At 72.0% G+C, this 106,215-nt stretch carries 82 protein-coding genes and 1 pseudogene (1 of these 83 running past the window's edge); 26 read left to right on the top strand and 57 right to left on the bottom strand.

Annotated elements, in window-relative coordinates; all coding sequences use genetic code 11:
- Positions 1-253: 253 nt before the first annotated feature.
- From ACH4N1_RS25795 to thyX, 3 genes are all read right to left on the bottom strand, one after another.
- The gene (locus tag ACH4N1_RS25795) at positions 254-1,939 is read right to left on the bottom strand and encodes a ribonuclease J (protein WP_398100490.1); all 1,686 of its coding nucleotides are present in this window, start codon (positions 1,937-1,939) and stop codon (positions 254-256) included.
- 127 nt (positions 1,940-2,066) lie between these two features.
- A complete protein-coding gene (dapA, locus tag ACH4N1_RS25790) occupies positions 2,067-2,966 on the bottom strand; it encodes a 4-hydroxy-tetrahydrodipicolinate synthase (RefSeq protein ID WP_398100488.1) in 900 nt (299 codons plus the stop codon).
- A gap of 204 nt (positions 2,967-3,170) precedes the next feature.
- Entirely contained in the window at positions 3,171-3,911 is a 741-nt protein-coding gene (thyX, locus tag ACH4N1_RS25785; RefSeq protein WP_398100486.1) for an FAD-dependent thymidylate synthase, read from the bottom strand.
- A gap of 245 nt (positions 3,912-4,156) precedes the next feature.
- Between thyX and ACH4N1_RS25780 the strand changes: the two genes are divergently transcribed.
- Together ACH4N1_RS25780 and ACH4N1_RS25775 are read left to right on the top strand one after the other, a co-directional pair.
- Positions 4,157-4,393, top strand: a complete 237-nt coding sequence (locus tag ACH4N1_RS25780; protein ID WP_366061628.1) for a hypothetical protein — start codon at positions 4,157-4,159, stop codon at positions 4,391-4,393.
- A gap of 89 nt (positions 4,394-4,482) precedes the next feature.
- On the top strand, positions 4,483-5,037 hold the full coding sequence (locus ACH4N1_RS25775) for a hypothetical protein (protein WP_398100484.1): 555 nt from the start codon (positions 4,483-4,485) through the stop codon (positions 5,035-5,037).
- A gap of 130 nt (positions 5,038-5,167) precedes the next feature.
- Here the strand turns inward: ACH4N1_RS25775 and ACH4N1_RS25770 are convergent, their stop codons facing one another.
- The 5 genes from ACH4N1_RS25770 to rpsO all read right to left on the bottom strand — a co-directional run bounded on the left by ACH4N1_RS25770 (position 5,168) and on the right by rpsO (position 10,701).
- Positions 5,168-5,626 (bottom strand): hypothetical protein, encoded by a 459-nt coding sequence (locus tag ACH4N1_RS25770; protein WP_398100482.1) that lies wholly within the window; start codon positions 5,624-5,626, stop codon positions 5,168-5,170.
- A 13-nt stretch (positions 5,627-5,639) separates the two neighbouring features.
- A complete protein-coding gene (gene dapB, locus ACH4N1_RS25765; protein WP_398100480.1) occupies positions 5,640-6,392 on the bottom strand; it encodes a 4-hydroxy-tetrahydrodipicolinate reductase in 753 nt (250 codons plus the stop codon).
- Positions 6,393-6,514: 122 nt separating this feature from the next.
- A complete protein-coding gene (locus tag ACH4N1_RS25760; protein ID WP_398100478.1) occupies positions 6,515-7,894 on the bottom strand; it encodes a M16 family metallopeptidase in 1,380 nt (459 codons plus the stop codon).
- Entirely contained in the window at positions 7,891-10,110 is a 2,220-nt protein-coding gene (locus ACH4N1_RS25755; protein ID WP_398100476.1) for a polyribonucleotide nucleotidyltransferase, read from the bottom strand. Before ACH4N1_RS25755 ends, ACH4N1_RS25760 begins: the two co-directional genes overlap by 4 nt.
- A 303-nt stretch (positions 10,111-10,413) precedes the next feature.
- The gene (rpsO, locus tag ACH4N1_RS25750) at positions 10,414-10,701 is read right to left on the bottom strand and encodes a 30S ribosomal protein S15 (protein WP_055632174.1); all 288 of its coding nucleotides are present in this window, start codon (positions 10,699-10,701) and stop codon (positions 10,414-10,416) included.
- A 321-nt stretch (positions 10,702-11,022) separates the two neighbouring features.
- Here rpsO and ACH4N1_RS25745 point away from each other — a divergent pair, with 321 nt between their 5' ends.
- Positions 11,023-11,316, top strand: a complete 294-nt coding sequence (locus ACH4N1_RS25745) for a DUF397 domain-containing protein (RefSeq protein WP_398100473.1) — start codon at positions 11,023-11,025, stop codon at positions 11,314-11,316.
- Between the two features lie 435 nt (positions 11,317-11,751).
- On the opposite strand, the gene eccD is transcribed toward ACH4N1_RS25745, so the two are convergent.
- The gene (gene eccD / locus ACH4N1_RS25740; RefSeq protein ID WP_398100471.1) at positions 11,752-13,257 is read right to left on the bottom strand and encodes a type VII secretion integral membrane protein EccD; all 1,506 of its coding nucleotides are present in this window, start codon (positions 13,255-13,257) and stop codon (positions 11,752-11,754) included.
- Between the two features lie 351 nt (positions 13,258-13,608).
- Here eccD and eccCa point away from each other — a divergent pair, with 351 nt between their 5' ends.
- The 5 genes from eccCa (at position 13,609) to ACH4N1_RS25715 (ending at position 21,841) form a co-directional block, all read left to right on the top strand.
- Complete coding sequence (gene eccCa / locus ACH4N1_RS25735) at positions 13,609-17,580, top strand: type VII secretion protein EccCa (RefSeq protein ID WP_398100469.1); 3,972 nt, start codon at positions 13,609-13,611, stop codon at positions 17,578-17,580.
- Between the two features lie 198 nt (positions 17,581-17,778).
- Positions 17,779-18,225 (top strand): hypothetical protein, encoded by a 447-nt coding sequence (locus ACH4N1_RS25730; protein WP_398100467.1) that lies wholly within the window; start codon positions 17,779-17,781, stop codon positions 18,223-18,225.
- A 5-nt stretch (positions 18,226-18,230) separates the two neighbouring features.
- Positions 18,231-20,408, top strand: a complete 2,178-nt coding sequence (locus ACH4N1_RS25725; protein WP_398100465.1) for a hypothetical protein — start codon at positions 18,231-18,233, stop codon at positions 20,406-20,408.
- A gap of 21 nt (positions 20,409-20,429) precedes the next feature.
- The gene (locus ACH4N1_RS25720; protein WP_398100463.1) at positions 20,430-21,059 is read left to right on the top strand and encodes a hypothetical protein; all 630 of its coding nucleotides are present in this window, start codon (positions 20,430-20,432) and stop codon (positions 21,057-21,059) included.
- Positions 21,060-21,436: 377 nt separating this feature from the next.
- Entirely contained in the window at positions 21,437-21,841 is a 405-nt protein-coding gene (locus ACH4N1_RS25715; RefSeq protein WP_398100461.1) for a hypothetical protein, read from the top strand.
- A 126-nt stretch (positions 21,842-21,967) separates the two neighbouring features.
- On the opposite strand, the gene ACH4N1_RS25710 is transcribed toward ACH4N1_RS25715, so the two are convergent.
- The 7 genes from ACH4N1_RS25710 to eccB form a co-directional block, all read right to left on the bottom strand.
- Complete coding sequence (locus ACH4N1_RS25710) at positions 21,968-22,270, bottom strand: WXG100 family type VII secretion target (RefSeq protein ID WP_382782796.1); 303 nt, start codon at positions 22,268-22,270, stop codon at positions 21,968-21,970.
- Positions 22,271-22,349: 79 nt separating this feature from the next.
- Positions 22,350-22,688, bottom strand: a complete 339-nt coding sequence (locus tag ACH4N1_RS25705; protein ID WP_382782798.1) for a WXG100 family type VII secretion target — start codon at positions 22,686-22,688, stop codon at positions 22,350-22,352.
- Between the two features lie 93 nt (positions 22,689-22,781).
- Complete coding sequence (locus ACH4N1_RS25700; protein WP_398100459.1) at positions 22,782-23,990, bottom strand: S8 family serine peptidase; 1,209 nt, start codon at positions 23,988-23,990, stop codon at positions 22,782-22,784.
- 93 nt (positions 23,991-24,083) lie between these two features.
- On the bottom strand, positions 24,084-25,799 hold the full coding sequence (locus ACH4N1_RS25695; protein ID WP_398100457.1) for a hypothetical protein: 1,716 nt from the start codon (positions 25,797-25,799) through the stop codon (positions 24,084-24,086).
- The gene (locus tag ACH4N1_RS25690; protein ID WP_398100455.1) at positions 25,799-26,182 is read right to left on the bottom strand and encodes a hypothetical protein; all 384 of its coding nucleotides are present in this window, start codon (positions 26,180-26,182) and stop codon (positions 25,799-25,801) included. The genes ACH4N1_RS25695 and ACH4N1_RS25690 overlap by 1 nt, the downstream gene beginning before the upstream one ends.
- A 311-nt stretch (positions 26,183-26,493) precedes the next feature.
- Positions 26,494-27,732, bottom strand: coding sequence for a type VII secretion-associated serine protease mycosin (gene mycP / locus ACH4N1_RS25685; RefSeq protein WP_398100453.1), 1,239 nt, complete (start codon positions 27,730-27,732; stop codon positions 26,494-26,496).
- A 14-nt stretch (positions 27,733-27,746) separates the two neighbouring features.
- Positions 27,747-29,273 (bottom strand): type VII secretion protein EccB, encoded by a 1,527-nt coding sequence (gene eccB, locus ACH4N1_RS25680; RefSeq protein ID WP_398100451.1) that lies wholly within the window; start codon positions 29,271-29,273, stop codon positions 27,747-27,749.
- 198 nt (positions 29,274-29,471) lie between these two features.
- Here eccB and eccE point away from each other — a divergent pair, with 198 nt between their 5' ends.
- The 3 genes from eccE (at position 29,472) to ACH4N1_RS25665 (ending at position 35,271) form a co-directional block, all read left to right on the top strand.
- Entirely contained in the window at positions 29,472-30,806 is a 1,335-nt protein-coding gene (eccE, locus tag ACH4N1_RS25675) for a type VII secretion protein EccE (RefSeq protein WP_398100449.1), read from the top strand.
- Positions 30,803-31,567, top strand: coding sequence for a hypothetical protein (locus ACH4N1_RS25670; protein ID WP_398100447.1), 765 nt, complete (start codon positions 30,803-30,805; stop codon positions 31,565-31,567). The genes eccE and ACH4N1_RS25670 overlap by 4 nt, the downstream gene beginning before the upstream one ends.
- Before the next feature lie 338 nt (positions 31,568-31,905).
- A complete protein-coding gene (locus ACH4N1_RS25665) occupies positions 31,906-35,271 on the top strand; it encodes an SCO5717 family growth-regulating ATPase (RefSeq protein ID WP_398100445.1) in 3,366 nt (1,121 codons plus the stop codon).
- A gap of 79 nt (positions 35,272-35,350) precedes the next feature.
- On the opposite strand, the gene ACH4N1_RS25660 is transcribed toward ACH4N1_RS25665, so the two are convergent.
- The 9 genes from ACH4N1_RS25660 to rimP all read right to left on the bottom strand — a co-directional run bounded on the left by ACH4N1_RS25660 (position 35,351) and on the right by rimP (position 47,317).
- A complete protein-coding gene (locus tag ACH4N1_RS25660; protein ID WP_398100443.1) occupies positions 35,351-36,301 on the bottom strand; it encodes a bifunctional riboflavin kinase/FAD synthetase in 951 nt (316 codons plus the stop codon).
- Between the two features lie 179 nt (positions 36,302-36,480).
- Complete coding sequence (locus ACH4N1_RS25655; protein ID WP_398100442.1) at positions 36,481-39,933, bottom strand: trypsin-like peptidase domain-containing protein; 3,453 nt, start codon at positions 39,931-39,933, stop codon at positions 36,481-36,483.
- A gap of 282 nt (positions 39,934-40,215) precedes the next feature.
- Positions 40,216-41,121, bottom strand: coding sequence for a tRNA pseudouridine(55) synthase TruB (gene truB / locus ACH4N1_RS25650; protein ID WP_366061603.1), 906 nt, complete (start codon positions 41,119-41,121; stop codon positions 40,216-40,218).
- Positions 41,118-41,570, bottom strand: a complete 453-nt coding sequence (gene rbfA, locus ACH4N1_RS25645; RefSeq protein WP_382795822.1) for a 30S ribosome-binding factor RbfA — start codon at positions 41,568-41,570, stop codon at positions 41,118-41,120. The genes truB and rbfA overlap by 4 nt, the downstream gene beginning before the upstream one ends.
- Positions 41,571-41,614: 44 nt before the next feature.
- Entirely contained in the window at positions 41,615-41,911 is a 297-nt protein-coding gene (locus tag ACH4N1_RS25640; RefSeq protein ID WP_398100441.1) for a DUF503 domain-containing protein, read from the bottom strand.
- A gap of 179 nt (positions 41,912-42,090) precedes the next feature.
- Positions 42,091-45,192, bottom strand: coding sequence for a translation initiation factor IF-2 (gene infB, locus ACH4N1_RS25635; protein WP_398100439.1), 3,102 nt, complete (start codon positions 45,190-45,192; stop codon positions 42,091-42,093).
- 147 nt (positions 45,193-45,339) lie between these two features.
- Positions 45,340-45,636 (bottom strand): YlxR family protein, encoded by a 297-nt coding sequence (locus ACH4N1_RS25630; RefSeq protein WP_398100437.1) that lies wholly within the window; start codon positions 45,634-45,636, stop codon positions 45,340-45,342.
- Positions 45,637-45,800: 164 nt separating this feature from the next.
- Positions 45,801-46,787 carry a transcription termination factor NusA gene (nusA, locus tag ACH4N1_RS25625; RefSeq protein ID WP_398100435.1) on the bottom strand — a complete coding sequence of 329 codons (987 nt, stop codon included), beginning with the start codon at positions 46,785-46,787 and terminating at the stop codon, positions 45,801-45,803.
- Between the two features lie 2 nt (positions 46,788-46,789).
- A complete protein-coding gene (gene rimP / locus ACH4N1_RS25620) occupies positions 46,790-47,317 on the bottom strand; it encodes a ribosome maturation factor RimP (RefSeq protein ID WP_366061598.1) in 528 nt (175 codons plus the stop codon).
- Between the two features lie 259 nt (positions 47,318-47,576).
- On the opposite strand from rimP, the gene ACH4N1_RS25615 reads away from it, so the two are divergent.
- Genes ACH4N1_RS25615 through ACH4N1_RS25605 form a run of 3 tightly spaced genes read left to right on the top strand, consistent with a single transcriptional unit; the run spans position 47,577 to position 49,676 of the window.
- Positions 47,577-48,200, top strand: a complete 624-nt coding sequence (locus ACH4N1_RS25615; protein ID WP_398100433.1) for a hypothetical protein — start codon at positions 47,577-47,579, stop codon at positions 48,198-48,200.
- A complete protein-coding gene (locus tag ACH4N1_RS25610) occupies positions 48,197-48,733 on the top strand; it encodes a ferritin-like domain-containing protein (RefSeq protein WP_398100431.1) in 537 nt (178 codons plus the stop codon). Before ACH4N1_RS25615 ends, ACH4N1_RS25610 begins: the two co-directional genes overlap by 4 nt.
- A 49-nt stretch (positions 48,734-48,782) precedes the next feature.
- Positions 48,783-49,676: an aminoglycoside phosphotransferase family protein gene (locus ACH4N1_RS25605; protein WP_398100429.1), complete on the top strand. Its 894-nt coding sequence runs from the start codon at positions 48,783-48,785 to the stop codon at positions 49,674-49,676.
- Positions 49,677-50,091: 415 nt separating this feature from the next.
- On the opposite strand, the gene ACH4N1_RS25600 is transcribed toward ACH4N1_RS25605, so the two are convergent.
- The 3 genes from ACH4N1_RS25600 to ACH4N1_RS25590 form a co-directional block, all read right to left on the bottom strand.
- On the bottom strand, positions 50,092-51,795 hold the full coding sequence (locus ACH4N1_RS25600) for a proline--tRNA ligase (RefSeq protein ID WP_398100427.1): 1,704 nt from the start codon (positions 51,793-51,795) through the stop codon (positions 50,092-50,094).
- A gap of 122 nt (positions 51,796-51,917) precedes the next feature.
- The gene (locus tag ACH4N1_RS25595) at positions 51,918-52,448 is read right to left on the bottom strand and encodes a GNAT family N-acetyltransferase (RefSeq protein ID WP_398100425.1); all 531 of its coding nucleotides are present in this window, start codon (positions 52,446-52,448) and stop codon (positions 51,918-51,920) included.
- A gap of 120 nt (positions 52,449-52,568) precedes the next feature.
- Positions 52,569-53,417, bottom strand: coding sequence for a GNAT family N-acetyltransferase (locus ACH4N1_RS25590; RefSeq protein ID WP_382789669.1), 849 nt, complete (start codon positions 53,415-53,417; stop codon positions 52,569-52,571).
- A gap of 102 nt (positions 53,418-53,519) precedes the next feature.
- On the opposite strand from ACH4N1_RS25590, the gene ACH4N1_RS25585 reads away from it, so the two are divergent.
- Positions 53,520-54,257 carry a GNAT family N-acetyltransferase gene (locus ACH4N1_RS25585; RefSeq protein WP_398100422.1) on the top strand — a complete coding sequence of 246 codons (738 nt, stop codon included), beginning with the start codon at positions 53,520-53,522 and terminating at the stop codon, positions 54,255-54,257.
- 156 nt (positions 54,258-54,413) lie between these two features.
- Here ACH4N1_RS25585 and ispG read toward each other — a convergent pair whose 3' ends face one another.
- The 5 genes from ispG to ACH4N1_RS25560 form a co-directional block, all read right to left on the bottom strand.
- Positions 54,414-55,571, bottom strand: a complete 1,158-nt coding sequence (ispG, locus tag ACH4N1_RS25580; RefSeq protein ID WP_398100421.1) for a flavodoxin-dependent (E)-4-hydroxy-3-methylbut-2-enyl-diphosphate synthase — start codon at positions 55,569-55,571, stop codon at positions 54,414-54,416.
- Between the two features lie 207 nt (positions 55,572-55,778).
- Entirely contained in the window at positions 55,779-57,083 is a 1,305-nt protein-coding gene (locus ACH4N1_RS25575) for a M50 family metallopeptidase (protein ID WP_398100419.1), read from the bottom strand.
- On the bottom strand, positions 57,080-58,336 hold the full coding sequence (gene dxr, locus ACH4N1_RS25570) for a 1-deoxy-D-xylulose-5-phosphate reductoisomerase (protein WP_398100417.1): 1,257 nt from the start codon (positions 58,334-58,336) through the stop codon (positions 57,080-57,082). The genes ACH4N1_RS25575 and dxr overlap by 4 nt, the downstream gene beginning before the upstream one ends.
- A gap of 107 nt (positions 58,337-58,443) precedes the next feature.
- On the bottom strand, positions 58,444-60,378 hold the full coding sequence (locus tag ACH4N1_RS25565) for an acyl-CoA dehydrogenase family protein (protein ID WP_398100415.1): 1,935 nt from the start codon (positions 60,376-60,378) through the stop codon (positions 58,444-58,446).
- Positions 60,379-60,501: 123 nt separating this feature from the next.
- On the bottom strand, positions 60,502-61,311 hold the full coding sequence (locus ACH4N1_RS25560; protein WP_398100413.1) for an endo-1,4-beta-glucanase: 810 nt from the start codon (positions 61,309-61,311) through the stop codon (positions 60,502-60,504).
- Positions 61,312-61,557: 246 nt separating this feature from the next.
- Here ACH4N1_RS25560 and ACH4N1_RS25555 point away from each other — a divergent pair, with 246 nt between their 5' ends.
- A complete protein-coding gene (locus ACH4N1_RS25555) occupies positions 61,558-62,607 on the top strand; it encodes a LacI family DNA-binding transcriptional regulator (protein ID WP_398100412.1) in 1,050 nt (349 codons plus the stop codon).
- A gap of 265 nt (positions 62,608-62,872) precedes the next feature.
- Positions 62,873-64,921, top strand: coding sequence for a TIM-barrel domain-containing protein (locus ACH4N1_RS25550; protein ID WP_398100410.1), 2,049 nt, complete (start codon positions 62,873-62,875; stop codon positions 64,919-64,921).
- 123 nt (positions 64,922-65,044) lie between these two features.
- On the opposite strand, the gene ACH4N1_RS25545 is transcribed toward ACH4N1_RS25550, so the two are convergent.
- The 7 genes from ACH4N1_RS25545 to ACH4N1_RS25515 all read right to left on the bottom strand — a co-directional run bounded on the left by ACH4N1_RS25545 (position 65,045) and on the right by ACH4N1_RS25515 (position 76,007).
- Positions 65,045-65,758 carry a hypothetical protein gene (locus ACH4N1_RS25545; RefSeq protein WP_398100408.1) on the bottom strand — a complete coding sequence of 238 codons (714 nt, stop codon included), beginning with the start codon at positions 65,756-65,758 and terminating at the stop codon, positions 65,045-65,047.
- Between the two features lie 46 nt (positions 65,759-65,804).
- Entirely contained in the window at positions 65,805-67,997 is a 2,193-nt protein-coding gene (locus tag ACH4N1_RS25540) for a glycosyl hydrolase family 95 catalytic domain-containing protein (protein WP_398100406.1), read from the bottom strand.
- Positions 67,994-69,961 carry a beta-galactosidase gene (locus tag ACH4N1_RS25535; RefSeq protein WP_398100404.1) on the bottom strand — a complete coding sequence of 656 codons (1,968 nt, stop codon included), beginning with the start codon at positions 69,959-69,961 and terminating at the stop codon, positions 67,994-67,996. Before ACH4N1_RS25535 ends, ACH4N1_RS25540 begins: the two co-directional genes overlap by 4 nt.
- Positions 69,961-72,174 carry a 1,4-beta-glucanase gene (locus ACH4N1_RS25530; protein ID WP_398100402.1) on the bottom strand — a complete coding sequence of 738 codons (2,214 nt, stop codon included), beginning with the start codon at positions 72,172-72,174 and terminating at the stop codon, positions 69,961-69,963. Before ACH4N1_RS25530 ends, ACH4N1_RS25535 begins: the two co-directional genes overlap by 1 nt.
- A gap of 130 nt (positions 72,175-72,304) precedes the next feature.
- Positions 72,305-73,258, bottom strand: coding sequence for a carbohydrate ABC transporter permease (locus ACH4N1_RS25525; protein WP_398100401.1), 954 nt, complete (start codon positions 73,256-73,258; stop codon positions 72,305-72,307).
- Positions 73,255-74,289, bottom strand: a complete 1,035-nt coding sequence (locus tag ACH4N1_RS25520) for an ABC transporter permease (RefSeq protein ID WP_398100400.1) — start codon at positions 74,287-74,289, stop codon at positions 73,255-73,257. The genes ACH4N1_RS25525 and ACH4N1_RS25520 overlap by 4 nt, the downstream gene beginning before the upstream one ends.
- A gap of 26 nt (positions 74,290-74,315) precedes the next feature.
- The gene (locus tag ACH4N1_RS25515) at positions 74,316-76,007 is read right to left on the bottom strand and encodes an extracellular solute-binding protein (protein WP_398100398.1); all 1,692 of its coding nucleotides are present in this window, start codon (positions 76,005-76,007) and stop codon (positions 74,316-74,318) included.
- Between the two features lie 383 nt (positions 76,008-76,390).
- Between ACH4N1_RS25515 and ACH4N1_RS25510 the strand changes: the two genes are divergently transcribed.
- Entirely contained in the window at positions 76,391-79,252 is a 2,862-nt protein-coding gene (locus ACH4N1_RS25510; protein WP_398100396.1) for a glycoside hydrolase family 3 C-terminal domain-containing protein, read from the top strand.
- 76 nt (positions 79,253-79,328) lie between these two features.
- Here the strand turns inward: ACH4N1_RS25510 and ACH4N1_RS25505 are convergent, their stop codons facing one another.
- The 3 genes from ACH4N1_RS25505 to gabT form a co-directional block, all read right to left on the bottom strand.
- Positions 79,329-80,774: an aldehyde dehydrogenase family protein gene (locus ACH4N1_RS25505; protein ID WP_398100394.1), complete on the bottom strand. Its 1,446-nt coding sequence runs from the start codon at positions 80,772-80,774 to the stop codon at positions 79,329-79,331.
- 182 nt (positions 80,775-80,956) lie between these two features.
- A complete protein-coding gene (locus ACH4N1_RS25500) occupies positions 80,957-81,625 on the bottom strand; it encodes a phosphatase PAP2 family protein (RefSeq protein ID WP_398100392.1) in 669 nt (222 codons plus the stop codon).
- 657 nt (positions 81,626-82,282) lie between these two features.
- On the bottom strand, positions 82,283-83,617 hold the full coding sequence (gene gabT / locus ACH4N1_RS25495; RefSeq protein WP_382787330.1) for a 4-aminobutyrate--2-oxoglutarate transaminase: 1,335 nt from the start codon (positions 83,615-83,617) through the stop codon (positions 82,283-82,285).
- Between the two features lie 267 nt (positions 83,618-83,884).
- Here gabT and ACH4N1_RS25490 point away from each other — a divergent pair, with 267 nt between their 5' ends.
- A complete protein-coding gene (locus ACH4N1_RS25490) occupies positions 83,885-86,383 on the top strand; it encodes an ATP/GTP-binding protein (protein WP_398100390.1) in 2,499 nt (832 codons plus the stop codon).
- Positions 86,384-86,544: 161 nt separating this feature from the next.
- A complete protein-coding gene (locus ACH4N1_RS25485) occupies positions 86,545-88,176 on the top strand; it encodes a PucR family transcriptional regulator (RefSeq protein WP_398100388.1) in 1,632 nt (543 codons plus the stop codon).
- A gap of 110 nt (positions 88,177-88,286) precedes the next feature.
- Here ACH4N1_RS25485 and ACH4N1_RS25480 read toward each other — a convergent pair whose 3' ends face one another.
- The 7 genes from ACH4N1_RS25480 to ACH4N1_RS25450 form a co-directional block, all read right to left on the bottom strand.
- Positions 88,287-88,739, bottom strand: coding sequence for a hypothetical protein (locus ACH4N1_RS25480; RefSeq protein WP_398100386.1), 453 nt, complete (start codon positions 88,737-88,739; stop codon positions 88,287-88,289).
- A gap of 149 nt (positions 88,740-88,888) precedes the next feature.
- Positions 88,889-90,322 carry an NAD(P)/FAD-dependent oxidoreductase gene (locus ACH4N1_RS25475; protein ID WP_398100384.1) on the bottom strand — a complete coding sequence of 478 codons (1,434 nt, stop codon included), beginning with the start codon at positions 90,320-90,322 and terminating at the stop codon, positions 88,889-88,891.
- 49 nt (positions 90,323-90,371) lie between these two features.
- Positions 90,372-91,172 (bottom strand): ABC transporter permease, encoded by an 801-nt coding sequence (locus ACH4N1_RS25470; RefSeq protein WP_398100382.1) that lies wholly within the window; start codon positions 91,170-91,172, stop codon positions 90,372-90,374.
- Between the two features lies 1 nt (position 91,173).
- Positions 91,174-92,103 (bottom strand): ABC transporter permease, encoded by a 930-nt coding sequence (locus ACH4N1_RS25465; protein ID WP_398100380.1) that lies wholly within the window; start codon positions 92,101-92,103, stop codon positions 91,174-91,176.
- Positions 92,103-93,293, bottom strand: coding sequence for an ABC transporter ATP-binding protein (locus ACH4N1_RS25460; protein ID WP_398100377.1), 1,191 nt, complete (start codon positions 93,291-93,293; stop codon positions 92,103-92,105). The genes ACH4N1_RS25465 and ACH4N1_RS25460 overlap by 1 nt, the downstream gene beginning before the upstream one ends.
- Positions 93,259-94,506 (bottom strand): spermidine/putrescine ABC transporter substrate-binding protein, encoded by a 1,248-nt coding sequence (locus tag ACH4N1_RS25455; protein WP_398100375.1) that lies wholly within the window; start codon positions 94,504-94,506, stop codon positions 93,259-93,261. Before ACH4N1_RS25455 ends, ACH4N1_RS25460 begins: the two co-directional genes overlap by 35 nt.
- A 61-nt stretch (positions 94,507-94,567) precedes the next feature.
- Positions 94,568-96,112 carry a gamma-aminobutyraldehyde dehydrogenase gene (locus ACH4N1_RS25450; protein ID WP_398100373.1) on the bottom strand — a complete coding sequence of 515 codons (1,545 nt, stop codon included), beginning with the start codon at positions 96,110-96,112 and terminating at the stop codon, positions 94,568-94,570.
- Between the two features lie 211 nt (positions 96,113-96,323).
- On the opposite strand from ACH4N1_RS25450, the gene ACH4N1_RS25445 reads away from it, so the two are divergent.
- A complete protein-coding gene (locus ACH4N1_RS25445; protein WP_398100371.1) occupies positions 96,324-96,881 on the top strand; it encodes an NADAR family protein in 558 nt (185 codons plus the stop codon).
- Between the two features lie 17 nt (positions 96,882-96,898).
- On the opposite strand, the gene ACH4N1_RS25440 is transcribed toward ACH4N1_RS25445, so the two are convergent.
- Entirely contained in the window at positions 96,899-97,810 is a 912-nt protein-coding gene (locus ACH4N1_RS25440) for a DUF4190 domain-containing protein (RefSeq protein WP_398100369.1), read from the bottom strand.
- Positions 97,811-98,361: 551 nt separating this feature from the next.
- Here ACH4N1_RS25440 and ACH4N1_RS25435 point away from each other — a divergent pair.
- The 3 genes and pseudogenes from ACH4N1_RS25435 to ACH4N1_RS25425 form a co-directional block, all read left to right on the top strand.
- The gene (locus ACH4N1_RS25435; RefSeq protein WP_398100494.1) at positions 98,362-99,447 is read left to right on the top strand and encodes an adenosine deaminase; all 1,086 of its coding nucleotides are present in this window, start codon (positions 98,362-98,364) and stop codon (positions 99,445-99,447) included.
- Positions 99,448-99,485: 38 nt separating this feature from the next.
- A complete protein-coding gene (locus ACH4N1_RS25430) occupies positions 99,486-100,172 on the top strand; it encodes a glycerophosphodiester phosphodiesterase (protein ID WP_398100367.1) in 687 nt (228 codons plus the stop codon).
- A gap of 42 nt (positions 100,173-100,214) precedes the next feature.
- A pseudogene (locus ACH4N1_RS25425) lies at positions 100,215-100,484 on the top strand (peptidase); the annotation flags it as partial.
- Here the strand turns inward: ACH4N1_RS25425 and ACH4N1_RS25420 are convergent.
- Positions 100,477-101,001: a hypothetical protein gene (locus ACH4N1_RS25420; RefSeq protein ID WP_398100365.1), complete on the bottom strand. Its 525-nt coding sequence runs from the start codon at positions 100,999-101,001 to the stop codon at positions 100,477-100,479. The pseudogene ACH4N1_RS25425 and the gene ACH4N1_RS25420 overlap by 8 nt on opposite strands.
- Before the next feature lie 169 nt (positions 101,002-101,170).
- On the opposite strand from ACH4N1_RS25420, the gene ACH4N1_RS25415 reads away from it, so the two are divergent.
- On the top strand, positions 101,171-102,106 hold the full coding sequence (locus tag ACH4N1_RS25415) for a hypothetical protein (protein WP_398100363.1): 936 nt from the start codon (positions 101,171-101,173) through the stop codon (positions 102,104-102,106).
- Positions 102,107-102,167: 61 nt separating this feature from the next.
- Positions 102,168-103,451, top strand: a complete 1,284-nt coding sequence (locus ACH4N1_RS25410) for an SLC13 family permease (RefSeq protein ID WP_398100361.1) — start codon at positions 102,168-102,170, stop codon at positions 103,449-103,451.
- Positions 103,452-103,683: 232 nt separating this feature from the next.
- On the opposite strand, the gene ACH4N1_RS25405 is transcribed toward ACH4N1_RS25410, so the two are convergent.
- From ACH4N1_RS25405 to ACH4N1_RS25385, 5 genes are all read right to left on the bottom strand, one after another.
- On the bottom strand, positions 103,684-104,187 hold the full coding sequence (locus tag ACH4N1_RS25405; RefSeq protein WP_398100359.1) for a hypothetical protein: 504 nt from the start codon (positions 104,185-104,187) through the stop codon (positions 103,684-103,686).
- Complete coding sequence (locus ACH4N1_RS25400; RefSeq protein ID WP_398100357.1) at positions 104,171-104,662, bottom strand: RNA polymerase sigma factor; 492 nt, start codon at positions 104,660-104,662, stop codon at positions 104,171-104,173. Before ACH4N1_RS25400 ends, ACH4N1_RS25405 begins: the two co-directional genes overlap by 17 nt.
- Positions 104,659-105,288 (bottom strand): class F sortase, encoded by a 630-nt coding sequence (locus tag ACH4N1_RS25395; protein WP_398100355.1) that lies wholly within the window; start codon positions 105,286-105,288, stop codon positions 104,659-104,661. Before ACH4N1_RS25395 ends, ACH4N1_RS25400 begins: the two co-directional genes overlap by 4 nt.
- The gene (locus ACH4N1_RS25390) at positions 105,285-105,680 is read right to left on the bottom strand and encodes a sortase-dependent protein (RefSeq protein WP_398100353.1); all 396 of its coding nucleotides are present in this window, start codon (positions 105,678-105,680) and stop codon (positions 105,285-105,287) included. Before ACH4N1_RS25390 ends, ACH4N1_RS25395 begins: the two co-directional genes overlap by 4 nt.
- Before the next feature lie 180 nt (positions 105,681-105,860).
- On the bottom strand, positions 105,861-106,215 hold the 3' portion of the coding sequence (locus tag ACH4N1_RS25385) for a gamma-aminobutyraldehyde dehydrogenase (RefSeq protein WP_398100351.1). Its footprint extends 1,094 nt past the window's final position; 355 of the gene's 1,449 nt are visible here — the last part of the coding sequence; the start codon falls outside the window, past its right edge; its stop codon occupies positions 105,861-105,863.

The raw sequence follows: 106,215 nt of genomic DNA, 5'->3' as shown, positions 1-106,215 counted from the left end.
AGACCGTTTCCCGGCCCGATTTCCTCGGTGCTTTCCAGGCCCCCGCTTATGTTTCGCGGTTTCCTTTCCGGCGGTTCCGACTTTATCAGAAGTTCTGAGTCGGTTTTCCCGGCCCCTCCCGGTAGCCGATCCGACGCGCAAGGCGTTGGGGCTTCCCGTTCAGGCGGAGCCGTAAACGTACTGGAGCGGGGCGCCCCGATGCAAATCGAGGTGCCCCGCCCCAGGTTGACGCCTGTGAGCAGTCGTCAGCCCATCAGACCTCCACGACGACCGGGAGGATCATCGGCCTGCGCCGGTAGGTGTCGGAGACCCACTTGCCCAGGGTGCGGCGGATGAGTTGCTGCAACTGGTGGGGCTCGACGACCCCGTCCTGGGCCGAACGTTCCAGGACCTCGTTGATCTTCGGCACGACGGCTCCGAAGGCGGAGTCGTCGATACCGGACCCGCGGGCCTGGATGTGCGGACCGGCGGTGATCTTGCCGGTCGAGGAGTCCACGACCAGGAAGACCGAGATGATGCCCTCGTCTCCCAGGATCTTCCGGTCCTTCAGCGCCGGCTCGCGCACGTCGCCGACCGAGAGGCCGTCGACGTACACGTAACCCGCCTGGACCTTGCCGGAGATCCTGGCCTTGCCCTGGACGAGGTCGACGACGATGCCGTCCTCGGCGATGACGATGCGGTCGTGCGGGACGCCGGTGAGGGCGCCCAGTTCGGCGTTGGCTCGCAGGTGGCGCCATTCGCCGTGGACCGGCATCAGATTCTTCGGCCGGCAGATGTTGTAGAAGTACAACAGCTCGCCCGCGGACGCGTGGCCCGAGACGTGCACCTTGGCGTTGCCCTTGTGGACGACGTTGGCGCCCCAGCGGGTCAGGCCGTTGATCACGCGGTAGACCGCGTTCTCGTTGCCGGGGATGAGCGACGACGCCAGGATCACGGTGTCGCCGTCGACGATGCGGATCTGGTGGTCACGGTTGGCCATCCGGGACAGGGCGGCCATCGGTTCGCCCTGGGAGCCCGTGCAGACCAGGACCACCTCGTGGTCCGGGAGGTCGTCCAGGGTGCGGACGTCCACCACCAGGCCCGGCGGGACCTTCAGGTATCCCAGATCGCGGGCGATGCCCATGTTGCGGACCATCGAGCGACCGACGAAGGCGACCCTGCGGCCGTACTCGTGGGCCGCGTCCAGGATCTGCTGGATGCGGTGGACGTGGCTGGCGAAGCTCGCCACGATGATCCGCTTACGGGCGTTCGCGAAGACCGTGCGCAGGACGTTGGAGATGTCGCGCTCGGGCGGGACGAATCCCGGGACCTCCGCGTTCGTCGAGTCGGAGAGGAGGAGGTCGATGCCTTCCTCGCTGAGCCGGGCGAACGCGTGGAGGTCCGTGAGGCGGTTGTCCAGCGGGAGCTGGTCCATCTTGAAGTCGCCCGTGTGGACCGCCATGCCGGCCGGGGTGCGGATGGCGACCGCGAGAGCGTCCGGGATGGAGTGGTTGACCGCGACGAACTCGCAGTCGAACGGGCCGATGCGCTCGCGGTTCCCCTCCGCCACCTCGAGGGTGTACGGGCGGATGCGGTGCTCCTGGAGCTTCGCCTCGATCAGGGCGAGGGTCAGCTTGGAGCCGATCAGCGGGATGTCCGGCTTCTCCCGGAGGAGGTAGGGGACGCCGCCGATGTGGTCCTCGTGGCCATGGGTGAGGACGATGCCCTCGATGTCGTCGAGACGGTCCCGGACGGACGTGAAGTCCGGCAGGATCAGGTCGATTCCCGGCTGCTCCTCCTCGGGGAAGAGCACTCCGCAGTCGACGATCAGCAGGCGACCGCCGTACTCGAAGACCGTCATGTTGCGGCCGATCTCGCCGAGGCCGCCGAGCGGGGTGACCCGCAGGCCTCCTTCGGGGAGCGGCGGGGGCGGGCCCAGTTCGGGGTGCGGATGACTCAAAAGACTCTCCTCAAACACGCGCGCCACGTACCGGTCGGGCACGTGGCGCGCGTGACGTTCGTGCAGAAGCAGTTGTCGATGTGCGCAGGCACCGGTGGCCTGCCGTATTCAGTTGTGAAGTCTGGTGTCAGAGCTGTACCCCGCCGGCGGCAAGATCGATCTTGAGCTGGGCGGTCTCTTCCGTGCTGAGTTCCACCATGGGCGGCCGCAGCGGGCCCGCGGGCAGGCCCTGGAGGGTGAGCGCGGCCTTCGTGGTCATGACGCCCTGGGTGCGGAACATGCCCGTGTAGACCGGGAGCAGCTTCTGGTGGATCTCCGTGGCCTTCTGGACGTCACCCGAGGTGAACGCGTCCACGAGGGCGCGCAGGTCCGGGGTGACGACGTGACCGACGACGGAGACGAAGCCGACCGCGCCCACGGAGAGCAGCGGCAGGTTCAGCATGTCGTCGCCGGAGTACCAGGCCAGGCGCGAGCGGGCGATGGCCCAGCTCGCGCGGCCGAGGTCGCCCTTGGCGTCCTTGTTGGCGACGATCCTCGGGTGCTCGGCCAGGCGGACCAGCGTCTCGGTGCTGATCGGGACGCCGCTGCGGCCGGGAATGTCGTAGAGCATGACCGGCAGCTCGGTGGCGTCGGCGACGGCCGTGAAGTGCCGGCGGAGGCCCTCCTGCGGGGGCTTGTTGTAGTACGGCGTCACGACGAGCAGGCCGTGTGCGCCGGTCCGCTGCGCCGCGCGCGCCAGCTCGATGCTGTGGTGGGTGTCGTTGGTGCCGACTCCGGCCACGACGTGGGCCCGGTCTCCGACGGCCTCCAGGACGGCTCGTACCAGGTCCGATTTCTCCGCGTCGCTGGTGGTGGGCGACTCACCGGTGGTGCCGTTGACGATCAGGCCGTCGTTGCCTGCGTCCACCAGGTGGGTGGCGAGCCGCTGTGCGCCGTCGAGGTCGAGTGCGCCGTCCGCCGTGAAGGGCGTGACCATGGCGGTGAGGACCCGCCCGAAGGGGGTCTGCGGAGTGGAGGTCGGAGCCATGGGGAACACGCTACTCGTTGCTCGGGGCGGGGTCTGCCCTCGGGGCGGACGACAAGTGGTGACAAATGCGGAGCCCGGCACTGCCTGCTCGGGGGTTCAAGCAGTGCCGGGTCCGTTTGATCAGGCTAGATGAACTTCTCTAAATGCCGCAATACGGACACTTCGCACGGATGATCCGTACATACGTCTCCGTCACGGGCCGGCTTACGGGGCGACCCTGCCGTTGGCGTTGAAGGCCGCGTAGGTGAGGGGCATGAGCTTCGCCCACTCGGACTCCATCTTCTCGCCGACCATCTCGATCTCCCGCTGCGGGAAGGACGGGACCTTGGCCAGTTCGTGCTGGGTGCGCAGGCCGAGGAAGTGCATCAGGGAGCGGGCGTTGCAGGTGGCGTACATCGAGGAGAACAGGCCGACCGGGAGGACCGCGCGGGCGACCTCGCGGGCGACGCCCGCGGCGAGCATCTCCTGGTAGGCGGAGTAGGCCTGGCGGTAGGAGTCCTCCATCGTGCGGTTGACCAGTTCCTGCTGGTCCTCGCTGCCCTCCACGAAGACGTACTTGCCGGGGCGGCCCTGCTGCACGAGCTTGCGGGAGGCGTCCGGGACGTAGAACACCGGCTGGAGCTCCCGGTAGCGGCCGGACTCCTCGTTGTACGACCAGCCGGCGCGGTGCCGCATGAACTCGCGGAAGACGAAGATCGGGGCGCTGATGAAGAAGGTCATCGAGTTGTGCTCGAAGGGGCTGCCGTGGCGGTCCCGCATCAGGTAATTGATGAGCCCCTTGGAGCGCTCGGGGTCCTTCTTCAGCTCGTCCAGGGACTGCTCGCCGGCGGTGGAGACGCGGGCGGCGAACAGCACGTCCGCGTCGGACGCGGTGTGCTTGACCAGTTCGACGGTGACGTCGCTCCGAAAGTCGATCTTGAACTCGTCGTCGGGGGTGGGGGTCACGGTTCGGGGGTCCTTCCATCGCGTCTGCCGAGCGGCGCCAACTTTACGACGGCCGTCGAGCCGGGAGTTCACGGGCGCCGCGGGCTTCGCCAGGACGTCTGCTGATATGGGGCACGTTTTCGGGCACTCGCTCGTCTGTACCGGTGACGGCCGTCATCGGTGGCGGCCGCACCGATGACGGCTGCACCGATGACGTCCGTCGGTCGCCGAGTCCACTCGTGATCTCCCAGGAGGACGTACCCGCCATGTTCCGCCGGCGCGAGCCCGTACCCTTCGCCTTCCTCGCCGAGGCCGACAGGTTCCGTAGCAATGTCACTCCCCCACCGCCGGAGCGGTCCTCCTTCGGGCAGCTGGCCGGGCGCTGGCTGCTGGGGCTCACCATCGTGGCCGCCCTGGTGGGCTCGCTGGTCATCGGGATGCCGGCGCTGTCCGCGGACCACTCCGTCCCCGACCAGCAGTCACAGGCCTCCCGGGGGCGCTGACCCCATCCGGACCCCCGAAGGTGGTGAGCGGGGACACAGGCGGATAGCCTCACCGGCACAGCCCACGTATGGACGAGTGAGGACCAGCCGTGCCCCTGCCCTTCCTGACGGCCGACCGCGCATTCGAGGCGGCGGACGAGGCCGCGCTGCCCTTCGACGACCGCGAGCACTGGCGGCGGCCCTACCGGCCCGGCCCGTGGCGGGTCGCGGCGGCCGCGCTGTGCCTGCTGCTCGCGTCGTACGTGCTGTTCGCGGCGGTGATCATCGCGTTGACCGGCTCGGTGTCCGAGGCCGGGATCGTCTTCGGCGTGTCGCTGCTGGTGATCGGCGGCGCGCTGCGGCTGCTGCGGATGGGGGTGTGGGTGAGTGCGCGCGGGGTGCGCCAGGTGGGCTTCCTCGTCACGCGGACGGTGACCTGGAACCGCGTCGTGGCCGTGCGGACCGTGCAGCAGCCCGTGCGCTGGATGGGGCTGCCGCGCACCGTGCAGGGCCAGGCGCTGACCCTCGTGCGGCGGGACCGGGCCGCGGAGGGCGCGGTGCCGCTGCTCACCTCTCACGGGGCCGACTTTCTGGCGCGGCCGGAGGCGTTCGACCGGGCCGCGGACTCCGTGGAGGCGTGGGCCGACGAGTACCGACGGCCCTGAGGACGCTCCCGAGAGGGCACACCTGATGCGGCCCGGTCCGGATGTACGGACCGGGCCTTCTCGTGCACGGCCTCAGGACGACTGCGGGGACTCAGGACGCCCGCGCGGCCTCAGGAGGAGTGGCGCGGACTCAGGGGGAGGCCGGGCGCCGTGTGGTGCCGTGCAGGCTGATGGCGCGCTGCATGGCCTTGCGGGCGCGCGGGGTGTCCCGGGCGTCGTGGTAGGCGACGGCGAGGCGGAACCAGGTGCGCCAGTCGTCGGGAGCCGCTTCCGTCTCGGCCTTGCGCCGGGCGAACACCGCGTCGGCCGAGTCGCGGTCGACGCGGCCGCTGGGGGTGCGCTTCAGCTCGTCGACGGGCAGGCCGCCCTCGGCGTCGAGTTCGGCGGCGAGCTGGTTGGCCCGGCGGACGAACTGGGTGTTCTTCCACAGGAACCAGACGCCGATGACCGGCAGGATCAGCACCGCCACGCCGAAGGTGACGGTGAGGAGCGTGCCGGACCGGATGAGCATGACGCCACGGCTGCCGGCCAGGACGAAGTAGAAGACCAGGACGGCGGCCGTGAGGGCGTAGGAGAGCTTCGCGCGCATGGTGGTCAGGGGCTCAGTTCAGGTCCAGGAAGTGTTCCAGGCCGAAGGTCAGGCCCGGAGTCGTCACCACGCGGCGGGCGCCCAGCAGGATGCCCGGCATGAAGCTGCTGTGGTGCAGGGAGTCGTGGCGGATGGTCAGGGTCTCGCCCTCGCCGCCCAGCAGGACCTCCTGGTGGGCCAGCAGGCCGCGCAGGCGGACGGCGTGGACGGGGACGCCGTCGACGTCCGCGCCGCGGGCCCCGTCCAGGGCCGTCGCCGTGGCGTCCGGGGCGGGGGCGCAGCCGGCGGCGCGGCGGGCCTCGGCGATGAGCTGGGCGGTGCGCGTGGCGGTGCCGGAGGGGGCGTCCACCTTGTTCGGGTGGTGCAGCTCGACGACCTCGACCGACTCGAACCACGGTGCCGCGATCTGCGCGAACTTCATGGTCAGTACGGCCCCGATGGAGAAGTTAGGCGCGATGAGCACGCCCGTCTCCGGGGACCGCTCCAGCCAGCCGGTCAGCCGCGCGAGGCGTTCCTCGGTCCAGCCGGTGGTGCCGACGACGGCGTGGATGCCGTGCCGTACGCAGTAGTCGAGGTTGTCCATGACCGAGGCCGGGGTGGTCAGTTCCACCGCGACCTGGGCGCCGGTGCCGGCCAGCGTCTCCAGGTCGTCGCCCCGGCCGAGGGCGGCCACCAGCTCCATGTCCTCGGCGGCCTCGACCGCCCGGACCGCTTCGGCGCCGATGCGGCCCTTGGCGCCGAGGACCGCCACGCGCAGCTTGCTCATCTGTTGCTTCCTTACGGGAGGGGTTGGATCTTGTCCGGCGGATCGTGCCGGAGACGCGGGGCCCGGCACGCCCGGCTGCAGGCCGCCGCTGCTTCTCTCCGGCCTGATCCGCCGAACAGACCCTAGGCGACGACCTCGTGCAGTCGGGACGCCTGCTTGTCCTTGAGCGGGCCGATGACCGACAGCGACGGGCGCTGTCCCAGGATGTCGCGGGCCACCTCGCGGACCTCGTCCGGGGTCACGGCCTCGATCCGGGTCAGCATGTCGTCGACGGACATCTGCTCGCCCCAGCACAGCTCGCTCTTGCCGATGCGGTTCATGAGGGCGCCGGTGTCCTCCAGGCCGAGGACCGTGGAGCCGCGCAGCTGGCCGATGGCGCGGCCGATCTCCTCGTCGGAGAGGCCGTGTTCGGCGACGGTGTCGAGTTCGTCGCGGCAGATCTTCAGCACGTCGTGCACCTGGCTGGGTCGGCAGCCGGCGTACACGCCGAACAGTCCGCAGTCGGCGAAGCCGGAGGTGTAGGAGTAGACGCTGTAGGCCAGGCCGCGCTTCTCGCGGACCTCCTGGAACAGCCGGGAGGACATGCCGCCGCCGAGAGCGGTGTTCAGCACGCCGAGGGCCCAGCGGCGCTCGTCGGTGCGGGGCAGGCCGGGCATGCCGAGGACGACGTGCGCCTGTTCGGTCTTGCGGCCGAGGAGTTCGACGCGGCCCGCGGTGCGGATGGTGCGCCGGCCGGCGCGCGGGGCGATGGGGGCGGCGTCGGTCTCCCCGAGCGCGCCGGCCTTCTCGAAGGCGGCGCGGACCTGCCGTACGACCTTGTTGTGGTCGATGTTGCCCGCGGCGGCGACCACCAGGTGGGTGGGGTCGTAGTGCTTCTTGTAGAAGCGGCGGATGCGGTCCGCGGTGAGGGCGTTGACGGTGTCGACCGTGCCGAGGACGGGGCGGCCGAGGGCGTTGTCGCCGAACATCGTGTGCGCGAACAGGTCGTGCACGCAGTCGCCCGGGTCGTCCTCCGTCATCGCGATCTCCTCGAGGATCGCGCCGCGCTCGACGTTGACGTCCTCCTCCCGGATCAGGGAGCCGGTCAGCATGTCGCTGACGACGTCGATGGCGAGCGGCAGGTCGGCGTCGAGCACGCGCGCGTAGTAGCACGTGTACTCCTTCGCCGTGAAGGCGTTCATCTCGCCGCCGACCGCGTCGAGGGCGGAGGAGATCTCCAGCGCGGACCTGCGCCGGGTGCCCTTGAAGAGCAGGTGCTCGAGGTAGTGGGTGGCGCCGTTCAGCGCCGGGGTCTCGTCGCGGGAGCCGACGTGTGCCCAGATGCCGAAGGTCGCGGAGCGGACCGAGGGGAGGGTCTCGGTGACGATGCGCAGACCGCCCGGGAGGGTGGTCTTGCGGACCGTGCCGATGCCGTTCTCGCCCTTGATGAGGGTTTGGGTACGGGCGACGGCCCGCGCCTCCGAAGAGGGGCGGGCCGTCACCTTGGAGCTACGGGACGTCACTGCTCGGCGTCGTCCTTCTTGTCGTCGTCGGACGATTCGCCCTCGATCACGGGGATGAGGGAGAGCTTGCCGCGGGAGTCGATCTCGGCAATCTCGACCTGGACCTTGGCGCCCACGCCGAGGACGTCCTCGACGTTCTCCACGCGCTTGCCGCCGGCGAGCTTGCGGATCTGCGAGATGTGCAGCAGACCGTCCTTGCCCGGCATCAGCGACACGAACGCGCCGAAGGTGGTCGTCTTCACGACCGTGCCCAGGTAGCGCTCGCCGACCTCGGGCATCGTCGGGTTGGCGATGCTGTTGATCGTGGCGCGGGCGGCCTCGGCGGACGGGCCGTCGACGGCGCCGATGTAGATGGTGCCGTCGTCCTCGATCGTGATGTCGGCGCCGGTGTCCTCCTGGATCTGGTTGATCATCTTGCCCTTGGGGCCGATGACCTCGCCGATCTTGTCCACGGGGATCTTGACGGTGATGATCCGCGGGGCGTTGGGGGACATCTCGTCCGGCGTGTCGATCGCTTCCATCATCACGTCGAGGATGTGGAGGCGGGCGTCACGGGCCTGCTTGAGGGCGGCGGCCAGGACGGAGGCGGGGATGCCGTCCAGCTTGGTGTCGAGCTGGAGGGCGGTGACGAACTCCTTGGTGCCGGCGACCTTGAAGTCCATGTCGCCGAAGGCGTCCTCCGCACCGAGGATGTCGGTGAGGGCGACGTAGTGCGTCTCGCCGTTGATCTCCTGGGAGATCAGGCCCATGGCGATGCCGGCGACGGGGGCCTTCAGCGGCACACCGGCGTTCAGCAGCGACATGGTGGAGGCGCAGACGGAGCCCATGGACGTCGAGCCGTTGGAGCCGAGGGCCTCGGACACCTGGCGGATCGCGTAGGGGAACTCCTCGCGCGTCGGCAGCACCGGCACGATGGCGCGCTCGGCGAGGGCGCCGTGGCCGATCTCGCGGCGCTTCGGGGAGCCGACGCGGCCGGTCTCGCCGACGGAGTACGGCGGGAAGTTGTAGTTGTGCATGTAGCGCTTGCGGGTCACCGGGGAGAGGGTGTCCAGCTGCTGCTCCATGCGGAGCATGTTGAGGGTGGTGACGCCCAGGATCTGGGTCTCGCCACGCTCGAACAGCGCGGAGCCGTGCACGCGCGGGATGGCCTCGACCTCGGCGGCGAGCGTACGGATGTCCGTGACGCCGCGGCCGTCGATGCGCTTCTTCTCCTTGATCACGCGCTCGCGGACCAGCTGCTTGGTGAGCGAGCGGTACGCGGCGGAGATCTCCTTCTCGCGCCCCTCGAACTCCGGCAGGAGCTTCTCGGCGGCGAGCGCCTTGACGCGGTCCAGCTCGGCCTCGCGCTCCTGCTTGCCCGCGATGGTCAGCGCGGCGGAGAGCTCCGGGCGGACGGCGGCGGACAGCGCCTCCAGGACGTCGTCCTGGTGGTCGAGGAAGATCGGGAACTCGCCGGTCGGCTTGGCGGCCTTGGCGGCGAGGTCGGCCTGGGCCCTGCAGAGCACCTTGATGAAGGGCTTCGCGGCGTCCAGACCGGCGGCGACGACCTCCTCGGTCGGCGCCTCGGCGCCGTCCTCGACGAGCTTGATGGTCTTCTCGGTGGCCTCGGCCTCGACCATCATGATCGCGACGTCGCCGTCCTCCAGGACGCGACCGGCGACGACCATGTCGAAGACGGCCTCCTCCAGCTCGGTGTGCGTCGGGAAGGCGACCCACTGGCCGCGGATCAGCGCGACGCGGACGCCGCCGATCGGGCCGGAGAAGGGCAGGCCGGCCAGCTGCGTGGACGCGGACGCGGCGTTGATCGCCACGACGTCGTACAGGTGGTCGGGGTTGAGGGCCATGATCGTGGCGACGACCTGGATCTCGTTGCGCAGGCCCTTCTTGAAGGACGGGCGCAGCGGGCGGTCGATCAGGCGGCAGGTGAGGACGGCGTCCTCGGAGGGGCGGCCCTCACGGCGGAAGAAGCTGCCGGGGATCTTGCCGGCGGCGTACATCCGCTCCTCGACGTCCACCGTGAGGGGGAAGAAGTCGAGCTGGTCCTTGGGGTTCTTGGAAGCGGTGGTGGCCGACAGCACCATGGTGTCGTCGTCCAGGTAGGCCACGGCCGAGCCGGCGGCCTGGCGGGCCAGGCGGCCCGTCTCGAATCGGATGGTGCGGGTGCCGAAAGTGCCGTTGTCGATGACGGCTTCGGCGTAGTGGGTCTCGTTCTCCACTAGCGTTTTCTCCTCGTCTTCGTCCCCTGGGCTGCCCGTGTGGCAGGGGGACGGTGGCGGAGAGGCGCTCCGTACGGTGCGGGCCGGTCTTCGATCGAAGCACCCGGGGCTCTCTTCCCCCCGGGGGCCACTACCGAGGACCGGCGGCGGCTACGTGCGCCTCTCCTCGTCTGTTCGTCTGTCTCGTGCCTCTTGCGTTCTGCTACCACACTACAAAGCGTGGGTGACACTCCGCACGTTTGCGTACGTACGGCAAAGGGAGCGGTCCCCGATGACGACGGGAACCGCTCCCTTCACGGCGTCTTACTTGGCGCCGGCCGCACCGCGGCGGATGCCGAGGCGGTCGACCAGGGCGCGGAAGCGCTGGATGTCCTTCTTGGCCAGGTACTGCAGCAGCCGGCGGCGCTGACCGACCAGGATGAGCAGACCACGGCGGGAGTGGTGGTCGTGCTTGTGGGTCTTGAGGTGCTCGGTCAGGTCGGAGATCCGACGGGAGAGCATGGCGACCTGGACCTCGGGGGAGCCGGTGTCGCCCTCCTTCTGGCCGAACTCGGCGATGATCTGCTTCTTCGTAGCGGCGTCGAGCGACACGCGTACTCCTCGTAGTCCGTGGTGGGCCACCGAGTGCCCCCGGTCTGTGTCTCGGGGGAGCTTCCGTTACTCGGGAGGCGGGGATCCGATGGGCGCGGCCTCCAGGACCATCAGGGACCGTCGAGGTCTGCTGAGGGCGATCCGGGGGTGCGTACACAAACGGCCGTCCATCAGGGTACCAGGAGGTGGCGGGCGCCTTCGCCGCGGTCCGCGAACCCCTGAGAAGGCCCGGGGACGGCCACTAGGGTGGCGCCCGGATCGTTCTTTCAGGGAAGCGTTGTTCGTCCGTACGTCGGGAAGTCGGGAAGGGGTCGCTGCGACATGGCGGAGACGGCAGAGGAGACCAAGGCGCGCAAGGAGCGGGAGAGGGACGAGCTGTACGCCCTCGACATCTCCGGCGTCGAGTGGCACAGCGCGCCCGGCACGGAGGAGCACGAGGAGCGGGTGGAGATCGCCCACCTCCCCGCCGGCGCGGTGGCCATGCGGTCGTCGCTCGACCCCGGCACCGTGCTGCGCTACACGGAGGCGGAGTGGCGGGCCTTCGTCCTGGGCGCGCGGGACGGCGAGTTCGACCTGGAGCCGGCGCCGCACAACGGCGGGCCGGCGGAACGGTAGGCGGCGCGCGGCCGCGCCGTCACCTTCCCGCCGCCGCGCTCCGCAGGCCGCGGACCGGGCAGGTCCGCTTCGGCCGGCCGGCGGCGGGGCCCTCGGCCTTCCTTCCTTACGCCGAAGACGGGGCGGCTGTTCCGGACGACGACGTCGTCGTGGTCGGTCGTCGTCATCGTCATCGTCATCGTCATCGGCTCGGCCTCGACCGGCAGGTCGAGGCGGCGGTACGGCGTCCCGTCGCCGGTCTCCGGGGCCGGGGCGACCCGTGCGTCGGGGGTGACGTGGTCGTCGCCCGCACGTGCGGCGAGCAGCCGGCCGCCCTCGCCGGGCCTTGCCCGTGACGGTCCGATCGCTGTCACGGGCTGATCGCTGTCACGGGCTGACGGCTGTGACGTCCTCCGCCGCCCCGCCGGGGGCGGCGACCGGTCGGCTGCCGGCCGGTCAGCTCGTCATCGCCCGGGCGGCCGCGTAGACGTCGAAGACGGCCAGCGCCAGGGGCACCAGGGTCAGCAGGACGAAGCCTTCGGCGATCTCCGTGAACCGTCCCCAGAACGGCGTGAGACCGCCGCGCGAGCCGATCAGGCCGACCGTGGTGACGAGCGCGGACGCCGCCGCGATCGCGGCGACCAGCCAGATGGTCCGCACGTCCAGGTCGGCGCGGTCGCCCATGAGGGCGTCGCGGAACACCGACACGGGCGGGTTGAGCGCCAGTCCGAGGCCGAGCAGCACGAGGGAGGCGAGGCCGGCGGCGAGGACGGGGGCGACCTGCGCGGTGTAGCGGAAGAGGTGGGCGCGCATCAGCAGGGCGATGCCCACGGCCAGGGCGAGCAGCTGGGCCCAGAGGCCGTCGGAGAAGCCGAGGACCGAGCAGGCGCCGACCGCGATCAGGGCGCAGCCGCCGACGAGTCCGACGAGCAGTTCGTGACCGCGGCGGGCCTGGGCGGTGATCCGCTCGACGTCGACCGGCTCCTGGGGGGCGGGATCGGCGCCGTACGCGCTGCGCCGGGTGGTGTCGGGGGTGTCGAAGCCGATCGGCAGCCGGGCGAAGCGCATGGAGAGGCCGGGCAGGAAGGCGAGGGCGCCGACGGCGACGGGCGCGCACAGGGCGGCGGTCTCGGACGGCGTCCAGTGCGCGAGGATCGCCGCGAACACCGCCGCGAGGCCGGCGCCGGACGCCACGACGAAGGCGACGAACGGGCCGTCCCCGCCCGGTGAGCACAGGGTGAGGAGCACCGCGGCCAGCAGGACCGCCGCGCAGGCCAGGAGGAACTGGAGCTTGCCGATGCCCTGGCCGTCGGCGAGCGGGAGGAGACCCGAGCCGGCCACGCCGACGTTGGGCAGCGCGCCGAGTCCGAGGGCGACGGCCGAGGGCCGGTCGTCGTAGACGCGGGCGCGGACGCAGGCGAGGGCGACCAGCAGGACGCCGACGACCGCGGCGAGGATGCCGGGCAGGGAGTGCATGTCGTGGCGCGGGTCGCCCGTCCAGGCCACGAAGGCGAGCAGGACCGGCAGGACGCCTCCGCCGACCAGACCCGCGGCCCGGGTCAGGTCGCCGCCCCACAGGGCGTGCTCGCGGGTCACGGCCGCGGCGACCGCCTCGGAGACGTCGTCGAAGACGGCGGGCGGCAGCGACTCCGAGAAGGGGCGCAGCGTGAGGAGTTCGCCGTCGAGGATGTGCTGCGCGGCGAACGAGCGGGAGCCGTCGAGGACGGTGCCGTCCCGGCGTACGAGGTGGTAGCCGACGGGGGCGCCCTCGGCGGGGCTCTGCCGGGAGAGCCGGAGGATCTCCGGGTAGAGGTCGACGACCGGGATGTCGTCGGGCAGCGCCACGTCGATCCGGCTGTCGGGCGCGACGATCGTGACCCGGCAGAAGCCGAGGCCCGTCCCGGAGGCGGCGCCCGATCCCTGCCCTCCTCCAGTGGCTGCCGCGGAGGCCGTGATGCTCACCTGCTGCTCCCCCTCAGTGATGGTTCCGCCTGGGTGACGGTTCCGCGTCGGTGGCGGTTCCGCGTCGGCGGTGTGAAGATTTCCGGACCGTGCCGTGCCGCGTGGGACCGGTGGGTCCGACCGGGCGGCGAAGCGGACGCCGTCGGGCGGCCGGAGAGCGCCGAACCGTTCCCGTTCTCACGGAATGTCCCGGCTCACCCGGACCGACTCGCATGTGCTCACGCGAACATCCGGCACCCTACCGCCCCCTCGTCGCACGAGAAGTCAGTAGGATCACGCGGCGGCCTGCGTCCGCCTGACACGGGGTGGCGGACGGTACTTACCCGGGGCCGGCAAGGGAATTGGTGAGCAGTGAGCCACATCGTCGTGAAGCGCCCTCCCCGGGCACTGCCGTCCGAGGTGCCCACGGGCGAGATCGCCGTGCAGCCCCCGCCCGAGCTGCCGCGGGGGCACCAGGAGAGCGTGCTGATGCAGCTGCTGCCCACGCTGGGCATGGGCGGTTCGGTCGTCTTCTTCTTCACGAGCGGCCAGCCGTTCATGCGCATCATGGGCATGGTGATGATCGCCTCGACGGTGGCGATGTCGATCGCGATGGTGGTCCGCTTCCGCCGCGGCACGCAGGGGCAGTTGGCGGACCTGCGCCGCGACTACCTGAGCTACCTGGCGCAGACCCGGCTGACGACGATCGCCACCGCGAAGGCGCAGCGCGACGCCCAGTACTACCTGCACCCCTCCCCCGAGCAGCTGTGGGCCCTGGTCGCCGAGGGCAGCCGGGTGTGGGAACGACGGCCCGGCGACGAGGACTTCGCCCAGGTCCGCGTCGGTCTCGGCGCCCAGTCGCTGGCCACCCCGCTCGTCAGTCCCGAGACCGGCCCCGTGGAGCAGCTGGAGCCGCTGACCGCGGGCGCGTTCCAGCGCTTCCTCGCCGTCCACGGCACCCTGGACGCCCTGCCGATGGCGGTGTCGCTGCGCGCCTTCTACCACGTCACGGTCAGCGGCGATCCGCAGTCGGTGCGGTCCTCCGCCCGCGCCATGGCCGGTTCGCTGGCCGCGTTGCACTCGCCCGAGGACCTCGTCCTCGTGGTCGCGGCGGGCCGGGACGAACTCGCGCACTGGGAGTGGGCCAAGTGGCTGCCGCACGTGCAGGCGCCGGGCACGGTGGACGGCGCGGGCAGCCGCAGGCTGATCGGCGGTGACACGCGCGAACTGGAGAACCTGATCGCCTCCCGGCTCAGCGGCCGGCCGCGGTTCCACCCGGACGCGGCCCCGCTGCCGGAGGAGCCGCACATCGTCGTCGTCCTCGACGGCGTCTCGCTGCCGCCCGACTCGTTCCTGGCCAACCCCGAGGGGCTCCAGGGCGTGACCGTTCTCGAGGTCGTGCCCGGTGAACCGACCGGGCCCGGCGGCGAGTTGTCCATCGTGGTGGAACCCGGGGTGCTGCACCTGGAGTCGGCGCACGGGACCGTCTACGAGGGAACGCCCGACGCCCTGTCGTACGAGTCCGCCGAGGTGCTCGCCCGGCAGTTGGCGCCGCTGCGGATGGCCTCCGGCGGCGACGACGACGAACCGCTGCTGGCCAACCTGGAGTTCACCGACCTGCTGAACCTCGGTGACGCGGCGTCCGTGGACCCCAAGCGCACCTGGCGGCCGCGTTCGCTGGCCGAGCGGCTGCGGGTGCCGATCGGCGTCGGCGAGGACGGGCGTCCGGTGATGCTGGACCTCAAGGAGGCGGCGCAGGAGGGCATGGGCCCGCACGGCCTGTGCGTCGGCGCCACCGGCTCCGGCAAGTCCGAACTGCTGCGCACCCTGGTGCTGGGCCTCGCCGTCACCCACTCCTCGGAGACCCTGAACTTCGTCCTCGCCGACTTCAAGGGCGGCGCGACCTTCGCGGGCATGGCGCAGATGCCGCACGTCGCGGCCGTGATCACCAACCTGGCGGACGACCTGACGCTGGTCGACCGCATGGGCGACTCCATCCGCGGCGAGCTGAACCGCCGCCAGGAGATGCTGCGCGACGCGGGCAACTACGCCAACATCCACGACTACGAGAAGGCGCGCGCGGCCGGCGCCCCGCTCCAGCCGATCCCCTCCCTCGTCCTGGTGATCGACGAGTTCAGCGAACTGCTCACCGCCAAGCCGGACTTCATCGAGATGTTCGTGCAGATCGGCCGCATCGGCCGTTCGCTCGGCGTGCACCTGCTGCTGGCCTCGCAGCGCCTGGAGGAGGGCCGGCTGCGCGGTCTGGAGACGTATCTGTCGTACCGCATCGGCCTGCGCACCTTCTCGGCGGCCGAGTCGAGGGCGGCGCTGGGCGTGCCCGACGCGTACTCGCTGCCCAACGTGCCGGGTTCCGGCTTCCTGAAGTTCGGCACGGACGAGATGCTGCGGTTCAAGGCGGCGTACGTCTCCGGCGTCTACCGTTCCGGCCCGCAGCGGGCGGCGCTGGGCGGCGGTCAGCTGCCGGTGGACCGGCAGCCGGTGCTGTTCACCGCGGCCGAGGTACCGGTGCGGTACGCGCCCGTGCCCCAGCAGCGCCCCTCCGGGGACGGTCCCGAGGTGGACGAGGCCCTCGCCGACACCGTCCTGGACGTCATCGTGCGCCGGCTGGAGGCGCAGGGCCCGGCGGCCCACCAGGTGTGGCTGCCGCCGCTGGACAGCCCGCCCTCGCTCGACGCGCTGCTGCCGGGCCTCACGGCCGTGCCGGGCCGTGGGCTCACCCAGCCCGGCTACGAGGGCGCGGGCCGCCTCGTCGTCCCCGTCGGCCTGGTGGACAAGCCGTTCGAGCAGCGCCGTGACGCCCTCTGGGTGGACTTCTCCGGCGCCGCCGGACACATGCAGATCCTCGGCGGCCCGCAGTCCGGCAAGTCGACGCTGCTGCGCTCGCTGATCTGTTCCTTCGCGCTCACCCACACACCGCACGAGGTCCAGTTCTACGGCCTCGACTTCGGCGGCGGTGGCATGGCCTCGCTGGCCGGACTGCCGCACGTCGGCGGGGTGGCCTCGCGGCTGGACCCGGAGCGGGTGCGGCGCACGGTGGCCGAGGTGTACGGCGTGCTGACCCGCCGTGAGGAGTACTTCCGCTCCGCGGGCATCCCCTCGATCGCCGACTTCCGCAACCGGCGGGCCAGGGGCGAGATCTCGGTCACCGACCAGCCGTGGGGCGACGTCTTCCTCGTCATCGACGGCTGGGGCAACTTCCGCTCCGACTACGAGGCACTCGACCCGGTGATCCACGAGATCGCCGCGCGCGGTCTCGGCTACGGCATCCACCTGGTCCTGACCGCCTCCCGCTCGATGGAGGTCAGGGCCGCCCTCAAGGACCACCTGATGAACCGCCTGGAGCTGCGGCTCGGCGACACGATGGACTCCGAACTGGACCGCAAGGCCGCCGCGAACGTCCCGACGGGCGTTCCCGGCCGGGGTCTGTCCCCGCAGAAGCTGCACTTCATGGCGGCGGTGCCGCGCATCGACGGCCTCGCCTCCGACACCGACCTCGCCGACGCGACCCAGGCGCTGTCCGCCGAGGTCTCCCGCCACTGGGAGGCGCCCGGCGCCCCCGACGTACGACTGCTGCCGCGCGAGTTCCCGGCCGGGCAGCTGCCCGCGGGCGACCGGTTCCCGCGGCGCGGGGTCGCCTTCGCCCTCGACGAGGACAACCTCGAACCGGTGTACCTCGACTTCGAGCAGGACCCCTTCTTCCTCGTCTTCGGCGAGAGCGAGTCGGGCAAGTCGAACCTGCTGCGCCTGCTGATCAAGCAGCTCTCGCAGCGGTACGCGGGCGACGCGTGCAAGTTCTTCGTGGTCGACAACCGGCGCTCTCTGCTGGACGCGACGCCGTCCTCGCACCTGGCCGAGTACATCCCCATGTCCAATGCCATGGACCACCACATGTCCGCGCTGGCCGACCTGATGAAGCGCCGCTCCCCGACGGCGGACGTGACGGCACAGCAGCTCCGGGACCGCAGCTGGTGGCGCGGCCCGACCGTGTTCGTCGTCATCGACGACTACGACCTCGTCGCCACGTCCAGCGGCAACCCGCTGGCGGGGCTGACGGAACTGCTCCCCTTCGCCCGGGACGTCGGCGTCCGCTTCATCGTGGCCCGCTCGACGGCCGGCGCCGGCCGTGCCTCGTACGAGGCGTTCATGCAGCGCATCAAGGAACTCGGCGCCCAGGGCGTGGTGCTGGCCGGCGACCCCGGAGAGGGCGACCTCCTCGGCGGGGTACGGCCGCGTCCGATGCCCGCGGGACGGGGGATCTTCGTGTCCCGGCGGCGGGGGAAGCCGTTGGTTCAGGTGGGGTTGATGGCTGAGGGAGAGTACTGAGGCGCGGGGGACGTACTTGAGAATTGCTCCACCACCACGGCAGCAGTCGAGCCGTACGGCGGGAGATGTGGAAAGTACGGTGAAATTCACGAACTCATTTGACTTGAAGATGAGTTCGAAGAATCAGCCTGGCGGCGGTTCGGTGGTCCCGACCCGTCCGACGCACAGGCTTCACGGGGCACGGGGAAGGGTTCGTACATGGCGTGGGACGAGTGGGAGCAGCTCAAGAGCGCGGCGGTGGAGCGGCACTCCACACGGATGCAGCTCAACCAGTACCCCGCCGACCAGGGCGGGGACGGCACTCAGGGAGACCTCGTAGCGGGTCATCAGGATCTCGAGGCGGTCGGCAAGGCGGCCCATGACCTGTTCGAGGACTTCACGACCTACAGCGGGCACGCGCGCGTGGCTTCCGCGGCGGCCGCGGGCGGCCTCAAAGGTGAGGGCTTCGCTCTGGGGGCCGCGCTGGATCATGTGACGGAGCGCTGGAGCGAGCAGACGAAGACTCTGCTGGACGCCTGCGCCCACATCTCCAACCATCTGCGGTTCACGAAGAACCAGCATGCCGCCGACGACTCGTACATCTCCGGCACGGTGAGCAGCATTTCCCTGCTGGACGAGGGCTTCGACGACCGGAAGGGCCACTGACACCGATGGACCTCGACGCCCTGCGCTACGGGGATTTCTCCAAACTCGGTGAAGCGGTCACCGACTGGGAACAGATGACGAAGAAGCTCGCGGACCTGCAGAAGGACGCCGAGAACAACCTCAAGGCCAAGGCCGACAAGGCCAAGTGGGCCGGCGTCAACGCCACCGTCAGCCGCGAGTTCATCACCAAGACGGCAGCGGAGTTCGCCGACGCGCACACCCAGGCCGACTCCATCACCAAGATCCTCAGCGACACCCGCGGCGAACTCATCGGCTACCGCACGCAGCTGAACGACGCGATCACGCGGGCCGCGCAACAGAACCTGACGGTGGTCGACACGGGCGAAGGCACGTTCACGGTCACCGGCAACACCCGGCCGGACTGGGCCTCCGACCCCAGCGGAAAGACCGGCGCGACGGACCAGAAGGCGGCGAACGACCTCCGCGACGAGATCCAGGGCATCCTCACCAAGGCGACGCAGAGCGACAACAGCGCCGCGAAAGTCCTGCGCCTGCTCGTCGACCAGGCCAAGTACGGCTTCGCCGACGCTTCCTACGCCGACCGGGACTCCGCGGCCAAGGCCGTCGCGGCCGCGGAGAAACTGGCGAAGACGGCCAAGAACCCGGCCGACATGAGTCTCGACGACATCGCCGCCTTCAACCGCACCCTGGAGCTCTACAGCGGCGACTCCCTGTTCGCGGAACAGTTCGCCACCCGCCTCGGGCCCAAGGGAACGCTCCAGTTCTGGACCGAGATGACCTCCGCGCACGCCGGTGCCAGGGGCTCGGAACTCGACACCATGAAGAGCCTGCAGAGCAATCTGAGCCTGACCCTGGCCACGGCGTCGTTCTCCGACTCGGAAGCCATGCAGGACTGGAAGAAGGACCTCGTCGCGGAACGGAACACCAACTTCCGCGCCGCGAACTCTTTCAGCCCCGTCGGCGCCCTCGGTTCCCAGGTGATCAGCAGCCTGATGCGGGAAGGGCAGTACGACACCGAGTTCTTGGACGACTACCGGAAGACGCTTTTCGAGGCGGACAAAGTAGGGGGGGAAAACAACACCGATGCACTGTGGGTGAAGGGATATGACGCTCTCGACCTCGTCTTCGGAGATGGCAACGGCCGAGATCCGCTGGAAGGACTCTTCGAGGGGCTCTCCCACAACCCGGAGGCAGCGGCGCACGCCTTCGAGTCCGGGTCCGATCTCGATCGATTGTTGGCCACGACCGCGTACACGGACCGAGGACATTCACTGGGGCGTGCGTTGGAAGCCGCAGTGACCGGAGTTGGGCTGGGGGACTCAATGGAGGCAGCGCCACCACACAGCGAAGCCCAGGTCCAGATCATGGCAAACGTCATGCACGCTGTGGCACAGTCCGATGGCGGCGCAGACCTCGTGGGGCGCGGAATGGGTGAAAGTTTTGGGCACATGGCAGCCTCCTACATGCCGGAAATCAGCCGGGCGTTCGGAGGGCCAAACTCCGAAGCCATTTTCCTTTCACCGAGCGATGCCCCTACAGGACTCAAGCAGACAGATGTAACGAGATTCCTGTCAGCAGTCTCATCAGACCTGTCAGGAAGGGCAGGAATCATTTACGGAGAGAGCATCTACACCGGCAGCCTCCTTGATGCGCATCTGGCAGATCCTTCCTTGTTCGATGGAGACCGCAACCAAGTCCTTCAAGGCGTCGGGAGAAATGCAGGAATAATCGAAGGCATCGTCGCCCGCTCCGTCGCGAATGCAGATATTGAATCGTCGGTCGAGACAGAAAAAGAGTTCAATGACAGCTTGGAGTCTCAAGGCAACTTCTTCAATACCGCACTATCGGCCGGTATCGGGTACGGCACTGCCGTACTGGCGCCAGCGGGACCGGCGGGAGCCGCTTACGCCGGAGCTGGAGGGTTCATCACCGGCGCTGCAGGAATGGCCGTCGGCCGCTTGCTCGAGGGCAGGGAATTGGACGGCGCACTGGACGAGGCCATTTACCGAAATGGACAGGATCTCAGCAGGACTCAGGAATCGGTCAGCCAGCAGACACAATGGTCGGTGCAGGATTCACTGAAGCGGCACCACGTGAACCTCCCGACAGACGGAACCAATACCATGATCGGAAATTCCGTAAATGAAGGCTGGGAATCAAGTGAAACCATCTTGAGGTCCAACAAGCAGATCCCGAACTGAGGAAAGTCAGAAAGGATCCCCATGGGCAAGAATAAAAAAATCGCAATTCTCGGAACGGCAACATTTACCCTGGCGATCGGAGCTTGGTTCTCTTATCAAGAATTCTTCACCAAAGGGCTCGATAACCTTTCGAGCAGAGTGTGCGATGAAGGGGTTGAGAGAGACACGGTGAGACGGGTCCTTCCGGACACCAGATCAGCCGAAGAAGGTGCGGACACCAACGGATCCGGGGACAGCTTCATGTTCAGCTGCCGCGTCTACACCGCCAACGATTCGATCTTGTCGGGAGAAGCGAAGATCCAGGACTCTTCCCAGAAGACGTGGGAAAAATACTACAAATCCTACGGCGGGGAGTCGAAAGGGGAAACTGAGCAGTCTTCCTCGGATGGAATTTACGCTCTCTCGAAAGAAGATTTCGCCAGCGTATACGTGCCGTGTGTCCCCAATGGAAGCAGGCCGGATGACGCTTCTCAAGAATACGCCCTGGTGACCGAAGTGCGTGTCATCGGAGAGAGCAGAATCACTGGTATCGATCTGCATCAAGCACTGACCGACTTCGCCTATCAGATCACCCGGCGCGCTTACTCCTTGGGAGACTGCCAAGGAGTCCAAGAATTCCCGGAAAAACTTCCTCGTTTCGAAAAAAGCTGACAACCGACTCACATGAACCTGAATCCTGTCGGAACGTATACGCCGGAGTCACGTTCATCCCAAGTGCAGTAGGTACTGTAGTGGGCGGCAGGACCTCCGGAACTATCAACAGCATGATCTTCGATAAATCATTCCAGAACTCAGGGGCTTGAGGGAAGCCAGCACGAACACCGCGCACATGGCATAACTCATCGACACCGACATCCAGTCCTGTGCTAGAAAGCATCCTTTTGCCCGGGAAGCGACCTGACCATCTCGCACGAATCATCCGATATTCGGCTTATGTCGTCGTAGCACTGGCATTTTCTGCTTGCTCAGGCGGAGCTGGAGAAGAGGAAAAGAAGTACGCGACACCCAGCGCCCTCTGCGACATTTCAATGGACCCCGAACTGCTCGACGCTTTCCTCCCGGGAGGTGATTCCATCTCCGTGAAGCCTTCGTCTCCCAACGGGGGAACGAAACGCTGTGACCTCGTCGTCGATGGCGATGTCTCAGTTCGGCAGACCCGGACGTGGTGGAGCAACGGGGAGAGCGCGTCCACTGTCGCCACCGCGTACGACAAGATGGACGACGGCCAAGTAACCGACGACAACCGCTATCTCTACTCAGGTACGGGTGCCGTGGGGAAGACCGCGACGTCGTGCAAGTCCTCGGAGCACTCCGGTCAGGACCTTTACGCCGTGATCCAGGTGTTTACCCCCGACCGATCCGACTCCGGCGCGATGAAGAAACTGATCACGGCCTACACGAAGGCGCTCGAAGACTCCGGTGAGTGCGGCTGATCGCTTCACTCCGTCTCTCGCCACAATGTGCGGCGGGAGCGTACGTCAACCTGAAGTAACGCGACACAGCACCAGGGTGGGCACCTCCCGTGCGTGCCCACCCTGGTGTCGTGTCTGCGCGCTCTCCTACTGGAAGTAGCTCGCGCCCTTCAGGTCGCCGCCGCGGTAGTCGCCGCCGGCGGTGTGGACCTTCTGCGAGATCTGGACCAGCGCCGCGTGGATGCCCCGCGCGTGCTTGTTCCATTCCTCGCTCTTGCCCTGGAAGGTCTGGAACGCCTCGCCGCCCCAGCCCGCGGACACGTTGAGCACGGCCTGCCTCAGGGCTTCGAGGTCCTCCTCGAGCTTCTTGGCCTGGTCGCCGAGCTCGGTGGCGAGCGCGTCCATGGTGCCGTACGTGACGGCAAGGTCGTCGTAGTGGGCTCCGGACATGTTTCCTCGTTTCTTTGAAGATTTTCAGCCGGACCGCACAGCCCGGACAACGGTGTGGCTCAGTACCGCCACCGACCCGTCAGTAGCTGTTCAGCGCCGACGTCTTCCCGCCCAGGTCCTCGACCGAGATCTGCTTGAGGTCGGCCTCGATCTGGTCTTCGAGGTTGCGCTTGTCGGTCTTGTTCATGTGGATGCCCTCGAGGAAGTCGTCGAGCATCTTGCCGATCGCGACCATGTGGCCGTTGATCTCCGTCTGCTTGACGTTGAACGCGTTGGCGCCCTGACCTGTCCACGCCTTCTCGATCATGTCGATCGTGCCCTGCAGCTTCGCCAGCGAGGCCCGGATGTTGTCGTACCGGTCGATGACTTCCGTCTGGAGCTTCTGTACGTCGCCGTCATTAAGCTTGCGGTCGACCATTTCGGCACCCCTTTTCGTATGAGCTGTGGTTCGTTTCTGCGTGCATTTCCGCACCAGAACGGTTGTGTGTGGCTGGTCGTGGTACGTCGCTCGTCATGCGCCGCGCCGTGAACGCACCACCGCGAAGGCGCCGGCGCCGATCACCAAAACGGCTGCCGCGGCTCCGAGGGTGACCCACATCGTGGTGTTGTCGTCGGAGGAGTCCGCGCTCGATCCTGCCGCCGAAGTCTGGCCGCCCGAAGGGTTTTTCGAGGCCTGTGACGAGGTTGATGCGGAAGGGGAGGACGAGGTGTCGTCGCCTGTGACGCCCACCGTGTTTTCCTTGGCGAGGGGGTCGGTGTCGGCTGCGCCAGGATTGAAGTCGCTGTTCTCCAGCACCTTGCGGGGGCGGATCAGTCCATAGCCCAGGTACGTGCTCGGATCGTTCTTCGCCCAGTCACGACCGGCGGTGTCGATCAGGCTGGCGAGGACCTGGTTCGCCGTCCAGTCGGGGTGGGCTGACCAGATCAGGGCGGCGGAGGCGGAGGCGATGGCGGTGGCGATACTCGTTCCCAGGCTGACGCAGTACGACCGGAACTTCTCGTCACACCAGGTGGGCACGTCGAGACCAGGAGCCGCCAGGTCGACGTAGTTGCCGTGTTCCGAGAACTTCCCGACTTTCCCAGACTCGTCCGAAGCGGCGACGCCGACAACATAAGGGTAAGCGGCCGGGAATCCGATGAAGTTCTTACCCTCCGCATCATTTCCCGTACTGGCAATCATCAACTTTCCCTTGGATTGAGCATACTCGATGGCTGCCCTCATTTCAGGAAAGTCAACGTCAATGCCGAAGGACATGCTGATGATCTTTACATCACTGTCGGCAACAGCCCGTACCACCGTTGCCGGATCGGGCGCCTTTTTCTCTTCCGCTTTATCTTTCAGACCCCTGAGTGCAATTCGATAAGGAACGATCTTCGCTCCCGGAGCTAGGCCCTTCAAACCGTCGCCTGCACCCGTTCCGGCGATGAGTTCCGCCATGCTCGTCCCATGGCCCAGGTAGTCTTCAGTGGCCTTGTAGCCGATAGCTTTAGATACCTCGCCAGTGAGTACCTGCCCCTTCAGCGAAGGTGTGTCAGGGTTGACACCTGTATCGACAACGGCAACCTTGACGCCCTTGCCGGTGCTCACCTTCCACATCTCTTCGGCCTTCATCGCCGATAGGTACCACTGCTGCGACTGGACGTCGGCGGCCGATGCGCTCGGAGCCAGACCCGCCGAGAGAACTGCCAAGACGCCGAGTGCTGAACAGACGCTGGACACACGTCTCCTGTTCCGCCCCGCGAAAGACGCGCTCCGGCCGCTGCGCCGGCTGCTCCCTGCCACCATGCCTCTGCCTGTCCTCGCTCTTGTCAGTCAGTCGGTCGACGACGCGTCATCGCGCCGCTCGTCACGGCGCGAACGTTTCTTATTGGAACTCTGATTGCGTGTGGCACCGCGGGTCATGCCCGGATCACCGGACGTGTTTCTACCGTTCCTGTTTCCAGGAGTTCGGCCCTTGGGCATTCCGACCACGCCCTCAGTGCTGGCGGCAGGGCGGCGTGCGGCCTGCCCCGGGCCCGCGCCCGTCGGGCCTGGCTTACCGATCACCCCACGCTGACCGGGCCTCTCGCCCGTGGCGCGCGAAGTCGGCGTACCCTCACCACCGACGACCGTGCCACGCGGCAATCTGGAACGGTTGGTACCGAAGGCACCGCCAGTGACAGGCCTTCCGCCGACGACCCCGTCACCGGTACGTCCGGCACCGGAGCGTCCGGAGCTGGAGCGCCCGGGGTTCATGGCCCCCATGCCATTGACCGGGCCTCGGGGAACGCCCCCGGTACGTCCGGCTTCCTGCCCCACGGCTTTCGGTACCCCGCCGACAACGCCACGTCCCATAGGAACCCCGCCACGGCCGCCTGCCTGGCCTGGAACGGACGCACGTCCTACTGGTCCCATCGGGCCGGTCCCCGTACGCCCTGCACCGGTACCACCACCCGGCACACCACCGATGCGCCCCTGGGCCGAGTTGGGTAGCTTGCCTGCCGGCACCCCTCCAAAACCCGGTGTACGCCCGACCTGTCCGCGAAGGGTTGGAGGAACACGAGCAGGGACAACGGGAGGAGGCGTTCCTGTCGGAGTTCCGCTGGGACCGGTCGGCGACGACGGCATGACAACCGTCGGTTTCGTGGTGTCCTGGGGTGGCAAAGTGCCAACACTGTCAATCTCAGTGCCCACGTGCGGTTCCGGGACCGCGGCAAAGTCGCCCTCAATCCTGTGGGACGACGGCAAATCCTCCGTACGTGAACGCCCCACGTCAGCATTCACAGTCCGGTGGCTATTGGTACCTGAATCGGCCATCCGGGAAAGCGACTCACTCCCTACCGGCGGTTCGTCCGGACGTCTATAACCTGGCGGTGGCTTCGGCACCCCCACATCCGGCATCTTAGGAAACACCGGTTCCTCCGCCAGTTGCATCATCCCGCTCGACACCGTGTAGAACGACGCCAGTCGGTACATCTGGTTGATCGCCTCTTGGCGGTCCTTCTCGGCCTTGACCGCTGCCGCGTAGTCCTTGTTGGAGTCGACCTGCGCGGGCAGGGGGAAGTCGTCGGCCGTCTTGCGGTCGGTGCGGGTGTCGCGTGGCGGCATGGACTTGCGCACGGAGGCGAGGCCGGAGCCTGCCGCCAGGATCTGGGTGCCCACCTCGTCGGCGTAGCCGGCGAGTGCCTGGGCCGTGGTGGTCAGGTCCATTCCCCAGGTGTAGAACGCGGTGTGGGCCTCGCCCTCCCAGTCGACGGCGCCGAGGTTGCGACTGAGTTCGTCGGCGGCCTCCTTGATGGCGTCCCGGGCGTCGACGAGGGCCTTGGCCGCGCTCTCCAGCGTTTCCGGGCTCGCCGACTCCACGATGTCGATCATCTCGTTGAGGTCGTAGCCCTCGAAGCTGGTCTTGCCGAAGTTGACGGGAGCGCCGGTGTAGAACGGGCTGACCGCGGCGGCCACGTTCCTGACGTTGTCCACGGTGGAGTTCTGGTGGGCCGCGTCCTGGCGTTCGGCCTGGTAGTGGTCGGGCTTCTTGTCGCCGCCGCTCATCAGTACCCCGCGTCCGTGTGGTCGGCCTTGTTGTCGCGCTTGAGGTGCTCGTTCAGCATCTCGGTGCGGTCCTGGTTGACCTCGGTCCGGATCTCGTGGAACCGGTAGCGCAGGTCGTCCTCGAGGTTGTCGAAGGTGACGTCCACGCCGTGGACGGCGATCTGCATCGCCTCGAGCTGGAGGCCGAGCGACTTGGAGAGCGTCGTGATGCGCTCGTGGACGCGCTCGTACTCCAGGTGAAGTGTCTTCGCTTCCGGGAAGTTGCCCGTCCCGAAAGCGGTCTCCGACAGGCTGTGCGCCGCGACCTTGGACGAGCCGCCCGCCGAGTCCTCGAAGGCGGTCAGCAGGTCGTCCACGCGCTTCTTGAACGTCGAAAGCGCCATCAGGCCACGCCGTACGTCGGCGGCACCACCGCCTGTGTCTGCAGGAAGCACGAAGCCTTCCCTCCCCGTTCCCCGTTGTCGGCGGCCATCCTGGGCAGCCCACGCTCCTCAGGTGTTCATGACCGCAACGTGTCCACTGTAGTGACTTCCTCCGACAGCCCCAACTGCCATACGAAACAGGTCTGCTACTACCCGGCGGGGCTTCACCGATTCTTCACGGAAGGAGCAACGGTCGGTCCGTGGACCAGTCTTGCCGGGGACGGCACCGGATGCCGCCCGTGCAGGTACCTATTCCGCACCCGCTCACGTACTCACCTCGCCCCCGCGACCCTCCGCGCCCGGCGCCGTGCGTCGCGGATCGCCACCGCCGTGCCGCCGAGGCCCGCGACGAGGACCGCGGCGGCCACGGCCACGTACGTGGCGAGGCGGGCGTTGCGTTCGTCGGGGGTCTCGCCCACCTGGAACTTCGCGGCCGTCGGGGCCTTCGCCCGGGTGAGGCCGTCCTGGGGGCTGGGGGACTCGATCGGGTGATCGTCCTCCGTCAGGGCGCGGACCGGGTCGACGACGCCCCAGCCGACCAGGCGGTCGTGGCCGGCGATCGTGCGCTCGGCGGTCTGCTCGATCTGGGCGACGACCTGGCCGGCGGTCCAGTGGGGGTGCTTGGCCTTGATCAGGGCCGCCACGCCCGCGACGTACGGCGCCGAGAAGCTCGTACCGTTGTCGGAGCAGTGGCCGCCCTGCGGGACCGTGGAGATCATGTCGACGCCGGGGGCCGCCACGCCGACGAAGTCGCCGGACTGCGAGAACGAGGCGCGTTCGTTGTTGCGGTCCGAGGCGGCGACCGCGAGGACGCCCTCGTAGGACGCCGGGTAGGTCTTCTTGGTGTTGCCGCCGACGCCGTCGTTGCCGGCCGACGCCACGACCACGATCTTCTGGGCCAGCGCCTCGTCGATCGCCTTCTCGAGGTCGGGGTCGGGGCGGGCCGCCTGCGAGGTGTCCTGGGAGATGTTGATGACCTGGGCCTTGGCCTGGACGGCGTAGCGGATCGCGTCGGCCAGGGTGCCCGTGTCGCCGTGGCCCTCCGCGTCGTTCTGCTGGATCGGGATGATCGTGGCCTCGGGTGCGAGGCCCACGAAGCCGGTGCCGCCGGCGGGGCGGGCCGCGATGATGCCGGCGACCTTGGTGCCGTGCCCGACGGTGTCGGTCGTGCCGTTCTCGGCGCCCCGCTCGATCGGGTCGCCGTTCTCGTCCTTGAGGTTCTTCGGCAGGAGGTTGCGGCCACTCTTGGCGTCGACCGCGCCGGTGAGCTGCGGGTTCTTCACGTCCACGCCGGTGTCGACGACCGCCACCCGCACGCCTTCGCCCTTGGACTGGCTCCACAGTTCGTCCAGGAGGACGCGCTGGAGGGACCAGGGGCGGCCCGGATACAGGCCGTTGGGGAAGCTGCACTGGTCGGAGTAGGGCAGTTTGCCGGCCGCCCCGGCGGGGGGTGCGAGGACCGTGGCCGTCGTCAGCAGCGTCGCGGCCGCCGCCAGCGTCGTACGAAGCATTGTCGTCCGCCTCCTCACGAGCCCTGCGGCTGGCGTGCCGCGGCCGTCGACAGGCGCGGGCCCGTCGGCAGGAACTCCGACCAGGCGGCGGGGATCGGCGCCGGGTCCACGTCCTTGTAGCCGAGCCGGTTCTGGGCCTGCTGCGCCTCGCGCTGGAGCTGCTCGCGTTCCTTGGCCGTGGTGCCGATCCCGGCGTCGTCCGTGGCGCTGTCGGCGTTGGACTGGAGGACGTAGCGCAGGCCCGTGTCGGTGACGAGGAACACCGGGCCGGTCTTGGTCTGCTCGCCCTGGAACTGGCGGTAGAGCTGGCCGGAACCGGGGGTGACGTAGGCGCTGGAGGCTCCGGTGGGCAGCTTGGCCGGGTAGTCCGTGCCCACCCAGGTGCTGAGGGTGGTGGCGCCCGAGCCGGCGTCCACGTCGCGCAGGACGTTGCAGATCGTGCTGCGGCTGCCGGAGGCGGCCGACGCCTCGTTGACGGGCACCGGGTCGCCGGCCGGCCAGTTGTGCTCGGTGCCGAACGCCTGGCCCGGCACGATCGCGCCGGGGCTGACCTCGTGGGCCTGCCCGGCCTGGCCGAGGGGGGCCAGTTCCTCGCTGAACAGCAGCAGTTGGGCGATGAAGGCGGAGACCGGGGCGACCCGGCCGGGCAGCACCACGTAGTACTGCTCCGTGTTGTTGTCGAACGCCTTGAGGACCATGCCGACCTTGTTGACCGCCGCGTCCAGCTGCCCCGGCGCCCCGGCCGCCGCGCCCGGCTGCCCGGTGACCGCCGGGAAGGTGATCGCGTCGCCCGGGTGCAGGGTGGCCAGCCACTCCGCGGAGACCCGCTGGGGCTCCCGGCCGGATCCGACCACGGCGCGCAGCAGCAGTTCCTCGCTCTTGTCGACGGGGTAGACGGCGCCGCTCGCGTCCACGACGTACCGCTTGCCGTCCGGGTCGGCCACGTAGAGCAGTTGGCCGCCGTGCAGACGGCCCTTGCCGTCGGTGAGCTCCATGTCGCGCGAGGAGAGCACCAGCGCGGCCTTCTGGACGGAGCCGTCGCCGCCCGCGCCCGGACGCTCGCAGACCACCCAGCGCTTGCCGGTGCCCGCCTCGGACGCCGGGGGCAGCCGGTCCGGCGCGTACGGGATGCCGATGGTGACGCCGTGCGGGATCTTGCCGTTGTCGAGGACGGACTCGGCGACGGTCACGACGTCGCCCCGGCCGTCGGCGAGGAGGAGTTTGGCGGAGGCCATGTTGAGGACGGGGTGGAGCTGGACCTGGCCGTCGGTCTTCAGGACGACGTACCGCGTCGTGGACTTGCTGGCCACGATCACCTTGGCGTTGGGCTCGTCCCAGCCCTTGGGCGCGGTCGGCTTGAACATGCCCCACGCCCCGAAGACCGCCATGACGATCACTCCGACGACGATGCCCGGCAGGACGGACCGCAGGGGGCGCGGCGCCCCCTCCTCCGAACCGTCGGGCGACGACTGCAGGAAGGCCGCGAGCATGCGGCGCTTCGCGAAGGTGTAGGCATTGAGCTGATCGCGCCGGGATGCCATCTGTCTGTGTCTCTCCCCGTTTTCCGTCCGGGCCGCACGCGCGGGTGACGCGGTCCCCCGCCCCCGATGTCGGAGCGGCCCCCTACTATGCCTGGTATCCGCGGGGACTTGGGGAGCGGGTAGGGTTCCCGGGCCGTCAAGTGCCCGGTGGGGTGCCGGTTTACAGGCGGGTCGTGAGCAGAACGGGGAGATGGAGTGATGGCTTCGGGAACGCGCGTGCGCTCCGGTGGCCGGTCGCGGACGCGGGGCTCCTCGGCGTCCGGACCGCAGCCGCCTCAGGCGTCGCAGCGGTCGGCGGCGTCGGGGGCCTCGGGAGCGCTCCATCTCAAGGTGCGTTCGGGGGCCGCCGGGGCGTTCCGGCTGCAACGCCTCGTCCTGTGGGAGACCGCGGCCGCCGTCCTGCTGGTCGGCTGGGTGATCGGCCCGGTGGCCCTGGGCGTGGCCGGTGTCGTCGCGGCGGTGCTGGTGGTGCTCTCGGTGGCGCGCCGGCGGGGCCGTTCCCTCCCGGAGTGGCTGGCCACCGCGCGGGCGCTGAAGGTGCGCCGCCGGCAGGCCGCCAAGCTGGAGATACCGCCCGGGACCGAGCCGGGGTTCGCCCCGGCCCTGGAGTGCGACCCGAGCCTGCGCACCTACGAGTACGGCAGCCGTGACCGGCGGCCCGTCGGGATCGTCGGCGACGGCACGTTCGTCACCGCCGTGCTCCAGGTCGAGGCGGACGCGACCGCGCTGCGGGCCGAGCGCAGCCGGCAGCCGCTGCCGGTCGCCCTGGTGCACGACGCGCTCGACGTGGACGGCATCCGTCTGGAGTCCGCGCAGATCGTGCTGCACACGCAGCCCGCGCCCGCGCTGCACCTGCCGCGCCAGTCCGTGGCCGTCGCCAACTACGCGCCGCTGCAGGAGCAGACCGGCGCACCGGCGGTGCGCATCACGTGGATCGCGTTGAAGCTGGATCCGGAACTGTGCCCGGAGGCCGTCGCCGCGCGCGGCGGCGGTCTCGTCGGCGCGCAGAGGTGCGTCGTGCGGGCGGCCGACCATCTGGCGAGCCGGCTCACCGGCGCCGGGTTCCGGGCGACCGTGCTCGACGAGGAGGGTCTGACGGCCGCCCTCGCCACCTCGGTGTGCGCCAACCCGCTGGTGACGGCGGAGGCCGGGCGGACCGGGGCGGTGGACCGGCGCACCGAGGAGTCCGGCCGGAGCTGGCGGTGCGACAACCGGCGGCACACGACGTACTGGGTGCGCCGGTGGCCCGCGCTGGGCGGTGGCGGCGGTCCGTCGCTGCCGCAGTTCGTCGCCCTGGTCACCGCCGTCCCGGCGCTGGCGACGACCTTCAGCCTCACCCTCGCGCGCGGCGAGCGGCAGGAGGTGTCCCTGAGCGGGCACGTCCGGGTGACGGGACGCAGTGACGACGAACTCGTGGCGGCCAGGCGCGCGGTGGAGGGCGCGGCCCGGCACACCGGCGCGGGGCTCGCCCGCCTCGACCGCGAACAGGTGCCCGGCATCCTGGCCACGCTGCCCCTCGGAGGTGTGCGATGACGGCGACGACGGCACGGAGCGGCGCACCCGAGCCTTCTTCCGGCGCCCCGGGGCACCGGTTGCCGCGCGCCGGCTTCGGGCTGATCGGTCCGCGGCACGCACGGCACTCGGTGTCCGTGGATCAACTGGGCGCGCTGGCGCTGCCGATCGGGGACGACGGCGTCGTCATCGGGGTGGACGCCGAGGGCCGGCCCGCCGTCCTCGGCATCAACCGGCCCACGCCGTACGACGTCGTCCTGATCGGGGGTCTGTGGACCGCGCAGGTGCTCGCGCTCAGGGCGGCGGCCACCGGAGCGCGGGTGGCCGTGGAGACGGGCCGGCCGCAGGCGTGGGCGCAGATGGTGCACGCCATGGGCGGCGGGCAGAACGGCCTGGCGGTGTACGAGGTCGGCCGGGTGCCCCCGCAGGGCGCGTCGGCGGGCACCCCGGTGCTGGTGGTGCGGGACTGCGGGATGCGCCCGCCGCGCGGACGCGTCGCCTCCGGGCCCTGGCAGGCCGTGCTCACCCTGCTGCCGTACCTCTCCCCGGTCGCCCCCCGGTTGCTGCGGCAGGCCAGGCTCGTCGGCGTGCAGCGGATCTCGCCGGACGAGTCGGCGGAGCTGGGCCGCGCGCTGGCGCTGCCGCGCGCGGACGTGGAGGCCCTGCCGACGCTCGCCGACGGCTTCACCCTGTGGTGCGCCGACCGTGACCGGCAGTACGTGATGACGCAGCCCACGGACGCGGAGATCGGGCTGCTGGGCACACCCCGGCGGATGGACTGAGCCGGTCCGCGGCTTCCCCGGTTTCCCTCTTTCCCGCTGTCACGTACGGCAGTTGGGGCGTTATGGCCGTTTTGTTGTGGCGTGACGCACGTGAGGTCACTCGTCGGGAGGCCGGTGACGTGATGGACTGGTGCCGAGGGTGGGCGGGCCTGCCTGGGCGGGGCATCCGATGATTAGGCTGGTGCCGGGCGCGATGCCGGAAACCGTGGGGTGGGCGTCGGCGTCCCGGGGGGAAGCCGGTACTCAGGACGACCCCAGACGGCCTCGGACCACCGCGTACGACGAGAAACGGTCGCCCCGGCACGGCTTGAGGGTGCTCGACCACACCAGGAGGAACTGTGAGCAGCGATCGGGACGGGATCCGCGGGGGCTGGGCCACACCCGGCGATGACCAGACCGACGCGGAGTCCGCCATCGAGACGACGGGCGAGTTCACCATCGACTACGCGCCGCCCGCCTGGTACACGCAGAACGCTGCGGGCGACTCGGGGTCGGACACCGGGTCGGGCACCGGACCGGCCGCGGGTGCCGGTGGGTCGGCTCCGCCGGCCCACCCGAACGTGACGCCCGGGGCGCCGTACGCGCCTCCGGGTCCTCCGGTGTCCGGGGCTCCCTTCGCGCCGCCCGCGCCCGCACCGGTCACACCGTCTGCGCCCGCGCCCGCGCCCGAACCGGCGGCCGGGGCCGGGGCGCCGTACCCGCCGCCCGTGGCTCCCGCCCCGGGAGCGCCGTTCGCCCCGCCCGCGCCGCCCGTGGCCTCGCCGGCTCCCGTCGGTGAGCCGGTCGCCGTGCCCCGGCTGCCGGCGCAGGCCGGGTTCGAGCCGCAGCAGCCGCCGACCGCGGCGCCCGCCGCCGGGGAGGAGGGCGGTTCCGGGAACGGCGATCTCGAGAGCGGCGCGACCATGCGCTTCTCGGCGGTCGCCCTGAAGCGACAGCTCGCGGAGCGGGCCGAGACGGAGCACCCGACGGCCGGCGGCGCGGACGGCAGCGCGGACGGGGCGGACGCCGCGGCCCCCGCGGGTGACGCCGGGGCCGCGCGCGACGAGGTCCGCGAGACTCCTCCCTCCGGGGCGGAGGCCGAGGAGACGGACACCGGGGGGACGGACGCCGAGGCCGGGTCCGGCGAAGCGGCGTCCGAGGGCGCTGCCTCCGGCGCGGCGGACGGGGTCCGGCAGGACGCCGGACCGAGCGCCGAGGACGACGCGGCTCCCGCGGCCGGGTCCGCCGTCACCGGGGATTCCACCGCCGGGTCCACCACCGGGTCCACCGACGCGGAGTCGGTGGACGAGGACCCCTCGGACGACGTGCCCGCCGCCGAGCCGGAGGGCCCGGCGGGGACCGAGCCGCCGACCGCAGCGGACGCGGCACCGGTCGCCCCGCCGTCGGACGCCGTCCTCACGGACGCGGCCACTCCGCAGGACGCCCCGCCGGTCGCTCCGCCCGCCTGGACTCCCCCGCCGGCCCCGCAGAGCGGGCTGCCGCCGCTGCCGCCGTCGTACCAGCCCGCCGCGCCCGCCCCGGCGGCCGAGTGGCCGGCTCAGCCGCAACCGCAACCGCAGCCGCCCGCCCCCGCACCGGCCCCGGCGGCTCCGCAGCCGCCCGCCCAGCCGCAGGCTCAACCGCCGGCGGCCCGGACCCCCGCGCCGCCCGCCGCACCGACGGCGGAGCCCGCGCCCCAGCCGGCGTACGGCTTCCCGCAGCCCCCCGCCGCGCAACAGCCCCAGCCCATGCCCGACGCGCAGGGCGGTTACGGCTTCCCGCAGCCTCCGGCCCCCGCGGCCAACCCCCCGGCCGGGTACGGCTTCCCCCAGCCGCCCGCCCCTGCCACCCAGCAGCAGCCGGGCACCCCGCCCGCACCCGACGCGCAGGCCGGTCACGGCTTCCCGCAGCCCCCCGCACCCCACTCACAGCCGGGCTACGGCTTCCCGCAGCCCCCTGCTCCCACGCCCCCCGCCGCTCCCGGTGGTTACGGCTTCCCCCAGCAGCCCCAGGCCGCCACGGAGCCGCCCGCGCCCGGCCCCCACCAGGTCCCGGCCCCTCCTGCCCCGCAGGCGCCGACCGCCCCGCAGGCGCCGCTCACCCCCGCCGGCTACGGCTTCCCCCAGCCCCCGGCCCCGGCTCCGCAAGCACCGCAGGCGCCCCAGCCCCCTCAAGCCCAGACCGGTATCCCCCACCAGCCGGACGGCCACCCTCAGGCAACCCCGCCCCAGGGGTTCCCGCCGGGCTCCCCCCAGGGTTTCCCCGGGCAGCCGCCGCACGCGGCACAGGCGGCCCAGCCGCCGCAGGGCGCTCCCGCGCCCCAGCCTCCCCAGTCTCCCCAGGCCCCCGTCGACCCCCGTGCCGGGGCCGCCTGGCCGCAGCCGATCCAGCACGATCAGCGGCAGCCGGTCAACCCCGGTGCCGCGCCGTTGGGTTACACCGCGGCCGTCGAGCTGTCCTCCGACCGACTGCTCAACAACAAGAAGCAGAAGGCGAAGAGCAGCCGTCCGACGGCCGGCGGCGGCCGTTTCCGGATCGGTGGGAAGAAGGAGGAGGCCGAGCGGCAGCGGAAGCTGGAGCTGATCCGGACCCCGGTGCTGTCCTGCTACCGCATCGCGGTCATCAGCCTCAAGGGCGGCGTCGGCAAGACGACGACGACCACCGCGCTCGGATCGACCCTCGCCACCGAGCGGCAGGACAAGATCCTCGCGATCGACGCCAACCCCGACGCCGGCACGCTCGGCCGCCGGGTGCGGCGCGAGACCGGGGCCACGATCCGTGACCTCGTCCAGGCGATCCCGTACCTCAACTCCTACATGGACATCCGGCGGTTCACCTCGCAGGCCGCCTCCGGCCTGGAGATCATCGCCAACGACGTCGACCCGGCCGTCTCCACGACGTTCAACGACGAGGACTACCGGCGCGCGATAGACGTCCTGGGCAAGCAGTACCCGATCATCCTCACCGACTCGGGCACCGGTCTGCTCTACAGCGCCATGCGCGGGGTGCTCGACCTCGCGGACCAGCTCATCATCATCTCGACGCCGTCGGTGGACGGCGCGAGCAGCGCCAGCACGACGCTGGACTGGCTGTCCGCGCACGGGTACGCCGAGCTGGTCTCGCGGTCCCTCACCGTCATCTCCGGCGTCCGCGAGACCGGCAAGATGATCAAGGTGGAGGACATCGTCAGCCACTTCGAGACGCGGTGCCGGGGTGTCGTGGTGGTGCCGTTCGACGAGCACCTCGCCGCCGGTGCCGAGGTCGACCTCGACATGATGCGGCCGAAGGTGCGGGAGTCGTACTTCAACCTCGCGGCGCTGGTCGCGGAGGACTTCGTCCGGCACCAGCAGATGCACGGCCTGTGGACCAACGACGGCAACCCGCCGCCGGTCGCCGCCCCGCCCCTGCCGGGTCAGCCGCAGCCCTACCAGTACCAGGCCCAGCCGCAGCCCGGCCAGCCGTATCCCGCGGCACCCCAGCAGCCGGGCAGCCAGCCGTATCCCGCCGCGCCCCAGCAGCCGGGCGGTCAGCCCTATCCGCCGCAGGGCCAGCCCCCGCAGGGCCGGCCGCCGTACGGCGCGCCCCAACAGCCGTACCCGCAGGCGCCGCAGCCCGGTCAGCCCTATCCGCACCACGACCAGCAGCACCAGCAGCAGCCCGCCTACCCGCCCCACCCCCAGGGCCCGGACGGCCAGACCCCGCCCCCGCAGCCCCCGCAGCGGTAGCGGTACCGGCGACGGAAGAAGGGCGGCCGGTGTCCGATGACACCGGCCGCCCTTCGCCGTCGTGGGAGCGGGCGGGCTGCTACCGGCCCGCCTCCGCCACCAGCTCCCGGCAGCGCTTCACGTCCACCGCCATCTGCTCGAGCAGCCCTTCCAGGGACTCGAACTTCGCCTGGCCGCGGACGAACGCCAGGAAGTCGACGGCCACGTGGAGGCCGTACAGGTCGAGGCCGACGCGGTCGATGGCGTACGCCTCCACCGTGCGCTCGGTGCCGTCGAACTGCGGGTTGGTCCCGACGGAGATGGCGGCCGGCATCGCCTCGTCGCCCACGTGCAGCCAGCCGGCGTAGACGCCGTCGGCCGGGATCGCGGTGTGCGGGAGGGTCTCGACGTTCGCCGTGGGGAAGCCCAGTTCCCGGCCGCGCTGCGCGCCCCGCACGACCACGCCCTCGACGCGGTGCGGACGGCCCAGGATCTCCGCGGCGCCCTTCACGTCGCCCTCGGCGACCAGGCGCCGGGTCAGCGTCGAGGAGAACGGCTCGCCGCCGCCCGCGTCGCCGCAGACGAACAGGTCGACGACCTCGACCTCGAAGTCGTAGACCTTGCCCTGCTCGGTGAGGAACTCGACGTCGCCCGCGGCCTTGTGGCCGAAGCGGAAGTTGGGGCCCTCGACGACCGCCTTGGCGTGCAGCTTGTCGACCAGGACCTTGACGACGAAGTCGGCGGGCGACAGCTTCGAGAACTCGGTGGTGAAGGGGAGGACGAGGACGGCGTCCACGCCCAGGTCCGCCATCAGCTCGGCGCGGCGGTGGTGCGGGGCGAGCAGCGGCGGGTGGCTGCCGGGGCGCACGACCTCGCTGGGGTGGGGGTCGAAGGTGACGACGACGCAGGGCACGTCCAGCTCGCGGGCCCGGTCCACCGCGTGCCGGATGATCAGCTGGTGTCCGCGGTGGACGCCGTCGTAGGAGCCGATGGTGACGACGCTGCGCCCCCAGTCCTGGGGGATGTCCTCCAAGCCACGCCAGCGCTGCACTGTGACCGCTCCTCGAACCCGTGTCAGTGTTTGTCGTGTGTTCGTGTGTTCGCGTGTTCGTGTGTTCCGTTGACCGCGTACGCAGCTCTAAGGGTGCCATGCCGGGTGTCTCCGGCCCGCATCGGGCTTGGGCGCTGTGACTCGCCCCACTGCCGGGGACCGTCGGGCGCGGCCCCTGATCAGACGGGGACCCGCGCACCCGCCAGGTGCTCGATCGTGCGGCGGGCGGCCGGGCCGACCAGCGCCGCCCACTGCGCCGGCTGTCCGGCGAGCCAGCCCGCGAGCTGTGCGGCGAAGCCGGGGGTGTGGCGGGCCAGGTCGACCAGGCCGCGGTCGAAGCGGGCGGCGCCCTCCGGGGTGCGGCCGAGCAGGAGGCCGGTGCGGTGGACGAGGACGCGCAGGTCCGGGCCGCTGAGCCGGCCGGCCGCGTGCAGTACGGCGTCCAGGACGGCGACGTCGTGTTCGTGGGCGAGCAGGAGGTCCAGCAGTTCCCGGCGGAGGGGGCCGGGTCCGGCCAGGACACCGGCCAGGGCGGCCCGTACGGTCACGGATCCGCCGTCCAGCAGCCCGGTGACCAGGGGGAACAGCACGGCATGGGCGGGCTGTCCGAGGTCGAGGTGCTCGTCGAGAGACGCGGCGAGGTGGCCGACGGCCTCCGGGCGCCGCTCCAGCACCTCGCGCAGGAGCGGGGCCACCCGGCGGGCCAGGGCGGGCGTGGTGGCGTCGACCAGGGCACGCAGCAGGGGTCCGGTGTCCGTGCCGGGTCCGTCCAGCCGGGTGCGGCAGGCGTCGAGGACCGGTTCCGGGTGGGTGGCGAGGGCGGTGAGCAGGGCGCTCGGGGGCAGTGTCGGATCGTCCCGCGCGAACCGCTCCAGGGCCCGCGGCAGATGCCGGCCGCGGGCCTCGGGGTCGCGCACGAGGAGGGCGAGCGCGGCGCCGTGGAGGTCCCGGTCGGCGGGGCGGGAGAGGACGGCGAGGGCGGCGTACCGCAGCAGGTCGCGGTCGGGGCGGGTACGCGCGCGGGCCGCCGCGCGCTGCCCGTGCGCCATCGCCGCGGCTCTCCGCTGCGGTCGCTCGTCGTGCGCCCACCGGTCCACGGCCCGGCACAGCGCGGAGGGTTCCTCCTCGGCGAGCACGGCGAGGAGTTCGTCGGCGCGCGGGTGCGCGCGGTCCACGAGGACCTCGGTGAGGCTGTCCAGGCCGCGGTGCCGGTGGGTGTGCAGCAGGGCCTGCGCGGCCGTCGCGACGGTGGCGTGCGGTGTCGCGGGAAGCGGCCGCTCGTCGTCGAACCAGAGGGCGAGCAGCGGCTGTACGGCGGTGGCGTCGTCGGCGAGCAGCCGGGCGACGGCGTCGAGGTGGCGGGGGGCGTCCTCGGTGTCCGGGGCCGGGTCCGTGAGGACCAGCCGGCGCAGGAGGTCGAGGCGGAGGCCGGCCGGGAGCGGCAGGGCCGCCCAGAAGGCCGGGCCGAACCCGGCCGGCCGGTCCGGCCGGTCGCACCGGCTGACGACGAGGTCGGCCAGGAGCCGCAGGGCGCCGGCGTACGGGGTCGCGTCCGGGACGCGCGGCAGGGTCTCGGCGAGCAGTCGGGCGGCCCACCAGGACTCCGGGTCGGCCTCCAGCGCGTGGGTCAACTCCGTGAGGCGGAAGGCGAGTTGCCGGGCCCCCTGTTGCCGGCCGAGGTGCAGCAGCGCCTGGACGACGGGGCCGATGCGGTGGTGCGGGACGGGCAGCGGGTGGGTGCCGTCGGCGGTGCGCGGGCGGTGGACGAGGACGCGCAGGGCCTCGTCCAGGTCGAGGTGGAGGCCCTGGAGCCAGTCGGCGAGTTCCTCGTGGGCGAAGCGGTAGCCGCCGCCGGCGGGCACCAGGAGCCCTTCGGCGAGGACGGCGGACGCCCAGCCGGTTCCGCCACCGAGCCGGGCGGGCGCGGGTCCCCACGGGAACACCGCCTCGAACGAGGCCCGGTCCAGCTCGCCCCGGCCCGGCCCGAGGCTGCGCCGGGCCGCCTCGTGGACCTGTCCGGACACCTTCGCGGCGAGCAGGCGTACGGCGGTGCCGCGCACGCCGTTCTCCGCGGCCAGCCGGACCGCGATCCGCAGGCACAGCAGGTCGAGGTGGGCGGCGAAGACGTCGTCGCGTCCGACGGGCGCGGTGGGCTCGGTGTCGGGGAGGGCGGCGCGGACCTCCGCGTACAGGCGGAGGGTGAGGGGGTGCCGGGCGTCGGGGCCCGCGAGGGCGGTGTCCGGGACGCCGAGCAGGGCACGGGCCTCCTCGGCCTCGGCCCCGGTGAGGTCGTCGAGCGGGACGCGGGGCGGCAGGTCCCGGTCCGCGCGGCCGTGCAGCACGCCCGCCGGGAAGTGCGGGCCCGCCTGCTCCCAGTACTCCGCCCGGCACGCCACCACCAGCCGGGCTCCGGTCTCCCGCAGCCAGCCGACGGTGCCCCCGGTCCACTCGGGGAGGCGGTGGGCGAGGAGGGGCGGCATCTCCTCGGGGCCGTCGAGGAGGAGCAGCATCGGGCGGCCGGCGGCGCGGGCGAGGTGGGCGAGCCGCTCCGGGGTCAGGTCGTCGAGGGCGGGCACCGGGCGGGACGCGGCGACGATCCGGGCGGCACGGGTCAGCGCGCGACGGGCCGCGTCGGCGACGGAGCGGTCCGTCTCCCGCAGGTCGGCGCCGCGCAGCCACAGCGTGGGCGCCGGTTCCGGGCCCCGGGCGCGCCGGCCGGCGAGGGCCGCGAGTTCGGTCGTACGGCCGCTGCCGGGGGCGCCGACGAGGGCGAGGACGGCGGCCCCGCTCTCGGTGAAGGCGGCGAACTCATGGGCGGGCAGGGCGCGTTCGACGGCGGCATGGGGGCAGGCGGGCGGTCCGTCGGAGCCGACGGAGGTGGCCGCGAGTTCGAGGACGCCCGCCAGGTTGAGGTCGGCGCCGTAGGCGGGGACGGTGGCAGCGTTGCGGGCGAGGAGGTCGGCGAGGGGGCCGCCCGGCGGGGCGGGGCGCAGGGGGACGGCGAAACCGGTGTCGTGGTGGTCGGAGCGCAGGGCGGTGCCCAGGACGGCGACGACGGCGCCGGTCTCCGCGTCGAGCACGGGCCCGCCGGCCGCGCCCCCGCCGAGCCGCAGCGCGTCCCGCCCCGCCGTGCCGATGGCCAGCTCCAGGCAGTGCGCGAGGCGGTGGAAGCGGTCCGTGGCCGTGTACGTCACGGAGGTCGCCGCCAGCACCCGCGCCTCGCGCCAGCAGCCGGCGGCCAGCCGGACGTAGGTGCCGCTGTCGACGCCCTCGCGCACGGTGACCGGCAGGGGGGCGGCGTCGAGGCCCTGGGTGCGGACGAGGGCCAGGTCCAGTTCCGGGAGCGGGGTGACCGCGTCGGCGGTGACGACGCAGCCGCGGCCGCCGGCGCCGAACAGGACGAGACGGGTCAGGCCGTCGACGGCCTCGTGGCTGGTGACGACGGTGCCGTGGTGGTCGGCCAGGAAGCCGGTGCCGCGGAGGCGGCCGGCGAGGTCCTGGACGCGGACCGGCGAGGGTTCGGGGAAGGCGCGCGGGTCGGGGAAGGCGCGCGGGTCGTCCTCGTGCGCCGCCCGGGGGCCGTGCCGCGGTGTGTCGCGGCCGTCGCCGGTGCGCGGGCCCCGTCCCGCCATCGCCGTACCTCCCCGCCGCGCCCGCGTGCCCTCTGGTCGACGGTAGGCGCGCGGTGATCGGCGGGACAGGCCGCGATACGAACGCGCCCCCGCGCACCCCCTCGGTTCACTCCGAGCGCCCGTCCGGACGGGTGAATGAACGGGGCTCGTCCGACACATCCTGAAGGTGGGGGAACCGAGGGGGGACCCGTGGAGCGGCGGCGGAGCGGGACCCCGTGTCCGCCGCTCCACGGGCGGGGCGCGGCGTCCGCGGCATGATCCGCCGGACCGGCCCCGGGGGCCTCAGCCGAAGACGGCCAGGCTCTTGGCCTTGCCCTTCTGTTCCTCCACCAGCGCCAGGAAGCGGCCTTCGGGGTCGAAGACGCCGACCGCGCCGGCGCCCGCGTACTCCTCGGGCATCTCCAGCCGCACACCGTTGAGGAGCAGCCGGGCCCGCCTTTCGTCCACGTCCCAGCGGGGGAACGCGGCCGCGGCGGCCTCCGCGATCGGCATCACCGTCAGCTCCTCCTGGAGCTGGTCGAGGGTGCGGGCGGAGTCCAGCTTGTACGGGCCGACGCGGGTGCGGCGCAGGACCGTGAGGTGACCGCCGACGCCCAGGTCGGCACCCAGGTCGCGGGCGAGGGCGCGGATGTAGGTGCCGGAGGAGCAGACCACCGAGACGATCAGGTCCAGGACGGGGGTGCCGTCCTCGGCGACGGCGTCCCGGACGTCGTACACGGTGAACGAGGAGATGGTCACCGGGCGGGCGGGGATCTCGAAGTCCTCGCCGTCGCGGGCCCGCTTGTAGGAGCGCACACCGTCGATCTTGATGGCGCTGACCTTGGACGGGACCTGCATGATGCGGCCGGTCAGCTTGGCGATCCCGGCGTCGATGGCGTCCCGGCCGACCCCGGAGGCGTCGGTGGCGGAGGTGATCTCGCCCTCGGCGTCGTCCGTCAGGGTGTTCTGGCCCAGCCGGATCGTCCCCAGGTACTCCTTCTCGGTGAGCGCGAGGTGCCCGAGGAGCTTGGTGGCCTTCTCGACGCCGAGGACGAGGACGCCCGTCGCCATCGGGTCGAGGGTGCCGGCGTGGCCGACGCGGCGGGTCCTGGCGATCCCGCGCATCTTGGCCACGACGTCGTGCGAAGTGAAGCCCGACGGCTTGTCGACGATGACAAGGCCGTCGGGCGGGGTCTGCTTCCGGTTCATTCGGCGGCGTCGTCCGTCTCGTCGTCGTCACCGGGCTTCTTGTAGGGGTCGGCGCCGGCGGCGTACCCGGCGCCCGCGGACGCCTCGCGCACCTTCTCGTCGGCCTGCCGCGCCCGGTCGAGGAGGTCGTCGATGGTGCGGGCGTTCTCCGGGAGGGCGTCGGCGATGAAGCTCAGCGTGGGCGTGAACTTCACGCCCGCCGCACGGCCGACCTCGGAGCGCAGGACGCCCTTGGCGCTCTCCAGGCCCGCGGCCGCGGCGGCCCGCTCCTCGTCGTCCCCGTACACGGTGTAGAAGACGGTCGCCTCCCTGAGGTCACCCGTGACGCGGGTGTCCGTGATGGTGACGTGGGAGCCGAGCCGCGGGTCCTTGATCCCGCGCTGCAGCTTCTGCGCCACCACCTCTCGGATGAGGTCCGCCAGCCTCTTGGCGCGCGCGTTGTCGGCCACTGGTCCGTCTCCCGTTCTTTCTTCTCTTGCGTTCTCTGGTGCGGTCAGTCGTCGTCTTCGCCGTGGAGACGGCGTCGGACCGACAACAGGTCCACCTCGGGGCGGGCGGCGACGAGCCGTTCGCACCGGTCCAGTACATCGGTCAGGTGCTCCGTGTCCCCGGACACCATGGCCAGGCCGATGACCGCCCGGCGGTGCAGGTCCTGGTGGTCCACCTCGGCCGCGCTCACCGCGTACTTGCGCTGGAGCTCGGCGACGATCGGGCGGACGACGGAGCGCTTCTCCTTCAGCGAGCGTATGTCGCCGAGGAGGAGGTCGAAGGACAGGGTCCCCACGTACATGTGCAACCGGTTCACCCGCCGGTACGGGATCGACGACCCTGTCCTGAACGGACAGGGGCATCAAGAACGGTACAACGATCGCGGCCGCGGCTCGACGGGGTTTTCCCCGCTCACCGCCGCCGCAACGCCGCACCGGCCGGCGGGGACGACGCCCCGCCGGCCGGCACGAACCGGGGGTGTCACACCCGCGGCTTCTCCCGCATCTCGTACGTCGCGATGACGTCGTCGATCTTGATGTCGTTGAAGTTTCCGAGGTTGATACCGCCCTCGTAGCCTTCGCGGATCTCGGTGACGTCGTCCTTGAAGCGACGCAGGCCCTCGATGTTGAGGTTCTCCGCGATGACCTTGCCGTCGCGGATGAGGCGCGCCTTGGTGTTGCGCTTGACCTCGCCCGAGCGGACCAGGACACCGGCGATGTTGCCGAGCTTGGACGACTTGAAGACCTCGCGGATCTCCGCCGTGCCCAGCTCGAACTCCTCGTACTCCGGCTTCAGCATGCCCTTCAGGGCCGCCTCGATCTCCTCGATCGCCTGGTAGATGACCGAGTAGTACCGGACGTCCACGCCCTCGCGCTCGGCCATCTGCGCCGCGCGGCCGGCCGCACGGACGTTGAAGCCGATGACGATGGCGTCCGAGCCCATCGCGAGGTCCACGTCGGACTCCGTGACCGCACCGACGCCGCGGTGCAGGACGCGGATGTCGACCTCTTCGCCGACGTCCAGCTGGACGAGCGAGGACTCGAGGGCCTCGACCGATCCGGACGCGTCACCCTTGATGATCAGGTTCAGCTGCTGGACCTCGCCGGCCTTCAGGGCCGCGTCCAGGTTCTCCAGGGAGAACCTGCGCGTGCGCTTGGCGAAGGCGGCGTTGCGCTCGCGGGCCGCACGCTTCTCGGCGATCTGACGGGCCGTACGGTCCTCGTCGACCACCAGGAAGTTGTCGCCGGCGCCGGGGACGTTGGTGAGACCCAACACCTGGACCGGAGTCGACGGACCCGCCTCGGCGACGTTGTTGCCGTTGTCGTCGAGCATGGCGCGCACGCGGCCGTAGGCGTCGCCCACGACCATCGTGTCGCCGACCCGCAGGGTGCCTCGCTGGACGAGGACCGTGGACACGGCACCGCGGCCGCGGTCGAGACGGGACTCGATCGAGATGCCCTGCGCGTCCTGGCTCGGGTTGGCCCGCAGGTCGAGCGAGGCGTCGGCCGTGAGGATCACGGCCTCCAGCAGCGAGTCGATGTGCAGACCCTGCTTGGCGGAGATGTCGACGAACATCGTGTCGCCGCCGTACTCCTCGGCCACCAGACCGAACTCGGTGAGCTGACCGCGCACCTTGGTCGGGTCGGCGCCCTCGACGTCGATCTTGTTGACCGCGACGACGATCGGGACCTCGGCCGCCTTCGCGTGGTTGAGCGCCTCGACCGTCTGCGGCATGACGCCGTCGTTGGCCGCGACGACCAGGATCGCGATGTCGGTCGACCGGGCACCACGGGCACGCATGGCGGTGAACGCCTCGTGACCCGGGGTGTCGATGAAGGTGATCTTGCGCTCTTCGTCGTTGACCTCGGTCGACACCTGGTAGGCACCGATGTGCTGCGTGATGCCGCCGGCCTCGCCCGCGATGACGTTCGTCTTGCGGATGGCGTCGAGCAGTCGGGTCTTGCCGTGGTCGACGTGACCCATGACGGTGACGACCGGGGGACGGACCACCAGGTCGTCCTCGTCGCCCTCGTCCTCGCCGAACTCGATGTCGAAGGACTCGAGCAGCTCGCGGTCCTCCTCCTCGGGGCTGACGATCTGAACCGTGTAGTTCATCTCGTCGGCGAGGAGCTGGAGCGTCTCGTCGGAGACGGACTGCGTGGCCGTGACCATCTCGCCGAGGTTCATCATGACCGCGACGAGCGACGCCGGGTTGGCGTTGATCTTCTCCGCGAAGTCGGTGAGCGACGCACCGCGCGACAGGCGAATGGCTTCGCCGTTGCCGCGAGGCAGCATCACGCCGCCGACCGACGGGGCCTGCATGGCCTCGTACTCCTGGCGCCTCTGCCGCTTCGACTTGCGACCGCGACGCGCGGGACCGCCGGGACGGCCGAAGGCGCCCTGCGTGCCACCACGGCCACCGGGACCGCCGGGACGGCCACCGAAGCCGGGACGGCCACCGCCGCCACCGCCCGGACCGCCGGGACGGCCGGCGAAGCCGCCGCCACCGGCACCGGGAGCACCGGGACGACCGGCGAAACCGCCGCCGCCACCGGGACGACCGGCGAAGCCGCCGCCACCGGGACGACCGCCGCCGCCGCCGGGACGACCGCCGCCGCCCGGACCGCGACCGCCGGGACCGCCACCGGGACGGGGACCGGCAGCCGGACGCTGCGGCATCATGCCCGGGTTGGGACGCGGGCCGCCCGGACGCGGAGCGCCGCCCTGCGGGCGGGGCATGCCGGACGGGGACGGACGCGCGCCGCCCGGAGCCTGCGGACGCGGACCGCCGCCCTGGGCGCCGGGCGCCTGGGGACGGGGACCGGCGCCGGGGGCAGCACCGGGACCGCCGGGACGCGGACCGCCGGGGCCGCCCTGCGGGCGCGGGGCCTGCGGACGGGCCATACCGGCGTTGCCGCCGGAGGTGAAGGGGTTGTTGCCGGGACGCGGGCCGGCCGGACGGGCACCGCCCGGACGCGCAGCGCCGCCACCGGGGCGCTGGCCCTGCGCGGCGGCCGGGCGCTGGCCCTGACCGCCCTGCTGACCCTGACCGGCGGCCGGACGGCCGGCGGGACGGGGTGCGCCGGGACGCGGGCCCTGGGAGGCCGGCTTCTGGGCGGCCGGAGCGGCCGGAGGCGCCGGCGGAGCGGTGAACTCCGGGGCGGCCGGGGCCGGACGCGGCGCGGGCCGGGGGCCCGGACGCGGGCCGGAGGCCGCCGGAGAGGGGGCCGACGGGGCGGCCGAAGCCGCGGGCGCGGCGGGCGCGGCGGGCGCGGCGGGCGCCGCGGGCTGCGGGGCCGTCGGCGGCTTGGGGGCGGCCGGCCGCGGTGCGGCCGGGCCCGGACGGGCCGCCTGCGCCGGCGAGGGCGCCGCGGGCCTGGGGGCAGCCTTGCGCGGGGCGGGCTTGGCGGACTTGCCGCTGCCACCGCCCTGGAAGGCGTCAGTCAGTTTGCGGACAACGGGCGCTTCGATGGTCGAAGACGCCGAACGGACGAATTCACCGAGTTCCTGGAGCTTGGCCATGACGACCTTGCTCTCCACCCCGAACTCCTTGGCGAGTTCGTATACCCGGACCTTAGCCACTTCGCTCCTTTTAGGTCCGGGTGTGTCCGGACCGTCGCTACTTCATGGGCGTACTCATCGCGTGCTCATCGAGTGCTCATCGCAATCTCGACCTACTTCCAACTCGCGGGGTACCAGAGCCGCACGGGGGTTCCGTACGACGCCTTCTTACGGTGTCGCCTGTTCGGCGACGTTCGTCTGCTCGACGTACTGGCGCAACGCCTTTGTGTCGAGCGCTCCCGGGGCTCGCAAGGCCCTCGTGAACGCCCGGCGGCGTACCGCCTGGTCGAGACAGACCGGGGCGGGATGCAGATATGCACCCCGGCCGGGCAGCGTACCGCGAGGATCGGGGACGCACGCGTCCTCGATCGCCACGATGCGCAGCAGTTCCGTCTTGGCCGCCCGCTCCCGGCACCCCACACAGGTGCGCTCGGGGCATACTCGGGCGTGCGTCCGGCCAGACACAGTTAAGTCTACCTCCCCGCGGCGACCTCACCCCTTCGGGGCAGCGGTCGAACGGTTGCCGCGCGTACAACTGACGTGATCTGAGCGTGCTACGGCTTGGATCTATTCCCCGAGTGCGTCACGGGACAGGTCTCCCGGTTCGTCCGCGAGGGTGATCCCCCGGCTCACTCGCCGGGCTGCTCGGTGTCCGGCCGGATGTCGATCCGCCAGCCGGTCAGACGGGCGGCGAGGCGGGCGTTCTGGCCCTCCTTGCCGATCGCCAGCGAGAGCTGGTAGTCCGGCACCGTCACGCGCGCGGAGCGGGCCGCCATGTCGACGACCTCCACCTTGGACACCCGGGCGGGCGACAGGGCGTTCGCCACCATCTCGGCCGGGTCGTCCGACCAGTCGACGATGTCGATCTTCTCACCGTTCAGCTCGCCCATGACGTTGCGCACCCGGCCGCCCATCGGGCCGATGCAGGCGCCCTTGGCGTTCAGGCCCGAACGGGTGGACCGTACGGCGATCTTGGTGCGGTGGCCGGCCTCGCGGGCGATGGCGGAGATCTCGACGGATCCGTCGGCGATCTCCGGCACCTCGAGCGCGAACAGCTTCTTCACCAGGTTGGGGTGGGTCCGCGAGAGCGTCACGGACGGACCGCGCACGCCCTTCGCCACCCGGACGACGTACGACCGCAGGCGCATGCCGTGCGGGTACGTCTCACCCGGGACCTGCTCCTGCACGGGCAGGATGGCCTCGATCTTGCCGATGTCGACGAGCACGTTCTTCGGGTCGCGGCCCTGCTGGACCACGCCGGTGACGATGTCGCCCTCACGGCCCGCGTACTCGCCGAGCGTCGCGTCGTCCTCGGCGTCGCGCAGACGCTGGAGGATCACCTGCTTCGCCGTGGTGGCGGCGATACGGCCGAAGTCGGACGGGGTGTCGTCGAACTCGCGGGGCCCCTGGCCCTCCTCGAGGTCCTCGGGGTCCTCCTTCGCCCACACGGTCACGTGACCGGATTCCCGGTCGAGCCGCACGCGCGCGTGGCGGCGGCTTCCCTCGGTGCGGTGGTAGGCGATGAGGAGGGCCGACTCGATCGCCTCGACCAGCAGGTCGAAGGAGATCTCCTTCTCCCGCACCAAACCCCGCAGGGCGCTCATGTCGATGTCCACGGCTACGCCTCCTCCTCTTCCTTCATGTCCTTCTCGTCCCGCTCGTCCTGCTTGTCCTTGCGGTTGAACTCGACCTGGACGCGGGCCTTGTCGATGTCGCCGAAGGCGAGCCTGCGCGTGGTGGCCCTGCGGCCCTTCACGCCCGGCACCTCGACGTCGAGGCCGTCGTCGTCCACGCCGAGGATGCGGGCGACGACCTCGCCGCCCTCGTGGAGCTGGAACTTCACCAGGCGGTCCGTGGCACGGACGTAGTGGCGGTGTTCGGTGAGGGCGCGCTCCGCGCCCGGGGTGCCGACCTCGAGGGTGTACTCGCCCTCGCCCATCGCGTCCGTCTCGTCGAGCTTCGCCGAGAGCGCGCGGCTCACATCGGCGATCTGGTCCAGGTCCGCTCCGGTGTCGGAGTCGACGACCACGCTCAGCACTCTCTTGCGACCGACGGAGTCCACGGTGATCTCTTCGAGGTCCAGACCCTGGGAGGTGACGAGCGGTTCGAGCAGTTCTCGCAGCCTCTCGCTCTGGGTGGTGCTCATCCGGGTGACTCCTCGGCCGCGTGTGCTGTTGTGGGACGGTGCGCGTGTCTGGTCAAAGGGTATCCGGTCGCGGGGTGTGTTGCCGTCCACCGAGTGGCCCACCGGTACCGGACGACACCCCTCGGGCCCCCGACGGGGCACGGGCGGTGCCGGTGAGTGGTGCCGGGCCGACGCGCGGGTACGGTGATCACGGGCCTGCACGCGCGTGAGCGGCCCGTGATCGGTTCCTTTCGTACGAGATCCCCCGAGGACGTCTGCCGTGCCGTTCCCGCCGCCTGTGCGCACCCCCTCCGGGCCGCGCCGAAGAACCCTGCTCGCCTCGGCCGCCGGGGCCGCCCTGCTGGCCGGGTGCTCCTCCGGCGAGGGGGACACCGGGAGGAAGACCTCCGGCGACGACCCGTCGGCCTCCGTGCAGGAGCGTGCACGCGCGCGTGCCGCCGCGGACAGCGCGGGACTGGTGGAGCGCTACGACGCCGTCCTCGCCGTCCATCCGGCGCTGGCGGCGCGGCTGGCACCGCTGCGGGCCGAGGTCGTGCGGCATGTGACGGCGTTCGGCGGCGCGGAGGGGGGCGCCCCGGCGTCACCGTCGGCTCCGGCCTCCGCGTCGGTGCCGGCGTCGGCGTCCGTCCCGGCGTCGTCGGCACCGGCACCGGCGTCGGCCTCGGCTTCCGGGGCGGTCCCGTCCGCGTCGCCCACGTCGTCCACGGCCGTCCCCGCGACGGCGAAGGGCGCGCTCGCCGACCTGGCCGGCGCGGAGCGGGCCCTCGCGGACCGCAGGGTCGCGGGTCTGGCGGACGTGCCGGGCGAGCTGGCCCGGCTGCTGGCCTCGGTGGCGGCGGCCGGGGCGGCGCACGCGTACCTGCTGACGGAGGGGGACCGATGAGCGGGCGGAAGACCGGCGAGGTCACGGCGCTCCAGGCCGCGCTGGCCGCCGAGCACGCGGCGGTGTACGGCTACGGGGTGGTCGGCGGCCGGATCCACGAGGAGCGGCGCACGGAGGCTCGGGCGGCGTACGACGCGCATCGGGCGCGGCGGGACGCGCTGGCGCGCGAGGTGCGCGGCCTGGGCGCCGAGCCGATCGCCGCGAGCGCCGCGTACGCGCTGCCGTTCGTGGTGCCGGACTCCGCCGCGGCGGTCCGGCTCGCCGTCGAGCTGGAGGAACGCGTCGCCGGGGTCTACTCGGACCTGGTCCGGGCGTCCACCGGCGCCCGGCGCCGCGAGGCGGCCGGGGTGCTGCGGGAGGCCGCCGTCCGTGCGGTGCGCTGGCGCGGCGGGAGCGTAGCCTTCCCTGGTCTCGCCGAGCGGGCCGGTGCGGAGACGGACCCGGCCGCCACCGGGGCCGGCCCCTCGGCGACGAAGGCGGGCTCGGCGACACCGGCACCCGCCCCGACCCCGACCCCCACACCGGCGGCGTAGGCCGCAGCAGGAGCAGCAAGCAGGAGCAGCAGGAGAGGACGACTCGCGTATGGCTTTCGAACCGCCGCAGCGTCTGGTCAGGGCGCTCGGCGAGAGCGCGCCGGACGGTGACGACTGGTTGGAGAAGCTGCCGGAGACGGTCGGCCGGGCCGTCGCACTACGCGAGTTGACCGTCGAGCGGGTGCAGGTGCCCGGCGGCCGCAGCAGCCTCGTGGTGCTGGTGCGGCGTGCCGACGGGACGCCGGCCGTGCTGAAACTGGCCCCGCCCCGGTTCCGGCCGGAGGCGGAGCGGGCCGCGCTCGCCCACTGGGACGGCCTGGGCGCCGTACAGCTGGTAGCGGACCCGGCGAGTGAGGGGGTTCTCCTGCTGGAGCGCCTGCACCCCGACGTGTCGGTGCGGTCGCTGCCGGAGGCGAAAGCGCTGCTGGAGGCTGCGGGGACGCTGCGGCGGCTGTGGGTGGCACCGCCCGCCGGGCACTCCTTCGAGACGGTGGCCGAGCGGACCGGGCGGCAGGCCGCGGTGATGCGCGCGCGTGCCGGCGCGGACGTGGCCGGGCTCGTCGACGCGGCGCTCGCGGCCCGCGAGGAGCTGCTGTCGGCGCCGCCCGAGCAACGGCTGCTGCACGGGACGTTCCGGCAGAGCAAGGTGCTCGCGGGTGAGCGGATGCCGTGGCTGGCGGTGGGGCCGGACCCGGTGGTCGGCGAGTGCGCCTTCGACCTGGCGCGGCTGGTCCGGGACCGGGTGGAGGACCTGATCGCCTCCCCGTCGGGGGCGGCGACGACCCGACGGCGGGTGAAGCGGCTCGCGGAGTCGCTGGAGGTGGACCAGGAGCGGTTGCGGGGGTGGACGCTGTTCCGGGCGGTGGAGTCGGGCGTGCGGGCACTGCGCGTGGGGCGGCCCAAGGACGCGGAGTTGTTGCTGGAGTTCGCCGGGTGGGTCTAGGGCGTGTCTGACAATTCGCGTCGGATCAGTGCGCGGCGTCTGGTGCGGTGCATCGCAAGGCGGAGGATCGCCCGTGTACTGGATGTACTCGGGTGATCCGACAACGCGGCGAGGTGCCGTGCCAGGCGTCGCGCGCCCGACGGGAATTGTCAGACACGCCCTAGGGCCGCAACAGGCAGGTTCCCACGGGGTGGGGTGGTGCGGGGTTGCGGGTGCGTCGTGGCCGGGCACGCGGTTCCCCGCACCCCCCGAGGGCGCGTCGTCCGGCCGTCGCGTCGAGAGCGCGCCGGGCAGGGCGCTGGTCTGCCGCGTCGGCCGCCGTGCCTCCTGCGGTGGTCACGACCGTTCCCCCACCGCCGGGACGTCTGTCGCGTCCTGCGGCCGGGGAACGGTCCGTGAGTGATCCGGGACGCGCTTACGCGGTCGTGAGGCGGGCGACGGCCTCGTCCACCGTCAGTTCCTCGCGCTCGCCGGTCCTGCGGTCCTTCAGCTCCAGGACGCCCTCGGCGGAACGGCGGCCCGCGACCAGGATCTTCGGTACGCCGATCAGCTCGGAGTCGGTGAACTTCACGCCCGGCGAGACCCCGGCCCGGTCGTCGACCAGGACGCGCAGACCGGCCGCCCGCAGTTTCTCGGAGACGTCGAGGGCCAGCTCGGTCTGGAGGGCCTTGCCGGCCGCGACCACGTGCACGTCGGCCGGGGCGACCTCGGCGGGCCAGCACAGGCCCTTGTCGTCGGCGCTCTGCTCGGCGAGGGCCGCGACCGCGCGGGAGACGCCGATGCCGTACGAGCCCATGGTGACGCGGACCGGCTTGCCGTTCTGGCCGAGGACGTCGAGCTTGAGGGCGTCGGCGTACTTGCGGCCCAGCTGGAAGATGTGGCCGATCTCGATGGCGCGGTCCAGCTTGAGGCCGGTGCCGCACTTCGGGCAGGGGTCGCCCTCCCGGACGACCACGACGTCGACGTAGGCGTCGACCTCGAAGTCACGCCCCGCGACGACGTTCTTCGCGTGCGTGTTCTCCTTGTTGGCGCCCGTGATCCACGCGGTGCCCGGCGCCACGCGCGGGTCGGCGATGTAGGTCACCTTCGCCAGGCCCTGCGGGCCGACGTAGCCGCGGACCAGGTCGGGGCGGCCGGTGAAGTCTTCGGCGGTGACCAGCTCGACGGCGGCCGGCGCGAAGTGCGCCTCGACCTTGTCCATGTCGACCTCGCGGTCACCGGGCACGCCGACGGCGACGATCTCGCCGTCCACCTTGACCAGGAGGTTCTTCAGCGTGGCGGAGGCCGGCACGCCGAGGGAGGCGGCGAGGGTCTCGATGGTCGGGGTGTCCGGGGTGGGGATCTCCTCGGCCGCGGGCACGGCGGAGGGGTCGACCGGCTTCAGCTCGTACGTGATCGCCTCGGTGTTGGCGGCGAAGTCGCAGTTCGGGCAGTCCGCGAAGGTGTCCTCGCCGGCCTCGGCCGGGGCCAGGAACTCCTCCGACTTCGAGCCGCCCATGGCGCCCGCGGTCGCCGCGCAGATGCGGTAGTCCAGGCCGAGGCGCTCGAACACCTTCTGGTACGCCTGGCGGTGCAGGGCGTAGGACGCGGCCAGGCCCTCGTCCTCGGTGTCGAAGGAGTAGGAGTCCTTCATCAGGAACTCGCGGCCGCGCAGGATGCCGGCGCGGGGGCGGGCCTCGTCGCGGAACTTCGTCTGGATCTGGTACAGGATGACCGGCAGGTCCTTGTAGGACGTGCACTGGTCCTTGACCAGCAGGGTGAAGATCTCCTCGTGGGTGGGGCCCAGGAGGTAGTCGCCGCCCTTGCGGTCGTTCAGGCGGAAGAGTTCGGGACCGTACTCCTCCCAGCGGCCGGTCGCCTCGTAGGGCTCCTTCGGCAGCAGGGCGGGGAGCAGCACCTCCTGGGCGCCGATCGCGTCCATCTCCTCGCGGACGATGCGCTCCACGTTGGCGAGGACCTTCTTGCCCAGGGGCAGCCAGCTCCAGACGCCGGCGGCGGTGCGGCGGACGTAGCCGGCGCGGACGAGGAGCTTGTGGCTGAGGACCTCGGCGTCCGCCGGGTCGTCGCGCAGCGTCTTCGCCATCAACTGGGACATGCGCTGGACCGGTGCGTTGGCCATGGTGTACGAACTCCTGCCGATCGGGATAATCGCCCCGCTCGGAACGGGCCGAGAGTGGGGAGGGTGCTGCCTGTTGCGGCACTAGGAGGTTAGCCGGGAGCCCCGCGCGGCCGGAAATCCGTTTACGCCCGGCGCAGCGGGAGGGGGGCGCCCATCACGGCGTACGGGCGGGGGGCGCTGGGGAAGAGGACGCGGCGGGCCAGGTCCCGGTAGCCCAGGGAGCGGTACAGCGCCCGGGCCGGACTGTCGACGTCGATCGCGGAGAGGATCGAGCGCGGCTCGGTCGCGGTGTCGGTGATCGTGGTGATCAGGGAGCGGCCCGCGCCGCGGTTCTGGTAATGCGGGTGGACGTGGAGTTCGGTGATGACGAAGGAGTCGTCGAGCCAGAAGTCGGTGCCGTTGGCGCGCAGGTAGGGCTCGACGACGGTGGACCACCAGTGGGCGCGGTCGTTGGGCATGCCGTAGACGAAGCCGACGAGCCTGTCCCCGACGGTCGCCCCGTACGCCCGCGCGCCGGGGCTGGTCATGTGGCGCAGGACGATCTGCCGGCGGACGGCCACCTCGTCCGGGCCCAGGCCGAAGGCCACGGCTTGCACTGCGAGAGCCTCGTCCACGTGGGCGGAAAGGTCCAAGGGGCCGATGACGAGGTCCATGGCGGGAGCCTACAGGGGGGTTCCGGTCGGGGGGTGCCGGGCGGATGTGGCAGGTCGTGCCCTGGGACGGAGCCGGACGCGGCGCGGGGGAAGAGGTTCCGGGACCCTCGGACGGAACCCTCAGAACAGGACGCTCATGAACGCGCCGACCTCTTCGAAGCCCACCCTGCGGTACGTCCGCCTCGCCGTCGTGTTGAAGTCGTTGACGTAGAGACTGACCACCGGGGCGACGTCGGCGAGCGCGTAGCGCAGTACGGCCGCCATGCCGGGGGCGGCCAGGCCCCTCCCCCGGTACTCGGGGGCCACCCAGACGCCCTGGACCTGGCAGGCCCGGGGCGTGGCCGCGCCGATCTCCGCCTTGAAGACGACCTTGCCCCGGTCGTCGAGGCGGGCGAACGAGCGGCCTGAGCCGACGAGTTCGGCGACCCGCGCCTGGTAGAGCAGGCCGCCGTCGCCGGCCATCGGGGAGACGCCGACCTCCTCGGTGAACATCGCCACGCACGCCGGCATGATCGTGTCCATCTCGTCCTTGCGGATGCGGCGTACGTACGGGTCCGGGGCGATGTCGTCCGGCATCCGGTCGGTGACCATCAGGGGCTGGCGGGCGCGGACCTCGCGGGCGGGGCCCCAGTGCGGTTCGAGGAGCCGCCACAGCAGGGCGGTGGCGTCGGCGGGGCCCACGATGGAGGAGCAGCGGCGGCCGGCCCGGCGGGCGCGGTCGGCGAAGGCGCGTATGGCGCGGGGGGTGGCGCAGATGGGGACCAGGTTCGCGCCGGCGTAGCAGAGGGACGTCAGCATGCCGTCCTCGTACCAGCCCCACATCTCGCCGCCGAGGCGCCACGGGTCCAGGCCCGCGACCTGCACCCGGGAGGTCACGAAGGCGTTGGTGACCGGTTCGCGGTCGAGGACGGCGAGGGCTGCGTCCAGGTCACTCGGTTCGAGGACCCGGGAGGTGGTCTGCGTCAACACGTGCGGGGCCTCACACTGGGGTCTGCCTGATCTCCGCACTGTACCCGCCGGGATTGTGCGGCGCCGCCCGTCGTGCGGGGGCCCTGTGCCACCAACGGGTCCATGATCTTGCGAACCGAGCGGAGCGACGCCCGCGCGTGGTCCCCGGAACAGCTCGCGGAGCTCTTCAGCGAGGGCTTTCCGGCGTTCATCACCGCCGACCCCGTGAGCAGGGAGTACATCGGCCGGGTCCGGGAGTGGTTCGCCGGCCTCGATCTCCTGCTCGTCGACGAGGACGGGGTGCCGGTAGCCGGCGGATGGGGCGTGCCGATCCGGTGGGACGGGCGGGTCGACGCTCTCCCCGCCGGGTACAGCCGGAGTCTGGCCTGCGCCGTCGAGGGACGGGAGCAGGGCGTCGCGCCGGACACCCTGGTGATCTGCGGGGCGATCGTCAGCCCGTCGTTCAAGGGGCGGGGGCTGGCGGGGCGGGTGCTGGGCGCGCTGCGGGAAGCGGGGCGGGAGGCCGGTCTGAGCCGGGTCGTGGCACCGGTGCGGCCGACGACGAAGGCGCGGTATCCGCTGACGCCGATCGACTCCTTCATACGGTGGCGGCGCGCCGACGGTACGGCGCTGGACCCGTGGATCCGCACGCACGAACGTCTCGGCGCGGAGATCCTCGCGGTGGCACCGGCCTCCCAGACGATGACCGGGACGGTCGCCGAGTGGGAGGGCTGGACGGGCCTGGCGCTGCCCGAGTCGGGCGACTACGTCATCCCCGACGGCCTGAGCGTGCTGCGGGTCGACCGCGAGGCGGACGAGGGGGTGTACCGGGAGCCCAACGTGTGGATGCGGCACCGCTGACGCGGGCCGCCGGCACGGGGCCGACGAGGGGGCGGTGGTGGGGGTGCGGGTGGGTGGGGGCCGGTCACGCGGTTCCCCGTGCCCCTGGACGCCTGCGGCGGTCCGCAGGCGTCCTGTCCCCGCTTCCCGAACCGGCGGTTGTGCGAGCCGGGCGGGTCAGCCCGCCACCGACACCTGGGGTTCGCCGGACGTCACGCCGTCGGACTCCATCTGCTCGGCCAGTTTCATGGCTTCTTCGATGAGGGTCTCGACGATCTTGGACTCGGGGACGGTCTTGATGACCTCGCCCTTGACGAAGATCTGGCCCTTGCCGTTGCCGGAGGCCACCCCCAGGTCGGCCTCGCGGGCCTCGCCGGGACCGTTGACGACACAGCCCATGACCGCGACCCGCAGCGGCACCTCCATGCCCTCCAGGCCCGCCGTGACCTCCTCGGCCAGCTTGTACACATCGACCTGCGCGCGGCCGCAGGACGGGCAGGAGACGATCTCCAGACCGCGCTGCCTGAGACCCAGCGACTCCAGGATCTGGTTGCCGACCTTGACCTCCTCCACCGGCGGGGCCGACAGCGAGACCCGGATGGTGTCGCCGATGCCCTGCGAGAGCAGCGCGCCGAACGCCACCGCCGACTTGATGGTGCCCTGGAACGCCGGACCCGCCTCGGTGACACCGAGGTGCAGGGGGTAGTCGCACCGCGCGGCAAGCTGGCGGTAGGCCTCGATCATCACGACCGGGTCGTTGTGCTTGACGGAGATCTTGATGTCGCGGAAGTCGTGCTCCTCGAACAGCGACGCCTCCCACAGCGCCGACTCCACCAGCGCCTCCGGGGTGGCCTTGCCGTACTTCTGCAGCAGCCGCCGGTCCAGCGAGCCCGCGTTCACCCCGATCCGGATCGGGGTGCCGTGCTCGCCGGCGGCCTTCGCGATCTCCTTGACCTTGTCGTCGAACTGCTTGATGTTGCCCGGATTCACCCGCACCGCCGCACAGCCCGCCTCGATCGCGGCGAACACGTACTTGGGCTGGAAGTGGATGTCCGCGATCACCGGCAGCTGCGACTTGCGCGCGATCGTGGCCAGCGCGTCCGCGTCGTCCTGCGTCGGACACGCCACCCGCACGATCTGACAGCCCGCCGCCGTCAGCTCGGCGATCTGCTGCAACGTCGCCCCGACGTCCGAGGTGCGCGTCGTCGTCATCGACTGCACCGACACCGGAGCGTCACCGCCCACCGCCACGGACCCGACCTGGATCTGCCGGCTCTTGCGGCGCTCGGCGAGCTTGGTCGGAACGGACGGCATGCCGAGAGAAATCGCAGTCATCTGCTGTGCAACCCCAAGTCGTGGATCAAGGTCCAGGTCCCGTCGGTGGCGGGCTCCCGGGTTCGAGATTACGGCACGGGCGCCGCTGCGCGGGCACTCCCCCGTCCTCGGAACGCTCGCGCGGGGCGCCCTCGGCGGCCGTCGGACCCCGCTCGCAGGAGGGCGGCCCGGCACGGATCGTGCCGGGCCGCCCTGAACGTCGTACGACTATGAGATCTTCACGGGATTGACCACATCCGCCACCAGGACGAGCAAGGTGAAGCAGATGAAGATCCCGGCCACCACGTAGGCCACCGGCATCAGCTTCGCCACGTCGAAGGGGCCGGGGTCGGGGCGGCGCAGCACCTTGGCGAGGTTGCGGCGCAGCGACTCCCACAGGGCGCCCGCGATGTGGCCGCCGTCGAGCGGCAGCAGCGGGAGCATGTTGAACAGGAACAGGGAGAGGTTGAAGCCGGCGAGCAGCATCACGAACATCGCGAGCTGCTGGGAGGCCGGGATGTCGAGGGTGGCGATCTCTCCGCCGACCCGTGCCGCGCCGACGACGCCCATCGGGGAGTCGGGTTCGCGGGGGCCGTCGCCGAAGGCCGCGTCCCACAGGGCGGGGATCTTGGAGGGCAGGGCGGCGAGGGAGTCGACGGCGTCACCGACCCGTTCGGTCATCCAGGTCGTGGACTCGCCGAAGTCCTGTTTGACGACTCCGGTGGCCGCGCTGAAGCCGAGGAAGCCCGCCTTGACGTACTCGCCCTGGACGTAGGAGCCGCCCGCGTCCTTCTTCGCGACCTGGTTGGTGGCGATCCTCGCGTTCAGGGTGAGCTCTCGGCCGTCCCGGTCGACGACGATCGCGACCTCCTTGCCGGCGCTGACCCGGATGAGGTCGGAGAGGGTGTCCCAGTCCTCGGTGGGCCGGCCGGCGAAGGAGACGATCCTGTCGCCCTTCCGCATGCCGGCGGCCGCCGCCGGCGAGGCGGGGTCGCCCTTCTCGCAGGTGTCGCGGTTCTCGCTCTGGGCGATGACGCAGGGCGAGACGGAGGCGACGGACGTGGTCTGCTGCTGGATGCCGAAGCCCATCAGGACGGTGAGGAAGAGGGCGACCGCGAGGATCAGGTTCATGAAGGGGCCCGCGAACATCACGATGACCCGTTTCCACGGCTTGCGCGTGTAGAACATGCGCGTCTCGTCGCCGGGCCGGAGTTCCTCGTACGCCGCCGAGCGGGCGTCCTCGATCATGCCGCGCCAGGGCGAGGTGGAGCGGGCCGTGACGCGGCCGTCGTCACCCGGCGGGAACATGCCGATCATGCGGATGTAGCCGCCGAACGGGATCGCCTTGACGCCGTACTCGGTCTCGCCCTTGTGGCGGGACCAGATGGTGGGGCCGAAGCCGACCATGTACTGCGGGACGCGGATGCCGAAGAGCTTGGCGGTGGACAGGTGCCCCAGCTCGTGCCAGGCGATCGACACCAGCAGGCCGAACGCGAAGACCACTATGCCGAGGATGAACATCAGGGTCGTCATGCACGGGCCTCCGCCGTCTGTGCCGTCAGTTCCCGGGCCCGGGCGCGCGCCCAGGTCTCCGCTTCGAGGACGTCCGGCACGGTGAGCGAGGTTCCCGCGCGCGGGGTGCCGTGCTCCTCGACGACCCGCGTCACGGTCTCCATGATCCCGTTGAACGGCAGCGCGCCCTTGCGGAACGCCTCCACGCACTCCTCGTTGGCGGCATTGAACACCGCCGGGGCCGTCCCCGCGAGCTCGCCGACGTGCCGGGCGAGGTTCACGGAGGGGAAGGCGTCGTCGTCGAGCGGGAAGAACTCCCACGTCGACGCCTTGCTCCAGTCGAAGGCGGGCGCCGCGTCGGGAACCCGCTCGGGCCAGCCGAGGCCGATGGCGATGGGCCCGCGCATGTCGGGGGGCGTCGCCTGCGCCAGTGTCGATCCGTCCGTGAACTCAACCATCGAGTGGACATACGACTGCGGATGCACGACCACCTCAATGCGGGAGAAGGGAATGTCGTAGAGGAGGTGCGCCTCGATGACTTCCAGACCCTTGTTGACGAGGGTCGCCGAGTTGATCGTGATGACCGGGCCCATGGCCCAGGTGGGGTGTGCGAGGGCGTCCTCGACGGTGACGTGGGCCAGTTGGTCCTTGGTACGGCCGCGGAAGGGGCCGCCGGAGGCGGTGACGACGAGCTTGCGGACGTCGGCGCGGGTGCCGGCCGCGAGGGCCTGGAACAGTGCCGCGTGCTCGGAGTCGACCGGGATGATCTGGCCGGGCTCGGCGAGCGCCTTCACCAGCGGGCCGCCGACGATGAGCGACTCCTTGTTGGCGAGCGCGAGGGTGCGGCCCGCCTCCAGGGCGGCGAGGGTGGGCGCGAGGCCGATGGAGCCGGTGATGCCGTTCAGCACGGTGTGGCTGTCGGAGGCGGCGAGCCGGGTGGCCGCGTCCGGTCCGGCGAGGATCTCGGGGAGCGGCTCGCCGGCGCCGTACGCGCTGCTCAGGGCCTCCCGCAGGGCCGGCACGACGTCCTCGCGGGCGACCGCGACGGTCCGCACCCGCAGTCGGCGGGCCTGCTCGGCGAGGAGGGCGACCCGGCTGCCGTTGGCGGACAGGCCGGTCACCCGGAAGCGGTCCGGGTTGCGCAGCACGAGGTCGATGGCCTGGGTGCCGATCGATCCGGTGGACCCGAGGATCACCACGTCCTTGGGGCCGTCGCCCGCCACGGGGTCGTAGACGAGATGCGGGTCGGCGAGTGGGGCTGGACTGTCGCTCATGCCCCCATTGTTGCCGCACCGCACGGGCGGGCGAACAGGGTGTCCCCCCACGGCCCTCCTCGCGGGAGGGCTCTGGGTGGGACACCCCTGGCCCGGGGTGCGCGGTCTCACCCGATCGTGCGATGGACGTTCTCGTGTCCGGACGGTCCCGCGGTGGTGTCGGCGATCCACGGGCCCTCGCCCGAGGGATCGAGGACGCCCTGTTCCAGCCACTCGTAGGTGCCCGACAGGACACCCTTGACGACCTTGCGGTCGAGGTCGTCGGTGTTGGACCACAGGCGGGTGAAGAGTTCCTCGACCCGGATGCGGGACTGGCGGCAGAAGGCGTCGGCGAGCTGGTAGGCCTCGCGGCCGTGCTCGCCGCGGGAGCGCAGCAGTTCGGCGCGCACGCAGGCCGCGCTCATCGCGAACAGTTCGGCGCCGATGTCGACGATCCGGCCGAGGAAGTTCTGCTTGGTCTCCATGCGGCCCTGCCAGCGGGACATGGCGTAGAAGGTGGAGCGGGCCAGCTTGCGGGCGTGCCGCTCGACGTACCGCAGGTGCGGGGAGAGGTCGACCTCGTGCCGGAACTCGGTGAAGGAGTTCGGGAGCTGACCGGGCCCCGCGACCAGCTTCGGCAGCCACCTGGCGTAGAAGACGCCCGCGCCCGCGCCCGCCCGCGCCTTGTCCCGGAGGGTCTTGTCGGGGTCGATGAGGTCGCCTGCGACCGAGAGGTGGGCGTCGACGGCCTCGCGGGCGATCAGCAGGTGCATGATCTCCGTCGAGCCCTCGAAGATGCGGTTGATGCGCAGGTCGCGCAGGACCTGTTCGGCGGGGACCGCCCGTTCGCCGCGGGCGGCGAGGGAGTCGGCGGTCTCGAAGCCGCGGCCGCCGCGGATCTGGACCAGTTCGTCGGCCATCCGCCAGCCCATCTCGGAGGCGAAGAGTTTGGCCAGGGCGCCCTCGATGCGGATGTCGTTGCGGTTCTCGTCGGCCATCTGCGAGGACAGGTCGAGCACGGCCTCCAGGGCGAAGGTGGTCGCCGCGATGAAGGAGATCTTCGCCCCGACCGCCTCGTGGGCGGCGATGGGCCTGCCCCACTGCTCGCGGGCCGCCGACCACTCGCGGGCGATCTTCAGGCTCCACTTGCCGGCCGCCACGCAGGAGGCGGGCAGCGACAGGCGGCCGGTGTTGAGGGTGGTCAGCGCGATCTTCAGACCGGCGCCCTCGGGGCCGATGCGGTTCGCGGCGGGGACGCGGACCCGGTGGAAGCGGGTGACGCCGTTCTCGATGCCGCGCAGTCCCATGAAGGAGTTGCGGTTCTCCACGGTGATGCCGGGCGAGTCCGCCTCCACGACGAAGGCGGTGATGCCGCCCTGGTGGCCCTCGCTCCGGGGGACCCGGGCCATGACGACCAGCAGGTCGGCGACGACGCCGTTGGTGGTCCACAGCTTCACGCCGTCGAGGACGTAGTGGTCGCCCTCGGGTACGGCGCTGGTGGCGAGGCGGGCCGGGTCGGAGCCGACGTCCGGCTCGGTGAGGAGGAAGGCGCTGATGTCGGTGCGGGCGCAGCGCGGCAGGAACCGCTGCTTCTGCTCGTCGGTGCCGAACAGTTTCAGGGGCTGCGGTACGCCGATCGACTGGTGTGCCGAGAGCAGCACGCCGACCGCCGGGCTGACCGAGCCGACCAGGGCCAGCGCCTTGTTGTAGTACACCTGGGTCAGGCCGAGCCCGCCGTACTTGGGGTCGATCTTCATGCCGAGGGCGCCGAGTTCCTTGAGGCCGGCCACGACCTCGTCGGGGATGCGGGCCTCGCGTTCGATGAGGGCGCCGTCGATCCGCGTCTCGCAGAACGCGCGGAGCTCGGCCAGGAACCGCTCGCCGCGCCGTACGGCCTCGCCGGCGGGGAGGGGGTGGGGGTGGATGAGGTCGAGGCGGAAACGGCCCAGGAACAGTTCCTTGGCGAAGCTGGGCTTGCGCCAGTCCTGTTCCCGGGCGGCCTCCGCCACCTGTCGGGCCTCACGTTCGGTGACGACGGGCTTCTTGAGGGGTGGTGCGGACATGAGGCTCACCTCGCCGCGAATCGGGATCTCGGACCGCATCGGTCACCGAATCGGTCGCCGATGGGTGCTACCCGATCGTTGGTACCCGATCCGGGGCGAACCCACCACCCCTGGCGCGTCCGGTCAGCCGACGGTGACCGTGTACGACTTCGTGTCCAGACGGCCCTTGCCCTTGAAGACCTCGGTGCCGGACTCGATGCCGGAGACGTACTTGTCGTTGCTCAGCAGCTTGCGCCGGACGAGTGCCTGGGTGAAGTCGTCGAGGTCGATCGTGGCCCTGGTGGTGTTGGTGCGGCGGACGAAGGAGTAGACGTTCCAGCCGATGTCGCCCCGGTAGATGTCCCACATGGCGCCGCCCAGGCTGACGCTGCCGTACTTGGTGCCCAGCGGGCCCGCGCCGCCCTGGCGGTTGAGCCAGATCATGACCTCGTCGGTGGGCTGGTCCTGCCAGTCCGCGGTGTTCTTGTCGTGCAGCCACAGGTCGTGGGCGACGTTCATGACACCGGGGTTCGCGGAGACGGAGAAGTCCCAGCTCACGGTCACCTTCTTGCGGTCGCCGACCCGGATCGGCAGTCCGGTCCTCGCCTTGTCGACCTTCCAGCCCCAGTGCCAGCCGAGGACGGTGCTGGCGTAGGACTTCACGTCGTAGTCCTTGCCGGTGGCGCTGTTGGCCCAGTCGTAGCTCGTCCCCCAGGAGATGGTCGAGCCCGTCTGGGAGTTGTCCCAGACGCACTGGCTGCCGACGGCCTTCTCCTGGTTCCAGAGGTTGTTGTTCACGTAGTACTTGCCGAGCGTGACGGTGTCGAACGCCGCGCACTTCCTGCTCGACTCGCCCGCCTGGGCGACGGTGACGCCGGCGGCGGCCGCGAGGGCGACCGCGGCGGCGACGAGGCCCTTCGCCGTCCGGGAGAGGCGGGGTCTGCGGTGTTGCATCGGGGGTCCTTCCGGGGGGACGGTTCCTGTACGTCCTCCCAGTGGTCGCAGCGGGCACGCGAGGTTGCCGCGGCCCGCGGAATCCGGCCCGCCGGACCGTGCCGGGGAAACGCCGGAGAAACCCTGTCGAAGCGCTTCGACAACCTATGGACACCCACTCCCGCTAGAGCTACTGTCAAAGCACCCTCACTCGCCCTTGTTCCCCCTGCGCACTGTCGAAGCGCTTCACACATCTTGGAGAGCTGGATGGTCACCCTCGCCGAGGTCGCCCAGCACGCCGGAGTCTCGGCGAGCACGGTGAGCTATGTCCTCAGCGGCAAGCGGTCCATCTCCGCGACCACCCGGGAGCGGGTCGAGCAGAGCATCCGCCAGCTCGGCTACCACCCGAACGCGGGCGCGCGGGCCCTGGCCAGCAGCCGGTCGAACATCATCGCGCTGATGATCCCGCTGCGCACCGACATGTACGTACCGGTGATGATGGAGATCGCCATCGCGGTCGCCACCACGGCGCGTACGCACGGCTACGACGTCCTGCTGCTCACCGGCGAGGAGGGTCCCGACGCGGTGCGCCGGGTCACCGGCAGCGGACTCGCCGACGCGATGATCCTGATGGACGTCCAGCTCGACGACGAGCGGCTGCCGCTGCTGCGCGATGGGGGCACCCCCGGTCGAGCGAAGTCGAGAGGGGGGGACGACCAGCCGTCCGTCCTGATCGGGCTGCCCGCCGACACCACGGGCCTGACCTGTGTGGACCTCGACTGGAGTGCGACCGGCGCGCTGTGCGTGGAGCACCTGGCGACGTTCGGGCACCGCGACCTCGCCGTCATCGGCGAGGCGCCCGCGGTGTACGAGCGGCACACCGGTTTCGCCGAGCGCACCCTCGAAGGACTCCGGTCCCGCGCGAAGGAACTGGGTCTGCGCGTGCTGCACCGCCCCTGCGAGAACGGGTACGACGCCATGGCGGTGACGCTGGCCCGGATCCTCGACGAGCGGCCCGGCACCACCGGCTTCGTCGTGCAGAACGAGTCGGCGGTCGAGCCGCTGCTCGCGCTGCTGCGCCAGCAGGGCCGGGCCGTCCCCGAGGACGTGTCGGTGGTCGCCATCTGCCCCGACCAGGTGGCCGTGCAGGCGTCGGTGCGGCTGACGTCGGTCGCCATCCCCGCGCAGGAGATGGGGCGGCGGGCCGTGGAGCAGCTGGTGGCCAAGCTCGACGGCCGGGGTGACGACGACGTGGTGCTGCTCGCCCCGGAGCTGACGGTCCGCGCGAGTTCGGGCCCCGCGCCGGCCGCTTCCTGACCGGACGGCCGCACCACCCCCGCGCGTCCCCGACGTCCCGCCCGACCCGCACGTCCCCGCCCGACCTGCACGCCCCCGCTCGTCCCCGTTCGTCCCCCGACGTCCCGCCCGACCCGCACGCCCTCACTCGTCCCCGCTCGCCCCCCGACGTCCGGACGTCCCGACGTCCCGACGTCCCCGAGCCGCACCGGTGCCGCGTCCGTGGCACCCCCATGTCTCTTCCTCCTCCATGACTCACTCCTCCAGGAGCACAGGAGCACGCCACGTGAATCAGCCTGCCGAAAACCAGCCTCAGGTCAGCCTGGCGCAGTCGTCTCCCACCGTCGGTACCTTCCGCGAGCGGGACGGTGCGCTGGAGTGGAGCGGCCGCCAGGAGACCGTCCGCGTCGAGCCGTGGGGTCCGGACGGGGCCCGGGTCCGTGCGCGGCTCGGCGGTCCCGTCCTCGACGGTCTGCCCGGCGCGCTGCTCGCCGAGGCGCCGCCGGCCTCCTCCACGGTCGAGATCGAGCAGGGGCGGGGCCGGCTGACGGTCGGCGCGCTCACCGTCGAGGTGGACGCCGAGGGGCTGGTCCGGTTCCTGGACAGCTCCGACGACCGGGAGCTGCTGGCCGAGGAGCGCGCCCACTTCTGGTGGCCCGGCCCGCGGCTCTACACGGCCGTCGGAGGCGGCCACCACCGTCTGGAGCAGCGGTTCGCCGCCTACGACGACGAGAAGCTCTACGGCCTGGGCCAGCACCAGCACGGGCGGCTCGACCAGAAGGGACTGGTGGTGGACCTGGTACAGCGCAACGCCGAGGTCGGCATCCCGGTGCTCACCTCCAGCCGGGGCTACACCCTGCTGTGGAACAACCCGGCGATCGGCCGGGTGGAGCTGGCGCACAACGGGACCCGCTGGGTGGCGGACTCGGCCCGCCAGATCGACTACTGGGTCACCGCGGGCACCCCGGCCGACGCCCAGCGCCGCTACAGCGCGGTGACGGGCCGTACGCCGATGCTGCCGGAGTGGGCGGCCGGCTTCTGGCAGTGCAAGCTGCGCTACCGCACCCAGGACGAACTCCTGGCCGTGGCACGGGAGTACAAGCGGCGCGGGCTGCCCCTGGACGTCATCGTGTGCGACTTCTTCCACTGGACGCACCTGGGCGAGTGGAAGTTCGACCCGAAGGAGTGGCCGGACCCGGCCGCGATGGTCCGCGAACTGGACGAGCTGGGCGTCAAGCTGGTGGTGAGCGTCTGGCCGTCGGTGTCCCCGCTGTCGGAGAACCATCCGGTGATGGAGCAGCGCGGCTACTTCATCGGCACCCAGTACGGCCCGACGGCGCACGCCGACTGGCCGGACAAGGAGGTCGCCACCCCGGTCCAGGTCGCCTTCTACGACGCCACCAACCCCGACGCCCGGGAGTTCGTGTGGTCGCGGGTCCGCGACAACTACCTGGCCCCCTACGGGATCACGGCGTTCTGGCTGGACGCCTGCGAGCCGGAGCTGAAGCCGGGCTTCCCGGAGAACCTGCGGTACTGGGCGGGGCCGGGCCTGGAGGTCGGCAACCTGTACCCGGCCGAGAACGCCCGGACCTTCTACGAGGGCCTGCGCGCGTCCGGCTGCGGCGACGACGAGATCATCACCCTCAACCGCTCGGCGTGGGCGGGCAGTCAGCGCTACGGCGCCGCCCTGTGGTCGGGTGACATCGGCACCGACTTCGCGACCCTGCGCCGGCAGATCGCGGCGGGTCTCAACACCGCCCTGTCGGGCATCCCGTGGTGGAACACCGACATCGGCGGCTTCCACGGCGGCGACCCGGACGACCCGGAGTACCGCGAGGTGATGGTCCGCTGGTTCCAGTTCGGCGCGCTGTCCCCGCTGATGCGCCTGCACGGCTTCCGCGACCCGGGCATGCCGCTGGGCCCGGACATGACCGGCGGCCCCAACGAGGTGTGGTCGTACGGCGAGGAGGCCGGGGCCGTCCTGGAGAAGTACCTGCGGCTGCGCGAGCGGCTGAAGCCGTACGTGCTCCACGTCATGCGGGAGGCGCACGAGGAGGGGCTGCCGGTGATGCGGCCGCTGTTCCTTGAGTTCCCCGACGACCGGGCGGCCTGGTCCGTCGACGACTCCTACCTCCTCGGCCGTGACCTGCTGGTCGCCCCGGTGCTGACGGCGGGCGCGACGGTCCGCACGGCCTACCTCCCGGCGGGCGCGCGCTGGACGGACGCCTGGACGGGTGAGGCGTACGAGGGCGGCTCGGCCGTGACGGTCGACGCGCCGCTGGACCGGATCCCGCTGTTCCTGCGGGACGGGGCGCGGCTGCCGGTGGCCGGGTAGCCGCGGCGGACGAGGAAGCGCGGCCGGTCCCGTCCCGGGGAGGGAGGAAGGGGCCGGCCGCGCCGCACCGGCGGGGCGGGGGCGGGGCCGCTCACGCGTGCCGCGCGGCCCCGCCCCGTACGGTCAGCTGCTGCTGACGGTGAGGTTGTCGGTCTGGAAGTTCAGGCCGCCCGAGGACGAGGTGATCTCGAAGCCGAACTGGACGTCGCCGATGGTCTCGTTGCCCATCCAGCCCTTGGTGTCCTTGATCCACTTGAGGATCGGGAGGATGTTCACGGTGCCGGACGACGAGTTCGAGGTGCGGATGAACGAGAACACCTCGTTGGCGCCGTTGCTGCCCTTGTAGACGGTCCAGGTGTGACCGCCCAGCGTCACGGTGCCCTGTGAGGTGCCGAGGGGGCCGACGGCGCCGGTCTTGTTGACCCAGAGCATGATCTCGTAGTCGTAGTCGGTGTCCCAGATGTCGTACGAGGAGTTGTAGGCACCGGACGACGGGACGGTGACGTTGTAGCTGCTGCTGAGGGAGCCCAGCGAGGTGATCGACTTGTTGATCACCTTCTTGGCGTTCGGGTAGGACTTGATGCCACCGGTGTTCGGGTGGTCGGCCCAGACGCCCCAGTTGGTGCCGGAGTTGGCCCAGACGCACTGGCTGCCGGCGCCGGAGCCCCAGATGTTGTTGTAGAGGGTGTAGCCGTCGATGCTGGTGTTGCCCCACTGGTCGCAGGAGTTCCAGACGGCCGCCTGGGCGGGGGCGGCGGCGAGGCCTACGGTGGCGCCGAGCGCCAGGGCGGGGGCGAGCAGGGCCTTGGTGACCCTGCCGAGGGTGCGAGGTGCCATGGTGTCCCTTCCATGGGTGGGGGGATGCGGGGGGATGTGCGGGGAGCTACCACGTCCCCAGGGTGAGGACGTGGTCCTCTCCGGCGACGAGGTCGAGCGGCTCCGTGCCGGAGGAAGTCAGGACGTCGATGCGGTGCGTGCGGTGCGGGCGCAGGACGGCGCGGGCTCCGCCGGGACCCCAGGCGAGGTCGAGGACGGCGCCGAACCGGGTGCGCACGCCCCGCAGTTCGCCCGTCGGGAGGGCGGGCACGGGGGCGGGCAGCAGGACCAGCCGGTCGGGGGTCGACTGGACGAGCGCCTCGATGACGACGGCGGGCAGGGTGTGGGCGGCGTCCGCGTTGTAGACGTCGCGGCGGGGGTAGTGGGCGCTCATCAGGGAGGCGTGGAAGAAGTCGCCCTCCAGCACCCGGGCGAGCGCCTCGCCGACGCGCCGGCCGTCGCGCAGCCGGGCCGCGACCAGCGCGTGGTGGAGGTGGCCGTGCGCGGAGTGGTTCTCGGCGCCGCGCAGTTCGAGCGCGCGGTGGGCGGCGGCCGCGAGCGCGGGCGTGTCGTAGGGGTTGATCTCGTCGAGGGGCCAGACGGCGTACAGGTGGCTGAGGTGGCGGTGGTCGTAGGTGTCGCCGAGGCCGGGCCAGGCCCATTCGGCGAGGGCCCCGTCGGCGTTGACGCGGTGCGGCGGGAGCCGGTCGGCGAGGGCCCGCAGGCGGGCCGCGTCCTGCGGGTGGTAGGCGGCGGCGGTGCGCAGGGCGTGCCGGGCTGCGGAGAGGTCCATGGCCGCGTTGACCGCGCCCCAGCTGCCGCCCGCGGGCCGGTTCTCCGGTGAGTAGGACGGGACGACGACGAGGTGTCCGTCGGCGTCGGTGCGGGTGAGGAAGTCCTCGTAGAACAGGGCGGTCTCGGCGAGCGCGGCGGCGGTGCGGGGGTCGTGTCCGCCGTGCGTCTCGTCGTGGTCGACGAGCGGTTTGAGCAGCCAGTCGGCGCCGGCCGTCCACAGGTGGAGCGGGTACTCGCGGCTGAAGTGGTAGGTCAGTCCCGACTCGCCGTCGGTGTGCGGCGGGGCGACGATCCCCCGGGCGCCGAAGATCGCGCGGGCGTTCTCCCGCCAGTCGTCCCGCTGGCGGTGGACGAGGGCTGCGAGGGCCGCGGTGACCTCGGGCAGGGCGGCGGCGGCCGCCGACGCCGTCTGGAGGTTGAGGTTGGCGTCGGTGGTGAACGCGCCGGCCCAGGCCGTGTCCCAGTCGCCGGTCCACAGGCCGGTGAGGCGGGGCGGGAGGAGGCCGCTCGCGCTGAGGAGGTGGTAGCGGCCGGCGGCGAAGAGCCGTTCCAGGAGCGCCGTGCTGCCGGGGCGCCCGAGCAGCTCCGAGCCGGGCAGGGCGCGTTCGTCCGGGTCGGCGGCGAGGTCGAGGGCGACCCGCTCGTAGGCGGTGCGGTGGAGTGCCGTGTGGCGGTCGAGGAGGTCGTCGTACGTGCGTCCGGCGAGGACGGCGCGCAGGGCGCGGGTCTCCTCGGTGACGTCGAGGTCGCCGGTGTGGCGGCGGACGCGGGTGAGGAGCAGGACGGAGTCGGCGCCCTCGACGCGGGCGCCGGGGGCGGCGAGGGAGAGCCGGCCGCCGGTCACCGCGACGAGGGTGACGCCGGTGTACCCGCGGTCGCTGTCCGGGTAGCGGGCGCGGAGGCTGAGGACGGCGCCCTCCGGGGTGAGGAGCGCGCCGTGGCCCACGCCCAGGCGGGCGGGCGCGTTCGGGAGCCGGTGGTCCAGGGTGATGTCGAGGGTGAGGGTCGGGGCGGTGATGTGCTGGACGACGACGTCGTCCGCGCGGGAGACGAGGACGCGGCTGGTCCAGTCGGCGGTGGCGGCGGTGACCTCGCCGGTGCGGAAGTCGACGTCACGGCGGTAGTCGCGGGTGTCGGCGTCCGGCCGCCGGAGCCGGATCTGGAAGGCGGGGTGGAAGGGCTGCACCCACTGCAGGGGCCGTCCGTCGGTGAAGTCCTCGGCCGCCGTGAGGTCCCCGGCGAGCAACCGGTCCTGGAGGCCGGGGAGTTCGGCGGCGAGCCGCGGGGGTCCGGCGTGTTCGGCGCCGTTGGGGCGGACGAGGGTGTGGTGGGTGACGACGATCCGGTCGTCGTCCGGATCGCCGAACACGAGGGCGCCGTGGTGTCCGTTGCCGCTGAGGAAGCCGTCCTCCCAGCGGGCGGCCGGGCGCGGTTCCCAGGTGCCGTGGACGGGTCCGGCGGTCATGACGAGAGCACCGCGACGCCGTGGCGGCCGAGGGTGATCCGGTCGGTCACCTCGGCGTCGGTGAGGAGGTCCCAGTGGGTGCCCGGCACGTCGACGGTCACGGACCCGCGCCCGTGGTGGAGCAGGAACAGCAGGTCACCGCGGCGGACGGCCTCGACCCGGTCGGGCAGGCCGGCGAGCACCGGGACGGCCCCCGCGCCGGCCGCGATCCGGGCGAGCAGGTCGCGCAGGGAGTCGGGTTCGGGAAGCGTCGAGACGTACCAGGCGCGGCCCTTGCGGAGCACGGCGGGCAGGCCGTCGAGGTCTCCGCCCCGGTAGGAGGCCTCGACCACGGCGTCGTCGGTCTTCTCGATCTCCTCCGACCACAGGGTGCCGCGGAAGCCGTCGCACGCGGCGTGCTCCCCGGGGTCCAGCGGCCACCACTCGTGCAGGGTGCGGATGCTGAACAGCTCGCGCAGCCGGGCGTCCATGCCGCCGGGGCGGATCCGGTCGTCCTCGTCGGCGACGCCGGTCAGGAAGCCGCTGACGAGGGTGCCGCCGCCGCGGACGTAGGCGAGGAGGTTGTCGACGGCGGTGTCGGTGAGGAGGTACAGCTGCGGGACGACGACCAACTTGTACCCGCCGAGGTCGTGTTCGGGGTGGGCGAAGTCGGTGGTGAGGTGGGACTCCCACAGGGCGCGGTGCCAGGCGTGCAGGACGGCCGCGTGCTCGACGTGCGCGGAGGGCCGGGCCTCCTGGGAACTCGCCCACCAGGCGTCCCAGTCGTGCAGGACCGCGATGTCGTTCACGCTGTGCCGGCCGGCCACCCGCGCGGAGATCCTGGCGAGGTCGGCGCCGAGCCGCTTGACCTCCTGGAAGGTGCGGCCCTCCTCCCCCGCGTGGCCGACCATGCCGGAGTGGAACTTCTCCGCGCCCTGGCGGGACTGGCGCCACTGGAAGTAGCAGACGGCGTCGGCGCCGCGGGCCACGGCCTGCAGGGACCACAGGCGGTTGAGGCCGTGCGGCTTGGGGTGGTTCACTCCGCGCCAGTTGACGGGTCCGGCCGCCTGTTCCATCAGCATCCAGGGGCCGCGGGCCTGCGAGCGGGTCATGTCCTGGACGAGGGCGCCGTGCTGGGCGCCGAGCGGGTCGCGCGGGTCGGGGTAGAGGTCGACGGAGACGACGTCCTCCTCCTCGGCCCAGCGCCAGGCGTCCTGGCCGGCCCACAGCGGCATGAAGTTGCTGGTCACGGGGAGGTGCGGGGTGGCCCGGCGGACGATGTCCCGTTCGGCGGTGAAGCACTCCAGGAGCATGTCGGAGGTGAACCGCTTGAAGTCCAGCACCTGGGTGGGGTTCTTCAGGTAGTGGGCGTGGCGGGGGGTGTGGATCTCGGCCCAGTCGCCGTAGCCCTGGCTCCAGAAGGCGGTGCCCCAGGCCTCGTTGAGGGCGTCGAGGGTGCCGTACCGGGCCCGGAGCCAGTGGCGGAAGCGGGCGGCGGCCTCGTCGCCCCAGTCGTAGGTGCAGTACTCGTTGTTGATGTGCCACATGGTCAGGGCCGGGTGGCCGCCGTAGCGGGCGGCGAGGTCCTCGGTGATCGCGGCGGCGAGGCGGCGGTAGGTGGCGCTGGAGTGCGAGAAGTGCTGGCGTCCGCCCCACCACTCGGTGCGCCCGTCCTGGTCGACGGGCAGGGTGTCGGGGTGGAGGTGGCCCGTCCAGGGCGGGGGCGAGGCGGTGGGCGTGGCGAGGACGACCCCGACGCCGTGCTCGTGCATCAGGTCCATGAGCCGGTCCAGCCAGCCGAACTCCCTTGCTCCGGGGCGGGGTTCGATCTTCGACCAGGAGAAGACGCCGAGGGTGACGGAGTTGACGCCGGCGTCCTTCATCAGCCGGACGTCCTCCTGCCACGTCTCCTCGGGCCACTGCTCGGGGTTGTAGTCGCCGCCGAAGAGGATGCGGCCGTTGGTCACGGTGTCCAGGCCGGGCATCAGACGGGCTCCCCGTACTGGATGCCGCGCCCGTTGGTGGCGAGGTAGACCCGGCCGTGGACGCGCGGGTCGCCGGTGATCGTCTCGCCGGTCCAGCCCCACTGGTGGGCGTCGTCGTTGATCCGGATCCAGCTTCCCGCCTCGTCGTCGGAGCGGTACACGGCGGTGATCGCCTCGACGGCTCCGACCAGGTAGACCGCCGGGTAGGCGGCGCCGTCGGCCGCCTTGCCGAAGCCGAGGGTGTACGAGGACCGAGGGCCGGCGACCTTCGAGAAGGTCGCGCCGCCGTCCGTGGACCGGTACAACCCGTTCCATTTGGTGCTCAGCCACAGGTCGCCGGACCGGCCGGGCGCCGCGACCAGCTCGAACTGGCTGTCGCCCGCGGGCAGTCCGGTGGCGCGCGCGGTGAAGGTCAGGCCGCCGTCGGTGCTGGCGAAGAGCGTCCCGGTGTCGGTGTCGTACGCGTAGAAGCGGGTGGGGTCGGCCGGGTCGGCGACCGGTGTGGCGCCCTTGGGGAAGGAGGGGACCTCGGACCAGGTGGCGCCGTGGTCGGCGGAGCGGTGGGCGGGGTACTTGGTGCCGTCCCAGTGCACGAACACCCACAGCAGCACGCTGCCGTCGGTGTTGACGGCGATCGGGCCCGGCGCGTCCTTGCCGAGGGCGGGCTGGGCCGCGAAGGGCGTCCAGGTGCGTCCGCCGTCGTCGGAGCGGGCGCCGTTGCCGTGGTCGCCCCAGCCGGTGCGCACGACGTACGACGGTCTGGCCGCGGCCATCGCCAGTCCCGTGGCCGTGCCGGTCACGGGGTTCGTGGCCATGCCGCGGGAGGGCGAGGCGGTGAGCCTGTCGTGGTACAGCACACCGATGTCCCCGGAGCCGCTGATCAGGTGCGCCCGCCCGGCCGGGGGCGAGATCAGGTGGCGCACGGACGTCTCCTCCAGGCCGCGGATCTGCGGGGCCCAGTGCTTCAGGTCCCGGGTGCCGTAGAGGGTCGCGCCGGTGCCGTACACGAGGTGCCGCGAGTCGTACGGGTCGACGGCGACGGCCTGGATCCACCAGCCGAACTTGGGCCGCTCCTCACCCCACTCGAGGTAGGGGGTCTCCGACACGTCGAGGACGGCGGTGTCCTTGAGGGAGGTCCAGGTGCGGCCGCCGTCGGTGCTGCGGTACAGGGTGTCGACGGCCGCCCAGCGGTTGTTGGTGGAGACCACGACGGTGCCGGGGCGGCGGGCGTCCACGGCGGCCCCGCCGTAGCCGAAGCGGTCGGCCGAGCCGTCGCTCGTGGTCCCGCCGGGCTTCACCGGGGTGACCTCGGTCCAACGGCCGGTGACCGTGGCCAGCTTGTGCACGCTGCCGTCGGACTGCCCGTTGGGTCCGGGGGTGTCGGCGTACGTCACGTACAGCTCACGCGCGTGCCGGTCGTACGCGGCCCGGACCGGGACCTTCGCTGCGGTGCCGGCGGGCTGTCCGGGGACGGGCTCCCAGGTGGTGCCGTCGGCCGTCCGGAAGAGGTTGGGGTTCGTGCCGTCGGAGTCGCCCCAGCCGGCGTAGAGGGTGCGGCCGGCCGCGACGAGGAGGGTGACGCCCTGCCCGGTGGGGCTCGCGGTCGCCGGGAAGGCGTCCGCCGCCTTCCAGGTGGCGCCCCGGTCCGTGGACTTCAGGAGTCCGTCGTGCCGTGTCCCCAGCCAGAGGGTGTCGCTGTCGCGCGGGTCCACCAGGAGGCGTTCGCCCGTGCCCCGGCCGTCCTCGTTGGCGCCGAGCTTCACGGTGAGGTCGGTGCGCGTCCAGGTGGCGCCGCGGTCCTCGGAGCGCAGGACCGCGCCGTTGCCGGCCCAGGACTGGGCGTAGGTGCCGAGGGCCAGGTAGAGGCGGTCGGGGTGGGCCGGGTCGACGGCGAGGGCCTCCACGCCGAGGAGGTTCCAGTCGTCCCAGCCGAGGTGGTCGGTGAGGGGGGTCCAGCGGGCGGTGCGGTCGTCCCACCGGTAGGCGCCGCCGATGTCGGTGCGGGCGTAGGCGAGGCCGCGGACGGACGGGTGGAAGAGAACGCCGGTGATGAATCCGGTGCCGCCGATGACGGCGGTACGCCAGCGGTAGGTCGGGGTGGCGGCGAATTCGGTGCCGTACGCACGACCCTGGAGCACGGGGACTGCGGTGAGCGCGGCGGCGGCCGCGGTCCCGGCGAGAACGGCACGCCTACTCAAACTGGACGCGTACATGACACATACCTCGTTCTGCGAAAGGGGAGTGGGGAGACCTGTCCAGGGGCGCGGGGAACTGCGCGACCGGCCACGACGGACCCACCGCCGGGAACCCGCAGAAGCTCCCCCTCACGCACCCGCCCGGGCTTCAGCCCTTGACCGCGCCGGTCAGCATGCCCTTCTTGAAGTGCCGCTGCACGAACGGCGAGAGCACCGCAACCGGCACCAGGGCCAGTACCATCACGGCCATCTGCACGGCGAGCGGATGGAGTTGACCCGTGTTGATCTGAGTGGCCAGTCCGATCGGCCGTTCCTGCTTCTGGACGAGCTGGATCATGACGTTCTGCAGCGGCATCATGTCCTGGTCGCTCAGATAGATCGACGCGTTGAACCAGGCGCTCCAGTACCCGACCGCGTAGAAGAGCCCGATCACCGCGAGCACTGCCCGCGACAACGGCATGACGATCTTCCAGAGAATCCGCCAGTCCCCGGCCCCGTCGATACGGGCGCTGTCGATGAGCTCCGGCGAGATGCCCATGAAGAACGAGCGCAGGACCAGGATGTTGAAGACGCTCACGGCACTGGGCAGGATCAGCGCGAGGTAGGTGTCGGTCAGCCCGAGTCCCTGCACCAGCAGGTACGTCGGAATGAGGCCTGCTCCGAAGAACATGGTGGCGAGGAGCAGCATCAGGAACCAGCGGTGACCGAGAGAGCCGACCCGCGAGAGGCCGTAGGCGCACAGGACGGACACCGTCATGCTGAACAGCGTGCCGAACAGGGTCACGCCCACGCTGACCAGGGCGGCGCGCTGGACCTGACCGCCGCTGAGGAGTTCCTGGTAGGCGACGAAGGTGATGTCCTTGGGGATCACCACCAGGCCGCCGGTCGCGTCGATGGTCTTCTTCGACGAGAGGCTGGTGACGATGACGATCCACAGCGGGAAGATGATCGCGAAGCAGGCCAGGGTGAGGACGATCCCCTTGCCGGCGAGGCCCGCCTTCGAGGGCTCTTCCTCCCAGGCCGGCCGCTCCGGGGCCGCCCACAGGCTCGGCTTGGACGCGGCCCGGCCGGGCGTGTCGGGCTGGTCGATGACAGCACTCACTTCTTGTACACCCCCTGCTCACCCATGAGATGGGCGACCTTGTTCGCGGTCAGCACGAGGGCCAGACCGACCACGCCCTTGATCAGGCCGGCGGCGGCGGCGTAGCTGAAGTCCTGGTTGCGGATGCCGTTCCACCACACGTAGGTGTCGAGGACCTCGGAGGCACCCGGGCCCACCGAGTCGCGTTGGAGCAGGAGTTGCTCGAATCCGACCGTGAGAGCGTCGCCGACGCGCAGCACCAGCAGCAGGGCGATCACCGGGCGCAGTGCGGGAAGCGTGATGTGCCACATGCGGCGCCAGCGTCCGGCGCCGTCCATCGCGGCGGCCTCGTACAGGTCGTTGGAGACGGCGGAGAGCGCGGCGAGGAAGACGATGATGCCCCAGCCTGCGTCCTTCCAGACGCCCTCGGCGGTCACCAGGAACTTGAAGATCCCCGGGTCGGTCATCAGGTCGAAGCCGTTGTGGCCGTGCTGGCGCAGAGTCTGCGCGATGATGCCGGCGCCGCCGAAGATCTGCTGGAAGACGGTGACGACCAGCACCCACGAGAAGAAGTGGGGCAGGTACATGATCGCCTGGGCGACCGCCCGGACCCGGGGCCTGATCACACTGTTGATGACCAGGGCGAGCAGGATCGGGATGGGGAAGAACAGCACGAGCTGGAGTGAGAACAGCACGAATGTGTTCTGCACGGCGTGCCAGAAACCGGAGTCCTGGAAAATCCGCTCGAACTGCTCGAAGCCGACCCAGGGGCTCTCGAACATGGCGATGAAGCCGTTGTCGCTGAGGTACGGGTCGTAGTCCTGGAACGCGACCACATTGCCGAAGATCGGAATGTAGTTGAAGACGAGTAGCAGCAGGACGGCCGGCAGGGTCATCAGGATCAGCGTGCGGTCGCGTCTGAACCTGAGCCGGATGCTCAGCTTCCCCGAGGGCTGCTCGCCCTGGGGCCCGGCGGCGCCACTGGACGCCACCGCGGTCTCCTCGTCGGTCTTCGCCTCGGCCCCGGACCGAGGCACCGTGCTATGGGACACGGCTTTCTCCTTGCCTCAGCCCTGGGTCAGTTGGCCGCGGAGCCGTTGTCGTCGAGCAGCTTCTTGTACCAGTCGCGCAGCCCGTCGCCGCCCTTGGACTTCCAGTCGGACACGGCCTGCTGGACGTCGCTGATCTTCTTGCGGCCACGGACGACGTCGTCCTCCAGCTGCTCGAAGTCGTTGGCGAGGTTGGTGAAGCGATTCGGCTCGGTGATGGTCAGGCCGTAGAAGGAGGACTTCTTGGTGAAGGCTCCCATGCGCTGCTGCCACTCGACCTGGAGCTTGGCGATCTCGGGGAGGTCGGGGTGGGCGAGGTAGGAGGCCGGGTCGCCGGTGTAGTCGTAGGCGCCGAAGACCTCGTTGTTGCCCTTGGTGGTCTTCGTGGGCAGGCCGCCCTTCAGCGTGTAGTCGATGCCCTCGACGCCGTAGACGCTGAGCATGTACTCCTTGGTGCCGTACGGCGCGGCGCAGAAGTTGGCGAGCGCCAGGAAGTCCTTGATCTGCTGCTTGGACGCCTTCTTGTTGACGAAGGTGAAGATGCCGGCGGGCTGCGTCGCCCACAGCGTGGGGTCGCCGCCGTCGGGGGCGAAGATGTCGAACGCGCCCATCTCGAAGCCGGTCTTCTGGATGCGCTGTTCGGCCGTCGAGGCGTACCAGTAGGAGATGTCGCCGTTGAAGACGAGGGACTGGCCGGCGGTGAAGCGGTTGGACGCGTCGCCCTTGACGGCCTTGGCGTCGGGGTGGACCACGTCGGCCGAGTAGAGCTTGCGCATCCACTCCAGGGCTTCGAGGTACTCGTCGGTCTCAATGCGGTTGACGAGCTTGCCGTCCCTGAGGTCCCACCACAGTGCCTTGTCGCTGCCGTTGAGGACGCCGTAGATGTTGAAGGCGGTCCACTTCAGGTCGTCGCAGGCCCACACCTTCGCCTTGGCGTCGGTGGCCTCCTTCGCCCAGGCCAGGAACTCGTCCGCGGTCTTGGGGAGTTCGTAGCCCTTCGCCTCGAAGATGTCCTTGCGGTAGAAGGGCACGATGTTCGTGACGTACGAGGCGGGCATCGGGACGGCGCGCAGCTGGCCGCCGAAGATGGAGCGCTGCCAGGCGTCGGTCGGTACCGCCGCGAGGTTCGGATACGCCTTGACCTTGTCGCCGGACAGGTAGGGACCGAGGTCGGCGAACTTGGCGTTGATGGCGCTGGGTATCTTGCCGTTCAGGTTCCAGCCCGGGACGACCACCACGTCCGGGAGGTCGCTGGAGGCGAGGACGGCGCCCAGCTTCTCGTCGTAGGTGTTGCCGTCCTGGTTCTGCCAGGTGACCTTGACGCCGACGGCCTCGTTCACGGCCGTGTAGTACGGGTTGTCGTTGGAGGGCGGGCTGCCCCACATCGGCGCCATGATCTTCAGCTGGCTGCCTCCGCCGAGCTTCTTCGGTACCGAGGTCTTCAGGGCATCCAGGTCGATCGCCTTGGTGAAGCCGGCCGACGAGCCGTTCTTCGAGGGGATGTCCGGCACGACGACGCTGGACGCCACGAACGTCGGAAGAAGCTTCTCGGCCGCCTTCCCGGAGGTCGTGCCGTCCTTGCTCCCTTCCTGCCCTCCGCCGCAGGCGGCGAGCAGCGGCATCCCGCCGGCCACCGCTGCGGTGGCGACCGCCGTGGAGGCGAGGAAGCTTCTCCGGCTGGGCCCGGAGGAACCGGAGGAGGAGGCGGCGTTCGGCGTCATTGCGTCAACCCTTCATGGCGCACCAGGACACCCGGCGGTGGCCGTCGGCTGCGGTGTCTCGAGTGGAACTGGCTGAGCTGAAGCGCCGCGGTCCCCGATCATCGGAGGTCTGGCCGCCTGACGGCGGTGGCTCCGCACTGTCGAAGGATCGTCGAAGCGCTTCGATGTTGCAGTGAGGTTAAGTGAAGGCATGGGGGTGCACAAGGGTCGCTCCCAAGATTCCTCCGAGCTGTTCGGGATTGCTCCGCGCTCATACCGGGCTTGAAATGACGACCATGAGTCCCCGTCGTTACCGTGAGGTCCCTTGACACCCACCCCGGGGCCGAATGAGCATCGAAGCGCTTCGAAAGCGTCTTCCCGCTCCACCGCAAAGGGAACCTCACGTGACCGCATCCACGCCGCCCGCCCCGCCGTTCCGCGATTCGAGCCTGCCGTTCGCGAAGCGCATCGACGATCTGCTGTCGCGACTGACCCTTGAGGAGAAGATCTCCTTCCTGCACCAGTTCGCGCCCGCCGTGGAACGGCTGGGCGTCGGGGCGTTCCGCACCGGCCAGGAGGCGCTGCACGGGGTGGCGTGGATGGGCCCGGCGACGGTGTTCCCGCAGGCCGTGGGGCTGGGCGCGACCTGGAACCCGGAGCTGGTGCGGCGGGTGGGCGAGGCGGTGTCCAGGGAGGTCCGCGCGATGCGCGCCCGCGACGAGCGGGTCGGCCTCAACGTCTGGGCGCCCACGGTGAACCTGCTGCGCCATCCCCTGTGGGGCCGGGGCGAGGAGGGCTACTCCGAGGACCCGCGGCTCACCTCCGCCATCGCCACCGCCTACACGCACGGTCTGCGCGGCGAACATCCGACCTACTGGCGCACGGCCCCGGTGCTCAAGCACTGGCTGGCCCACAACAACGAGACCGGCCGGGACGTCACCTCCTCCTCGGTCCGCCCGCGCGTGCTGCACGAGTACGACCTGCGGGCCTTCCGCGACACGGTCGAGGCGGGCGCGGTGGCCGGGGTGATGCCCGCGTACAACCTGGTCAACGGGCGCCCCAACCACGTGTCGCCGTATCTGCGCGAGCAGCTGCGAACGTGGACCGAGCAGGAGCTGCTGGTCTGCTCGGACGCGGGCGCGCCCTCCAACCTGGTCGACTCCGAGCACTACTTCGACACCCACGAGGAGGCGACGGCGGCCTCGCTGACCGCCGGCGTGGACAGCTTCACCGACCACGGCACCGACGGCTCGAAGATCGTCGAGCGGGTCACGGGGGCGTACGAGCAGGGGCTGCTGACCGAGGCGGACATCGACGCGGCGGTCCGCCGCCAGCTCTCGGTGCGGTTCCGGCTGGGCGAGTTCGACCCGCACCACGACCCGCACGCGGGCACCGGCGCGTTCGACACCCCGGCCCACCGCGCCCTCGCCCGGGAGGCCGCCGAACAGGCCGTGGTGCTGCTGCGCAACGACGGTGTGCTGCCGCTGGCCGCGGACACCCGGATCGCGGTGGTCGGCCTGCTCGCCGACGAGTGCAAGCTCGACTGGTACAGCGGCACCCTGATCCACCGCTCCACCCCCCTGGAGGGGCTGTACGAGCGGTTCGGCACGGAGCGGGTGGAGTTCGCGGAGGGCGTGGACCGGGTCCTGCTGCGGACCGCCGCCGGAACGTTCCTCAAGGTGTTGCCGGCCCCCGACTCCCCCGACGGGGCGCGCGGCGCCGAGGGCGCCCTCGACCCGGCGCTGCTCGCGGGCCGCACCGACCTGCCCCCGCTCACCACCGACCCCGACGGAACCGAGTTCGCCCTGGTCGACTGGGGCGGGGACGTGCTGACCCTGCGCGCCCCCGACGGCCGTTACCTCTCGGTCGCCGAGGACGGCTTCCTGCGCGCCTCCGCGGAGCAGCCGGGCGGCTGGGTGGTGCAGGAGACGTTCCGTCTGGAACCCCATGGCGACGGTCACCTCCTGCGGCATCTCGGCACGGGTCGCCACGTCCGGGTCGCCGCCGACGGCGTGAAGGTTGCCGACGTCGGCGACGGGGATCCCGAGGTGTTCGGCCTGGTCGTCACCGAGCGGGGCGCGGAGACGGTGGCGCGGGCGGCGGCCGGGGCGGACGTGGTCGTGGTGGTGGCGGGCAACGACCCGCACATCAACGGCCGCGAGACCGAGGACCGTACGACCCTGCGGCTGCCCGGACAGCAGGAACGGCTGCTGGAGGCCGCCCGGAGCGCGAACCCGCGGACGGTGCTGGCGCTGGTGTCGGCGTACCCGTACGCGATCGAGCCGGAGCACCTGTCCGCGGTGCTGTGGACGGCGCACGGCGGGCAGGCCGCGGGCACCGCCCTGGCCCGGGTGCTGGCCGGTGACGTCTCCCCCGCCGGCCGGCTCCCGCAGACCTGGTACGCGGGCGACGCGGACCTGCCCGACCTGCTGGACTACGACGTGATCGGCGCCCGCCAGACGTACCTCTACTTCGAGGGCGATCCGCTGTTCCCGTTCGGGCACGGCCTGTCGTACGCCTCGTTCGGGTACGACGGCCTGGCGGTGCGGGTCGGGGAGGACTCGGTGCGGGTCTCCTTCACGGTGACCAACACCGGCGGGGTGACCGCCGACGAGGTCCCCCAGCTCTACGCACGGGCGGTGGACCCGTCGGTCCCCCGTCCCCGGCGTGAACTGCTGGCGCACCACCGGGTCACGCTGGCGCCCGGCGCCCGCACGGAACTGTCCTTCGAGGTGGCGCTGTCCGCCTTCGCGTTCTGGGACGTGGCGCGGGGCGGCTGGCGCCGCGAACCGGGGGCGTACGACCTGCTGGTCGGTGCGTCCAGCGAGGACGTGCGGCTGCGGACGACGGTGACGCTGGACGGCGACGCGGCCGCCCCCCGGCCGGTCCTGCGCGACGGGCTGGCCGCCGTCGACTTCGACGAGCACGGCGGCGCGGAGATCGTGGACCGGACGAAGGTGTCGGGCGACGCGGTGACCCCCGCGGCGGGCGGCAGGGCCGAACTGCTCTACCGGGCCTGCGACTTCGGTGCCGGTGTCACCGGGGTCACGCTGGAGGTGGCGGGCGGGGGCACGGTGGAGATCGCGGCGGCCGACGGACCACCGGTGACCCTGACCCTCGACACGCCCACGCCGGGGCCGTACGCCTACACCACGCTCGACGCCCCCTTCACCGCCGAGGGCGTCCACGACCTGCGCATCGGGCTGCGCGGCCCTCTGCGGCTCGCGCTCGTCGGCTTCTCCGGTCGAGGGTCCGGGGACGGCTGACGCGACGAAGGGGCCCGGCACCGACGGGGATCGGTGCCGGGCCCCTTCCGGAACACGTCAGAGCTTGCCGAGCACGTCAGAGGGCGAGACCGGTGAGGACCAGCACGCGCTCGTAGGTGTAGTCGTCCATCGCGAACCGGACGCCCTCGCGGCCCACTCCGGACTGCTTGGCGCCGCCGTACGGCATCTGGTCGGCGCGGTAGGAGGGCACGTCGCCGATGATCACGCCGCCCACCTCCAGCGCCCGGTGGGCACGGAAGGCGGCCTGGAGGTCGTGCGTGAACACGCCCGCCTGGAGGCCGTACTTGGAGTCGTTGACGGCGGCGAAGGCCTCGGCCTCACCGTCGACCTTGCGCACGGTGAGGACCGGTCCGAAGACCTCCTCGCAGGCGAGAGTGGTGTCCGCCGGCACGTCGGCGAGGACGGTCGGCGCGTAGGAGGCGCCCTCGCGCTTGCCGCCGGCGAGGAGGGCGGCGCCCGCCGCGACCGCCTCGTCGACCCAGGTCTCGACGCGCTTGGCCGCGTCCTCGCTGACCAGCGGGCCGACGTCGGTCCGGTCGTCGGAGGGGTCCCCGGTGACCTGGGCCTCGACGGCGGCGACGATGCGCGGCAGCAGCCGGTCGTACACGGAGGCGTCGGCGATGACCCGCTGCACCGAGATGCAGGACTGGCCGCCCTGGTAGTTGGAGAAGGTGGCGATGCGGGTCGCGGCCCAGTCGAGGTCGGCGTCGCTCGCGAAGTCGCCGAGGACGACGGCCGCGCCGTTGCCGCCCAGCTCCAGGGTGCAGTGCTTGCGGGGCACCGAGTCCATGATCGCGTAGCCGACCTTCTCGGAGCCGGTGAAGGAGATCACCGGCAGCCGCTCGTCCTGGACGAGGGCGGGCATGCGGTCGTTGGAGACCGGCAGGATGCTCCACGAGCCGGCGGGCAGACCGGTCTCGGCGAGCAGCTCACCGAGGATCAGGCCGGAGAGCGGGGTGGCCGGGGCCGGCTTCAGGATGATCGGCGCACCGGCCGCGACGGCCGGGGCGACCTTGTGGGCGCACAGGTTCAGCGGGAAGTTGAACGGCGCGATGCCGAGCACGACCCCCTTGGGGAAGCGCCGGGTGAGGGCCAGCCGGCCCTGGCCGCCGGCGTCGGTGTCGAGCCGCTGGGCCTCGCCGCCGTTGAACCGGCGGGCCTCCTCGGCGGCGAACCGGAACACCGACACCGCCCGGCCGACCTCGCCCCGCGCCCACTTGATCGGCTTGCCGTTCTCGCCGGAGATCAGCTGGGCGATCTCCTCGGTGCGCTCGGCGAGCCGCTTGCTGACGTGGTCGAGGGCGGCGGCACGGACGTGCGCCGGGGTGGCGGCGAACTCGTCCCGCACGGCGTACGCGGCGGCCACGGCCTCCTCGACCTGCGCGTCGGTCGGCACGCTGACCCTGCCGACGAGACGGCCGTCCCACGGGGAGGTGACGTCGAAACTGTCCTCGCCGGTGACCTGGCGGCCGGCGAGCCAGAAGGCGTGGGTGGAGGTCATAGGGATCCCGGCCCTTCCGCGTAGTGGGGTGTGCTGGCTTTTCCTGGTCCACGGTAGGGGCGCGGGGCCGGAGGGTCGCTTGTCCGACTCGTAGTGGTGGGGGCCGGGGGTGCGCCGCTTTGGCGAGGTCGGCCACGGGCCGGCCACGGTCTGCGGGGGTCCTGCGACGGTCCGCCCGCGGCTCACCGCCCGATCCGCCGCAGGACCAGCCACAGCGCCCCCAGCAGCAGCACGCCCAGGCACCAGCTCGCCACCACGTCCAGGGGCCAGTGGTAGCCGCGCCGCACCAGACCGAAGGAGACGGCCGCGACGAGGACGACGGCCGTGGCGGCGGCCGTCCGGCGGGCGGGCCGGGAACTGAGCCGGGGCAGCAGGACGAGCACGGCCGCCCCGTAGGCCACGGCCGCCGTCGCGGTGTGCCCGGAGGGGTAGTACCCGGTGGCCGGCGGCACGGCGGGCGTGCCCGGCCGGTCCGTCCACTCCTTCAGCGGTACGACGATCAGCGGCACCATCACCATCAGCGCCGCCCCGGCGAGGGACGGCAGCCACCACCGCGGCACGCCCGCGGACCGCGCCCGCCCGGCGGCGTACCCGGCGACCAGTACCAGCACCGGGACCGCGATCTGCACGTCGCCCAGGTCGGCCAGCAGCTCGGCGCCCCGGTCGGGGTGCACGAGAGCCCGGCTCAGGCGCGCGTCCAGGTCCAGCAGGGGCCCCTCGGCGGCGACCTGCCAGGTGATCAGGACGAACAGCAGCACGGGCAGACCGAACAGCAGCGTGCCCCGGGCGGCGCGTCCGGGGACCGGTGGCACCGGGGCGCCCTCGGCCTCCGGCTGGGAGCGGGTCGACATGGGCCCAGCTTGTCAGGAACGGGTGCCGGTCCGGTTCGGCCGCCTGATCCGGGACGGGGCAGAGAAAAGGACCCCGGGTGTGAACCGGGGTCCGCGGGCAGTGGCTTGTTCGCGAGAAGCCTCCGCCCGAGAGGAGCGAGAAGTCCGAGAGGAGCGAGAAGGAGGTCGGCCGCCCCGGAACCGGGGGGATGATTGCGGGGCGGCCGTCCGGATCGGGATGCCGCGCGCCCCGGGGGGTCTGGGGCGGGCGGCCGTCCGATCGGTGAGGAGATCCGGAGCGGGAAGCTCCGGCCGTGTGCGCGAGGCACGACCAGGTCGAAGCCGGGGAGGCCCCGTCCTGGGTTCGCCCACAGTCCCCTGTGGGCGGGGTGTATCTCTCATCTGGGAAGAACCTACGGCAGCAACCGGCGGGACGACAGACGCATCCCCCTCCCGCCATCCACCCCGCACACCTTCTTCACACGCTCTGCCCGGCCCGGAATTCCGTGGCTCCCGGACCGGACGCACAGGGCCCGCTCGGACACGGGCGACGGCCCTCCCGGACCGGGGGCGACGCAGCTTCCGGTCCGGGGGGCGACGCAGCTTCCGGTCCGGGGGGCGACGCAGCTTCCGGTCCGGGGGGCGACGCCCCCCGGACCGGGGGAAGCGACGGCCCGCTCAGACGCCGGCGAAGGCCTGCTCGATGATGTCGAGGCCCTCGTTCAGCAGGTCCTCGCCGATCACCAGCGGCGGCAGGAAGCGCAGCACGTTGCCGTAGGTGCCGCAGGTCAGGACCAGCAGGCCCTCCTGGTGGCAGGCCTTGGCGAGCGCGGCGGTCGCCTCGGGGTTCGGCTCCTTCGTCGTGCGGTCCTTGACCAGCTCGACGGCGATCATCGCGCCGCGGCCGCGCACGTCGCCGATGATGTCGAACTTCTCCTGCATGGCGGTCAGGCGGCCCTTCATGACCTCCTCGATCCGCTTCGCCCTCGCGTTGAGGTCCAGCTCCTTCATCGTCTCGATGGAGCCGAGCGCGCCGGCGCAGGCGACCGGGTTGCCGCCGTAGGTGCCGCCGAGGCCGCCCGCGTGGGCGGCGTCCATGATCTCGGCGCGGCCGGTGACGGCGGCGAGCGGCAGACCGCCCGCGATGCCCTTGGCGGTGGTGATCAGGTCGGGGACGATGCCCTCGTCCTCGCAGGCGAACCACTGGCCGGTGCGGCAGAAGCCGGACTGGATCTCGTCGGCGACGAAGACGATGCCGTTGTCGGCGGCGAACTGGCGGATCGCGGGCAGGAAGCCCTTCGCCGGCTCGATGAAACCGCCCTCGCCGAGCACCGGCTCGATGATGATCGCGGCCACGTTGTCCGCGCCGACCTGCTTGGAGATCTGGTCGATGGCCTGCGCGGCGGCCTCGGGGCCGGCGTTCTCGGCGCCGGTCGGCCAGCGGTAGCCGTAGGCCACCGGCACCCGGTAGACCTCGGGCGCGAACGGGCCGAAGCCGTTCTTGTACGGCATGTTCTTGGACGTCAGCGCCATCGTCAGGTTCGTCCGGCCGTGGTAGCCGTGGTCGAAGACGACGACCGCCTGGCGCCTGGTGTACGCGCGGGCGATCTTGACGGCGTTCTCGACGGCCTCGGCCCCGCTGTTGAACAGCGCGGACTTCTTGGCGTGGTCGCCCGGGGTCAGCTCGGCGAGGGCCTCGGCGACCTCGACGTAGCCCTCGTAGGGGGTGACCATGAAACAGGTGTGGGTGAAGTCGGCGAGCTGCGCGGCGGCCCGGCGCACGACGGCCTCGGCGGAGGCGCCGACGCTGGTGACCGCGATACCGGAGCCGAAGTCGATCAGACGGTTGCCGTCGACGTCCTCGATGATGCCGCCGCCCGCGCGCGCGGTGAACACCGGCAGCACAGAGCCCACGCCCTGCGCGACCGTGGCGACGCGGCGGGCCTGAAGCTCCTGCGACTTCGGGCCGGGGATGGCGGTGACGACGCGGCGCTCCTGCGGAAGTGCGGTCATGGGGGCTCCCTGATGATCTTGCGTACCGGGCGTACCGGGGTGCGTCCGCACGGACGCACAGGTCCTTTTCTCGCAGGTTAGGTCGGGGAAGGGGGTGCGGGCATGCTCCATGTGGGCGTTGTCGGCGGCGCCCGTTGTCCGTCGTGGACATAGCCGCTCGGGGGTCCGCCGCCGGCGCCCGGCCGCGTAAGCGGTGAACTCCCCAGGCGGGGGCGTTAGATTGACTCGGCGATGGTGGACGGAGCGGCCGGTCAGGGGGCAGGGGCGATGGACAGCGACGGGACGCAGGACGCGTGGGGCACGCAGGCGAATCCCGTGCCGCGCCCGGCGGTGCCGCCGGGGCGCCCCGCCGGCCCTCCCGGTGTGCCGCCCCGGCCGGGCGAGGCCCCGCCGCTGCCCGCCGGTGCTCCGCCCCGGCCGGCCGGTGAGCCGTCGGTACCGCACCCCGGCGGGCCGGGCGTCCGGGCCTCCTCGGCGGTCGCGGCGTGGCTGGACGAGCCCCGTGCCGCCGCCCGGCCGGGCGTCTGGCGGTTCGGGTACCGGCCGCCGAAGGACGCGCAGGCGAGCGAGCGGCTCGCGCCCGTCACCGTCGTCGGCCTGCTCATCCCGCTGGTGGTGGCGCTGGTGCTGTGGTCGCTGTGGCGCCGGGGCGGCCTGCCGTACCAGTTCGCGCCGTTGCGGCTGTTCACCCCGGACGACTGGTGGTGGGGCGGCACGATCGCCTCGCCGAGGACCATGGAGGGCGCCGAGGCCCGGGTGGTGTACGACGGCGTCTTCTTCGCCGTCCTGGTGTACGCCATGGGGCGGCTGGGCAGCTGGCCCGACGTCGTACGCCACTTCGTCGGCCGTCGGCCGCAGCCCGCGCGGGCGCTGCTCGGGCTGCTGGGCGCCCTGGTCGCGCTGAGCTTCGTGTTCCCGAGCGCCTTCCCGGGAGTGGGCTGGGACCCGCTGCCCGTCGTCGACCCGCTGTTCTCCCTGGTCGCCCTGATCGCCGGCGGCTACGACCTGTTCGCCTCCCCGCTGTTCACCGACACGCTGTACACCGTGATCACCCTGCTCGTGGTGTGGCCGTTCGCGCGGGTCGGCGGCTGGTGGCCGTACCTGAGGAAGCGGCTCGCCGCCCGGCGCGCGGCCGCCGGCCCCCGGGCGCCCGTTCCCGTCGAGCGGCCGCGTGCCGCGTGGCCGGAGCTGCGGGACGCCGGGCAGCACGAGGCGGCCGACGTGCTGACCGCCGAGGTCGCGGCCGGGCGGATGAACGACGTCGACTGCGCGCGCGTCACCCGCGCCTGGACGACGGGCCGTGCGGACTTCCGCGAGACCGTGCTGCGGCAGGCCGGGGCCGCCTGGACCCACCCCTCCGGCTCCCGCGACCTGCCGCGGCGCACCGGGCGCCACGACCTGCTCGCGCACCAGGTGCGCATCGGGCGGTGGGTGGCCGCCGAGCGCGCCCCGGCGGCCTACCACGACGCGGGCGCCGCGCTCGGCCTGGACGTGCTGGGCACCTCGCTGCTCGCGGTCGGCCCGTCCGGCTCGGGCAAGACGCGGACGCTGGTGGAGCCGGTCGTCGAGGCGCTGGCCCTCCAGGCGCTCACCGGGTCGTGCGCGCTCGTCGCCGTCTCCTCTGCGGGGAGCCCGCTCGCCTCCGACTCCGCCTTCGACGTGATCGTCCGGATCGGGGACCCCGCGTCGGTGCACGACCTCGACCCGTACGCCGAGTCCGACGACGCCGACGAGGCCGCCGCCGTCCTCGCCGAGGCGCTGGTGGGCGACCTCGACACGGTGGGCGCCCAGGGCGCGGCCACCGCCCTCGCCCAGCTCCTCGGCCCCTACCGGGCCGTGCACGGCCGCTTCCCCCCGCTGCCGGTCCTGCGCGAGCTGCTGGAGGGCGAGCCGACGGCGCTGTCCGCGCTGCGCGAGGCCGTGGCCGGGGACGAGGTCATGCGCCGCGAGCTGGACGCGCGCGTCCGGCAGACGGGCGCGCCCGGCGACCCGGGCCGGGCCCTCGCCGACCGGCTGGCGCTGCTGAACCGGCCGGTCCTCACCGGTTTCCTCGGCGGGAACGGCGGTGCCGACGGGAACGGCGGTGCCGGCGGGAACGGCAGTGCTGGCGGGGCACCGGGCGGAGCACACCGGGCGTTCTCCCTGCGGGCCGTCGCCCACCATCCGCTGCGGGTGCGCGTGGATCTGCCCGAGCGCGGCCACGAGGAGGCCGGCCGGCTGATCACCCGGCTGGTCCTCGCCCAGTTCCACACGGTCGTGCGGGAGGCGGGGCGCGCGCACTTCGCCGCCCTGGTCCTGGACGACGCGACGGGCGCGGTGACCACCGGGTCGGTGCGCCGGATCCAGCGGCTGCGCTCGCAGAACGCGGGCGTGCTGCTGTCGCTGCGCACGGTCGCCGACGTGCCCGAAGCCCTGCACGGCCCGCTGTACGGGGCCGTCGGCTGCCGGATGGCGTTCTCCGGGATCACCACCTGGGACGGCAGCCGGTTCGCGCAGACCTGGGGCACCGAGTGGGTGGAGACGACGGAGGTCGCCAAGCACACCGTCTTCGCCGACCAGCCGATGACCCGGGCCCTGCACGCCCTGCGGAAGCTGGTCACCGGCAAGGCCGTGACCACGGACGCGGTGACCGTGCGCCAGGTGGAGCGGGAGCGGTGGTCGGCGTCGCAGCTGGCGCACGAGGTCCCGCCGGGGCACGCGGTGCTGTCCCTGACCACCGTCGGGGGCGAGCACGCGCCGCCGCTGCTGGTGGATCTGCGCGGCTGAGCGGGTCCCCGGGTCCGCGTGGGTCCGCGCGGGCCCGCGCGGCGGAAACGAGGCGCGGGACACCCCTCCAGTGAGGCAGAATCGACATGACCGCTTCATACGAAGCGGCCAAAAGATCACCGGTCGATCGCCCGCGCGCCCGCCTCTGACCTGAAGGTCCCATGCCCCCCACGCTCGCCTCGCTCGTCCACCACTCCGCGCTGAAGCTGACCGTGCGGGCGGGCGGGGACCGTCTGGACGTACCGGTGCGCTGGGCGCACGTCAGCGAACTCGCCGACCCCGTGCCGTACATGGAGGGCGGGGAGCTGCTGCTGATCACCGCGCTGAAGCTGGACGCGGAGGACCCGGAGGCGATGCGGCGCTACGTGCGGCGGCTGGCCGGGGCCGGGGTGGTCGGGCTCGGCTTCGCCGTCGGCGTCAACTACGAGGAGGTCCCCCGGGCCCTCGTGGACGCGGCCGAGGAGGAGGGGCTGCCCCTGCTGGAGGTGCCCCGGCGCACGCCGTTCCTCGCCATCAGCAAGGAGGTGTCGGCGGCGATAGCCGCCGACCAGTACCGCGCGGTGACGGCCGGTTTCGCGGCCCAGCGGGAGCTGACCAGGCAGGCGTTGACGGACGGCCCGGAGGGCCTGCTCGCCGCGCTCGCCTCCCAGGTCGACGGCTGGGCCGCGCTCTACGACGCCTCGGGTGCCGTCGTCGCGAGCGCGCCGGAGTGGGCGGGGCGGCGGGCCGCGCGGCTCACGGCGGACGTGGAGCGGCTGCGGGAGCGTCCGGCGCCGGCCTCGGCGGTGGTCGGCGGGCCCGAGCACTCCGACCACGACGACCGGGTCGAACTGCACTCCCTGGGCACCGGCCGCCGCCCGCGGGCCGCCCTCGCGGTCGGTACGGCGTCGACGCTCGGCACGGCGGAGCGCTACGCGGTCCACTCGGCGATCGCCCTGCTGACCCTCACCACGGAACGCTCCCGCCCGCTCCAGGCGGCGGAGCAGCGGATCGGGGTGGCGGTGCTGCGCATGCTGCTGGCGGGCGAGCCGGACCACGCGCGGGCCGTCGCCGGTGACCTGTACGGGGGTCTGCTGGACGCCCCGTTCCGGGTGCTGGTGGCCGAGCCGGCCTCCGCGCGGGCCCATGCCGACGCCTCCTCGCACGCGCGCGTGCCCGGCTCCGCCGACCGGGGCGGGGACCCGCTGGGCCGGCTCGCCGAGGTCGTGGAGTCGGCGGCGGCCCGGTCCGGGGAGACCGTGCTGGTGGTGCCCGAGGGCGAGCGGCTGGTGGTGCTGGCCGCCGACGGGGGCGCGGCGGCCGCGGCCGCCGCCTCGTACGGGGCGGCGCTGGAGGACGCGCGCGCGTCCGGGGCGGAGGGCGAGGACGACGAACTGGTCGTCGGCCTGTCCGCGCCGGCCGGTCCGACCGCCGCGGCGGCCGCGTACAGGCAGGCCGAGCAGGCGCTGTCGGTGGCGCGGCGCCGGGGGCGGGTCCTGGTGGAGCACGAGCGGCTCGCGGCGGGCTCGGTCCTGCCGCTCCTCGCGGACGACGCGGTGAAGGCCTTCGCCGACGGCCTGCTGCGAGCCCTGCACGAGCACGACGCGACGGGCCGGGGCGACCTGGTGGCCTCCCTGCGCGCCTGGCTCTCCCGCCACGGCCAGTGGGACGCCGCGGCGGCCGACCTGGGCGTCCACCGCCACACGCTCCGCTACCGCATGCGCCGCGTGGAGGAGATCCTGGGCCGCTCCCTGGACGACCCGGACGTACGGATGGAGCTGTGGCTGGCCCTCAAGGCGACGGCACCGCAATAGCGCCGCGCGCCGCGCCGGCCGCACGGGCGGCCGTGTGAGGAGCGGGCGGGCGCGGGTGGCCGGCATGGAGCCGTGCGGGCACGGGGGAGCCGCGTGAGGAGCCGTGCGGGTCAGCCCGCCTCTCCCCCGACGGGGCCCGCCGCCACCTCGTGCATGGCCAGTTCGAGGAGGGCCGGGTCGGTCAGGGTTCCCGAGCCGTCCGGCGGCACCAGCCAGCGGACGCCTCCGGTCGTGCGGCCCGGGTGGGGCACGACGATCCAGGTGCCCGGGCCGGCCGTGCGGATGCCGGTGCCGATCCAGCGGGCGGCCGTGCCCGGCGGCACGAGGAAGCCCACCCGCCGGTCGCCGAAGCCGGCCAGTACGGGGCCGGGCCGGTCGAGGACGCGGGTGAGGACGTCGAGCGTGGGAAAGCCGAGTCCGCCCGGCAGGATGAGCACGTCCCAGGCCCTGCCCGCGGGCAGGAGGGCGATCCCGAGCGGGTTGCGCCTCCACTGCCGACGGCAGACCTCGGGATCCGGTGCGACGGATGCCAGCCACTCGACGGCCGTCTTCGTCCCGGCCATGGGGACCTCCCTGTGTCTCGTCGACGCGTGCGCGTCACGAGGGAGAGGGAGGTCCCCGGCCGGCATTACGCGGGTCGGGCGTCCTCGTCGGAGTGAATCGCAGTGAACCGGCGTGAACCGGCGTGAACCGGCTCACGCCGGCGGGAGCGTCAGCTGTCGAAGCCGAGCCCGAGCCGGTCCATGGTCCGCAGCCACAGGTTGCGCCGGCCGCCGTGCGTGTCCGCCCGCGCCAGCGACCACTTGGTGAGCGCGATGCCGGTCCAGGCGAACGGTTCGGGCGGGAAGGGCAGCGGCTTCCTGCGGACCATCTCCAGCGAGGTCAGCTCGGTGGGCTCGCCCGCCAGCAGGTCGAGCATCACCTCGGCGCCGAACCGGGTCGCGCCCACGCCGAGCCCGGTGTAGCCGGCGGCGTACGCCACCCTGCCGTGGTGGGCCGTGCCGAAGAAGGCCGAGAAGCGCGAGCAGGTGTCGATCGCGCCACCCCACGCGTGCGTGAAGCGCAGCCCCTCCAGCTGGGGGAAGCAGGTGAAGAAGTGTTCGGCGAGTTTGGCGTACGTCTGCGGCCGGTCGTCGTACTCGGCGCGCACCCGGCCGCCGTACGGGTAGATCGCGTCGTAGCCGCCCCACAGGACGCGGTTGTCGGCGGAGAGCCGGAAGTAGTGGAACTGGTTGGCGCTGTCGCCGAGGCCCTGCCGGTTCCTCCAGCCGATCGCGTCGAGCTGCCCGGCGCTCAGCGGTTCCGTCATCAGCGCGTAGTCGTAGACGGGCACGGTGTAGGCGCGGACCCGTCTGACCAGGTTGGGGAAGACGTTCGTGCCGAGCGCGACCTGCCGTGCGCGGACCCGCCCGTACGGGGTGCGGACGGCCATCCCCGCGCCGTACGGCTTCAGCGTCAGCGCGGGGGTGTGCTCGTGGACGCGGACGCCGAGGCGCAGGCACGCCCGCTTCAGGCCCCACGCGAGTTTGGCCGGGTGGAGCATGGCCACGCCGCGGCGGTCGTACAGCCCCGCCCGGAAGGTGGGTGAGTCGACCTGCTCGCGCACGGCGTCGCCGTCGAGGAACTCGATGCCCCCGGCGAGGCCCCTGCCCTCGATCTCCTCGTACCAGTCGCGCAGTTCGCGTGCCTGGTGCGGTTCGGTCGCCACGTCGATCTCGCCGGTGCGCTCGAAGTCGCAGTCGATGCCGTACCGGGTGATCGCCGCCTCGATCTCGTCGAGGTTGCGCGCGCCCAGTTCCTCGAGCCGGTGGATCTCCTCCGGCCAGCGGGTCAGTCCGTTGGCCAGGCCGTGGGTGAGGGAGGCCGCGCAGAAGCCTCCGTTGCGGCCCGAGGCGGCCCAGCCCACCTCGCGGCCCTCCAGCAGCACCACGTCCCGCTGCGGGTCGCGTTCCTTGGCGACCAGCGCGGTCCACAGTCCGCTGTACCCGCCGCCGACGACCAGCAGGTCGCAGGTCGTGGCGCCGGTGAGCGCGGGCTCGGGGCGGGGCCTGCCCGGATCCTCCAGCCAGTACGGGACCGGCCGCGCCTCGGCGAGCGATGTCGTCCAGTGATGGTCTCTGTCACGGCTCATGGCGCCAGGGGCCATGATGTCAACTCCCTACGGCGGGCTCTCGACGGGGCGGGAAGGCGAGGGCTTACGCCTTCTGCCTCTTGCGGCGGTTGGTGACGGCCATGGAGGTCAGCACGAGCAGGACGGCGATGAGGAACATGGCCGTGCCGACGACGTTGATCTGGACGGGCGTTCCGCGCTGCGCCGAGCCCCAGACGAACATGGGGAAGGTGACGGTCGAGCCCGCGTTGAAGTTGGTGATGATGAAGTCGTCGAAGGAGAGCGCGAAGGCGAGCAGCGCGCCCGCGGCGATCCCCGGTGCGGCGATCGGCAGGGTGACCCGCAGGAAGGTCTGCAGCGGGCCGGCGTACAGGTCCTGGGCCGCCTGTTCCAGCCTCGGGTCCATCGACATGACGCGTGCCTTGACGGCCGTCACGACGAAGCTGAGGCAGAACATGATGTGGGCGATGAGGATCGTCCAGAACCCCAGCCGCGCACCCATGTTGAGGAACAGGGTGAGCAGCGAGGCCGCCATGACGACCTCGGGCATGGCCATGGGCAGGAAGATCAGCGAGTTCACGGCGCCGCGCGCGCGGAAGCGGTAGCGGACGAGCGCGAAGGCGATGGCCGTGCCGAGCGCGGTCGCGCCGAGGGTCGCCCAGAACGCGATCTGGAGGCTGAGCGACAGCGATCCGCAGAGTCCGGAGACCCCGCACGGGTCCTTCCAGGCGTCCGTGGAGAACTGCTGCCATTCGTAGTTGAAGCGCCCCTTCGGCTTGTTGAAGGAGAACACCGTGACGACGACGTTGGGCAGCAGCAGATAGGCGAGCGTGAAAAGGCCCGCGATGACGACGAGATTCCTCTTGAACCAGTTGACGAAGGGCATTTCAGACCAGATCCTCCGTCCCCGACCTGCGGATGTAGAAGGTGACCAGGAAAAGGATCGCGGCCATGAGGAGGAAGGAGAGGGCCGCGGCCGTCGGATAGTCCAGCACCCGCAGGAACTGCGTCTGGATGACGTTGCCGATCATGCGGGTGTCGGTGGAGCCGAGGAGTTCGGCGTTGACGTAGTCGCCGGACGCCGGGATGAAGGTCAGCAGGGTGCCGGAGACCACGCCCGGCATCGACAGCGGGAAGGTGACCTTGCGGAAGACGGTGACGGGTCGGGCGTACAGGTCGCCGGCCGCCTCGTGCAGCCGTCCGTCGATGCGCTCCAGCGAGGTGTAGAGCGGCAGGATCATGAACGGCAGGAAGTTGTAAGTCAGACCGCAGACCACGGCCAGCGGTGTGGCCAGCACCCGGTCCCCCGAGGTCCAGCCGAGCCAGCTCGTCACGTCCAGCACGTGCAGCGTGTCGAGGGCGCCGACGACGGGCCCGCCGTCCGAGAGGATCGTCTTCCAGGCGAGGGTGCGGATCAGGAAGCTGGTGAAGAACGGCGCGATCACCAGGACCATGATCAGGTTGCGCCAGCGGCCCGCGCGGAAGGCGATGAGGTAGGCCAGCGGGTAGCCCAGCACCAGGCACAGGATCGTCGCGGCGGCCGCGTAGAGGACCGAGCGCAGGAACTGCGGCCAGTAGTCGCCGAGCGCGTCCCAGTAGGTCGCGAAGTGCCAGGTGACCTTGTAGCCCTCTTCGAGGGAGCCCGTCTGCACGGACGTGGAGGCCTGGTAGATCATCGGCAGCGCGAAGAAGACCAGCAGCCAGAGCAGGCCGGGCAGCAGCAGCCAGTACGGCGTCAGGCGGCCGCGCCTGCGGGGCGGCTTCTTCTGGGGCGCCGTCGGGGAGAGCGGCGGAGGCGCCTCCGTGAGCGTCGCCATCAGAGCGCCGCCTCTTCTTCCAGGCCCGCGTCGATGTCCTGCGTCGCGTCCAGTCCGAAGGTGTGGGCGGGGCTCCAGTGCAGGACGACCTCGGCGCCGGGGACCAGGCGGGTGTCGCGGTCGACGTTCTGGACGTAGACCTCCAGCTCGGGGCAGACGGCGCTGTCGACGACGTACTGCGTGGAGACGCCGATGAACGAGCCGGCGGCGATCGTGCCGGTGACGCGGTTGCGGCCCGCCGGGATCTCGCCCGCGTCGTCGGCGTGGGTGAGGGAGATCTTCTCGGGGCGGACGCCGACCAGCACCTTGCCGCCGGTGGTGGCCGGTGCGGCGCAGCGGGCCCCGGGCAGCACGAGCTTGCCGTCGCCGGCCCTGAGCACGATGTCCTCGCCGCTCCTGGAGTCGACCTCGGCCTCGATGAGGTTGGAGGTGCCGAGGAAGTTCGCGACGAACGTGCTGCGCGGGTTCTCGTACAGGTCGGCGGGCGAGCCGAGCTGCTCGACGCGGCCCGCGTTCATCACGGCGACCGTGTCGGCCATCGTCATGGCCTCCTCCTGGTCGTGCGTGACGTGCACGAAGGTGATGCCGACCTCGGTCTGGATGCGCTTGAGCTCCAGCTGCATCTGGCGGCGCAGCTTGAGGTCGAGGGCGCCGAGGGGCTCGTCGAGGAGGAGCACCTTGGGGTGGTTGATGAGGGCGCGGGCCACGGCGACGCGCTGCTGCTGGCCGCCGGAGAGCTGGTGCGGTTTCTTGCGGGCCTGCTCGCCGAGCTGGACCAGCTCCAGCATCTCCTCGACCTGCTTCTTGACGCTCTTGATGCCGCGCCGGCGCAGGCCGAAGGCGACGTTCTCGAAGATGTCGAGGTGCGGGAAGAGGGCGTAGGACTGGAAGACGGTGTTCACGGGCCGCTTGTAGGGCGGGAGGGCGGTGACGTCCTGGTCGCCGAGGTGGACGGTCCCGGACGTGGGCTCCTCCAGGCCGGCGATCATGCGCAGGGTGGTGGTCTTGCCGCAGCCGGAGGCGCCGAGCAGGGCGAAGAAGGAGCCCTGGGGGACGGTCAGGTCGAGCGGGTGGACGGCGGTGAAGGAGCCGTAGGTCTTGCTGATGCCGGACAGGCGGACGTCGCCGCCGGCGTTGGTCGTCGTCTTCATCTCGTCACGCCCCAGTGAGCTTCGCGAACTGCGCTTCATAAGCCGTCTCTTCCTTCGCGCTCAGCGAGCGGAAGGCGTGCGACTTGGCCTGCACGGCCTTGTCGGGGATGATCAGCGGGTTGTTCGCCGCGTCCTCGTCGATCTTCGCCAGTTCGTCCTTCACGCCGTCGACGGGACAGACGTAGTTGATGTAGGCGGCGAGTTCGGCGGCCGGCCGTGGCTCGTAGTAGTAGTCGATGAGCCGCTCGGCGTTCGTCTTGTGACGTGCCTTGTTGGGGATCAGCAGGTTGTCGCTGGACGTCATGTAGCCGCTGTCCGGGATCACGAAGTCGACGTCCGGGCTGTCGGCCTTGAGCTGGACGACGTCGCCGGCCCAGGCGATGCAGGCGGCGAAGTCGCCGCTGGTGATGTCCGAGGTGTAGTCGTTGCCGGTGAAGCGGCGGATCTGGCCGCTGTCGACGCCCTTCTGGAGCCGGGCGACGGCCGCCGCGTAGTCGTCGTCGGTGAACTTGCCCGGGTCCTTGCCCATGTCCAGCAGGGTCATGCCGATGCTGTCGCGCATCTCGGTGAGGAACCCGACGCGGCCCTTGAGCTTGGGGTTGTCGAGCAGGTCGGAGACGGACTTCACCTCGATGCCGTCGAGCGCCTTCTTGTTGTAGGCGATGACCGTGGAGATGCCCTGCCAGGGGTAGGAGTAGGCGCGTCCGGGGTCCCAGTCGGGGCTGCGGAACTGGCTCGACAGGTTGGCGTAGGCGTGCGGCAGGTGGGACGGGTCCAGTTTCTGGGCCCACCCGAGGCGGATGAGGCGGGCGGCCAGCCAGTCGGTGAGGACGACGACGTCGCGGCCGGTGTCCTGGCCCGCGGCGAGCTGCGGCTTGATCTTGCCGAAGAACTCGTTGTTGTCGTTGATGTCCTCGGTGTACTTGACCTTGATCCCGGTCCGCTTCGTGAACGCGTCGAGCGTCGGGTGGTGTCTGCCCGCCTCGTCGACGTCCATGTACTCGGTCCAGTTGGAGAAGCTGACGGTCTTCTCCTCCGCCGAGTGGTCCTCGGCGGACGTGCCGCCCTCGGTCTTGCCGGCCGCGGGGATCCCGCAGGCGCTCAGCGCCCCGAGACCGCCCAGCGTCAGGGCGCCGCCCGCCGAGGCGCGCAGCAGCGACCTGCGGGTCATGGCCGCCCTGCCGTTGCGGAGACTGCGCCGTATGGCGGCCGCCTGGGGCGGGGTCAGGCGGTCTGGCTCGTACTGCTCCATGCGCGTGGTGCCCTTCCGGGAGGATTCGGCCTGGTCGGCGGCCGGATTCGTGGCTGTGTGACTACCGGTCCCCGAAGACGGTGCGGTGCCAGTCCTTGCGGACCACCGCGGTGTTGTCGAACATGACGTGCTTGATCTGGGTGTACTCCTCGAACGAGTACGCGGACATGTCCTTGCCGAAGCCGGATGCCTTGTATCCGCCGTGGGGCATCTCGCTGATGATCGGGATGTGGTCGTTGACCCACACGCATCCGGCCTTGATCTCGCGCGTCGCCCGGTTCGCCCGGTAGACGTCCCGGCTCCACGCCGAGGCGGCCAGCCCGTACGGCGTGTCGTTGGCGAGCGCGATCCCTTCGTCGTCGCTGTCGAAGGGGAGCACCACGAGGACCGGCCCGAAGATCTCGGACTGGACGATCTCGCTGTCCTGCGCGGCGTCCGCGACCAGGGTGGGGAGATAGTACGCGCCGTTCTCGAGATCTCCCTGAGGGGCCTCGCCGCCGGTCACCACGCGCGCGTGGGCACGCGCCCGGTCGACGAAGGCGGCGACCCGGTCGCGCTGGACGTGCGAGATCAGCGGCCCGAGGTCGGTGCCCGGGGCGAAGGGGTCGCCGAGCCGGACGGTCTCCATGAGGGCGGCCGTCCTCTCGACGAACGCCTCGTAGAGGGGACGCTGCACGTACGCGCGCGTGGCGGCCGTGCAGTCCTGCCCGGTGTTGATGAGCGATCCGGCGACCGCGCCCTGCACGGCGGCGTCCAGGTCGGCGTCGTCGAAGACGACGAAGGGCGCCTTGCCGCCCAGTTCCAGGTGCAGCCGCTTCACGGTGGCGGTGGCGATCTCCGCGACCCGCCGGCCGACGGCGGTGGAGCCGGTGAAGGAGGTCATGGCCACGTCGGGGTGGCCGACGAGGCGCTCGCCCGCTTCCCGGCCGGTCCCGGTGACGATGTTGATCACGCCGTCGGGGATGCCCGCACGGGTCGCCGCCTGCGCGAAGAGGAGGCTGGTGAGCGGGGTGAGTTCGGCGGGCTTGAGCACGATCGTGTTGCCCGCGGCGATCGCCGGGAGGATCTTCCAGGCGGCCATCTGGAGGGGGTAGTTCCAGGGGGCGATGGAGCCGACGACCCCGATGGGTTCGCGCCGTACGTACGAGGTGTGGTCGCCGGAGTACTCGCCGGCCGACTGGCCCTGGAGGTGCCGGGCGGCCCCCGCGAAGAAGGCGGTGTTGTCGATGGTGCCGGGGACGTCGAACTCGCGGGTCAGTTTCAGCGGCTTGCCGCACTGGAGGGACTCGGCGCGGGCGAGGTCCTCGGCCTGTTCGGTGAGGACGGCGGCGAAGCGGTGCAGGGCGTCGGAGCGCTCGCCGGGGGTGGCGCCCGCCCAGGCCGGGAAGGCGGCCCGGGCGGCGGCCACGGCCGCGTCGACGTCGTCCGCCCCGGCGAGTTCACAGGTGAGGACCTCGTCCCCGGTGGCCGGGTCGATCACGGCGTGCGTGCGGCCGGACGTGCCCGCGCGGAGACGGCCCGCGATGTACTGGGCGCCGTCCGCGAAACGTTCCTGTGCGGGAAACCGGCCGAGTGGGTCCGGGGTGGTGCTTCCCGGGTTCTGCATGTCGCTCTCCTCCGCCTTCGCCCCGATGTCCGCGGGGGCGGGTGACGTAGCTCCAGCTTGATTTGAGTGCCGATCCTGACAGAGCAATAGGACTCCAACAAGTGATTCCGTTGTTGCCTTTTGGTTACGCGACGGAATCTGTCGACCAGGTGTCGAGTCGAGCCGGAAAAGGCGAGACGCCCTGTCAGTGGCGCGTGCCACAGTGGAATGCATGGCGAAGATCGATTCCCGGGAAGCCCTGATCAGGGAGGTCCGGACGGGGGCGAGAATCAAGTATCTGCACTTCTGGGGCCACCGCGCGCAGCACGACGGACAGGTGGGCGCGAGCTGCCTGAGCCAGTGGTGGCCGTCCCCGTTCACCGTGGCCGGCGTGGAGTACCGCACGGCCGAGCACTGGATGATGGCCGGCAAGGCACGCCTGTTCGGCGACGCGGAGGCGGAGCGGCGGGTGCTGGCAGCCGATCACCCCTCCGAGGCGAAGAAGGCCGGGCGGCTGGTGCGCGGCTTCGACGAGGCGGTCTGGGAGCGGGAGCGGTTCCGGATCGTGGTCGAGGGCGGCGTCCACAAGTTCGGCGCGGATCCGGAGCTGCGGTGGTACCTGCTGGGCACGGGCGAGCGGGTGCTGGTGGAGGCGAGCCCCGTGGACCGCGTGTGGGGCATCGGCCTCGCCGCGGACGACGGGGCCGCGACGGACCCGGAGCGCTGGAGGGGCCTCAACCTGCTGGGCTTCGCGCTGATGGAGGCGAGGCTGCTGCTGCGAGGGGCCTGAGAGGTCCGGGGCGGGCCCTACGGCGCCACGATGATCAGTACGGCCAGGCCCACCCCGAGGACCAGCCCGGCGGCCCCGCAGATGATGCCGGCCAGGGCCTGGCCCGGGTTCGTGGCCTCGCCCCGGTTGGCCTTGCCCCTGCCGATCAGTCCGAAGATCAGGGCGAGGACGCCCACGACGATCGCGACCGGCCAGAGGCAGAAGCCCACGGCGGCGACGATGCCGAGGACCATCGCCGTGATCCCCATGCCGTTGCTCGGGGCCGGCTGCACGCCGGGCCATCCGTAGAGGCCGGGGGCGCCGCCGTAGCTCGGGGTGGCGCCGTAGCCGGGCGGACCCGGGTGTCCGTAGCCGCCGGGATAGCCGTACGGAAGCTGTCCGGGGCCGTCGGGGGATATCGGCGGCGGCGGCACCGCTCCGTCGGCGGGCGGGGCGAAGGGGCTGGGGCCGCCCGCCGGGCCGGGCGACGCGGTACCGGGACGGGGCGGCGGGAAGGACGCGAACGAGGCGTCGCCCTGCGGGGTGCCGGCCGCGGGGGCCGGCGCCGGGCCGGGCAGCGAGGTCATCGTCTGCTGGTCGTGGACGGAGGGCGGCGCGAGGTCCTGCGGGGTGGGCACCTCGCCGGCGGCGATGATGACGCCGGAGTCGTGGTCCGGGGCCGGGGCGGGAGCGGGCCAGGGGGCGGGGCCGGCGGGGGCCGGCGCGTCCTGCGGGGCGGGCTCCGCCCCGTCCCGGGTGGAGGCGCCGGACGCGGTCGTGGCCTCGGCGGCCGGGCCGCCGGAGGCACTCCCCCCGCCCGACGCGGCCGGCTCGTCCAGGGGTGCGTGGGCGTACTGCGGCCCTTCCGCTCCGTCGGGCACGGAGCCGGGCGCGGCCCACGGGTGGTGGGACGAGTTGTCGGCCGGACCACCGGGTGCGTCGTCGGACATGCGCGGGACCCCCTCTGTCATGCGTCCCGCAATGCTAGTGCCGCGGCAGACAACGTCTGTCCGTCGAGGAGCGGCGTCCGGTGCGTGCTCCGGGGGTCCCCCCGGCCGAAGGCTGGGGGGAGTGCCGGCCGGCCGAAGGCTGGGGGAGTGCCGGCCGGCCGAAGGCTGGGGGAGTGCCGGCCGGCCGAAGGCTGGGGGAGTGCCGGCCGGAAGCCCACGTACGGGACGTACTGGGGCTTTCGGCCGGTGCGGCGAGCGGGCGTGCCGGGCGTCGCGACGGGGCGAACGTCGCCTGTTGCGGCACGAGGACCTGCCCGGCACACCCCGTCGTCCGGCCGGAGGCGGGGCGGGTGAGGCAGCGCGGCAGGGGAAGGGACGGACGGGAAACGGTCGGGCCGGCCGCGAGACCGGACCCCGACGGCACAGGTCACGACGGCGCAGGTCCCGACGCCGCGGGCCAGTCCGGGCCGGTGGCCCGCCCTCGTCCGTCGACGCCCTCGTTCCTCCCCCGAACCGTCCGCCTACGATGATGCCGTCCCACCGATCAGCCGATCATCCGCACCCCCGCCGGCCCGCGTGGCCCGGGGTGCCGTCCCGGGGAGGACCCCTTGACCCTGAACGCCTTCGTCGCCGGCCTGCCCAAGGCCGAACTGCACGTCCATCACGTCGGATCGGCCTCCCCGCGGATCGTCTCCGAACTCGCCGCCCGCCACCCCGACTCCAGGGTCCCCACCGACCCGGAGGCGCTGGCCGACTACTTCACGTTCACCGACTTCGCGCACTTCATCGACGTCTACCTCTCGGTCGTGGACCTGATCCGCACCCCGGAGGACGTCCGGCTGCTGACGTACGAGGTGGCCCGTGACCTGGCCCGCCAGCAGGTGCGCTACGCCGAACTGACCATCACCCCCTTCTCCTCCACCCGCCGCGGCATCGACGAGCGTGCCTTCATGGACGCGATCGAGGACGCCCGCAAGGCGGCCGAGGCGGAGTTCGGCACGATCCTGCGCTGGTGCTTCGACATCCCCGGCGAGGCCGGCCTGGAGGCCGCCGAGGAGACGACACGACTGGCCACCGACGACCGACTGCGCCCCGAGGGACTGGTCTCCTTCGGCCTCGGCGGGCCCGAGATCGGCGTACCGCGCCCGCAGTTCAAGCCCTACTTCGACCGGGCGATCGCGGCCGGGCTGCGGTCCGTGCCGCACGCCGGGGAGACCACCGGACCGGAGACGGTGTGGGACGCCCTGACCCATCTGCGTGCCGAGCGCATCGGGCACGGCACCAGTTCCGCGGGGGACGAGAAGCTCCTCGCCCACCTCGCCGAGCACCGCGTCGCGCTCGAGGTGTGCCCGACGTCCAACATCGCCACCCGCGCGGTCCGCACCCTCGACGAGCACCCGCTGCGGGACTTCGTCGCGGCGGGCGTCCTGGTGACGATCAACTCCGACGACCCGCCCATGTTCGGCACCGACCTGAACAGCGAGTACGGCGTCGCCGCCCGCCTCCTCGACCTGGACGAGCGCGGGCTGGCCGACCTCGCGAAGAACGCCGTCGAGGCGTCCTTCCTCGACGGGCCCGGCAAGGCGCGGATCGCCGCCGAGATCGACAGGTACACCACGGAGTGGCTCGCCCCCTGACGGCCGCCCCGCTCCCCGGCCACCACCACAATGGGCCCATGCAGACCGTGACTGCCGTGGCCCACCGCGGCGACCCCTACCGCGTCCGTGAGAACACCCTCGACTCGCTGCGTTCGGCGCTCGACCGGGGCGCGGACGCCGTCGAGATCGACGTGCGGCTCACCCGGGACGGTGTGCCCGTGCTGCTGCACGACGAGACGCTGAAGCGGCTGTGGGAGCGGGACCGGCCGTTGCTGTCGCTGTCGGCGGCCGAGGTGCGCGGGCTGACGGGGGGCGGGGTGCCGACGCTGGCGGAGGCGCTGGCGGCGACCGCGGGCAGCCGGGTGATGATCGACCTGCCGGGCACCCGGGAGGTGCGGACGGCGCGCCGGGTGGTGGACGCCGTCCGCGAGGCCGGGGCGGCGGAGCGCGTCTACTACTGCGCCGGCGCCGGCGCGATGCTCGCCGTCCGGGCCGCCGACCCGTCCGCCGAGATCGCCCTGACCTGCACGAGCCTGGCACCGCCGCGGCCCGCGCTGCTGGCGGCGGTCGGGCCCCGCTGGCTCAACTACCGCTTCTCCCTCGTCGACCGTGACCTGGTCGCCCGGATCCACCGGGACGGCCGGCTGCTGTCCGTGTGGACCCCGGACACCCGCCGCTCCATGCGCCGGCTCATCGACCTCGGCGTCGACTCGATCACCACCAACCGCATCGACGTCCTGCGCGCCCTCCGCGACGGAGGCTGACCGGCGGCGGAGGCGGACCGGCGGCGGGAGCGTGCCGACGGCGGGCGGATCGTGCCACGGCCCCTACTGCGCGAGATGTTCACGCTGCCGGCGCGCGTCGAGGGGGCCACCTACAGCGCCGGGCTCCAGCGGTTCGCGTACGGCGGCCAGGTCTGCTGGCTCAAGACGGGCGGCCGGTACGGCTACCACACGGTGATCGCCGGGACCCGGGACCTGAGCCGGACCCTGGTCCACTCGGTCAACGCGACGGACGCGAAGGGCGAGGGGATGAACCCGGTGGCCGAGCGCATCGCCCTCGCCGCTCTCAAGTAGTCGCCGGGGTCCAGGCGTGGGGGGCGGTGAGCGCCTCCAGCCGCTTGATCTTGCGCCGCACGACGTACAGCGGGATCACGCCGAAGACGCCGAACGACATGTCCAGCACGCTCCACCAGAAGGGGATGCCGCGGATCGGCCCGCAGATCAGGGCCAGCGGAATGATCCCGGCGCAGGCGATCATCGCGAACTCGACGACCCAGATGTTGCGGACCGGGTCCCGGTAGGGGCCGTGGAAGGCGACCGCGATGACGAGGTGCGCGAAGGCCAGCCAGTCGGTGCCGTAGAGGACGAAGGGGTACTCGGCGTCGACCACGTCGAGCCCCTGCCGTACCCGGGCGATCCAGTCCATGAGGGCGGGGAGGTGCTCCGGCGCGGACAGGGCCCGCAACAGGTCCTCGGTCCAGCGCAGTTCGTGCACGAGGGGGAAGGCCGTGGCGCCGCTGAGCACCAGGCAGACGACGAAGACGGCAAGCCAGGCTCGGATGCCCCGGAGAAGGGCGGCTCTGTCGCTCATGCGGGCAGCGTACGCCCACGAGTTGAACATGTTCAAAACGGGGTCGGCACCCACCGCACCGTCGAACCCGCCCCCCCTTCTCTCATACCCGGAGGGGGTATAAGCTGACCCATGCATACCCCCCTCCGGTATGCATGGCAGGCGAAGAGAGACGAGTCGGGAGCCCGGTATGAACCCCCTGCAGAAGATCGGCGCGTTCACGGCGGCACTGGCCACGGCCTTCGGCGCCGCCTACGGGGTCGGCACGGCACTCGGCCCGGCCGACCCGGGGACGACGGCCGCCGGACACACCGGGAGCCACCGCCCGGAACCGGCCGCGAGGCCCTCGGCCGGGAACCTCCTCCCGGCCGGCCTCCAGGTCTCCCAGGACGGCTACTCCCTGGACCTGGAGACCACCGCCGTACCGGCGGGGAGAAGCAGCCTGCGCTTCGTCGTCCGGGACGCCGACGGCGCCCCCGTGACCCGCTACGAGACGGCCCACGGCAAGCAGCTGCACCTGGTCGTCGCCTCCCGCGAGCTGACGACGTACCGCCACCTGCATCCCGTCCGGGCCGCCGACGGCACCTGGAGCGCACCGGTGGACCTGCCCGCCGCGGGCGGCTACCGCGTCTTCGCGGACTTCGTGCCCGCCGGTGAGGGCGAGGGCCTCACCCTCGGCTCCGACCTGACCGTCACCGGCCCGTACCGGGCGAGCCGGGCGCCCGCGCCCGCGGCGACCGCCACCGTCGACGGCTACACCGTCACCCTGGAGGGCACGCTCGCCGCGGGCGGCGAGAGCGCCCTGACCTTCACCGTCCGCCGGGACGGACGGCCGGTCACCGCCCTGGAGCCCTACCTCGGCGCCTACGGCCACCTGGTCGCCCTGCGCTCCGGTGACCTGGCCTACCTGCACGTCCACCCGCACCGGGAGGCCGAGGACGAGAAGACGTCCGGGCCCCAGGTGTCGTTCGCGGCCACCGCCCCCAGCGCCGGCACCTACCGGCTGTTCCTCGACTTCCAGGTCGACGGGACGGTCCGCACCGCGGCGTTCACGGTACGGACGGACGCCGCACCGGCACCCGGTACCGGCCCCGGCGCCCCCGAGGAGACCCCGCACGGCCACTGAGCCCGCCCGCCACCAGGGACTCCCGACAGCGGCGGGGCACAGATGTGCGACCCTTTCGGGCGTGATTGTCCTGCGACGTCTTCATGCACTGGACCTGGTGGCGATCGGTCTCCTCGCGGCCGGACTGGTCTGCGTGGCCACGGGGCTGCTCCCCACCGGCCCGGCCTCGGACGCGATGACCCGTGTCGCCCCGCTGGTGGCGTTCCTCGGCACGGTGATCGTGCTCGCCGAGCTGACCAGCCGCGCCGAGGTCTTCGACGTGGTCGCGGCCTGTATCGCCCGTGCCGGCCGGGGCAGATACCCGCTCCTCTTCCTGCTCTGCGTGGCGTTCGCCTCCGTCACCACCATCGCCCTGAACCTCGACACCACGGCGGTCCTCCTCACCCCGGTGATGCTGGCGATGGCCGCCCGCGTCGGCGTCGCGCCCCTCCCCCTGGCGATGACGACGGTCTGGCTCGCCAACACGGCGAGCCTGCTGCTGCCCGTCTCCAACCTGACGAACCTGCTGGCCGCGGACCGGGTCGCGCTGTCCCCGGCGGGGCTGGCGGGCCGCATGTGGGCCCCGCAGCTCGCGGCGATCGTGGTGACGGCGGCCTGCCTGTGGGGGTTCTACTGGCGGCGGGAACGGCGGGGCGCGCCGGGGCCCGGCGGGACGGCCGCGGGCGCCGGGCCGGGCGCGGCGCTCGCGGCGGACGTACGGCCCGAGGCCCGTCGGGACGCGCGGGGCGCGGACCGTTATGTGCCGCCCGGCCCGCACCGGCCCGCCGACCCGGTGCTGTTCCGCGCCTGCGCGCTGGCCTGCGGCGGGTTCCTGCTGGCGATCCTGGTCGCGGACGTGGAGCTGTGGCTGGCCTCGGCGACGGCCGCCGTGGTCGTCGTCGTGGCCTTCGCGGTACGCGACCGGGCCGCGCTGCGGCTCTCCCTGATCCCGTGGCGGCTGCTGGTCATGGTCCCCGGCATGTTCCTGGTCGTGGAGACCGTCAACGCCAACGGCCTGCACACCCTGCTGGCCTCCGCGACCGGTGACGACGGCGGCCTCGCGGGCATGTTCCGCGCGGCGGCGGTCGGCGCGGGCCTGTCCAACGTCCTCAACAACCTCCCCGTCTACCTGGCGGGCGAGGCGGCCGTCCCCCTGGCCAACCACGACCAGCTGCTGGCCCTGCTGGTCGGCACCAACGCCGGCCCGCTGATCACTCCGTGGGCCTCCCTGGCGACCCTGCTGTGGTACGAACGCTGCCACGCGTACGGCGTACGGGTGCCGCCGGCCCGCCTGATGGGAACGGGTGCGGTTCTCTCGGTGGCGGTGGTGACGGCGTCGGTGGCGGCACTGGCGGTCACACGGTGAGGGGCACCGGGCGGCCCGGCCCCGGGCCGAGCGCCACCCGCCCGCCCCGCGACGGAACCGGTGCCACCCGCCCCCGCCGCGACGGGACCGGCGCCGGCCGTCCCGCCCGGGCCCGGGCGTGCGCCGCCGTCACGGGCGCCGCACCCGCCGCCCCTCCCCCACCGCGGTCTCCCGGAGGAGGAGCAGGAGGGGGAGCGGAGGTCCGGCCGCGACCGCGGCGCGGGGAGCGGCCTCACCGGCGCGTGGCGGCCTCCGACGGCATGTCCCGACGGGTGGACGGTGACGGTGAGGGTGCCGCTCCCTGTGGCCACCGGAACGGCGACGACGCGGGGCCCTCCTGCGACCCGGTGCGGTCGGGGCCGGGCGTGGGCAGCGCGGTGGTGGAGCCGGGGGCCCGGGTTTCCCGGGCGAGGTCCGAGGTGGGCGCGGGTGACGTCGACGGGGTCGGCACGGCCGACGGGCTGCGCGCGGGCGGTGGGGCCATCGGCACCACCGGGGCGGCCGGCACCTCCGGTCCGCCGGAACGCAGCGGCAGGACGACGAGCGTGGCGACCGCGCAGGTCGCGCCCACTCCCACCGCGGTCCGCAGCAGCCGGCGGCGGACGGCGCCGCGCCGGACCGCCTCGTAGCGGCCGGGCGGCGGGGCGAGGTGGCCGGCGGGGGGCCGCAGGATGACGGTCAGCGGGTCGTCGGGGGCGCGCGTGCCGTCGTCGGCGTCGTCAGCGTGCGTGATCAAGGCTTCTCCCCAGGTGTGCGCGGAGCAGTTCACGGGCCGCGTGCAGATCGGCCTTGACGGTTCCTTCCTTGCGCCCGGTGAGCGCGGAGACCTCCCGGATCGGCATGTCAGCGTAGTAGTGCAGCAGGATCGGCACCCGCAGCCGGTCGGGCAGCGACTGCACGAGCAGCCGGACCGACGGGTCGGCCGGCGGGGCGGGCGGGTTGACCGCGGCCTCCACGGTCGCCCGGCGCACGGCCCGGCGTTCGCGTTCGAGCTTGCGCCAGTGGTCGCGGACCAGGTTGGCCGCGGTGACGTAGAGGAAGCCCTGTGGTTCGGCGACCGCCGTCCAGCGGGCCCAGAGCCGGGTGAACGCCTCCGAGGCGATCTCGTGGGCGGTCTCGTCGTCGTCGACGAGCCGGCGGCACCAGCCGGCCAGGCGCGGGTAGAGGGCGGCGAAGAGTTCGGCGGCCGCCCGCTCGCGGGATCGCTTCACCGTTCTCCCGCAGAGGTCAGGACCGCGAACACGATCACGTTGTCGCGGTACCCGTCCCCGGTGACCGGCCCGCCGCAGGTGATGAGACGCAGTTCGGGCCGGTCCACGTTCCCGTAGACGTCGGCCGTGGGGAACTCCGCCTTGCCGACGGTCCGTACGGCGGTGACGGCGAAGTCCGCGCTCGTGCCGTTCTCCAGGCGCGCCATGATCCCGTCGCCGGTGCGCAGCCGGTCGAGCCGGCGGAAGACACCGTCCCCGTACTTCCCGACCGTGACATGGCCGAGGATCACCGACGGCCCGGTCTGGCCGGGAGTCGGCGAGTACCGGTACCAGCCGGCCCGGTCGTCGGCGGTGACGGCGGGCACCTCCACGCTGCCGTCGGCCTGGAGACCCAGCCGTACGACCGGGGTGTCGACCCCGATGGCGGGGATCCGCAGGGCGACGGGCGCCGAGCGCCCCAGCGGGCGTACCGCTCCCGCCCGGCCCCCCGGCAGGGGAGCGGGCGAGGTGGCCGGCGAAGCGGGCGGTGCGTTCGGGGCCCGGTCGGCCGGGTGGCCGCCGGTGCAGCCCGCGAGCAGGCCGGCGCCGGCCGCGGCGAGGAAGGCGCGCCTGGAGGACGGGCTCATGCGCCGGTCGTCCTCCGGCGCCGCAGGACGTACACCCCGGCGCCGCCCACGGCGAAGGCCGCGGCGACCCCGCCGCCGATCACGCCGCCGGCGCCGGACGACGGCGCGGCCGTCGTGGCCGCGCCGGTGTCGGCGGCACCGCGGGGGACGACGGGCACCTGGCCGCGGGAGTCCGGCATCACGGTGGGCTCGGACACCGGCGTCGCCTCGGCGGGAGCCCGGGTGGGAGCGGGGACGGGGGTGGGGGCTGTCGCGGGGGTGGGGGCGGTCGCGGGGGTGGACGGGACGGGTGTCGGCGTCCCCCCGTCGGCGGCCGCGGGTCCCGCGCCGATCAGCAGGGCGGTGCCCGCGACTGCCAGGGCGCTGAGGCCGGTTCGGCGTACGAATCGCATGTGTCGCTCTCCTTCGTCGGTCCGCACGGGCTGCGTGACGGATCGAGCGGAGAGACGAGACAGCGGGGACACAGGTTGCAAAGAGATGGCAAAGTCGGGCGGCGGCGCCGACACGCGGCGCCGCCCCGGACGGGGACCCCGTCCGGGGCGGCGCGGTGCGACGGCCGAACCGCCGGAGGCCTACGCGTCCAGCGACGTCATCACGTGCTTGATCCGCGTGTAGTCCTCGAAGCCGTAACCCGACAGGTCCTTGCCGTAGCCGGACTTCTTGAAGCCGCCGTGGGGCATCTCGGCGACGAGCGGGATGTGGGTGTTGATCCACACGCAGCCGAAGTCGAGCTTCTTGGACATGCGCATCGCGCGGCCGTGGTCCTTGGTCCACACCGAGGAGGCGAGGGCGTACTCGACGCCGTTGGCGTACGCGACGGCCTGGTCCTCGTCGGTGAAGGTCTGGACGGTGATGACCGGGCCGAAGACCTCGTTCTGGATGATCTCGTCGTCCTGCTCGAGGCCGGAGACGACGGTCGGGGCGTAG

The sequence above is a fragment of the Streptomyces sp. NPDC017202 genome, assembly GCF_044331705.1.
Classification (GTDB): Bacteria; Actinomycetota; Actinomycetes; order Streptomycetales; family Streptomycetaceae; genus Streptomyces.
Note: the sequence above shows the minus strand (reverse complement) of the source record. Positions and strands in the feature narration are given on the sequence as shown.

Excerpts from the sequence above, each read along its gene's own strand:
- ACH4N1_RS25420 (WP_398100365.1), bottom strand. The coding sequence starts at position 101,001 with ATGAGCGACAGAGCCGCCCTTCTCCGGGGCATCCGAGCCTGGCTTGCC.
- truB (WP_366061603.1), bottom strand. The coding sequence starts at position 41,121 with ATGAACCGGAAGCAGACCCCGCCCGACGGCCTTGTCATCGTCGACAAG.
- ACH4N1_RS25555 (WP_398100412.1), top strand. The coding sequence starts at position 61,558 with ATGGTCACCCTCGCCGAGGTCGCCCAGCACGCCGGAGTCTCGGCGAGC.
- dapA (WP_398100488.1), bottom strand. The coding sequence starts at position 2,966 with ATGGCTCCGACCTCCACTCCGCAGACCCCCTTCGGGCGGGTCCTCACC.
- ACH4N1_RS25440 (WP_398100369.1), bottom strand. The coding sequence starts at position 97,810 with ATGTCCGACGACGCACCCGGTGGTCCGGCCGACAACTCGTCCCACCAC.
- ACH4N1_RS25530 (WP_398100402.1), bottom strand. The coding sequence starts at position 72,174 with ATGTACGCGTCCAGTTTGAGTAGGCGTGCCGTTCTCGCCGGGACCGCG.
- ACH4N1_RS25670 (WP_398100447.1), top strand. The coding sequence starts at position 30,803 with ATGACGGCGACGACGGCACGGAGCGGCGCACCCGAGCCTTCTTCCGGC.
- ACH4N1_RS25455 (WP_398100375.1), bottom strand. The coding sequence starts at position 94,506 with ATGGAGCAGTACGAGCCAGACCGCCTGACCCCGCCCCAGGCGGCCGCC.
- ACH4N1_RS25605 (WP_398100429.1), top strand. The coding sequence starts at position 48,783 with ATGGCTTTCGAACCGCCGCAGCGTCTGGTCAGGGCGCTCGGCGAGAGC.
- ACH4N1_RS25720 (WP_398100463.1), top strand. The coding sequence starts at position 20,430 with ATGGGCAAGAATAAAAAAATCGCAATTCTCGGAACGGCAACATTTACC.
- ACH4N1_RS25655 (WP_398100442.1), bottom strand. The coding sequence starts at position 39,933 with ATGGCGGGACGGGGCCCGCGCACCGGCGACGGCCGCGACACACCGCGG.
- eccB (WP_398100451.1), bottom strand. The coding sequence starts at position 29,273 with ATGGCATCCCGGCGCGATCAGCTCAATGCCTACACCTTCGCGAAGCGC.
- ACH4N1_RS25705 (WP_382782798.1), bottom strand. The coding sequence starts at position 22,688 with ATGGTCGACCGCAAGCTTAATGACGGCGACGTACAGAAGCTCCAGACG.
- ACH4N1_RS25395 (WP_398100355.1), bottom strand. The coding sequence starts at position 105,288 with ATGAGCCCGTCCTCCAGGCGCGCCTTCCTCGCCGCGGCCGGCGCCGGC.
- ACH4N1_RS25730 (WP_398100467.1), top strand. The coding sequence starts at position 17,779 with ATGGCGTGGGACGAGTGGGAGCAGCTCAAGAGCGCGGCGGTGGAGCGG.
- dxr (WP_398100417.1), bottom strand. The coding sequence starts at position 58,336 with ATGAGCGACAGTCCAGCCCCACTCGCCGACCCGCATCTCGTCTACGAC.
- ACH4N1_RS25565 (WP_398100415.1), bottom strand. The coding sequence starts at position 60,378 with ATGTCCGCACCACCCCTCAAGAAGCCCGTCGTCACCGAACGTGAGGCC.
- ACH4N1_RS25475 (WP_398100384.1), bottom strand. The coding sequence starts at position 90,322 with ATGGCCCCTGGCGCCATGAGCCGTGACAGAGACCATCACTGGACGACA.
- ACH4N1_RS25690 (WP_398100455.1), bottom strand. The coding sequence starts at position 26,182 with ATGGCGCTTTCGACGTTCAAGAAGCGCGTGGACGACCTGCTGACCGCC.
- ACH4N1_RS25585 (WP_398100422.1), top strand. The coding sequence starts at position 53,520 with ATGATCTTGCGAACCGAGCGGAGCGACGCCCGCGCGTGGTCCCCGGAA.
- ACH4N1_RS25640 (WP_398100441.1), bottom strand. The coding sequence starts at position 41,911 with ATGTACGTGGGGACCCTGTCCTTCGACCTCCTCCTCGGCGACATACGC.
- rimP (WP_366061598.1), bottom strand. The coding sequence starts at position 47,317 with ATGAGCACCACCCAGAGCGAGAGGCTGCGAGAACTGCTCGAACCGCTC.
- ACH4N1_RS25465 (WP_398100380.1), bottom strand. The coding sequence starts at position 92,103 with ATGGCGACGCTCACGGAGGCGCCTCCGCCGCTCTCCCCGACGGCGCCC.
- ACH4N1_RS25430 (WP_398100367.1), top strand. The coding sequence starts at position 99,486 with ATGCAGACCGTGACTGCCGTGGCCCACCGCGGCGACCCCTACCGCGTC.
- ACH4N1_RS25560 (WP_398100413.1), bottom strand. The coding sequence starts at position 61,311 with ATGCAACACCGCAGACCCCGCCTCTCCCGGACGGCGAAGGGCCTCGTC.
- dapB (WP_398100480.1), bottom strand. The coding sequence starts at position 6,392 with ATGAGCAAGCTGCGCGTGGCGGTCCTCGGCGCCAAGGGCCGCATCGGC.
- eccE (WP_398100449.1), top strand. The coding sequence starts at position 29,472 with ATGGCTTCGGGAACGCGCGTGCGCTCCGGTGGCCGGTCGCGGACGCGG.
- ACH4N1_RS25505 (WP_398100394.1), bottom strand. The coding sequence starts at position 80,774 with ATGACCTCCACCCACGCCTTCTGGCTCGCCGGCCGCCAGGTCACCGGC.
- ACH4N1_RS25535 (WP_398100404.1), bottom strand. The coding sequence starts at position 69,961 with ATGCCCGGCCTGGACACCGTGACCAACGGCCGCATCCTCTTCGGCGGC.
- ACH4N1_RS25500 (WP_398100392.1), bottom strand. The coding sequence starts at position 81,625 with ATGTCGACCCGCTCCCAGCCGGAGGCCGAGGGCGCCCCGGTGCCACCG.
- ACH4N1_RS25600 (WP_398100427.1), bottom strand. The coding sequence starts at position 51,795 with ATGGCCAACGCACCGGTCCAGCGCATGTCCCAGTTGATGGCGAAGACG.
- ACH4N1_RS25415 (WP_398100363.1), top strand. The coding sequence starts at position 101,171 with ATGAACCCCCTGCAGAAGATCGGCGCGTTCACGGCGGCACTGGCCACG.
- ACH4N1_RS25745 (WP_398100473.1), top strand. The coding sequence starts at position 11,023 with ATGGCGGAGACGGCAGAGGAGACCAAGGCGCGCAAGGAGCGGGAGAGG.
- ACH4N1_RS25450 (WP_398100373.1), bottom strand. The coding sequence starts at position 96,112 with ATGCAGAACCCGGGAAGCACCACCCCGGACCCACTCGGCCGGTTTCCC.
- ACH4N1_RS25490 (WP_398100390.1), top strand. The coding sequence starts at position 83,885 with ATGGACAGCGACGGGACGCAGGACGCGTGGGGCACGCAGGCGAATCCC.
- ACH4N1_RS25695 (WP_398100457.1), bottom strand. The coding sequence starts at position 25,799 with ATGAGCGGCGGCGACAAGAAGCCCGACCACTACCAGGCCGAACGCCAG.
- ACH4N1_RS25770 (WP_398100482.1), bottom strand. The coding sequence starts at position 5,626 with ATGCGCGCGAAGCTCTCCTACGCCCTCACGGCCGCCGTCCTGGTCTTC.
- ACH4N1_RS25515 (WP_398100398.1), bottom strand. The coding sequence starts at position 76,007 with ATGACGCCGAACGCCGCCTCCTCCTCCGGTTCCTCCGGGCCCAGCCGG.
- ACH4N1_RS25780 (WP_366061628.1), top strand. The coding sequence starts at position 4,157 with ATGTTCCGCCGGCGCGAGCCCGTACCCTTCGCCTTCCTCGCCGAGGCC.
- ACH4N1_RS25470 (WP_398100382.1), bottom strand. The coding sequence starts at position 91,172 with ATGCCCTTCGTCAACTGGTTCAAGAGGAATCTCGTCGTCATCGCGGGC.
- ACH4N1_RS25390 (WP_398100353.1), bottom strand. The coding sequence starts at position 105,680 with ATGCGATTCGTACGCCGAACCGGCCTCAGCGCCCTGGCAGTCGCGGGC.
- ACH4N1_RS25610 (WP_398100431.1), top strand. The coding sequence starts at position 48,197 with ATGAGCGGGCGGAAGACCGGCGAGGTCACGGCGCTCCAGGCCGCGCTG.
- ACH4N1_RS25460 (WP_398100377.1), bottom strand. The coding sequence starts at position 93,293 with ATGAAGCGCAGTTCGCGAAGCTCACTGGGGCGTGACGAGATGAAGACG.
- ACH4N1_RS25480 (WP_398100386.1), bottom strand. The coding sequence starts at position 88,739 with ATGGCCGGGACGAAGACGGCCGTCGAGTGGCTGGCATCCGTCGCACCG.
- ispG (WP_398100421.1), bottom strand. The coding sequence starts at position 55,571 with ATGACTGCGATTTCTCTCGGCATGCCGTCCGTTCCGACCAAGCTCGCC.
- gabT (WP_382787330.1), bottom strand. The coding sequence starts at position 83,617 with ATGACCGCACTTCCGCAGGAGCGCCGCGTCGTCACCGCCATCCCCGGC.
- ACH4N1_RS25710 (WP_382782796.1), bottom strand. The coding sequence starts at position 22,270 with ATGTCCGGAGCCCACTACGACGACCTTGCCGTCACGTACGGCACCATG.
- ACH4N1_RS25715 (WP_398100461.1), top strand. The coding sequence starts at position 21,437 with ATGGACCCCGAACTGCTCGACGCTTTCCTCCCGGGAGGTGATTCCATC.
- mycP (WP_398100453.1), bottom strand. The coding sequence starts at position 27,732 with ATGCTTCGTACGACGCTGGCGGCGGCCGCGACGCTGCTGACGACGGCC.
- ACH4N1_RS25485 (WP_398100388.1), top strand. The coding sequence starts at position 86,545 with ATGCCCCCCACGCTCGCCTCGCTCGTCCACCACTCCGCGCTGAAGCTG.
- ACH4N1_RS25575 (WP_398100419.1), bottom strand. The coding sequence starts at position 57,083 with ATGACGACCCTGATGTTCATCCTCGGCATAGTGGTCTTCGCGTTCGGC.
- ACH4N1_RS25725 (WP_398100465.1), top strand. The coding sequence starts at position 18,231 with ATGGACCTCGACGCCCTGCGCTACGGGGATTTCTCCAAACTCGGTGAA.
- ACH4N1_RS25540 (WP_398100406.1), bottom strand. The coding sequence starts at position 67,997 with ATGACCGCCGGACCCGTCCACGGCACCTGGGAACCGCGCCCGGCCGCC.
- ACH4N1_RS25595 (WP_398100425.1), bottom strand. The coding sequence starts at position 52,448 with ATGGACCTCGTCATCGGCCCCTTGGACCTTTCCGCCCACGTGGACGAG.
- ACH4N1_RS25545 (WP_398100408.1), bottom strand. The coding sequence starts at position 65,758 with ATGGCACCTCGCACCCTCGGCAGGGTCACCAAGGCCCTGCTCGCCCCC.
- ACH4N1_RS25445 (WP_398100371.1), top strand. The coding sequence starts at position 96,324 with ATGGCGAAGATCGATTCCCGGGAAGCCCTGATCAGGGAGGTCCGGACG.